At 41.7% G+C, this 111,380-nt stretch carries 100 protein-coding genes and 2 tRNA genes (1 of these 102 cut by a window edge); 74 read left to right on the top strand and 28 right to left on the bottom strand.

Annotated features, from left to right (window positions below; translation table 11 throughout):
- Positions 1-543: 543 nt before the first annotated feature.
- The 11 genes from H5114_RS02445 (at position 544) to H5114_RS02395 (ending at position 11,504) form a co-directional block, all read left to right on the top strand.
- Positions 544-1,023, top strand: coding sequence for a hypothetical protein (locus H5114_RS02445; protein ID WP_182722085.1), 480 nt, complete (start codon positions 544-546; stop codon positions 1,021-1,023).
- A gap of 112 nt (positions 1,024-1,135) precedes the next feature.
- Positions 1,136-2,044, top strand: a complete 909-nt coding sequence (locus tag H5114_RS02440) for a hypothetical protein (protein WP_182722084.1) — start codon at positions 1,136-1,138, stop codon at positions 2,042-2,044.
- Between the two features lie 189 nt (positions 2,045-2,233).
- Positions 2,234-2,620, top strand: a complete 387-nt coding sequence (locus H5114_RS02435; protein WP_182722107.1) for a hypothetical protein — start codon at positions 2,234-2,236, stop codon at positions 2,618-2,620.
- 357 nt (positions 2,621-2,977) lie between these two features.
- Positions 2,978-4,237, top strand: coding sequence for an efflux RND transporter periplasmic adaptor subunit (locus H5114_RS02430; protein ID WP_124015628.1), 1,260 nt, complete (start codon positions 2,978-2,980; stop codon positions 4,235-4,237).
- 66 nt (positions 4,238-4,303) lie between these two features.
- A complete protein-coding gene (locus tag H5114_RS02425; RefSeq protein WP_182722083.1) occupies positions 4,304-4,525 on the top strand; it encodes a hypothetical protein in 222 nt (73 codons plus the stop codon).
- A gap of 190 nt (positions 4,526-4,715) precedes the next feature.
- Positions 4,716-5,414 carry an ABC transporter ATP-binding protein gene (locus H5114_RS02420; RefSeq protein ID WP_124015630.1) on the top strand — a complete coding sequence of 233 codons (699 nt, stop codon included), beginning with the start codon at positions 4,716-4,718 and terminating at the stop codon, positions 5,412-5,414.
- Positions 5,415-5,432: 18 nt separating this feature from the next.
- The gene (locus H5114_RS02415) at positions 5,433-6,746 is read left to right on the top strand and encodes an ABC transporter permease (protein WP_182722082.1); all 1,314 of its coding nucleotides are present in this window, start codon (positions 5,433-5,435) and stop codon (positions 6,744-6,746) included.
- A gap of 24 nt (positions 6,747-6,770) precedes the next feature.
- The gene (locus tag H5114_RS02410) at positions 6,771-7,979 is read left to right on the top strand and encodes an ABC transporter permease (RefSeq protein WP_124015632.1); all 1,209 of its coding nucleotides are present in this window, start codon (positions 6,771-6,773) and stop codon (positions 7,977-7,979) included.
- A gap of 116 nt (positions 7,980-8,095) precedes the next feature.
- Positions 8,096-9,535: a sigma-54 dependent transcriptional regulator gene (locus H5114_RS02405; RefSeq protein WP_182722081.1), complete on the top strand. Its 1,440-nt coding sequence runs from the start codon at positions 8,096-8,098 to the stop codon at positions 9,533-9,535.
- A complete protein-coding gene (locus H5114_RS02400) occupies positions 9,535-10,866 on the top strand; it encodes a PAS domain-containing sensor histidine kinase (RefSeq protein WP_182697928.1) in 1,332 nt (443 codons plus the stop codon). Before H5114_RS02405 ends, H5114_RS02400 begins: the two co-directional genes overlap by 1 nt.
- A 254-nt stretch (positions 10,867-11,120) precedes the next feature.
- Positions 11,121-11,504, top strand: a complete 384-nt coding sequence (locus H5114_RS02395; RefSeq protein WP_124015634.1) for an MAPEG family protein — start codon at positions 11,121-11,123, stop codon at positions 11,502-11,504.
- Positions 11,505-11,586: 82 nt separating this feature from the next.
- Here H5114_RS02395 and H5114_RS02390 read toward each other — a convergent pair whose 3' ends face one another.
- Positions 11,587-11,832, bottom strand: a complete 246-nt coding sequence (locus H5114_RS02390) for a hypothetical protein (protein WP_182697821.1) — start codon at positions 11,830-11,832, stop codon at positions 11,587-11,589.
- A 113-nt stretch (positions 11,833-11,945) separates the two neighbouring features.
- Here H5114_RS02390 and H5114_RS02385 point away from each other — a divergent pair, with 113 nt between their 5' ends.
- Complete coding sequence (locus H5114_RS02385; RefSeq protein ID WP_404948338.1) at positions 11,946-12,533, top strand: uracil-DNA glycosylase family protein; 588 nt, start codon at positions 11,946-11,948, stop codon at positions 12,531-12,533.
- A 35-nt stretch (positions 12,534-12,568) separates the two neighbouring features.
- Here the strand turns inward: H5114_RS02385 and H5114_RS02380 are convergent, their stop codons facing one another.
- Together H5114_RS02380 and glnD are read right to left on the bottom strand one after the other, a co-directional pair.
- Positions 12,569-13,069: a YcxB family protein gene (locus tag H5114_RS02380; protein WP_182722079.1), complete on the bottom strand. Its 501-nt coding sequence runs from the start codon at positions 13,067-13,069 to the stop codon at positions 12,569-12,571.
- A 170-nt stretch (positions 13,070-13,239) separates the two neighbouring features.
- A complete protein-coding gene (glnD, locus tag H5114_RS02375; protein ID WP_124015638.1) occupies positions 13,240-15,885 on the bottom strand; it encodes a [protein-PII] uridylyltransferase in 2,646 nt (881 codons plus the stop codon).
- Positions 15,886-15,966: 81 nt separating this feature from the next.
- Here glnD and H5114_RS02370 point away from each other — a divergent pair, with 81 nt between their 5' ends.
- The 3 genes from H5114_RS02370 (at position 15,967) to H5114_RS02360 (ending at position 20,430) form a co-directional block, all read left to right on the top strand.
- A complete protein-coding gene (locus H5114_RS02370) occupies positions 15,967-16,680 on the top strand; it encodes a 16S rRNA pseudouridine(516) synthase (protein ID WP_182697824.1) in 714 nt (237 codons plus the stop codon).
- Positions 16,681-16,744: 64 nt separating this feature from the next.
- Positions 16,745-17,701, top strand: coding sequence for a LysR family transcriptional regulator (locus H5114_RS02365; RefSeq protein WP_124015640.1), 957 nt, complete (start codon positions 16,745-16,747; stop codon positions 17,699-17,701).
- A 332-nt stretch (positions 17,702-18,033) separates the two neighbouring features.
- Positions 18,034-20,430, top strand: a complete 2,397-nt coding sequence (locus tag H5114_RS02360) for an OmcA/MtrC family decaheme c-type cytochrome (RefSeq protein WP_182722078.1) — start codon at positions 18,034-18,036, stop codon at positions 20,428-20,430.
- Between the two features lie 634 nt (positions 20,431-21,064).
- Here H5114_RS02360 and H5114_RS02355 read toward each other — a convergent pair.
- From H5114_RS02355 to punC, 8 genes are all read right to left on the bottom strand, one after another.
- A complete protein-coding gene (locus H5114_RS02355; protein ID WP_124015642.1) occupies positions 21,065-22,600 on the bottom strand; it encodes an MFS transporter in 1,536 nt (511 codons plus the stop codon).
- A gap of 230 nt (positions 22,601-22,830) precedes the next feature.
- On the bottom strand, positions 22,831-23,169 hold the full coding sequence (locus tag H5114_RS02350) for a PBPRA1643 family SWIM/SEC-C metal-binding motif protein (protein WP_124015643.1): 339 nt from the start codon (positions 23,167-23,169) through the stop codon (positions 22,831-22,833).
- A gap of 217 nt (positions 23,170-23,386) precedes the next feature.
- On the bottom strand, positions 23,387-26,293 hold the full coding sequence (locus H5114_RS02345; RefSeq protein ID WP_182722077.1) for a valine--tRNA ligase: 2,907 nt from the start codon (positions 26,291-26,293) through the stop codon (positions 23,387-23,389).
- 33 nt (positions 26,294-26,326) lie between these two features.
- Positions 26,327-26,776, bottom strand: a complete 450-nt coding sequence (locus H5114_RS02340) for a DNA polymerase III subunit chi (RefSeq protein ID WP_182722076.1) — start codon at positions 26,774-26,776, stop codon at positions 26,327-26,329.
- A gap of 466 nt (positions 26,777-27,242) precedes the next feature.
- Positions 27,243-27,935 carry a hypothetical protein gene (locus H5114_RS02335; RefSeq protein WP_182722075.1) on the bottom strand — a complete coding sequence of 231 codons (693 nt, stop codon included), beginning with the start codon at positions 27,933-27,935 and terminating at the stop codon, positions 27,243-27,245.
- A 527-nt stretch (positions 27,936-28,462) separates the two neighbouring features.
- Positions 28,463-28,636, bottom strand: coding sequence for a hypothetical protein (locus tag H5114_RS02330; protein WP_182722074.1), 174 nt, complete (start codon positions 28,634-28,636; stop codon positions 28,463-28,465).
- A gap of 112 nt (positions 28,637-28,748) precedes the next feature.
- Complete coding sequence (locus tag H5114_RS02325) at positions 28,749-28,970, bottom strand: hypothetical protein (protein ID WP_182722073.1); 222 nt, start codon at positions 28,968-28,970, stop codon at positions 28,749-28,751.
- Positions 28,971-29,103: 133 nt separating this feature from the next.
- Positions 29,104-30,378, bottom strand: coding sequence for a purine nucleoside transporter PunC (punC, locus tag H5114_RS02320; RefSeq protein ID WP_404948335.1), 1,275 nt, complete (start codon positions 30,376-30,378; stop codon positions 29,104-29,106).
- Positions 30,379-30,590: 212 nt separating this feature from the next.
- Here punC and punR point away from each other — a divergent pair, with 212 nt between their 5' ends.
- Positions 30,591-31,493: a DNA-binding transcriptional activator PunR gene (punR, locus tag H5114_RS02315; protein ID WP_182722071.1), complete on the top strand. Its 903-nt coding sequence runs from the start codon at positions 30,591-30,593 to the stop codon at positions 31,491-31,493.
- 114 nt (positions 31,494-31,607) lie between these two features.
- On the opposite strand, the gene pepA is transcribed toward punR, so the two are convergent.
- Entirely contained in the window at positions 31,608-33,116 is a 1,509-nt protein-coding gene (pepA, locus tag H5114_RS02310) for a leucyl aminopeptidase (protein WP_124015649.1), read from the bottom strand.
- Between the two features lie 273 nt (positions 33,117-33,389).
- Here pepA and lptF point away from each other — a divergent pair, with 273 nt between their 5' ends.
- Both lptF and lptG read left to right on the top strand, forming a co-directional pair.
- Entirely contained in the window at positions 33,390-34,502 is a 1,113-nt protein-coding gene (lptF, locus tag H5114_RS02305) for an LPS export ABC transporter permease LptF (protein ID WP_182722070.1), read from the top strand.
- The gene (gene lptG / locus H5114_RS02300) at positions 34,499-35,557 is read left to right on the top strand and encodes an LPS export ABC transporter permease LptG (protein WP_182697831.1); all 1,059 of its coding nucleotides are present in this window, start codon (positions 34,499-34,501) and stop codon (positions 35,555-35,557) included. Before lptF ends, lptG begins: the two co-directional genes overlap by 4 nt.
- Positions 35,558-35,659: 102 nt before the next feature.
- Here the strand turns inward: lptG and H5114_RS02295 are convergent, their stop codons facing one another.
- The 4 genes from H5114_RS02295 to H5114_RS02280 all read right to left on the bottom strand — a co-directional run bounded on the left by H5114_RS02295 (position 35,660) and on the right by H5114_RS02280 (position 37,575).
- Positions 35,660-36,169, bottom strand: coding sequence for an RDD family protein (locus H5114_RS02295; protein WP_124015652.1), 510 nt, complete (start codon positions 36,167-36,169; stop codon positions 35,660-35,662).
- Positions 36,170-36,196: 27 nt separating this feature from the next.
- Entirely contained in the window at positions 36,197-36,451 is a 255-nt protein-coding gene (locus tag H5114_RS02290) for a DUF2960 domain-containing protein (protein ID WP_124015653.1), read from the bottom strand.
- A 113-nt stretch (positions 36,452-36,564) separates the two neighbouring features.
- Positions 36,565-36,678 (bottom strand): DMT family protein, encoded by a 114-nt coding sequence (locus H5114_RS20700; protein ID WP_404948334.1) that lies wholly within the window; start codon positions 36,676-36,678, stop codon positions 36,565-36,567.
- A gap of 405 nt (positions 36,679-37,083) precedes the next feature.
- On the bottom strand, positions 37,084-37,575 hold the full coding sequence (locus tag H5114_RS02280; RefSeq protein ID WP_182722068.1) for a GNAT family N-acetyltransferase: 492 nt from the start codon (positions 37,573-37,575) through the stop codon (positions 37,084-37,086).
- A 114-nt stretch (positions 37,576-37,689) separates the two neighbouring features.
- Here H5114_RS02280 and H5114_RS02275 point away from each other — a divergent pair, with 114 nt between their 5' ends.
- Entirely contained in the window at positions 37,690-38,262 is a 573-nt protein-coding gene (locus H5114_RS02275; protein WP_182722067.1) for a DsrE family protein, read from the top strand.
- Between the two features lie 40 nt (positions 38,263-38,302).
- Here H5114_RS02275 and H5114_RS02270 read toward each other — a convergent pair whose 3' ends face one another.
- The 3 genes from H5114_RS02270 to H5114_RS02260 all read right to left on the bottom strand — a co-directional run bounded on the left by H5114_RS02270 (position 38,303) and on the right by H5114_RS02260 (position 40,441).
- A complete protein-coding gene (locus H5114_RS02270) occupies positions 38,303-39,046 on the bottom strand; it encodes an ABC transporter substrate-binding protein (RefSeq protein WP_182722066.1) in 744 nt (247 codons plus the stop codon).
- 51 nt (positions 39,047-39,097) lie between these two features.
- Positions 39,098-39,742 carry a DUF2913 family protein gene (locus H5114_RS02265; protein ID WP_124015657.1) on the bottom strand — a complete coding sequence of 215 codons (645 nt, stop codon included), beginning with the start codon at positions 39,740-39,742 and terminating at the stop codon, positions 39,098-39,100.
- Between the two features lie 117 nt (positions 39,743-39,859).
- Positions 39,860-40,441, bottom strand: a complete 582-nt coding sequence (locus tag H5114_RS02260) for a DUF4136 domain-containing protein (RefSeq protein WP_182722065.1) — start codon at positions 40,439-40,441, stop codon at positions 39,860-39,862.
- A gap of 175 nt (positions 40,442-40,616) precedes the next feature.
- Between H5114_RS02260 and H5114_RS02255 the strand changes: the two genes are divergently transcribed.
- On the top strand, positions 40,617-40,934 hold the full coding sequence (locus H5114_RS02255; protein ID WP_124015702.1) for a DUF1289 domain-containing protein: 318 nt from the start codon (positions 40,617-40,619) through the stop codon (positions 40,932-40,934).
- 16 nt (positions 40,935-40,950) lie between these two features.
- Here the strand turns inward: H5114_RS02255 and H5114_RS02250 are convergent, their stop codons facing one another.
- Both H5114_RS02250 and H5114_RS02245 read right to left on the bottom strand, forming a co-directional pair.
- A complete protein-coding gene (locus H5114_RS02250; protein WP_259395207.1) occupies positions 40,951-41,538 on the bottom strand; it encodes a TetR/AcrR family transcriptional regulator in 588 nt (195 codons plus the stop codon).
- 137 nt (positions 41,539-41,675) lie between these two features.
- Positions 41,676-43,097: a coniferyl aldehyde dehydrogenase gene (locus H5114_RS02245; RefSeq protein WP_182722064.1), complete on the bottom strand. Its 1,422-nt coding sequence runs from the start codon at positions 43,095-43,097 to the stop codon at positions 41,676-41,678.
- A 301-nt stretch (positions 43,098-43,398) separates the two neighbouring features.
- Here H5114_RS02245 and H5114_RS02240 point away from each other — a divergent pair, with 301 nt between their 5' ends.
- Positions 43,399-43,830 (top strand): universal stress protein, encoded by a 432-nt coding sequence (locus tag H5114_RS02240; RefSeq protein ID WP_124015659.1) that lies wholly within the window; start codon positions 43,399-43,401, stop codon positions 43,828-43,830.
- 52 nt (positions 43,831-43,882) lie between these two features.
- Here H5114_RS02240 and H5114_RS02235 read toward each other — a convergent pair whose 3' ends face one another.
- The 3 genes from H5114_RS02235 to H5114_RS20440 are packed head-to-tail and all read right to left on the bottom strand — an operon-like array spanning position 43,883 to position 46,824.
- Positions 43,883-44,440 (bottom strand): DUF924 family protein, encoded by a 558-nt coding sequence (locus H5114_RS02235; RefSeq protein WP_182722063.1) that lies wholly within the window; start codon positions 44,438-44,440, stop codon positions 43,883-43,885.
- A gap of 4 nt (positions 44,441-44,444) precedes the next feature.
- On the bottom strand, positions 44,445-46,088 hold the full coding sequence (locus tag H5114_RS02230; protein WP_182722062.1) for a PH domain-containing protein: 1,644 nt from the start codon (positions 46,086-46,088) through the stop codon (positions 44,445-44,447).
- Positions 46,081-46,824, bottom strand: a complete 744-nt coding sequence (locus tag H5114_RS20440; RefSeq protein ID WP_259395206.1) for a PH domain-containing protein — start codon at positions 46,822-46,824, stop codon at positions 46,081-46,083. Before H5114_RS20440 ends, H5114_RS02230 begins: the two co-directional genes overlap by 8 nt.
- A 228-nt stretch (positions 46,825-47,052) precedes the next feature.
- Here H5114_RS20440 and H5114_RS02220 point away from each other — a divergent pair, with 228 nt between their 5' ends.
- The 21 genes from H5114_RS02220 (at position 47,053) to dinB (ending at position 66,716) form a co-directional block, all read left to right on the top strand.
- Entirely contained in the window at positions 47,053-47,379 is a 327-nt protein-coding gene (locus tag H5114_RS02220; protein WP_182722061.1) for a winged helix-turn-helix domain-containing protein, read from the top strand.
- A 41-nt stretch (positions 47,380-47,420) separates the two neighbouring features.
- Positions 47,421-48,389 carry a magnesium transporter CorA family protein gene (locus H5114_RS02215; protein WP_182722060.1) on the top strand — a complete coding sequence of 323 codons (969 nt, stop codon included), beginning with the start codon at positions 47,421-47,423 and terminating at the stop codon, positions 48,387-48,389.
- A 119-nt stretch (positions 48,390-48,508) separates the two neighbouring features.
- Positions 48,509-49,078, top strand: coding sequence for an alpha-ketoglutarate-dependent dioxygenase AlkB (locus tag H5114_RS02210; RefSeq protein WP_310736380.1), 570 nt, complete (start codon positions 48,509-48,511; stop codon positions 49,076-49,078).
- A gap of 296 nt (positions 49,079-49,374) precedes the next feature.
- The gene (locus H5114_RS02205) at positions 49,375-50,796 is read left to right on the top strand and encodes a DASH family cryptochrome (RefSeq protein ID WP_182722058.1); all 1,422 of its coding nucleotides are present in this window, start codon (positions 49,375-49,377) and stop codon (positions 50,794-50,796) included.
- 119 nt (positions 50,797-50,915) lie between these two features.
- Positions 50,916-51,215, top strand: a complete 300-nt coding sequence (locus tag H5114_RS02200) for a BolA family transcriptional regulator (RefSeq protein ID WP_124015667.1) — start codon at positions 50,916-50,918, stop codon at positions 51,213-51,215.
- Positions 51,216-51,360: 145 nt separating this feature from the next.
- On the top strand, positions 51,361-52,485 hold the full coding sequence (locus H5114_RS02195; RefSeq protein ID WP_182722057.1) for a TRAP transporter substrate-binding protein: 1,125 nt from the start codon (positions 51,361-51,363) through the stop codon (positions 52,483-52,485).
- 89 nt (positions 52,486-52,574) lie between these two features.
- Entirely contained in the window at positions 52,575-53,084 is a 510-nt protein-coding gene (luxS, locus tag H5114_RS02190; RefSeq protein ID WP_124015669.1) for an S-ribosylhomocysteine lyase, read from the top strand.
- A 196-nt stretch (positions 53,085-53,280) separates the two neighbouring features.
- On the top strand, positions 53,281-55,356 hold the full coding sequence (locus H5114_RS02185; protein ID WP_182722056.1) for a TonB-dependent receptor: 2,076 nt from the start codon (positions 53,281-53,283) through the stop codon (positions 55,354-55,356).
- A 456-nt stretch (positions 55,357-55,812) separates the two neighbouring features.
- Positions 55,813-57,147: a Na(+)-translocating NADH-quinone reductase subunit A gene (locus tag H5114_RS02180; RefSeq protein WP_124015671.1), complete on the top strand. Its 1,335-nt coding sequence runs from the start codon at positions 55,813-55,815 to the stop codon at positions 57,145-57,147.
- Positions 57,147-58,346, top strand: a complete 1,200-nt coding sequence (locus H5114_RS02175) for an NADH:ubiquinone reductase (Na(+)-transporting) subunit B (RefSeq protein WP_124015672.1) — start codon at positions 57,147-57,149, stop codon at positions 58,344-58,346. Before H5114_RS02180 ends, H5114_RS02175 begins: the two co-directional genes overlap by 1 nt.
- Complete coding sequence (locus H5114_RS02170) at positions 58,339-59,124, top strand: Na(+)-translocating NADH-quinone reductase subunit C (RefSeq protein ID WP_124015673.1); 786 nt, start codon at positions 58,339-58,341, stop codon at positions 59,122-59,124. The genes H5114_RS02175 and H5114_RS02170 overlap by 8 nt, the downstream gene beginning before the upstream one ends.
- Positions 59,124-59,756: an NADH:ubiquinone reductase (Na(+)-transporting) subunit D gene (locus H5114_RS02165; RefSeq protein ID WP_011636426.1), complete on the top strand. Its 633-nt coding sequence runs from the start codon at positions 59,124-59,126 to the stop codon at positions 59,754-59,756. The genes H5114_RS02170 and H5114_RS02165 overlap by 1 nt, the downstream gene beginning before the upstream one ends.
- Positions 59,757-59,761: 5 nt before the next feature.
- Positions 59,762-60,370, top strand: coding sequence for an NADH:ubiquinone reductase (Na(+)-transporting) subunit E (nqrE, locus tag H5114_RS02160; RefSeq protein WP_101085796.1), 609 nt, complete (start codon positions 59,762-59,764; stop codon positions 60,368-60,370).
- A 46-nt stretch (positions 60,371-60,416) separates the two neighbouring features.
- A complete protein-coding gene (nqrF, locus tag H5114_RS02155) occupies positions 60,417-61,664 on the top strand; it encodes an NADH:ubiquinone reductase (Na(+)-transporting) subunit F (RefSeq protein WP_124015674.1) in 1,248 nt (415 codons plus the stop codon).
- Positions 61,665-61,786: 122 nt separating this feature from the next.
- Positions 61,787-62,800, top strand: coding sequence for an FAD:protein FMN transferase (locus H5114_RS02150; RefSeq protein ID WP_124015675.1), 1,014 nt, complete (start codon positions 61,787-61,789; stop codon positions 62,798-62,800).
- Positions 62,801-62,885: 85 nt separating this feature from the next.
- The gene (nqrM, locus tag H5114_RS02145) at positions 62,886-63,110 is read left to right on the top strand and encodes a (Na+)-NQR maturation NqrM (protein ID WP_124015676.1); all 225 of its coding nucleotides are present in this window, start codon (positions 62,886-62,888) and stop codon (positions 63,108-63,110) included.
- 232 nt (positions 63,111-63,342) lie between these two features.
- Positions 63,343-63,813, top strand: coding sequence for a bacterioferritin (gene bfr, locus H5114_RS02140; protein ID WP_182722055.1), 471 nt, complete (start codon positions 63,343-63,345; stop codon positions 63,811-63,813).
- Positions 63,814-63,825: 12 nt separating this feature from the next.
- Positions 63,826-64,293 (top strand): bacterioferritin, encoded by a 468-nt coding sequence (bfr, locus tag H5114_RS02135; RefSeq protein WP_124015678.1) that lies wholly within the window; start codon positions 63,826-63,828, stop codon positions 64,291-64,293.
- Between the two features lie 154 nt (positions 64,294-64,447).
- Positions 64,448-64,915: a hypothetical protein gene (locus H5114_RS02130; protein WP_165870064.1), complete on the top strand. Its 468-nt coding sequence runs from the start codon at positions 64,448-64,450 to the stop codon at positions 64,913-64,915.
- 1 nt (position 64,916) lies between these two features.
- Positions 64,917-65,441, top strand: a complete 525-nt coding sequence (locus H5114_RS02125; protein WP_124015680.1) for an ankyrin repeat domain-containing protein — start codon at positions 64,917-64,919, stop codon at positions 65,439-65,441.
- A gap of 195 nt (positions 65,442-65,636) precedes the next feature.
- Positions 65,637-66,716, top strand: coding sequence for a DNA polymerase IV (gene dinB, locus H5114_RS02120; RefSeq protein ID WP_182722054.1), 1,080 nt, complete (start codon positions 65,637-65,639; stop codon positions 66,714-66,716).
- Positions 66,717-66,809: 93 nt separating this feature from the next.
- Here dinB and H5114_RS02115 read toward each other — a convergent pair whose 3' ends face one another.
- A complete protein-coding gene (locus H5114_RS02115; protein ID WP_182722053.1) occupies positions 66,810-68,273 on the bottom strand; it encodes an aminoacyl-histidine dipeptidase in 1,464 nt (487 codons plus the stop codon).
- A 182-nt stretch (positions 68,274-68,455) separates the two neighbouring features.
- Here H5114_RS02115 and H5114_RS02110 point away from each other — a divergent pair, with 182 nt between their 5' ends.
- From H5114_RS02110 to H5114_RS02095, 4 genes are all read left to right on the top strand, one after another.
- Entirely contained in the window at positions 68,456-69,997 is a 1,542-nt protein-coding gene (locus tag H5114_RS02110) for a leucyl aminopeptidase family protein (protein WP_182722052.1), read from the top strand.
- Between the two features lie 846 nt (positions 69,998-70,843).
- The gene (locus tag H5114_RS02105) at positions 70,844-72,133 is read left to right on the top strand and encodes an NCS2 family permease (protein ID WP_124017660.1); all 1,290 of its coding nucleotides are present in this window, start codon (positions 70,844-70,846) and stop codon (positions 72,131-72,133) included.
- Between the two features lie 283 nt (positions 72,134-72,416).
- Positions 72,417-73,526 carry a glutamate 5-kinase gene (gene proB, locus H5114_RS02100; RefSeq protein WP_124017659.1) on the top strand — a complete coding sequence of 370 codons (1,110 nt, stop codon included), beginning with the start codon at positions 72,417-72,419 and terminating at the stop codon, positions 73,524-73,526.
- A gap of 10 nt (positions 73,527-73,536) precedes the next feature.
- The gene (locus tag H5114_RS02095; protein ID WP_124017658.1) at positions 73,537-74,811 is read left to right on the top strand and encodes a glutamate-5-semialdehyde dehydrogenase; all 1,275 of its coding nucleotides are present in this window, start codon (positions 73,537-73,539) and stop codon (positions 74,809-74,811) included.
- A 102-nt stretch (positions 74,812-74,913) separates the two neighbouring features.
- Here H5114_RS02095 and H5114_RS02090 read toward each other — a convergent pair whose 3' ends face one another.
- On the bottom strand, positions 74,914-75,249 hold the full coding sequence (locus tag H5114_RS02090) for a hypothetical protein (protein WP_124017657.1): 336 nt from the start codon (positions 75,247-75,249) through the stop codon (positions 74,914-74,916).
- 701 nt (positions 75,250-75,950) lie between these two features.
- Here H5114_RS02090 and dnaK point away from each other — a divergent pair.
- The 12 genes from dnaK to secF all read left to right on the top strand — a co-directional run bounded on the left by dnaK (position 75,951) and on the right by secF (position 92,251).
- Complete coding sequence (gene dnaK, locus H5114_RS02085; RefSeq protein ID WP_124017656.1) at positions 75,951-77,867, top strand: molecular chaperone DnaK; 1,917 nt, start codon at positions 75,951-75,953, stop codon at positions 77,865-77,867.
- A gap of 111 nt (positions 77,868-77,978) precedes the next feature.
- On the top strand, positions 77,979-79,106 hold the full coding sequence (dnaJ, locus tag H5114_RS02080; protein ID WP_124017655.1) for a molecular chaperone DnaJ: 1,128 nt from the start codon (positions 77,979-77,981) through the stop codon (positions 79,104-79,106).
- A 210-nt stretch (positions 79,107-79,316) separates the two neighbouring features.
- Positions 79,317-80,549 carry a DEAD/DEAH box helicase gene (locus H5114_RS02075; RefSeq protein ID WP_182722051.1) on the top strand — a complete coding sequence of 411 codons (1,233 nt, stop codon included), beginning with the start codon at positions 79,317-79,319 and terminating at the stop codon, positions 80,547-80,549.
- A 110-nt stretch (positions 80,550-80,659) separates the two neighbouring features.
- The gene (locus tag H5114_RS02070; RefSeq protein WP_124017653.1) at positions 80,660-81,466 is read left to right on the top strand and encodes a M48 family metallopeptidase; all 807 of its coding nucleotides are present in this window, start codon (positions 80,660-80,662) and stop codon (positions 81,464-81,466) included.
- A 79-nt stretch (positions 81,467-81,545) separates the two neighbouring features.
- The gene (locus tag H5114_RS02065; RefSeq protein ID WP_124017652.1) at positions 81,546-82,163 is read left to right on the top strand and encodes an FKBP-type peptidyl-prolyl cis-trans isomerase; all 618 of its coding nucleotides are present in this window, start codon (positions 81,546-81,548) and stop codon (positions 82,161-82,163) included.
- An 83-nt stretch (positions 82,164-82,246) separates the two neighbouring features.
- Positions 82,247-83,059: a 4-hydroxy-tetrahydrodipicolinate reductase gene (gene dapB, locus H5114_RS02060; protein ID WP_124017651.1), complete on the top strand. Its 813-nt coding sequence runs from the start codon at positions 82,247-82,249 to the stop codon at positions 83,057-83,059.
- A gap of 175 nt (positions 83,060-83,234) precedes the next feature.
- Complete coding sequence (gene carA, locus H5114_RS02055) at positions 83,235-84,392, top strand: glutamine-hydrolyzing carbamoyl-phosphate synthase small subunit (protein WP_124017650.1); 1,158 nt, start codon at positions 83,235-83,237, stop codon at positions 84,390-84,392.
- A 23-nt stretch (positions 84,393-84,415) separates the two neighbouring features.
- Positions 84,416-87,637: a carbamoyl-phosphate synthase large subunit gene (carB, locus tag H5114_RS02050; protein WP_124017649.1), complete on the top strand. Its 3,222-nt coding sequence runs from the start codon at positions 84,416-84,418 to the stop codon at positions 87,635-87,637.
- A gap of 230 nt (positions 87,638-87,867) precedes the next feature.
- A complete protein-coding gene (gene greA, locus H5114_RS02045; protein WP_124017648.1) occupies positions 87,868-88,344 on the top strand; it encodes a transcription elongation factor GreA in 477 nt (158 codons plus the stop codon).
- Positions 88,345-88,755: 411 nt separating this feature from the next.
- Entirely contained in the window at positions 88,756-89,367 is a 612-nt protein-coding gene (locus H5114_RS02040) for a hypothetical protein (protein ID WP_182722050.1), read from the top strand.
- 144 nt (positions 89,368-89,511) lie between these two features.
- Positions 89,512-91,317: a protein translocase subunit SecD gene (gene secD / locus H5114_RS02035; RefSeq protein WP_182722049.1), complete on the top strand. Its 1,806-nt coding sequence runs from the start codon at positions 89,512-89,514 to the stop codon at positions 91,315-91,317.
- Positions 91,318-91,321: 4 nt separating this feature from the next.
- On the top strand, positions 91,322-92,251 hold the full coding sequence (secF, locus tag H5114_RS02030; RefSeq protein ID WP_182722048.1) for a protein translocase subunit SecF: 930 nt from the start codon (positions 91,322-91,324) through the stop codon (positions 92,249-92,251).
- 67 nt (positions 92,252-92,318) lie between these two features.
- On the opposite strand, the gene yhbY is transcribed toward secF, so the two are convergent.
- Positions 92,319-92,618, bottom strand: coding sequence for a ribosome assembly RNA-binding protein YhbY (gene yhbY, locus H5114_RS02025; protein WP_182697858.1), 300 nt, complete (start codon positions 92,616-92,618; stop codon positions 92,319-92,321).
- 90 nt (positions 92,619-92,708) lie between these two features.
- Here yhbY and rlmE point away from each other — a divergent pair, with 90 nt between their 5' ends.
- From rlmE to rpsO, 14 genes are all read left to right on the top strand, one after another.
- Positions 92,709-93,338: a 23S rRNA (uridine(2552)-2'-O)-methyltransferase RlmE gene (gene rlmE, locus H5114_RS02020; protein ID WP_182722047.1), complete on the top strand. Its 630-nt coding sequence runs from the start codon at positions 92,709-92,711 to the stop codon at positions 93,336-93,338.
- A 45-nt stretch (positions 93,339-93,383) separates the two neighbouring features.
- The gene (gene ftsH / locus H5114_RS02015) at positions 93,384-95,357 is read left to right on the top strand and encodes an ATP-dependent zinc metalloprotease FtsH (RefSeq protein ID WP_182722046.1); all 1,974 of its coding nucleotides are present in this window, start codon (positions 93,384-93,386) and stop codon (positions 95,355-95,357) included.
- Between the two features lie 123 nt (positions 95,358-95,480).
- Positions 95,481-96,260, top strand: a complete 780-nt coding sequence (gene folP / locus H5114_RS02010) for a dihydropteroate synthase (protein WP_220492420.1) — start codon at positions 95,481-95,483, stop codon at positions 96,258-96,260.
- A gap of 53 nt (positions 96,261-96,313) precedes the next feature.
- Positions 96,314-97,651: a phosphoglucosamine mutase gene (gene glmM, locus H5114_RS02005; protein WP_182697862.1), complete on the top strand. Its 1,338-nt coding sequence runs from the start codon at positions 96,314-96,316 to the stop codon at positions 97,649-97,651.
- A gap of 139 nt (positions 97,652-97,790) precedes the next feature.
- Positions 97,791-98,573, top strand: coding sequence for a triose-phosphate isomerase (gene tpiA, locus H5114_RS02000; RefSeq protein ID WP_124017639.1), 783 nt, complete (start codon positions 97,791-97,793; stop codon positions 98,571-98,573).
- A gap of 4 nt (positions 98,574-98,577) precedes the next feature.
- Positions 98,578-98,913 carry a preprotein translocase subunit SecG gene (gene secG / locus H5114_RS01995; RefSeq protein WP_124017638.1) on the top strand — a complete coding sequence of 112 codons (336 nt, stop codon included), beginning with the start codon at positions 98,578-98,580 and terminating at the stop codon, positions 98,911-98,913.
- Between the two features lie 13 nt (positions 98,914-98,926).
- Positions 98,927-99,013, top strand: a tRNA-Leu gene (locus H5114_RS01990).
- Between the two features lie 81 nt (positions 99,014-99,094).
- Positions 99,095-99,170: transfer RNA gene (locus tag H5114_RS01985), tRNA-Met, on the top strand.
- Positions 99,171-99,339: 169 nt separating this feature from the next.
- On the top strand, positions 99,340-99,795 hold the full coding sequence (rimP, locus tag H5114_RS01980) for a ribosome maturation factor RimP (protein WP_124017637.1): 456 nt from the start codon (positions 99,340-99,342) through the stop codon (positions 99,793-99,795).
- Between the two features lie 31 nt (positions 99,796-99,826).
- Positions 99,827-101,326 carry a transcription termination factor NusA gene (nusA, locus tag H5114_RS01975; protein WP_124017636.1) on the top strand — a complete coding sequence of 500 codons (1,500 nt, stop codon included), beginning with the start codon at positions 99,827-99,829 and terminating at the stop codon, positions 101,324-101,326.
- A 25-nt stretch (positions 101,327-101,351) separates the two neighbouring features.
- A complete protein-coding gene (gene infB / locus H5114_RS01970) occupies positions 101,352-103,997 on the top strand; it encodes a translation initiation factor IF-2 (protein WP_124017635.1) in 2,646 nt (881 codons plus the stop codon).
- 66 nt (positions 103,998-104,063) lie between these two features.
- Positions 104,064-104,495 carry a 30S ribosome-binding factor RbfA gene (gene rbfA / locus H5114_RS01965; RefSeq protein WP_124017634.1) on the top strand — a complete coding sequence of 144 codons (432 nt, stop codon included), beginning with the start codon at positions 104,064-104,066 and terminating at the stop codon, positions 104,493-104,495.
- Positions 104,495-105,448: a tRNA pseudouridine(55) synthase TruB gene (gene truB / locus H5114_RS01960; RefSeq protein WP_124017633.1), complete on the top strand. Its 954-nt coding sequence runs from the start codon at positions 104,495-104,497 to the stop codon at positions 105,446-105,448. The genes rbfA and truB overlap by 1 nt, the downstream gene beginning before the upstream one ends.
- Positions 105,449-105,590: 142 nt before the next feature.
- Entirely contained in the window at positions 105,591-105,860 is a 270-nt protein-coding gene (gene rpsO, locus H5114_RS01955) for a 30S ribosomal protein S15 (RefSeq protein WP_124017632.1), read from the top strand.
- Positions 105,861-106,418: 558 nt separating this feature from the next.
- On the opposite strand, the gene H5114_RS01950 is transcribed toward rpsO, so the two are convergent.
- Positions 106,419-108,455 (bottom strand): bifunctional diguanylate cyclase/phosphodiesterase, encoded by a 2,037-nt coding sequence (locus H5114_RS01950; RefSeq protein WP_124017631.1) that lies wholly within the window; start codon positions 108,453-108,455, stop codon positions 106,419-106,421.
- A 397-nt stretch (positions 108,456-108,852) separates the two neighbouring features.
- Here H5114_RS01950 and pnp point away from each other — a divergent pair, with 397 nt between their 5' ends.
- Both pnp and nlpI read left to right on the top strand, forming a co-directional pair.
- The gene (gene pnp / locus H5114_RS01945; RefSeq protein ID WP_124017630.1) at positions 108,853-110,949 is read left to right on the top strand and encodes a polyribonucleotide nucleotidyltransferase; all 2,097 of its coding nucleotides are present in this window, start codon (positions 108,853-108,855) and stop codon (positions 110,947-110,949) included.
- A gap of 143 nt (positions 110,950-111,092) precedes the next feature.
- Positions 111,093-111,380, top strand: the 5' end (the start) of a protein-coding gene (gene nlpI, locus H5114_RS01940) for a lipoprotein NlpI (RefSeq protein ID WP_182697864.1). The gene runs 624 nt beyond the window's last position; the window shows 288 of its 912 coding nt (coding positions 1-288); its start codon is at positions 111,093-111,095; its stop codon lies off the right edge, out of view.

Below are 111,380 nucleotides of genomic sequence, written 5' to 3'. Positions count from 1 at the left end.
AACTTCATTTGTAACCGTCTTCGGACTTATTCGAAAATGCTAACGCTTCCGATAGGCCATCCCTGGCCAACGAAAGCTAGCCTGACGTCCTGTCAGGCTCACGCTATTTTCTTCAACGTCCTCAATGTATTGAATACTCGAAGTTTTAGAGTAAATCCCGGATGATATTAATCAACAACTCAAACTGTTGGCTTTTTCGGTCGAGCTGTTGAATGTAACAGTTACGCGAAGCCAAATGAGGCTTCAATTGGGGGGGAGGATAATCCTCATTGAAACAGTTAGGCTTAAAGATGTAAGATAGAAAAATACGATGAAAAGGAATTTCAATGAAAAACTTACCTGCTATTCGATATCAATTGACTCAAAACTGCTCTGTATCCCAGAACCAGCATGAAATATTTTTGTAGTATGAAGCATGCCAATTAACTTTGACTGGGCATCGGCCAAGTCCAAAAAGCGATTTATGCCTTGCAAACCGCAAAACGTATAAATACTAAAACGTTAGCTTTACATTATATTTCACATTTGCTTTAAGCTTTTTACATGGACGAAAATTGTATCGTGATAAAAATATTAGAATCAATAGCCCCCATCGTTTCTTCAATAGCTGCGATTGCTTCATTTTTTGCTGTATTAAAAGCAAATGAAATAGCTAAAACCGTCAAATACTTCCAAAGGAATACTCTACTAAACCAAAGAGAAATCGAATTAATTGGTAAGGCGTTAGAAAAGCTAAATATTTATAATGTTTGGTGTAAAGAAGATAGTGCTGGCATTGATGTTAATTATCATGACAGCAATGAAACTGAATACAATAGTCGTGATGATGCGTGCTTACAAATACCAATAGACGTTAAATTTATTTTAATTCAATTAACTTCCCATAGTGAAAAGTTAGAATTTCTATTACTAAAATGGGAAGAGGGCTTTATTCTTAAATCTGGCAAAACTTACCATTTTAATGAGAGTTTGGTTTCAGAAAAAATTCAATCTCTAAGAGCTATACGTTCTGGTGGACTGTAAAGCCAATAAGGCACTTAAACGGAACTAAAAAGTTGGTTAGGTTTCGTTATTCAACATTGCAACCAACGATTTCAGTCCGCTTAGTGCGGCGTTATATTTTTCAAGGATTAAAATGGAACTCGTTAACAACCAGTCAATAAAGATACATTATGACGGTTCAGGTAAGAGAATTCGTTCTCATCAAATGAAAGCATCTTATGTTTCTGCGAGTATTGAAGGATTAGATACGATTTATCGTGAAGCTCATAAAGAAGCGAACAGAATATATAGATCAAAGATTGAAACCGAAATTTTGTTAGAAGGTGGCTTCCAAGATGGTTCGCTTTGGTGGTTGTTAAAACTATTTACGTCTGAATCTGAGTCGCAACAGTCTCTCGAAAAGAGGTCTGTTAGCCACTCTGTACTTAACTCGATTCAGTACGCTATAAACCTGTTGCGTCAAATGGATTTAAGTACTACAGAAATTGTAATCAAAGAGACAACTGAAGGTTTTGAAATAGATATCGATGGGGATAGGGTCGTTCTAGATGAGCTACAGTGCGCAATTCTAACTAATCCTAAAATTCGTTTAGCTATTAGTGATATTGCTATGCCTTTAACTGAAGATGGTATCGATACCTTAATTATTGATCATGGTATATCGTCTTGTCCTAAAATTAAGATTACTAAAGAGGACAGGAACAATCTTGTGCTGAGGAGAAGTCACAAACATATAGTTGAGGAAGGTGAAATTTTTGGTTTCTACTATGTAGAAACTCTGAGCTATAATCCAAGATCTAAGTGGAAGTTAATTTCTAAAGATAACCCTTCAAATAGCGTTACCGCGTACATTACAGATCCAAAATTTTTGAAACGAGTATCTGATAATCAAGAAAAATTTTCTAAAGATGATTTACTGGAAGTTGAAGGGCTTTGGTACAAAGAAAAAACTAAACTAACAGGTAAAGCGACTGTAAATTACACTATCACAAAGGTTAAAGATCATATACCAGCCGAGGATAAACAGTGGAAACTTCTATAGTTATATCACTACTAATAATTGTGGCAGTTGTCCTATATTACCTTATGCCATTGTTAGTTCATCGATTAAAAACAAGAAAAGTACGAATCGTCGTTGTAGACAGTTATGGCTCTAAAAAAACTAATATTCTATATCTTTACCCTGATGATCCTCTTTGGGAGGTAGTAAAAAACCACACCGGTGGTAAACATGTCTAGTGATAAAGAGCCTCAACAATCAAAAGGTATCAAGAAATCTGACGTATTAAGTGGCGCCGCTATAACTGGCGTTATAACTTTTATTCTCCTCACATGGTCCCAAACTCTTCCTTCTGATTCAGTCTTCACCCTTTATGTTACGGAGCAAACCATTTCTTTTACAGCTGGCTTAACGTCTTATTTGATAACTCTAGCTCTTGCATTTTTCCGATATGAAATTAGCCTCATTCTTCATGAACGTGACTACACTAAAAAAATTAAATATTTACAACAAATCATGACGTTAACAACATGTCCTGAGGCAAAAAAGTCTCTCGAAGAACAGAGAAATAACCTGTTAAAAGAAGCTGCTAAGGCTATCGTTGAAGAAAAAATATAACAAGTGACTATGGTTGAAATCATAATTTCTACGAGAAACGACTGAAGTTCTAGCTCATTTTTTGTTTAAAAATGATTTAAAAACTATTAAACATATTACCTATAGATATCAATCGTTCTGTTCGTGAACTAGATAATCCCCCGCTATACATGAAACAAAAAGTGTCCGCTCGGACACTTTCTCAATGACCGGACAGTATTTACATCTGTCCGCGGACACTTTTGTGGTGTTCGGTTATCTTTTTGAATCCTTATCATCATGAAAAATAACAATAAATAACTATTGGCATGGCTTGTGCTTTATCTTGGTATAAATGTGAAGTTGTGGGTGCGGTTTGTGCGTACCTAAGGACCTGAGATGATTAAAGACACAAGTAGCCAAGATACTGTTATTGCGCCTAAGTTAGGTCGTAAGTTGCGCTTACCCTTAATTATAGGTGGCGGTGCAATATTGATGAGTGCATTGGTGTGGGCGAGTTTGGGCCATGACAGTTCGGTGCGTTCAGTTGATGGCGCTGAATTACGCTTAGCAACGATCACTCGTGGAACCTTAGTTCGTGATATAGCCACTACCGGTAAAATAGTGGCTGCTAATGCGCCGATTTTATATAGCACTGAAGAAGGTGTGGTGACTTTACTGAGCCAACCTGGTGATGAAGTTGAGCAAGGACAGGTAGTCGCTAAAATTGAGAGCCCACGTTTGCAAAGTGAATTGCAACAGCAGCAGTCGATGCTTGAAGGGATGCAGGGCAGTTTAGAGCGTGCCAAGTTAGACGCCCGCCGCGAGCAACTTCGTGTCAGTCAGATTTTAGACATGGCGACAGTGGATTTAGAAGCTGCGGATCGTGAAAGTCGTCGTGGCGATCAATTGATTGAGTCGAGTTTGATCAGCAAAATCGATTTTGAAAAAAGCAAAGATGATTTACACAAAGCTAAATTACTGCATAAGCATGCCCAGCAAGAAGTTGAGTTAATGCGCGATACCCTGAGTTTTGAAATTAAAAACCGTACTCTTGAAGTGCAACGTCAAGATTTAGTGGTGAGAGAGTTAACTCGTCAAGCCAATGCTCTGAATATTATCGCTCCGGTTAGCGGCATCATTGGTAACTGGTTAGTGGAGCAAAAAGCCCGTATCGGTCCGAGTCAGCCAATGCTAACAGTGGTCGACTTAACCGCCTTTGAAGCAGAACTCGCGGTGCCAGAATCTTATGCCGATGAGTTGGGCTTAGGAATGGATGTTGAGTTGAGTTTTGGTAGCGTTAATGTGGTTGGCCAATTGTCGTCAATTTCACCTGAGGTGCGTAACCGCGAAGTGACTGCCCGAGTGCGTTTTGCAGACAGCAACACCTTATCATTACGTCAAAATCAGCGTTTATCTGCCCGAGTATTACTGGAAAACAGACCCAATGTGTTGATAGTAAAACGCGGTGATTTTCTCAATCTTGGCGGTGAAGTGGCCTATCAAGTGAATGATGCGGTTGCTCATAAGAAAACCGTCAAACTGGGTGCACGCAGTATGAGCCAAGTTGAAGTGATTGAAGGCGGTGACGAAGGGGATGTTTGGGTGATATCAGGTACCGAAAGCTTTAAAAATGAACCTAATATTCAGATCCGCTAAGCAAGTCTGCAACTAAGTTAATGACTTAAGCAAATAACGAAACACTCAACTGAGTAAGGATATTCAATGACTTTTATTCAACGTAGACAGCTTATCGCACTCGCTGCTTTATTTGTTCTCGCAATAGCCGTGAGTTATCGCATTGATAATCATACCGATTGGTTATCGGTGAGTTTGCAGTTAATTGACATGAGCAGCCAGGTTTCAACTCGGCTAACGGGGATCAATCCGGCCGTTCGCTTGCATATTGATATTAGCGACATGGTCAACATTAAGCTGCTGTTTTAGCCACGGCTAGCGGGTACTGTCGCTGACAGCACTAATCAAATCAGCGACCACGACATATCACCTAAACCGATAATAACAACACTCATAGCATTAAAAAAAGCATTAAAACAACAGTATTCAGATTAGTAAGATTCACATTATCAGCCATAAGCGCTGGGATGCGACAACCGAATTAACCAAGGAAGCCATTATGTTATCCATGAAAAACATCAGTAAAGTATTCAAAACCGATTTAGTTGAAACCCATGCGCTACGTGACTTTAATCTGGAAGTGAATGAAGGCGAGTTTGTGGCAGTGACGGGCCCATCGGGCTCAGGTAAAACCACTTTTTTGAATATTGCCGGTTTACTTGAAGGGTTTTCATCTGGGCAATACAGTCTTGATGGCGTCAATGTATCGAATTTAAGCGATAACAAAAGTGCCAAAGTGCGCAATGAAAAAATTGGCTTTATATTTCAGGGGTTTAATTTAATTCCTGATCTCAATTTAGCCGAAAACGTCGAAGTACCATTACGCTATCGCGGTATGAATGCCAGTGAGCGTAAGCGTCGAGTCGAGTCAGCATTAGAGCAAGTGGGTTTAGGTGCGCGAATGAAGCACTTACCGACACAATTATCGGGTGGACAACAGCAACGCGTAGCGATTGCGCGAGCATTAGCGGGCGAACCTCGATTTTTATTAGCCGATGAACCTACCGGTAATTTAGACAGCTTAATGGCGCGTCAGGTGATGGAGCTGCTTGAGAATATTAATCAACAAGGCACCACCATTATTATGGTGACTCACGACTCCGAACTTGCACGTCGCGCGCAGCGCAATATTCAAATTGTCGATGGCCAAGTATGTGACTTTTCCATGTATCAACAAGCTGCTACAGGCACGCGATAATCGCATAAGGGGAATATTATGTTTTTTTACTATTGCGATTTAGCATGGCGAAGCATACGTAAAACGCCGATGTTATCGATGTTAATGGTGTTAGCCATCTCGATTGGGATTGGTATTACCATTACCACGTTAAATGTCTATAAAACCATGTCTTATAATCCGGCAGGTGATCGCAGTGAAGTGATTAACTCGGTACAGTTGTGGAGCCAAGGATTGGATACGTGGGATGAGTTTATTGCCAATATTACTTATATCGATGCGATGAATTTGCGTAATAACGATGAGTTAAGCCTTAAAGCTGCCAGTTATCGTACTGGGTTAGCTTTGCAGTCTGATAATCCAAAGATTGAACCAGTATTGCAAAGTGTGCGAGTTACCGACAGAGACTTTTTTAGGATTTTCTCGGTACCATTTTTATATGGCAGTTACTGGGATGCCAGCGTTGATTTACGCCCGGCTTACCAAGTTGTCATTAGCCAAAAGTTAAATTTACGCTTTTTTGAAGGCAAAAATAGTGTGGGTAAAACGGTGTTTTTAGATCGTAAGCCTTATCAGATTGTGGGGGTGATTGAAGATTGGAATCCACAGCCTAAATATTACGATCCAACTAATGGCGCATTTAATGATGCTGAAGAAATATTTATTCCTTTTTCGTTAACCGAACAAGAAGAGTTTGATGTGTGGGGCAACACCAGTGGTTGGAGATTTGAACCCATGCTCACTTACAAGGATCGATTAACGTCAGAAAAAGTGTGGATTCAATTTTGGACCGAACTCAAAACTGATGAGCAAAAACAAAGTTATTTAGCGTGGTTAATCCGTTATGTCGAACAACAAAGAGCCATTGGCCGCTTTACTGATACGGCTAAAACCGCTGGCGAATCAGTGCAAATTAGCGATATCAGCAAATGGCTAGAAGATAATGAAGTGGTGCCCAAAGATAACAAAATATTAGTCGGTTTAAGCTTACTGTTTTTAAGCGTTTGCTTAGTCAATATTCTCGGTTTATTGCTGACTAAATTTTTAAAGCGTGCGCCTGAGGTGGGGGTCCGTCGTGCGATTGGCGCTAGCCGTGGACAGATTTTTAGCCAGTACATGGTCGAAGTGGGCATGATTGGCTTTATTGGTGGGGTAGTCGGGTTGTTATGGGCATGGGGTTCGTTAACGGCGCTAAACAGCTATTTTTCAGTGGACCAAAGTGTCACAGGGCTTGATCTCAGTATGTGGTTTATCACCCCAATTATCGCTATTTCAACGGCGATATTGGCAGGGGTTTATCCTGCATGGGTAGTGTGTCGCACTAAACCCAGCGTGTATTTAAAAGCCCAATAACGGATTATAAACAAGGACATCACCATGCTACATATCAAACCGATTTTATCCAGTTTACTGCGCAGTAAAAGCGCGCCGGTTTTATTGCTATTACAGATTATTTTGTCTGTTGCGATTGTCGCCAATGCTAGCTTTATTATTAACGAGCGTTTGTCGTTAATGCAGCGTGAGTCGGGCTATGCAGAAGATCAAATACTCACATTCAGTGTTTATAACTTCGACCCAGCCGTTGATAATCTTAAGCAAAATGAGGTAGATCAACAGATTTTACGTTCACTTCCTAATGTTATCGATGCCAGTTCTAGCAATATGTTGCCCTTAAGTGACAGTGGTTGGATGGATCGCTATGTTGACAGCCCAAATGAAGATACGGCCAAAAGTACTCCAGGTTTTGCATTTTACTTGGGTAACGAGCATTTGCTCAATGTGATGGGCGCTAAGTTAATTGCCGGACGCAACTTTACGGCAGATGAAATTAATACCAGTTTGAGTGATAGCGGCATGCTGGCGCTAGTGTCGCAACCCTTAGCTAAAGCCTTTTGGGGGGATGAATCGCCGCTGGGTAAAACCATGTATCAAGGAGAGCAAAGTGTTACCATTATTGGCGTGGTTGATAAACTGCAAGGGGCTTGGGTTGATAACAAGAACTTTGAATACAGCGTGATCCAAAATATCGATTTTGGCGGCAACAGCAGTAATAAATCTTATATGGTACGGGCATTACCTGAACACATCCCCGCGTTAGAAAACGCTATCCGAAAAGCCCTCCATGCTGAAAATCCCAATCGGGTTTTTGATAACTTTCAAACTCTGAGTGAAATCAGAAACCTGACTTACAGTAACCACCGTTTAATGGCGACCGTATTAAGTATTATGGTGGTGTTATTGCTACTCATTACTGCGCTAGGATTAACGGGTATGGTGATGTTTAATATTCAACGTCGCACCAAACAAATCGGCACTCGCCGTGCATTGGGAGCTCGTAAGCGTGACATCATTGAATATTTTATGGTTGAAAACTATCTGATTTGTATTGTCGGTGGTGTTATTGGCGGCATGTTATCACTTGTATTGGGACAGCAATTAATGAAACTGTATAGCTTACCAATGGTGCCGGTAGTTTATCCGATAGCATCTGTGGTTGGCTTACTGATAGTTACCACGCTAGCGGTTATTATTCCCGCGGCTAAAGCGGCCAATATTTCACCTGCGATGGCGACGCGCAGCGTCTAGAGTTATGCTGATTTTATTCGCAATCTAGTTAGCTTTGCGCTAGCGTGCTAGGCTAGCAAAGGTGCTCAATCAACATCGCGTTTTGGAGTTTAACCAATGAGAATTACATCAAAGTAATGGATAATATTTTAATTGTTGACGACAACCATGCCATTTGCCAAGCCCTTGCGCTGATGATTGAACTGCATGGCTATCAGGCTATTTTTTGTCACACGCCAGAAGCTGCAGTTGAGATTGTCACTCATAAAGAGATCTGCTTGGTGATCCAAGACATGAACTTTAGCCGTGATACCACTTCGGGTGAAGAGGGCAAACAGTTGTTTTATGGTTTACGTAAATTACAGCCTAATTTACCGATTATTTTAATGACCGCTTGGACTCAACTTGAAACTGCTGTTGAACTGGTTAAAGCGGGCGCGGCTGATTACATGGGCAAACCCTGGGATGACGCCAAGCTGCTCAATAGCATTAGCAACTTATTATCTATTTATCGATTATCACAACAAAATAGCCAATTAAGTCGCATACACAGTGAGCGGATGTCGGCCATTAATGGTGCTGATTTATGTGGGCTAGTATTTGGTAGTGGCGCGATGCAGCGCTGTGTTGATTTGGCGTTACAAGTGGCTCGTTCTGATGTGTCGGTAATGATCACTGGCCCAAATGGCGCGGGTAAAGATAAAATCGCCGATATTTTACAGGCTAATTCGCCACTAAAAGATAAACCTTTTATTAAGGTCAACATTGGCGCTTTGCCGCTAGATTTATTAGAGGCTGAGCTATTTGGCGCAGAAGCTGGCGCCTTTACGGGGGCCAATAAAACTCGTATGGGCCGTTTTGAAGCGGCTGATGGCGGCACGTTATTTTTAGATGAAATAGGCAATTTGCCTTTGTCTGGTCAAGTGAAGTTATTGCGAGTGCTGCAAACAGGCGAGTTTGAACGTTTAGGCAGCCATCAAACTCGTAAAGTCAATGTACGGGTAATTAGTGCAACTAATGCCGATTTAGCCGATGACATTCTCAATGGGCGATTTCGTGAAGATTTGTTTTACCGTTTAAATGTGATTGAACTGAGCGTGCCACCATTACATCAACGCCAAGATGATATTTTACCCTTAGTGAAACATTTTATTGGCACTAACTTTAGTCTTGATAAAACGACCCAGCAGGCGTTACTTAACCATTGTTGGTCAGGCAATGTACGCGAATTAGAAAACGCCTGTAAACGAGCGGTATTACTGGCAAAATCTGCCCAGCTTACTCTGCACGACTTTGGCTTGAACCCGAACACGGCTAATCAAGTGGCTGCGGTTTCAAGACTGCATCATTCAAGTGAAGCTGTTAAAAATCAATATTTTGTTAATGATGCTCTTGAGCAGAATGAGTCAGATGATGCCAGTGCGGGTCTTATTTTTGAGCCTGATAAACAACAGATAGAAGCTGCATTAACCCAATATAATGGTGTTATTGCCAGAGTGGCTAAATCGTTTGGCTTAAGCAGGCAAGCCCTGTATCGGCGGATGGAAAAATACGCGATTAGAGTCACTAAGCCATGATGTTATCGTTACGCACTAAAGTCGTTTTAAGCAACATGTTAAGCTGCCTTTTGGCCGCAATGGCAGGGGCTTTAGTGTGGCTGACATTAGGTGATAACTCGCTATGGTTGGCTGTGCTACTAATGTTGGCTGTGTGCTACTTTTGCAGTATGTGGCTTACCAAGCGCTTAAGTGACAGCCTGCAAGCGTTGGAAATCGGCTTATTAAACTTTAAAGACAACGACTTTAGTGTGTCGCTGCATCCTTATGGTGAGCCGCAACTTGATGCTTTGGTGAGTTTATACAATCAAGCATCGGCAAAACTGCGCAGCGAACGACAATTTATTTATCAGCGCGAGTTAATGCTCGATAAAGTGATTCAAAACTCGCCAAATGTGATGTTATTAATTGATGACTCACAGCGAGTTATTTATGCCAATGGCGCGGCAAGACATTTGTTTAATCATGGCGTTAAAGTTGAAGGTATGTTGTTACCTGAACTGATTGCGATATTGCCAGAAGCGCTTAAAACGGCATTAAATAGTGAGCAAGAAGGGCTGTTTTCGATGGGCAGCAGCTCAGGCGATAGTATCGATGAGAATGATGTTGAAACCTGGCATATTTCCCGCGGTCGCTTTACCCAAAATAATCAGCAACATCATTTAATTTTACTTAAACAACTCACTAAAGAGCTTAATCGCCAAGAAGTCGCCGTGTGGAAAAAGGTGATCCGCATTATCAGCCATGAGCTCAATAATTCAGTGGCTCCTATCGCTTCTATGGTTAACTCAGGTAGGTTTTTAACTCAACATTTAGACAACACTAAGCTGCAACTGATTTTTGATACTATTGAAAATCGCACCAGTCATTTAAGTCAGTTTATTTCTCATTACGCCCAGTTTGCTAAGTTACCTTTACCACAAAAACAGCTAATTGATTGGTCTAAGATGACCCAACAGCTGGCGCAGCAATATCCGTTTCAGGTGTTATCGCCTCTGCCGCAAATGCCGATTAAGCTTGATGCGGTTCAACTTGAACAAGTACTGATTAACTTACTTAAAAATGCCCATGAATCAGGTGCGGATGCCGATAGTGTCGCGCTGATTTTTGAAGATATTACCCATCCAGTTGCTGGTTTATTGATAAAAGTGAATGATCAAGGTTCGGGGATGTCTAGCGAAGTATTGTCGCAGGCACTGTTGCCCTTTTATTCTACCAAGCAGTCTGGTACTGGCATTGGTTTACCCTTATGCCGGGAAATCATTGAAGCTCACGGTGGCCGAATTAGCCTGCAAAGTCGCCCGGAAGGGGGCTTAAGTGTCAAAGTCTGGTTACCTGCTCAACAGAGTTAATAGGCGTTAGCGACTTACTGTTCAGATGGATGTTTATGTCATCACGCTAATGACTCAGCCGTTGATTCATTAAGCTTAACGTTTGCCCCTAACAATCGATCTCAGTGGAAAACAGTTTCAGGTAACCGTCAAGACAAGTGACTGAAATCTTGTGGATGTGTTAACTTACGATGGCGTAATAAGACGAGGTAAGTTGACTATTTTATCGATAGCATTGACTTGATAATACTAATAACTAATAAAAAGGACAGATTATGCAGACGATACTGATATGTTTATTGATTGCGATGTTATTGCCTTATGTGGCAAAAGTACCGTTAGCAATGGCAATGGCTAAATTGGGCAAATATGACAATAACCACCCGCGGTCGCAGCAAGCTCAGTTAACCGGATATGGTGCACGAGCGGCTGCTGGGCATCAAAATGCGTTTGAGTCGTTAATCATTTTTGGTATTGCTGTGTTAACGGCGTTAATCACCAATAATGTGACTGATATGGTTGCGTTATTAGCGATTGTGCATGTGGTCGCGCGGTTGGTTTACCATGTGATGTATTTATTGAATTATGGCACCATGCGATCATTGACTTGGTTTGTTGGGATTGGCGCATCGATTGGCATATTTTGCCAAGCATTTTAAGTTTGAATCACCGATAAAAAAACGCCATAAAGGCGTTTTTTTATCGCGTTAGTTGATACTTTCACGATAGCGATAATATTGTTTAATCTAGGCTAGTAACCCGTTCATAGCCCATTTCAGTTAACTGGTCGTTCACACAGTCTAATAAAAACGATCCAACCTCAGATTCAGGTAGTTGATCTTCAACTGCAATTTGCTTACAAGCATCTTTTAAAGACACCACATCTTTTATTGGTGCTTGAGGAAGGGCTGCTGCACTAAAACTGATTGCTATGCTGCTGATGAATATTGCAGCTAATGTGGTTAGGGTAATACGGGATGCTTGCATGGGTGTTCCTTCTTGGGAGAACTTTATTATTTCGACAAATACTACTGTAGCTTAGTTCCCTTGGATAGGGTTATTTAAGGGCTTTTTATGATTTTATATGCAAAATGTATGGGATTGATATGACAGGGTTACTGACTGAAATCAAAAATTGTCAGCTTTGTGCTTCTAGCTTAGTTAATGGTGTGCGTCCTGTGGTGCAAATCGATCCCCAAGCGAGAATTTTGATCATTGGTCAAGCCCCTGGTCGCAAGGTACATCAGTCGGGGATCCCATTTGACGATGCCAGTGGCGACAGATTACGCCAATGGTTAGGCATCACCCGAGAGGTGTTTTACGATGCGAAGCAAATCGCTATCATGCCGATGGGCTTTTGCTTTCCTGGGAGCTATAGCGGTAAGGGCCAGTCTGGCGATTTACCGCCAAGACCTGAGTGCGCGCCTAAATGGCACAGTCTGTTGTTAGCGCAACTCGTAAATGTAAAGTTGATTTTGCTGGTGGGCCAATATGCACAGCAGTACTACTTAAGCGATAAACCGAAAACCTTAACCGAAACCGTACTGCAATGGCGCACCTTTGGGCCATGTTACATTCCACTTCCACATCCTAGCCCGCGTAATAATATTTGGCTGAGCCGTAATCCATGGTTTGAGGCTGAGTTACTGAGTGATATTCGTCAACGAGTGGCGATTGCGCTAGCGTAATCGCCAAGTTATTCATTGCTGGAATAATGCCTAAGTTATTGTTTCTCTATGATAAAATCAATGGCGCTTTTATCTAAACAACGCTTAGATAAATACGTAGTGGTTTTTTCGAGCTTTATTAATAAACCGCTATCCGTTTCAGTAATCCGATAAATATCAGTCCATAAAATCTGTTGATTTACATGCAGCGACTGACTGTTGATGCCTTTATCATCGATGGTAAGATTGACATGTTCACCTGCCGCTTTACTCATCATTTGACGCCATAACCACCAGGTTTTATTAAAGCGAATACTTAAAAACTCAACAACCGCTAAACCAATGAAAAAGTAGCCTAAATAGTAGGTTTCTTTGGTGCTCATGGCCGCAGAACTGATAGCGTCGAGCATTAAAATAGCCAAACCAATCAATGCAAACACAGCGGTTTTAATAAAACGTTTTGGTGACGGATTGGGATTAACTGATTGCTGATAGCATTCTTCAAAGTACGACTTATCGAGTACATATTCAGCAGTATAACCAAAGGCTTGTGACATGATGACCTAATGAACGGCAGTTGATGGGCATGATTATCGCATAGTCATCTGTTTGCTCAAAGTATGCTTAAGGGTGAAATAGACGGGCCATGGCGGTTAAGCCGCTCATGACCCAGTAAATCAACATTATTGAATCATATTCTTATACACTTACTGGTTTATAAGCCTTGCTATTGTTTGGCGGTAATCGCTTGCATTAATGTTGCCGACAATTGCTGCTGTTGTTCTGGGGTTAATTGTTGATCGTCTTTATTGGATAATAAAAACACATTGTCTGCACGTTCGCCGACCGTACTGATGGTGGCCGAATGAATATTTAAATCCAATTCCCTGAACGCACTGGCAATTTGTTCCATAAATTCACTGGTGTCTAGTGCGGATACATTAACTAAACTACGAGTCGATTTGCGTGAATGCAAAAATTCGATGTTAGGTTGATTATCAAAACTTTGATGCCGTCTGGACTGACGCTTTTTCGATAAAGTAATGCCCTGATCAAGTACTTGATGTAACTTATCAATAACTTGTTTGCGGCGTTGCTCGCTAGTGATGGGTTTTTCATCGAAGTCGAGTACCTTAAATGACTCGACCACATAGCCATCTTTAGTGCGGGCAATTTGTGCTTGTTTAACCGAAATGCGTAATGTTGCTAAGGTATTGAATAATTTTACAAATAAGCCGTGGCGGTCTTTGGTGTAAACAAACACATCACTGCAGCCTTTTACCACCACATCGTCGAGTAAAATAAGGGTGTTGTATTGATTATCTGTCGCTGGCGCAAGATCGTGATTAATCATTGCTTGGGTATAGCGGGCGATATCATCAGCTTCGGCATTACTGAAAAAGGCGATAGGCAATCGACGCCATAATTTTTTAATCTCTTCGCTGTTGTTTTCATCAACCAATAAATTGAGCGCTTCTTGTTTGTGCTCTCGCACTAAGGTTCGCAGTTGCAGAATATTTTCAAAACCACTTCGAAGTGCTTTGCGGGTGACAAAATATAAGTCTTTTAGCAGTGATGCTTTCCAGTCATTCCACAGATCATCATTGGTTGCCTGAATATCTGCAATGGTAAGGCAATATAGAGCATCTAAACGGGCTAATGTGCCGACTTTTTTGGCAAAAGCATTGACCACTTCAGGATCGTAGATGTCCATGCGTTGTGAGGTAATAGACATTAATAAATGATGTTCTACTAACCAGCAAATGAGTCTTTCTTGTGAGGCTTTTAAACCATGGAACTTGGCGAATAAACTGGCATCGACAGCGCCTAATTCACTATGATCTCCGCCGCGTCCTTTGGCTAAATCATGGAATAATGCGGCAAACAAGAGTGTCGATTTATTGGACATTTTTTGATAAATATCAGCTGCTAATGTGAGATCCTTATCTAAGGTTTTGATGTCGTGGCCGTAAGTGTAAATATTTTTAAGCACTTTGTGGGTGTGTTCATCAACAGTATAGGCATGGAATAAATCAAACTGCATCTGGCCAACGACTTCACGCCATTGCGGCAAATAAGACGCTAAAATACCGTGCTGATGCATTAAGGTAATCGCCAGTCCCATGCCTTGAGGGTGAACAAATATCGCTTTAAATTGTTCACGACACAGCTGAAAGTCTTGTAAGTCGCCCATTAAGCGGCGTCTCACTTGGCGCAGTGAACGTAGCGTTTCTGCGGTAATACCGATAATTTTGTCGTGATGAATCGCGATAAATTCAAATAACGCCATAATCTGGGTGCGATCGATAAACACGGTTTCATCTCGAACATGAATGTATTTATCGACAATTTCAAAATTCTCGTTAATCACAATAATGTGTGGATTGAGCTCTGGAATAATTTCTCGCTGGAAATAGGCCATTAAAATTTTGTTTAATTCGCCGATGCGCTTCATGGCGCGAAACAGCTGGCGCATCATTTTTTCGATAGCAATATTGCCGCTTTCGCCGATGGGCATACCATCACCAAAACCCATTAATTTTGCCACTTCAGCTTGGTATTGCAGCAACAAACGATTTTCACCACGCTGGGCTGATTGATGCAAGGCAAAGCGCACCCTAAATAAAAAGTGTTGGCATTCCATTAATTCAGCATATTCATCATTGGTTAAAAAACCAAAGCGTCGAAGTGATTGCATGCTGGATACGCCGAAATGCTTGCGAGCAACCCAGGTAAGGGTTTGAATATCGCGCATTCCCCCAGGGCTGGTTTTAAGGTTGGGCTCAATGCTGTATGAGGTACCTTGTGCTTTGGCATGACGCTCTTGCTGTTCACTGAGTTTGGCATTGAAAAACGTTTGGCTTTGCCATAACTCTTGGCCGTAAAGGGCATTGAGAACTTGTTGCTGATGGTGATGGTTACCGGATAAATGGCGGATTTCCAGTAAACTGGTTGCAATGGTTACGTCGTCTTTACAGGCTTGATATGTGTCGTCTAAGCTGCGAACTGCGTGACCTAAATCAAGGTTTACATCCCATAGTTGGGTAAGGAATTGGCTGATAGCGGCCGCTTCGTTAGGTGTTAATTGGCCATCATGGATAACACAGATATCGATATCGGAGAAAGGGTGTAAGGTTTGGCGGCCATAACCACCAACAGCATTAAGCGATATACGCGCAGGGTCTAATTCGAAGGGGTGCCAGAGTTGGCATAATAGTGCATCGAAAAACTGCGATCGCTTATTCAAGGTGTCGTTAATGGCACTCTGAAAAATGTTATCTTGTAAATGTTGATCCAGTGACTTAATCGCCTGTTTTAATTCGGCGCTAGTCATATCTGAGCGCAAAACTGTACTAGCAGGTTGCGAAAGCATGTTACTCCTTAATGTTTTTGCCTTTTAACAGAATAAGGTATTCTTAAACAAATTGGTATCATTCTATATTGGTGAAGTTTTATGGTGTCTAAACGAGGTCGACTCGATCAATTTATTGCTGGCACGTTACAGATCCCTAAAAAAGCCGTGCGCGAACTATTAATCAACAATAAAGTGCGTGTTGATGGTCAATTTGCTAAGTCACTAGATTTACAAATTGATGAGTTTACTCATATTGAGTGTAATGGTGTGGTGCTACGTCATTATCAAAAACGCTACTATATGCTTAATAAGCCTGACGGAGTGGTCAGTGCCACTATTGACGATAAGCATCCGACGGCATTGGGGCTAATGACGGGCATTAATACTGAGATGCTGCATATAGCTGGGCGATTAGATTTACATTCTACTGGGTTATTATTGCTCACCAATGACGCTAAATGGTCGGAGGCCTTGATGGCTCCAGATCATAAAGTCGACAAAAAGTACTTAGTCACCTTAGCCAATCCGCTGGATCAAGCATATGTTGAGGCCTTTGCGAATGGGATGTATTTTGAGTATGAAAATATCACTACGTTACCGGCACAATTGATGCTTTTATCTAGTCATCAAGCTCGGGTAGTGTTGCGTGAAGGTAAGTACCATCAAATTAAACGTATGTTTGGTCGTTTTCGTAATCCGGTAGTTGCGCTACATCGCGAATCTGTTGGCGATATTGTGCTGGATCACACTTTGTTAGCTGGCGAGTTTCGTGCATTAACAAAAGCTGAAGTTGATAGCGTTTTTCAGCACTAGATCAATTTTTATTATTTGAATACATGTTAATTTAATCGCCTCATTACAGCAGATTAGGTGATATGTGGATATTCAAGCATTAAAAAAAGTCAGCGAATTAGACGTATTTAGTTTGTTGGTGTTTAAGCTTATTTACGAGACTGGCTTTGCTAACTTTGCCGCCAAAGAGCTTGCGGTATCTGCACCTAAAATTAGTCGATGTTTAACATCGTTAAGAGTGATTTTTAATGATGAGTTGTTTTTTCGTCGCCAACAGGGATTAAAACCAACTCCATTAGCTGAGCGCTTGTATCAGCCAGTATGTCAATTGTGTGACATGGTAAGTAAAATTGAGCGTGTGGCAGACGAAAGCCAAAATCACCATCAAATGCCCATTCTACATATCGCTGTCTCGCCCAGTATTATTACCAGCGTCGCCATTGCACTCAGTAAATTACCTCGTAATGTTATCGGTAAGGTGAGCCTTCATAGCTGGCAAGTTGACACCGAAGAGTTGATTTATAATGGTGAGCTCGATTTTGGCATTGGCTTTGATACTCAGAATGCTCATGGCCTAGAGGCTTCCCCAATTGCCAATGTGAAGTCTTTTTGTGTAGTGGGTAATGTTAACCATGAATTTTGGACTAGTGTTGACGAGATTAAATTAGAAAATATCATTCAACATTCAATTGTGTATTTAAGTTGCAAAGGTTTTAACTGCCGTATTGATCCTTTAGAGCTTTATTGTCAAACCAACGGGTTGTTCATCGAAGATATAGAGTGCGTTGCTAAGCTTGAGGATTGGTATTGGCACATGCTCACCATGGACAGTTTGGCGATAACGATTTGCAATGAAGGTTCGTTTGCACAGCAAATTCCACAACTGCGAGTAGAGAAACTACCCGACAGTGAATTTAATAAGCTTAACAGCGTTATGGCGATGCCAAGTTATTGTTTAATTGAGCGTGCAGAGCATTATCGTCGTTACTCGTTAGAGACCAAGCAAATGATAATTGATATCACTAAGTCATTGTTGATATAAGTATTTATCATTTTATGAAATAAGATCCAGCATGATTAACGTGTGATCTGGATCTTTTTTTATATATTAACGCTTAAATTCAATGTGTTACGGTTTTTTATTTATCCTCTTATTTTCATTTGTATTTTACTCACCCTCAACTACCTCTTTATGGTTACATAATCTGTAATTGGCAGTTTCGTTTTTATGGATACTCAAAACTAAAATTATCGATTCCTGTTAACGAATTTGCAACCAAGCTTCACAGGTTTGTTACAGCGCGCGGGTGTTTTGTCCTATTTCCCTATACTTTATAAGTGTAAAACCTACAAATTTAAATCGGGGGATTTAAAATGAAAAAATATAATAGAACCTTACTTGCTGCAGCGTTTATTGCTGCATTAGGTGTGACAGGTTGTGGATCTGATGGCAGTGATGGTGCCCAAGGTGAAGCAGGTACTCCTGGTGCACCGGGTGCTGATGGAACTCCAGGTACACCAGCTGGTTCAGTCGTTACAACAGTTGAAAATGCCTATGACTTTACCTTAACACTGGCTCCTACAGATATTGTAGTAGTAGGTGCAGATCCTTTTAGCCTCAAATTTACTGCAACAGGTAAAGGAAGTGGCGGAGCGGACGTTCCATATTCAGGACTCGAGAGAGTAGCGTTATATGTGACCAGTCAATCAGCGAATACTACTGACACTGGTGCGCCAATGTTATGGACAAACCATGCACTTGCTAATGATTTTGGTAGCAGCATGTATTGTAATTTAGAGGGTAGTACGACAGCACGTGATGGGTCTGTCGTTGATGCATGTACATTAGTTGAAGATCCTGCTAACCCAGGTACTTATACTGGTTCTTGGGCACATGATGGTAATGCGCCTGTGGTACTAGCAAGTGGTGATGCAAACGATTTAGTGCGGGTGATGATCCGTGTTTATGACGTTACTATGGCTGATGGTACAGCAGTAAGTGATAAGATTTTATCAACTCCGGTTGATTTTATTCCTGCTACTGGCGAACTTGCTATTTCTGCAAAAGACTCAGTGTCTAATGCTGCATGTATTAAATGTCATAGCCCAATGGAAGGTTACGCTGATACTGATATGCGCATTAGCAACATTGGTGCTCATCATAATTACCAAAAAGTTGAAAATTGTGTAGCTTGTCATAATCCTGCTTATGCTGGTGGACAAGACGACCCTGCAGTTGGTTTTAACGTCAACTTCAATGCCATGATCCATACCATTCATGCGGGTCATCATATTGCTGACTCTCTAACTGGTGAAGCCAAAGATATGTTTGGTGGAATCGGATTTCCTGCTGAGTTAAACGAATGTACTGTTTGTCATGATAATGGCACCCAGTGGAACGACAATATCTATGCAGAAGCCTGTTTGTCATGTCACGTCAATGTGAACTTAAAGACTGGTGAAAATCACAGAGGTATTGTGCCAGCAAGTGACGCGAATTGTTCAGGTTGTCATGGCGCTGGTAGTTTAAGCCCAATGCAAGCTCACAGCGTTGACCGCCGTGCAGCCTTTGAAAATGGTTTGGTACTAGAAGTCGCTTCAGCTGAAGTCGCATCAGACGTATTAACTGTCATCATTGATGTTAAATTAAATGGTGCGGTTGCGGCTGATGGTACTGATTTAACCCAGTACTTAAACAAAGCTAAAGCAGGCGATGATATTTTAATCGGTACACTTGATAGCAATGGCGATTATGTGCGTGGCTTAAGTATCAATACTGCTTCTAATCCTGAAATGTTCGTGGTTCAAAGTGGCAAGTTAACCTTAACTAAAGCACTTAACCCTAACCAGTTAGACGGCAAAATACTTTCAGTTTCTTCTGAAATGAACATGTGTGGCAATACAACGACCGATATGGTTGTTGTTAATACCAAACTAGCTGAAGGTGCAGGTACCGATACTGGTGCTTGTGATGTACCTGTTCCAGCAAACATAGTGACTAAGTTCTTTATGTTTGATGCAGTTGCGGCTAAAGGCGTATTAACTGAGGACAATCTACGTTTCGTTAGTCCTGAGTTGACAGCTTATACCTCACCTACACAGGCTGGTAACGACCGTACAACGGCTGATGAAGCTAAATGTAATGCTTGTCATGGCAACTTGTCTCACATTAAATCACCTAACCATGGTGTGACTAACTTTACACAATGTGCTGATTGTCATAACAACAACTATGCAGGTTCATATCATGCTGATGTTTACAAGCAAGCTGGTGTAGATGCTGATGGCGAACCTACGTTTGAAGTGGTTGAAGGATTAACTTATACCAATCGTGACTTAGTTACTGTTGCTCACCGTTTCCACAGTGGTTTGTTTGCAGGTAGCACTGGTGCTGGCATTTACTTAGGTACAGATGGTGAAACTTGGGTTAACTATCCTGCAACTAAAACAAATTGCCAAGCTTGTCATAAAGATGCCAATGCTGCGGGAGATGCTATGCCATTCTTCTCTGGTACTGGTACGTTAACATCTGGTAGAACTGCAATTGCAATCAGTGGTGGCGAATTTATTTCTCCTGTCGCTGAAGCATGTCGTAGTTGTCACGCTCACTCTGGTCCTGCTGCTCTAGCTCACTTCAAGAGTAATGGTGCGACAGTTACTGGTGATAACGTAATGTCTGCTGCCGGTGTACCAATTGAGTCTTGTGCGACTTGTCATGCTGAAGGTAAAACTTATGGTCTTGATAAAGTTCACTCAGGTGCAGCGCACTAGTTATAAAATAACTTCTTAATCATCACTTAAGAAAGTAAGTAAGAAGGAGGCAGCAATGCCTCCTTTTTTTATTCATTTTATCTATCAGGGTATAAGCACTTAATGCTCATCCGTTATCAGTATTACTACTCGAAAAAATAGCTATCCAAGCTGATTAGATTTAATCCAGCCCAGTTCAATTCGACTCAATCCAATTCAATCTAACCAACTCAATCTAATCAACTCAATCAATTCTGAAAGCTAGCAGCTTGAGTTATCGCTATTTAATTGGCCACTGAATTAAGGTTAATGCCGTATTGACCTTAATTGCATCATGAAGCGTGGCGGTGTTTACCTACAACAGACTATGGCTTCATTAACCGGATACATAAACCTGTAAGTTGTTGAGGTTACAGGCTCTCGTCTGTTATTTTTCGGATGCCATTTGAGGTACAGTAGCGACAAATAGGCAATAAACAGAGTCGCTAATGAGAACAGGGTTAATAAGATTGACGTTAACTACAGGGCCGTTTTCTTAGGTGTTGATTAAAAACGACCAATGTATTTAGGACAAGAAAGCAAAAGGGAAGCATTGCTGCTTCCCTTTTTATTCATCAACATAAACCTACTGGTAAGTGTTATGCCATCTGTTTAATTACGCTGCTTGTTGGCGTTGCATGGTCAATAACCATTTTCCATAGATAAAAATACCCACCGCAGAAATAATCCCAATCGCACCGATAATATACCAAGCCATGCCGATATTATTGGCTTCATAAAGCATATGAGTTAGGGGTTGTGCTTCAATGCCAGTAAAGTCGACTAAGCGCATAAAGGCTTCACCTTGCGGAATGCTATCAACATCTACTTGGCTCATGCCACGGCTAACCAGTTCATTTCGAGAGATGATCTCTTTAGAGGCGTAAATTTGGTAAAGCTTAGGGGCAAAGTAGCCTTCTAATGTCCAACCAATCCCTTGCGGCAACATGACAAAGCCTAAGTACATGGCTTTTTTGCCTTCAGGGGCAATATTACCCATAAACTCGTTTTTCTTTGGGCTAATCATCATTTCACCGAAAGAAAACATCACAATTGCCAGCACAATCATCCATGCCGCATTAAATACGCCCACTAACATAATCGCGGCAATACTTAAGATGCAGCCAAATAGCATAGTGGTGGTGATCCGGTATTTTGCGGTAAACGCGGCCACTAAAAAACAGGTGGTCATGATCATACCGGCGTTCAGGTTTAGCATGCCTTCTGGCATAACCTTAGTTCCGTCATTATTTAATCCCAACCAGAACTGTAATATGCCGTTACTGGTGCCTTCAGGGCCAAATAGCGAGGTGACAATAACGCTAGTATCAACCCACTCGGCAATGTGGATCGGTAATACGTCAAACAGTGAATTATATAAAAACCAAAAACCAGCAAACACCAGCATGTAGTAAATTACTATCGGTTTTTTAAGTTCTCTTAAGGCATCTTTCCACAGGGCTTCTTGTTGCCGTTCTCCTGACTTTACTTGGCGTGCACGCTCTATGCGATCAGCTTTACCCGGTTCTTTATAAGCCAGTAAAAATAAGAAGTTAAATGAGATTATCGCGGCGCAAGCATAAAAGACGTTGTCCCAAGATAGCTGACGCATGTGCACCGCCACCAATGGGCCGAGAAAGCCACCAATGTTAACGACCTGGTAGAAAATCCCCCAAGCCATAGAGGTGTTCTCGCGTTTTGTCGACAGCACTAAAGTGCCTTGTATACCGGGTTTAAAGACCCCTGTACCTGCAGCGAGTAACATCGCACCAATAAGGAAACCCCAAAAATTGGGCAGTAAAGCCATGGTGAGATAACCCGAAATTTTTATAATCGTGGACACAAAGATAGTCTCTTTATATCCGACACGATCAGAAATTCCGCCAGTGATAACAGGAATAAAGGTTTGTAGCATTGCCCAAACAGCAAGAATAATACCGTAGTCGTGCAAGTCGATGCCTAAACCGCCTTGTGACACCGGAGATTTAGCGTATAAGCCTGCACTGGCCTTGACGCCATAATAGGCGATACGTTCAACCAGCTCCATGCCGCCAACGAGCCAAAATATATAGCCAAGACTGGTGATAGAGGCCCACATTCCCAATTGTTTTACTTCACTCAGATCGTTGCCTGAATGTGAATTAGTGCTCATAAGTCACCCTTTTATTTTATGTTCTATATCATTTTTATAACAAAGGCTGACACTTTACCTAAGTTCTGCAGAAATATCCAAAACCAATAAAAAAGCGGATCAAATGATCCGCTTTTTTATTTAATCATTGGCTCGTAACAGCTTAAAAGTCTATAACTGCTTAACGGCCATTCTCATTTGGATGTTGAGATAGAAATGCAAATACTCAGGGCTAAGCTTGTTGTTATGGTTTAGGCACCACAACACTTTTTGTACTTTTTACCACTGCCACAAGGACAAGCATCATTGCGATTAGGCTTAGCTTCAGACTTTACCGTTTTAGGTTTATTCAATAAACCACTTAATTCGATAATGTTTTCAGGCTTGTCAGCATCAATAGTGATATTGGCAAAGAGTTGTTTTTCAGCAACCATTGCGGCAACTTCCGTTTTACGCGCCTCGGTTTGCACAGACAACTTAAGCGGTAATGCTTCTGTACCAGGTTTAGCTGTGCGCTTGGTGTTATAACCACTTTCGCCATAAGCTGGCTTAGGGGTTTGACGACCTTTAAAAAAGAATTTATCAGACATGGTTTTAGCCCATAAAATAGAATGATGATATTGGCCGAAGCTTATACACCAAAAATGTAAAGTGAGATATCAAAGTTTCAATTTTGAACAAAATAAAGCGTTAATTATTGCCATGAGTCACATCAACAAAGATAAAAAACCAGCGAATTACTCGCTGGTTTTTTATAGAACGTTTTGTGTAAACTGAGTAAACCTCAAGGTAAATAGAGGCTTTCAGTTAAATCTTAGCTAATTCGACTTTTTGTTCGTTTAATTTTTCAATGTCACGAGTTAAATCTGCCATCTTAGCGCGTTCTTTATCTATAACTGCCGCAGGGGCTTTAGCCACAAAACCTTGATTAGATAATTTACCTTCAATACGGGCAATTTCTTGAGCAAGCTTTTCTAGTTGTTTATCGATACGGGCCATTTCGGCGCCAACATCGATCAAACCTGCCATTGGGATTAATAGCTCCATATTGCCGACTAACTGAGTACTCGACATTGGCGCCGTTTCACCTTCCGCTAAAATAGTCATCGTCTCAAGTTTAGCCAAACTAGCAAAGAATGTTTGGTTTGCTTCAAGACGTATACGATCTTCGTAGCTGACACCACGCAGTAACGCATTAAGCGGCTTTGATGGGGCTATATTAAGCTCTGCACGAATATTACGTACCGCTACAATCACTTGCTTAACCCATTCAAGATCGGCCATCGCGGTCGCATCAACTTGATCTGCTTGATAAGTTGGGAACGATGCTAGCATGATGGTGTCACCAGTGACGCCAGCTAACGGTTTAACGCGTTGCCAAATCGTTTCGGTAATGTACGGCATAAATGGATGCATTAAACGCTGCATTTTTTCAAGCACATTGACCAAAGTGTGGCGAGTGCCGCGCATTTGCGCTTCAGTGCCATTTTGCATAACTGGCTTGGTTAATTCTAAATACCAGTCACAGAATTGATTCCAAGTGAACTCGTATAAGGTGTTAGCGGCTAAGTCGAAACGGTAAGCTGCCATATGGTCTTCAACGGTTTTCACGGTTTGGTTAAATAAACCAATGATCCAACGATCGGCTAGCGACAATTCCATCGCACCTGGTTTGCCATCAACTAATAGTTGACCGCAATCTAAAGGCTCGCCAGCTTCATCGCTATCTGGATCGGTCTGCACTTCAGTGTTCATTAACACGTAACGTGACGCATTCCATAACTTGTTACAGAAACTGCGGTAACCATCAAGACGTTTCATGTCCCAGTTGATGTCGCGGCCGGTTGAAGCCATTGCAGCTAAGGTAAAGCGCAGTGCATCGGTACCATGAGCTTCGATGCCGTCGGCAAACTCTTTACGGGTACTTTTTTCAATTTTTGCCGCCAGTTGCGGCTGCATCATGTTGCCAGTACGCTTTTCAACTAAGGTTTCAAGCTCGATACCGTCAATCATGTCTAATGGATCAAGGACGTTACCTTTAGACTTTGACATTTTATTGCCGACTTCGTCACGGATAAGACCGGTAACGTAAACGGTTTTAAATGGTACTTGTGGCTTGCCATCTTCATCTTTAATGAAGTGCATGGTCATCATGATCATCCGCGCAACCCAGAAGAAGATGATGTCAAAACCTGTGACCAACACGTCGGTTGGGTGGAAGGTTTTTAAGTCTTCTAAGTTGTCAGGCCAACCTAAGGTTGAGAAAGTCCATAATGCCGAGCTAAACCAAGTGTCTAACACGTCATCGTCTTGACGTAATACTACTGAGTCGGCAAATTTGTGTTTAGCGCGGACTTCAGCTTCGTTACGGCCAACGTAGACTTTACCGTTTTCATCGTACCAAGCTGGAATTCGGTGTCCCCACCAAAGTTGGCGTGAAATACACCAGTCTTTAATATCGCGCATCCACGAGAAGTACATATTTTCGTATTGTTGCGGTACAAATTTGATGTCGCCATTTTCAACCGCTTCAATCGCCGTTTTGGCCATTGACTGCACGGCCACGTACCACTGGTCGGTTAATAATGGTTCAATTACCACACCTGAGCGATCGCCATAAGGCACTTTTAAGCCGTGCGGAGCAACTTTCTCAAGTAGACCTAAGCTGTCAAATTCAGCCACGATAGCATCACGGGCTTTAAAACGATCCAGGCCAGCATAACGCTCTGGTAAGGCCATTTCGATGTCTTTGTTTGGGGTGCCATCAGTGTTAATCACTTCAACAAAACTACGTACTGCGGCATCTAAGGTGAAGATGTTGTACATAGGCAGTTGATGACGTTTACCAACTTCATAGTCGTTAAAGTCATGGGCTGGAGTGATTTTCACACAACCAGTACCAAATTCCATGTCGACATAATCGTCGGCAACAATCGGTACTAAACGGTTTACGACAGGCAATAGAATGAATTTACCAATTAATGACTGATAACGTTCATCATCTGGATGCACGGCTACTGCGCTGTCACCTAGCATGGTTTCTGGGCGAGTCGTGGCGACTTCTAGGTAATCTTTACCATCGCTAGTTAATGCGCCTTGGGCCAAAGGATAGCGAAAATGCCACATGTGGCCTTGCTTCTCTTTGTTTTCAACTTCCAGATCTGAAATGGCGGTGTGTAGCTTTGGATCCCAGTTAACTAGGCGCTTACCACGATAAATCAATTCATCATCGTACAGGCGAACAAACACTTCTTGAACCGCTTTTGATAAGCCTTCATCCATAGTGAAACGTTCGCGATCCCAGTCAACTGATGCGCCCATGCGGCGAAGCTGTTTGGTAATCGTGCCACCAGACTGTTCTTTCCAGTCCCACACTTTATCAATAAAAGCGTCACGGCCTAAATCATGACGAGTTTTACCTTCTTCGGCTTCAAGCTTACGCTCAACTAACATTTGCGTCGCGATACCTGCGTGGTCGGTGCCGACTTGCCACAAGGTATTTTTACCTTTCATGCGCTCAAAGCGGGTAAGGGTATCCATGATGGTATCTTGGAAGGCATGACCCATGTGCAAGCTACCGGTTACATTCGGTGGCGGGATCATGATGCAGTAATTGCCTTTTGATTCATCACCATGCGGCTTGAAGTAACCTTGCTCTTCCCAGTTTTGGTAAAGGGCTTGTTCGATAGACTTTGGGTTGTATGTTTTTTCCATAGGAGCGTTATGTTCTCTATCTAAATTAAGTGTTTATTCAGCTAATGTTTGAGTGCTGGGCGTAATGCCTACATTCTGATATTGACGGTAGCGATTGCGAGCAATGCGCTTGAGTTCGTCATCATTAGCGACAAAATCGATAATATGGGGCAAGTTTACCGCAAAACTGGGCATTTGGTCTGCAAGATTAATCAGAACTTGGCGACTTTTATTTGGCCCTAAGGTATCAAAACCAATTTCCACAGGTGCACCCGTTATCGGGCCTTCACCTTTTAAGTTGTGTGGTACAAAAGCGTTGGGCTCAAATTGCCACAGTAATTCGTCAATTGCATACGCTTGCTGTTTGTCTTTGCAGTGAATGTAGACGGTTTTTTGTTGGCGATATTGTTGTTCAGCTAACCTGCACGCAGCTAAATACAGCGCATCTAATGCACTCATTTGATTATGATTATCAGGCATAAGGTAAAACAAGGCTTGAGTCATGTAGTGATGCTTTTAACAGGTTAAAAAGATGAGCTCGAGTTTACACTAAAATAGGCCGTGGGTTAATGGTTGTGAGGTGCGATATTTATATGAGGTTAGAATAGCTCAATATCACCAACGTGAGTTTAATCGCGCTTATTAATCCGGCATAGATCGCTATCACAATGGATTTTCTTCGCCGTTGCGGTAATAGCTCTGAGATGGATGGACGTTGAGGAGATGGTTGAGCTGGCGTTAAGCTTGAACGCCACAGTACAAACCACCTAATGGTTAAATTGTAGGGGATGTTATTAATTATTATGTGCTGTTTGCGCCATGGGCTTAACAGCAGTAGCCGACTATAAACTTGTTGCTGATTGACTGATAAGCTAAAACGAGTGCAGAAGCGGTCGTAACAGACATCGATTTTTTAATTATCAATTCAATGTACTTTGTGTAGCCGACGGTCAAATCGCATTCGGTCTCCTTAGCGGATTAACTCACACTTTACATGAGTAGGACTAGTCCCTTTGGTGCACTCTTTTAAAGCTCTGCGTTGTGCTTTTAACATTGAGTCATAACCAAAACCGTATCCATATCTAACATTACCCATATCGTTAACCGATACAGCTAGTGCTTTATGGTTTTTAAAGCCTTCATACTTGATTAACACATCAATAAGTTTCTGATCATTTGTCACAAACTGACACGCTTTAGGTTGCGGCGTTTGTTCACAGGCTAATGGGTAATGGTCAAATACAGGGTAGGAAATATCGATACTGTCAAACCAAGAGGACCAAGTAGTTTCTTGAGTCTCAATTGCGATATCAGCTGGAATATGAATTTGCAGTTGTTGACCTTGTGAATCATGTTGAGCCAGCCATACTAATTTGAGTTTATTGTTGTTAGGATGGCCATTGGCAACGAGCACGTCGCCAGCGCAATTGTCACACAGTTGCTCGTCAGCTTTTATGATTGATACTTGGGTTGAATGGCCAGAAGTGCCGCCGCAACTTCTTTCAAAGATAACAGCCTTGTACATTTTATCTAATGAAAGTGATTCGGTGTAAACGTTATTACCGCACATGGAACTGAGTAGCCAGCCCAATAAAATAGCCATTAACCCAAAAAGCGCCAACGCGCTGACTATTGAAATGAGTATGACTTTCATCGCCTTCATCTGAACATTCCTTTCAGTGAGTTTTATTTCATTAAATTATACATTTAAGCTATTTTGGGTTTTATATTAAATTTGTTACTTAGATGTAACAAGTTAATCATTGTTTATTCTTAGTCAGTTTGGTTTAGAGAGGATCTTTTGGGGAGATTGCATTAAGCATATTTAGCGGGTAACGAAAATTCAATAGTAAAAACTATCTATTGCAGTTGTTATGTATTGGAAATTAATGATCCGTTATCGTTTAGCAAAATCGGTATCAGTTGGAAAATAATCTTGCTAAATGGTTTGGTACATCCCAGATGATGTTAACTCATCAAATACTTACTGCCATAGTGCAATAACCTCATCAGAAGTGTCGTTTGAAAATGCGATATATAAGATAGAGTCGTACAACTTAATAGGAGTACGCTCTATTGAGTTGATATCGATATCGGCTGCTTTTGCCAAAAGGCATCACTAGCTCGCTCATAGGTGTAACATCAACTCTGCCGTAACTGCGCATTTTGAGCGATTGCAATTGGGATTTGTCAGTACTTAGGTTGGTGAAGCCTTGGGAGTCTAAGTAGGTGATCAGCATTACCAAGCACTGCGCCAACATTTCGGACTCGTTTTAAGTCTTCTAAATCTGCTAATGATAATCCGTAATTACGCTTTTGGTAAAAATACACTTCGCTACTAATAATGGGGCCTACCCATTTCATGTTTACTTCTCTTTCCGGCCTTTTAGCAATGACAAACAACGCCGTGTTTGGTTGCGACTTTCAATAACTGAAAAGCTCGATTAAAGGGGGAGGATATTTCAATGTTGGCTGTTTACTGGGTATATTCCATCATCGCTTGAATAATATCGATTGAAAAACCGTTTAAACGGCCATCGTCTAGGTAACTAAATGGGGTAAAGGATGGGTGATGAAATGAACTTGCTGATGGTCTTTTGCAAAGAGCTCGTTGGTTGGCGTAAGTGCAAAGCAACCGCTTCTTTATTTGTATGCCACTGCTAATGACATTATCAAGCGGTTGTGTTGTGTCATTCAATCACTTCCTTGTGATTGTTAATTTGACTATGAGCGTTAGCGTTAAATTGTTCGATAAACAACCTAAAATATGATGAAGTTATAGGCAAATTATAACTCCATCATATGATGATTATTTTATCGTCACATCACAGTTATTGATCATGTTTGGTGAAAGCTTGAGATAGTCTTGCCGGGTCGGGAAAGGTAAAATTCTCGCGAATGCTCGCCCAAGAATCATGACTTTTAATACAGTGGCCTACCACAACCAGAATGGAGCAGGCTAGGATTCCCCAACCAATGGCATTATCGCCAGCACTCGCCCACACGGCAACCAAGCTTGATGCCCCAAAAGCGATGGTGATTTGAAGAAAGTTTTGTAATCCAGCAGCTTTGGATGCGTTATTGCTGAATTGTTGCAGGGCATTATTAACCACAATCGGGTAAATACCGCCATTGCTTCCTGCGAGTAATGAAAATGCAACTAGCAGTGGTAAGATCGTTTCAGTATCGAGGATCACGCTGGATACAAAAATGGCTGTAACACAACAACCAAAGAAAATAAGTAAACAGTTCAAGCTGACTTGAGTTCCCCACTTTTTAATCAGCAACTTACTCGAGTAGCCACCGACAATAAACATAATGGTCTGAGGTATAAAACTTAAGCCAATTTCAGTCGCAGCATAACCATACTGTTCCATCACCGCAGGCCAAAGTGTTAGGTAAGCAAAGAAAGCACCAGAACAGGCGCCAAAAATGATCACATTACCTAAGTATCGTGTATTAGCCAGTAATTGTTGATAGCCAATATTAGGCTTACTTTTATGCAGGCTCACAGTTTCTTTGGGGACAAAAATAGAGGTCATGGCAATCAACAGTACAGCTATAATACACAAACTAATAAACACCGCGCGCCAGCCAAAACTATTCAGTATCATTGCGCCAGCAATGGGCGCCAATGCCGGAGATAATGCCACTAAAGGCATAATATTAGAGAAAATATTTTGAGCTTTATCGGCTGGGTATTGTTCTATCACAATCGCTTGCCAAATGACTGCGGCACTGCAAGCACCAATCGCTTGGAAGAATCGGGCAATATTCATCGCCATCATACTGTCACTGAGTGCAATCAGTGCACTTGCCAACATAAATACGCTTAAGCCAATAAACAGTGAATTACGTTTACCTATTTTATGGACTAATGGTCCATATAATAACTGTCCAATTGCAAGTCCTGCCAAAAAGCTGGTTAACGATATGGCCACTTCAGAAGTGCTGGCATTAAAAGTCCCTTCAATAGATTTGAATGATGGCAGGTACATGTCGGTAGCAATGAAACCTAACATACTCATTAAGGCTAAATAAAACAGGAAGAGGTAAAATGTAATGTTAGTGTTTTTTTTGTTAATTATTAGGTCGTTGTTACTCATTTTAAACATGTCTTTTTCGTTGCTTCAATAAAGCCTGTTAGCTTAATGGTTTACTTAATTAGCTTAAAACGTTTATTTTTGAATTCTGTCATCAAAAAATTTGATTGGATGCTTATTGTAAAGCATAATTGAATCCGATTATGCCCTTAGCACATGATTCATTTTGTCCTGTTATATCCCATGAATACCGCCATTAAATGAGTTAAATAGATATGCTTTCACAACAAATATTTGAGCTAATTGATGTTGTTGCTCAAACTGGCAGTTTTACTGCTGCAGCAAAAAAACTGCATAAAGTACCGTCTGCTATAAGCTATTCAGTTAAGCAAATTGAAACAGAACTCGGGGTTGAACTATTTATTCGCCACCATAGAAGCGTTAGCCTAACCCCTGCGGGAAAACATTTTGCAGCCAAAGCTCGTCAGTTTCTTAGCGAGATGGAATTGATGAAACGAGATACCCTTAGAGTCGCTAATGGGTGGAAACCTATGTTATCTATTGCGCTAGATAATATTGCCAGAACTGACAGCATGCATGCATTAATCGCAGATTTTTACAGACAGTTTCATGATGTTGAACTGATTATTCGTATCGAAGTTTTTAACGGTGTTTGGGAAGCGCTTGCTAAAGGCTTAAGTGACATCGCCATTGGTGCGACAACTGCAAATCCCGTTGGCGGGACATTCAAATACACTAACATGGGTAATATTGATTGGCTGTTTGTGGTGAGTGCAGGGCATCCATTAGCCAAGATAATGCGTCCACTAAGTGATGATGAGTTACGAGGTTTTCCATCTATTTGTCTTGAAGATACTTCCCGTGAGATCCCCAAGCGGATCACTTGGTTGTTAACGAATCAGCGACGGTTAGTGGTGCCTGACTGGCACAGCGCAATTAACTGTTTTGTTGAAGGACTGGGGATTGGTTACATGCCTGAACATTTGGCTGCACCTTTGATTAAATCTGGTCAATTAGTGTGTAAAAAACTGCATAAAGTAAAACAGCCTAGTGCTTGTTGTTTAGCTTGGAATGACGATCAAATGTCACCTGCATTGGCTTGGGTATTAGATTACCTAGGTGATAGTGAGCAATTACATCGTCAATGGTTAGCCTAATCGATGACATCAATCATGTGGGTGAGCTTGTATTCTAATTTACCTGATTGATAACAAAAAAGGGTAAAGCACTAGGCTTTACCCTTTCAATATGTACTTAAATAAACCAAACGATTACTCGTTGATTTCAACTCCAGCACGATTAATTAAGAATTGGCTTAAAATCGGTACCGGACGACCAGTAGAGCCTTTATTCGCGCCGCTGTTCCAAGCTGTACCTGCGACATCTAAATGCGCCCAGTTGTACTTTTTGGTGAAGCGAGACAAGAAACACGCCGCAGTAATCGACCCAGCTGGGCGACCACCTAAGTTTGTCATGTCAGCAAATGGGCTGTCTAGCATGTCCTGATATTCATCCCATAACGGCATGCGCCACGCGCGGTCACCGCTTTGCTCACCAGCATTTAATAGCTCATGGGCTAATGGGTTGTGTGAACTGAATAAGCCAGACGCATGTTTACCGAGTGCAATAACACAGGCACCGGTTAAGGTCGCTGTATCAATCACTAATTCAGGATCATAGCGTTCAACGTAAGTTAATACATCACACAATACTAAGCGGCCTTCAGCATCGGTATTAAGCACTTCAACTGTTTGACCTGACATAGTCGTTAAAATATCACCAGGACGGTAAGCATTACCCGCAGGCATGTTTTCACAACCGGCTAAAATACCAATGACGTTGATAGGCAACTTCATTTCGCATAGTGCTTTCATGGTGCCAATCACACCAGCAGCGCCGCCCATGTCGTATTTCATTTCATCCATGGCTTCGCCAGGTTTTAATGAAATTCCGCCAGAATCGAAGGTTAATCCTTTACCGACAAGCACAATAGGTTTTTCGGTGCTATCAACCGCGCCCTGATATTCCATCACGGTCATGATTGATTCGTTACTGCTTGCACGGCCTACGGCTAAATAAGAGTTCATGCCTAACTTGGCCATTTGCTCTTCACCTATGGTGGTCACTTTCAAGCTTTCGTAAACTTCAGACATTTGGCGGGCTTGTGAAGCCAAGTAAGCTGGATTGCAAATATTCGGTGGCATGTTTGCGACATCACGACACAAATGCATACCTGCAGATACTGCGGTGCCGTGTTCAATGGCACGCTCACCAATAGTTAATTCACGACGTGTTGGCACGTTAAATACCATTTTACGTAATGGACGACGAGTTTCGCCTTTACGGGTTTTTAATGCATCAAATGAATATAAGCTATTTTGTGTGCTTTCAATGGCTTGACGAACTTTCCAGTAGGTGTCGCGGCCTTTGACATGCAGTTCAGTTAAGAAGCAAACAGCTTCCATTGAACCGGTTTCATTTAGGGTACTGATGGTTTTTGTGATAATTTGTTTGTATTGGCGCTCGTCTAGCTCACGCTCTTTGCCACAACCAACCAGTAAAACACGTTCACTCAATACGTTTGGTACATGATGCAATAGCAACATTTGTCCTGGTTTACCTTCAAGGTCACCACGACGAAGGAGGTTACTAATGTAACCTTCACTGATTTTATCCAATTGCTCTGCGATACCAGACAGACGGCGAGGTTCGTAAACGCCAACAACGATACAGGCAGAACGTTGCTTTTCGGGGCTACCGCTCTTTACGCTAAACTCCATGAGCACTCCTAGATTCTTAAAGACAAATTTTTATATTTATTAGATAATGTTTGCATTAGGCCATCTGGCATATAATCAACGAAAAGGTGATAACTGTTTGGGATTATTAACGAAAAAGAGGCGCAAATTGGCAGCCCAAATAGATGTTAACCTTGACCCCAAAGCACCTTCCGCGCTGGTCAGAAAACTAGCAAAACTGCTGAAAGTAGTCAGTTTACATGAAAGTTGCTCTGATACCAGTAAAAAGATAAGTTTAGCCACCGGATCATACTTGTGATTGTATTTAGATATCTTATTAGTGAAGTTTTAAAAGCGCAATTTGCGGTACTTTTGGTACTGCTAACTATTTTTATTAGCCAACAGTTTGTGCGCGTGTTGGCAGATGCCTCAGATGGTGAATTTCCGGCTTCTTTAGTGATGACATTATTGGGCTTAAACTTGCCTCAATTAACCGTATTGGTGTTACCGCTGAGTTTCTTTTTAGGGATATTGTTGGCTCACGGGCGCATGTATTCTGAAAATGAAATGGTCGTTTTGCATGGTGTTGGTGTCAGTGAGTGGTATGTCACTCGAGTAACGTTATTAGTCGCATTTGCTAATTTATTGTTCACGGCCTATTTGTCTGTTTACGTCGGACCTTGGGCAGAAGAACGCCAAAATCAAGTGCTAGAAAAGGCTCAGTCTGAAGCTGGTCTTGCAGCACTAACTCAAGGCCGTTTTCAAGCAAGCCCAAATGGCCGCGCGGTATTGTTTGTTGAAAAAATAAATAAAGACAATACGTTAGATAAAGTTTTTGTCGCGCAGTTGCCAGACCCAGAAGATGAGAATGGTTTAACTAATATTGTTGTGGCCAAAAAAGGTCGGGTGGTTGAAGATAATATAGGCAGTCAACAATTACAACTCGACAATGGTTTTCGTTATCAAGGCAGCCCTAAATCACTCGAACTACAAGTGATTGAGTTTGGCGGCTATAAAATGGAAATCAAAGAACAAGAAGTCGATGAGCGCCGACGTAAACTTTCTGCACTGCCAGTCAATGAACTATTGGATACCCCAGGGTCGGAAGCGGCGGCTGAATTTCAATGGCGTCTGGCGATCCCTATCTCAATTCCATTGTTGACCTTAATTGCCGTGCCATTAGCGCGAGTGAATGTTCGCCAAGGGAAGTTTGCCAAAATGTTCCCCGCTATTTTACTGTATTTAGGTTATTTCGGATTAATGATTGCAGGGCGAAAAGCACTGCAAGATGAGGTGGTGCCGCAGTTCTTAGGCATGTGGTGGATCCATGCATTAGCACTCATGTTAGGATTATTGTTATTAATTAAAGAGCGACCAACAGGGATGAAGTTCTTGGGCTTATTTAAACGTAAGCAGGTGGCGCTATGAAAATATTAGACCTGTATATTGCGCGGATGATCGTTAGTACATCTGGCTTATGTTTACTTATTTTGACCGGTTTATCTGGCATCATTAAGTGGGTTGATCAATTACGTTTGGTTGGGCGGGGTGCTTATACCATGCTCGATGCTGCTATCTATGTATTGTTTTTGATCCCTCGAGATATTGAAATGTTTTTCCCAATGGCAGTGCTGCTTGGTGCGCTAATTGGTATGGGCATGCTGGCATCTAACTCTGAATTAGTGGTGATGCAAGTTTCAGGTATGTCGCGCTTACAAATCACCCAGTCGGCGATGAAAACAGCAATTCCATTGATGATTCTGGTTATGGCTCTGGGGGAGTGGGGTGCACCTATTGCTGAGAAAAGTGCTAAAGAGCTTCAAGCGACTAAAATATCTGGCGGGAGTTTAATCAAATCTCATCGAGGTATTTGGGCGAAAGATGGTGATTTATTCGTCAATATCGGTGAGGTTCAAGACATTAATACTCTGAATAATATTAGTTTATATGAGTTTAATGACCAACAAGAATTAACCAGAGTGACACATGCTAAAAGCGCTCAATTTAGGGATGATGCTTGGCAATTATCTGTGGTTGAGAACACCACTGTTGTCGATGATAGAGTGGTGCGAGATTTTCTTGATTCCGATGTGTGGCAATCTACATTAACCCCAGATAAGTTGAGTGTTGTGTCGATTAAGCCTGAAGCATTATCCATAAGTGGCTTAATTGATTATTTAGATTATTTAAAAGTTAACCAACAAGATCCGAGTCGTTATGAGCTGGCATTATGGCGCAAGATTATGCAACCCGTCACCGTCGCTGTAATGATGTTAGTCGCGTTATCGTTTGTGTTTGGACCATTACGTACCGTAACCATGGGGGCTCGCGTGTTGTTGGGTGTGGTCGCTGGGTTTAGTTTTTATATTAGCAATGAGATATTTGGGCCTATGAGCATAGTGTACGAATTGCCCGCTGTAGTCGGTGCAATTGCTCCTAGCATGCTATTTACCGGATTAGCTTTGTATTATATTCGCAAGTAATACTGAACATTTAATCTGTAAAAAAATGGCAACCTTCTGGTTGCCATTTTTTTGCTTTAACATTACCCATTACCCATTACCCATTAGCCGTGGGTGAATGTGCTATGCGCCGCGCCAATTTCGCATTTGATTGGCCTCTACAGACAGCACTACCACTTCTGAACGAGTCATCTTGTCTTGTAATGCTAATTTGTCATCATTGATGATAATCCATAGATTACCAATACCCAGTAAAGACCACACGATTCGAGCACATGCGGTAATAAAACTCAGGTTTTGACCGTTAGGATGTTGCACTTTGAGTCGCCAAGCGCGCATACCTAAGGTTTGCCCGCCTTTACTCCAAAATATGGCATAAAATCCGCCAACACAAAGCGCTATCCAGAGTTGGTAAAAGCCGTGATAAATGGGGGTGTTATTAAGTAGATCTGACACGTGTTCATGACCATTCATCGCGATAAGGCCACTGCTTTGTAAAGCAAAGAACACCCCAAAGCCCAAGGCACCAGCACACATATAAACGGCTACTGCGAGCATTGAGTCGTACGCCATAGCACCTAAACGTCGAATAAAACTCGCACGAGGGAAATTAGCATGATCTGAATTCAACATAGACAGTCCTTATTGATATCAAAATGATTAAATATCATCATCTTCACGAACAAATTTAATGCTACTAAAACCAAAACGTGCAAACTCGGTCTTGCGAAATTCTTTTTCTGCTTTAGCGCCTTTTTTTGACGTTAAGGCAACTTGTTGTTCCATGGCCAAAAATTTCTTTAAGTCAATCCCTTCAGCTTCAGCGGCTGCTTCATAAAGATCGCGATGTATGTCGTAGCTAAAAGCGATGGTTTTGGTTTGACCTTTAAAGGTGTAAATCACTTGGCGCGCCATGTAAACTCCTGAAATTAATGTAATTCACTGTAAAAAATAAACAATATGGTACCTAAAAATGCAGATTCTGCCTGCAAGTCGTTAAGCTATTCGTGGGGCTTTGAGATACCAAACTACAAAAGGGCAAATACAGTAAAGTTAGCGGCCTCTTGCATAGCGGTTAATTGTCCCACGTTCATCTCGTTATAACCAAGCCGATTTGCTGTAACTGACAATAAATTTTCCACCACTAGAAACAATTGAACTTTGTTGGTTGAATTTTGTTCAATGTAAACGTGTATTAATCGAGGCGAGTGGATAGCCGCCTAGCAATTTAAGCAAGATTCGCTCAACAAACAGCAACACGATTTTAGCTGGACCTTCGGGCAGTGTTTACTGGCCATCGCTCCTGCGTTATCGGCTTTTATGCTGCATAACTTCATTCCTAAGCCCTAGTCTTATTGGCTACTGTTGTCGTTATGGACCAAACATTCACTGCAAAATAACCTTGAAACATCAACACACCCTAGGTTATCTCAATCGGCGAGATCCCTAATAAAGCCGCAACGTTACTGCTTAAGTTGATTAGTAATGTCATAGAGTGTTAAACGCACAGTGGTTATAAACTGATAGCAACATGGCGCGAGCTTTTATCATAAGGGTAAATATAAATAACATGCCCCAGTAGGATAGCTTTCTAATGATTGTGCTAGCTTTGCTGAGGTGGGCTCAGGTTTAAACCCTTGCTGTTGCCAATATGTTTGTGCGCCTTGCACTGCAACTAATCCAATACCATTGACCATTAATGTTTTAGCCTGATTAATTAGGTAGGTAAATAGCTGCTTACCAACACCCATACCTTGTGCATTGGGTGAGATAGCCATGTCATGTAAATACCAGCTGTTGCTCTCAATAGGCCCTTTTAATTCACGGTTCAGTGACGGGGCATCGCCTCTTTGCCACGGGTGAACAAGAGCATAAGCTAGCACATTACCTTGTTGTTCAAATACCACACAGCTAGCAGGCGAGAGTTGCCATTTACTTTGCATAACCTCAAGCGATTCTGGTGTTAGTTCAACATAACATTGCGCTTGGATCGCCATAATAGCGGGCCAATCATTAGCGGTAATTGGACGAATTGACATATCATTCTTTCGTGGTAGTTTTGAGGGCGTAATTATACTCAGAAATGGCATGAATCATAAGTATAAATCAGTGCTAGAGTAACCATAATAATAGCTATAAGGAATATCAATATAATGACAGTCAGTTTACATTCAGCCCGTAAATGTGTTTTGGCAGCGGCGATATTTACCTTAATGACCTCTTTATCATTTACCGCTTCAGCTGGGACTGAGGCATTTAAATCAGGGCCGATAATTAAGGATTATGGCAAAATAGCTGAAGTAAATAGTAGCTTAGTGATACCTGCTGGAATGAAGTTCAAAGTCGCTTTTGATTTAAGTAGTGCAGCAAAACCTGCAGAATTAAATCGTAGTATTGATACCTTAGCGCGTTTTATCAACATGCATGTGGCAGCCGGGGTTAAGCTTGAAGATATTTCTGTTGCTATGGTGGTGCATGGTAAAGCTGCGAATGATATGACCAAGGATAGTGTTTACCAGCAGCTCAATGCGGGACAAAAAAATGTCAATAAAGACTTAATTGCTCAGCTAGTTAAGCATGGCGCAAAGTTCTATGTATGTGGTCAAACCGCGGCATATTATGGCATTACCCCTGACGATTTATTGCCAGGCGTTGAGATGGCATTATCGGCGTTAACTGCCCATGCCGTGTTGGCTCATGAAGGCTACAGTGTAAATCCGTTTTAATTTGCCTGTAGTATATTGGCAGTGGTAGTAGGCAACCGCATTATCGATTAAATACATCTTGCTTGGTGTATTTATCGATAATACTTTGAGTTGTACCATTTTGATTAAATTCTGCAATAGCGGCGTTGATTTGTGGTAACAAGGCTAGGTGCTCTTTACGAAGACGCATCACTAACTCGCCTTGTGTATGAATTGCCGCAAGGCTGATAGGACTGTTAAGTTTTTTAGCCCAATATAAAGCGGGTAAATCGCCGCAGATAGCCGCATCAATTCTTTCTTTATACAGGGCCTTGATGAGATCGCGTTCTGAAACAAAATCGACCCGAGTATATTGCGCATCATCATGGTACAAATAACCACGTACCGTGCCTATTTCTTTGCCTTTAATATTATTGATATTTTGCCAGTTTTTAGCATTTTCCTCCAAAGTAATAATATTTTCTTGGATAGCTATTATGGGATCAGATTGTACAAAAAGCGTGCCTAAATCCTTATTAGGAAACCAATCGGGGCTAACAAAGTCGAAATCTAATAAGCCGTTATCGAGGGCATAATTGGTTCTTTTTGGCGGGAAGTTATGTTTTTCAATGTCAATATTGGCTTTTGCCAGCAGTAAAGGTACCAGCTCTCCTAGTATTCCAGGCTCTTCTGCTGAGTCAGCAATATAATAAGGTACCCAACTGCTTGAGGCGTTGACGTTGTACTTAAGAACTGTAGCGGCTTGAGCTGTCGAACCACAAAAAAACATCACAAAGCAAGACAGTGCTATAAAACGTTTTTTCATGGTGATTCCTTATTTTTATTTTTGTATCAAGACTATATCAACTATTGATAGTTAATAAAGGTCAAGACACAGCAAACATAAACTTGGATGTAAATTACTTGGCATTAGCATGTAAGTTTTATGGTGTTTGATCAGAGAAGTCTTTTTATTGGCTTGACTGAGTAATAAACCTTGTTCTAGTGCTAAGCGAGCGACCAGTTTTTCGTCGCCGCGAATGTACATTGAGATGGGTTTAACAATTTTATCGTCAACAATATGCTGATTAAATTGTTTTGCTGAGATGACTATACTGGATTGACCATCGCTGCCGAGTTTTAATTTTACATCTATATCGGTATCGGTGATCACCACCCACTTTTGTTCTGTCAAGGCGGCTAAAAGGCCTTTAAGTCCTGCACCGGTCGCAATAGTACTGTTGTTAGCTTGTTGATATTGATCTGCAATACAGGTTAACAAACGTTTCAGTTGAGCTCCTGCACCTTGACTTCTTGCTTGACTGATCCAAGTTGTTAAGTCGTCTGCCATGAGCTTTGAAAAGCGTTTTGTTTTTAACGACTCAACCATCCAGTTACATAAAAAATGGCTTTCTTGTGCTGGTGTTCTGACGGATTTGTGTTTTGATGCCGAAGTATTTATGGCTTCTATTCCAGCTAGCGCAAGTGTTAATAAAGCTTGGTTGTATGTTTCTGTCGTCATTTCAACTGGGTCAATAAAGTAATGTGGCGCTTAGTTTACCGTGAAGTGACTCATTGCTAAATAGATATTTGATCAGCCACTGTGCATCGATTATTACCGAGAGTAAAATTAAGGCTATTATTTTTTTTTGGGTGGAAATTGCCCCAAAATAGCGATGATAGTTTGCTGGATACTTTTCACTTTATATTCGCCACCTTGATCATAGCGATACTGACTAGTGCCACGCCAAATTAAGCGTTTACTGGCAGGGTCGATAATATCAATTTGAATCGTTTGAATTTTAGCCGTGTCACTGCCTAGAGGGATCCCCATACTTGTTCCAACGATTAACCCACCATTAGCGCCCCACGTTCCAGAGCCTAAACCAAAAGATAACCCAGAATCTTGCTCTTCGTCTTCAGTGAAAAATGCGTAACTCACTAAAAAGTCAGCATTGTCTTTAGTAAAGACATAACCTTGATTAAGTAAGGTTTGTTTAATTTCGGCATTAATACGATCAGCGGTTAACGGATCATCGGTTTGTTTTACGGTGAGCTGACTGAATGTTTTGAGTACAGAAAAATCGTAATTAACATCATAATCTTGCTTGGGTTTTACCGTGCAAGAGGTCAGTAATAGCAGGCTACAGATTAGGGTAATGAATTGATAATGCGCTATTTTTTGAGTAAAAAACTTACCTGAACGCTGTGGTGTTGTCATAAGACTTCCTTTAACGTGCAATAATGTACAAAATTAACTCAATTAGTATAACCTTAATATCAAGGTGTTCGATAACGACGTTAGTCGGTTCTGAGCCGTTATCAAAGCAAACTATTAATGACTATATCGTATATTTGGCATTTAACAATATTCGCTGAGGTTAAGCATTCTAATGATGGAACAGTTAAGTTTTTTTGCGGTGCCAAGCCCTTGTATCGGCGTTTGTCAGTCAGACAGTCGCGGCTACTGTATGGGCTGCCATCGTAGTCGTGATGAACGTTTTAACTGGATGACGTTTAGCGAGTTACAAAAACAAGATGTGATCCGTTTGTGTTTACAGCGTAAACGACGTCGCCAGTATGCCATTCATAAAGCGAAACAGCTTGAGCTTCAAACCCTGCAAACCGCGCATACACCTCAATTAGATTTTGATACCCAGATAACAGCAGACAATGAAGAAATTGATTTAAGCGGTTTTAGTGTAGATGAATAATACAGTGTTCAGTACGCTACGCTTTCATTGCTTGCCAAAATAATCTAAAACTAGCGTTCCTGTGCGCATCATCGTCACCTAAATTGGGGTTATCGGTAAAGAATCGAATCGCCGCTAAGTACTGCCCATGGCAGTTTTCGAGTAATAAGGCATTGGGAAAGTCTGCAATAATCTGCTGTTGTTTACCTTGCTCAATCAGCTCGACCACAAATCCTAAAATGCTATTCATCGCTTGCTTTCTGACGTCAGCATCAATGTCTGCTGACATCGAATATTGCAAAAAAAATAGTTGCTTTAACGGTTGTGCAATCGCCCAATCGATGGCTTTTTGCCATAGAGTATTAGCATCTTGTTCAATATCCCCAATAAAATCAGTATTGCTGATCATATTGGTCGCAAATTCTTGTTTAATGGATAAGAACAGCTGGCTCATGATGTCTTTCTTGGTTGGAAAATGATGAAACAAGGTGCCCGTTGCCACGCCAGCCGCTTTGGCTATTGAGGCGGTCGATGTAGCATTAAAGCCTTTCTTTACAAACAGCTGTAAAGCTGAATCTAAAATGGCTTGTTTCTTATCTGTGGTCATCACTGCTTTACGGCTCATCGAATCAAGATACCTGTTGATCTAAAGTCTGTTTATAAGGAGAGAGTTGATGATTATCTGTTAAATCAGTTTGACTCTTCATTACGCAGAGCAATTATTGCTTGTCACACAATAATTGCAGTGGCGATAAACCGGTGTTAACGCAAGAAAAACTTCATTAATAACCGTTGGATAATACCGCCATAAGGCGGGTGAACCAAGATACCACTATTTATTTTACCGCTGTGTAGAATGGTTTTAGCGTGGCTAAAGGTTAAAAAACCTTCTTTGCCGTGGTAGTGCCCCATACCTGATGGGCCAATGCCACCAAAGGGCGCATCATCGGCGGCAACATGAAATACCGTATCATTAATGCATACACCACCAGAATGAGTATGAGCTAATATTTTTTGTTGAGTTTGTGGCTCAAAACTCATCACATATAAGGCTAATGGACGATCGTTTTTATTGATGTAAGCCATCGCTTCATCAATCGACTGGTAGCTAATAATCGGTAATAAAGGTCCAAAGATCTCGTCTTGCATTATCAGCATATCATCAGTGGTATTAGTCACTAGTTGAGTGGCTATTTTCCGCTGTGTTGTTGATATTGGGCCTGTAATAGCGGAAGTGATGCTTGCACCTTTGGCTTTTGCATCGTCTAACACTTTGATTAGGCGATGGTACTGACGATCATTAATGATATTGCCGTAGTCTGGGTTGGTGTCGAAGTTAGGGTACATTTTATTAAATCGACGTTGGTAAGCGGCAATAAATGCCTCAACTTTTTCTGCTGGGCATAAGACATAGTCAGGGGCGACACATATTTGCCCCGCATTTAAGCACTTACCAAAAATAAGTCGCTCTACTGCTGTGTCTATTGGCATATCTGGAGCAATGATCGCTGGCGATTTGCCCCCTAGCTCTAAGGTGACTGGGGTTAAGTTATTCGCTGCGGCGCGCATAACATGGCGGCCAACAACGCTAGAACCGGTAAACAGAATATGGTCAAACGGTAATCCTGAAAACACCGCGGCCACATCTGCTTCACCTTCAACGACTGCAACTTCTGTAGGGTCAAATATTGTTGCCAACATCTGACTTAATACCGCATTCGTTGCCGGAGTGAACTCAGACATTTTGAGCATTGCGCCATTACCGGCGGCAATGGCGGTGATTAGCGGACCCATTGATAACATGACTGGGAAGTTCCACGGCACTATGATGCCTATCACGCCTAATGGCTGATATTGCACCGAAACTTTAGACGGCGACAGTAATAAACCGGCATGACGTCGACTGGGTTTCATCCATGATTTAAGCTGTTTGATGGTGTAATTGATGTTATTTACACAAGGCATAATATCGGAAATGATAGTGTCATTTGGCGATCTATGACCGTAATCATTGATTAAGGCATCGATAATAGCTTGCTGGTTATCGAGTAATGCTTGTTTTAGACGAGTTAATTTATCGACTCGTGATTGATAATCAGGTGCTGGATTAGACAGGAAACGCGCGCGTTGATCGGCTAGTGATTGTCGTAGTTGTGTTTCAATATTATCAACGGCCATATTCATATTTTGTCTCCAACAAAAATAACGATGTTGGTTTATTGAGTGTCATGTTGAACAACTCAATAAACCGACTGATTAGTCGGTCTAATGTTAGGTTGTTTTTTGATCTAAAGCAAGTTTTCGGTTTTGATTTGACTTTGATCACTAAGTGACTCTTTAATATTGACTATACTTAATTTCAATGCTGAACATATCTTTAAACGTGGGGTGTTATTCAGCGTTGATGAAACTTATATTGGTGAAACGAAACAGAGTGTGTTTATCTGGTATGTAATGTTTAGCAAATGATATGGAGGAAGATAATATGCGTACTCGTAATATTTTATGGCCTACCGATTTTTCTGATACGGCGTCACATGCATTACGTTATGCCATTGAAATGGCAAATTTATACCAAGTTGGGATTCGTATTGTGCACGTAGTTGATCAGCCTTTTGGTGATGAAAATTATATGGTACTTGCGATTACTCCCGAAGAGTTAGCTAAAAGTATGGAAGAAGCGGCTGCGAGTCGAATGCATGAACTGCTTGGGCAGCTAAATACTAATTTAAAAATTGAAACGGTTATCCGCCGTGGCGATGCGATTACCGAAATTTTAGCCGAAGCCAATAAAGGTGATATTGGTATGGTAGTAATTGCCAGTCATGGCAGAAGCGGGTTGGCTCATTTTTTACATGATAATGTAGCCGAAGCCATTGCCAATAAAGCTGATTGCCCGGTATTAGTGGTTAAATAGCATGGCTTGTTGAAGCTGGCTAGGGTATTACCAAACGATGCTTTTAATCTGCTTAAAAGCTAGAGCCGGGTTGAGTTAAAAATTCGATTTCGGCAGTTGTAGAGTCGCGCCCTAATATTTTATTTCGATGTGGATAACGATTAAATTGCGCGATAATAGCTTGATGTTGCTGTTGGCTGGGCAGATTCTTGGGCGCAAATTGCTCAAATAATGGCAAGCCTTGTTGGTGGATTATCATTGATTCACTATGCATGTAGGGCATGATTAAAAAGCCCGCCTGTTGTGTTGGTAACTGAGCTAAACAACCTAATGTTACAGCTTCTTGTGCAAGTACTAACGCGATATTGTCAGCGGCAAATGCCGCTGGGGTATCGCGATGAATATTTCGTGAAAATTGGTCTAGTACGATAATTTCAGCTAATCGGCCTTGAGCATTAGTACGCCAATGTTGTAATTCACCTTTTATGGCTGCATCTAGCGTGGTGCTAAAAGCTTGTGTTATCTGCAAATCAAGCGCTAAATCCTTTATCCACCATTGCTTAGAGGATAGTTGCACAAACCAAAAATCAATTACATGGTCTGGGGTAACACTTGTTATTATTTGATTCATTTTGCTAAATCCAATTGCGGTTATCGTGACTCGTTGCATTAAGTGATCGTGTAATAATCAGTTCGGCCACTTGTATGGGTATATATGGGAATACCACACTGCCACTGGCTAATCCAACTTCAACATATGCTAGTTTAGCCTGTTTTTGGCTTTGAGTTTGAGTAATCGAAACGTGTTGAACTTTTTCAAATGTGACTCGCTTCCATTGTTGACCTAAAAAGCCACTGTGTTGCCAAATCACCTGATCTGCTACGACATAACCCCACTGTTTATAGCGGATAAACAGTGCGACTATTACCATGGTGGCAGCAAACCAAATCACTTCAAAAAAACCAAGGCTTTGATGGCCATAATACCCCATGATACTGATTACACTGGCTAGGATCAGTGGCAGCGCGATTCTTCTGGTTAGCCAATTAACATGAATAGGCGAGTAACTGTTGGGCAGTGCGCTTGCTCCACCGCTGAGGTGAGGTATTTTTGCCAAAAGAGATTCTATTTCAGCTGACTTAACGCTTGGAACTAACATGTGTTGCTTGGTCTTATGTTCAACCTCATGGCCTTTGACTTGTTTGAAGTATAAGGTCCAGCGGTTAAATAAACGTGCAATGATAGGTTGTTGAACATGCACTAATTGAATACGCCTTATAGCCAAGGCATCTTGTTGATGTGAAATCACACCGCCACTGCGCTGCAAAGTATCATCATGTTTGTCGAGCTGATATGGATGATATTTTAAGATTGCCGCGATAATTGAAATTAACGAAAACAAGCTGTAAACCCCAAACAACACCACTATGACCATGATGGTTTGTAGGCCAATATTTTGATGGGTTTGTTGTTGGGCCCATAGCCAAAATTGCTGCGCCACTGGTGAGTCGAATATGTTATCCCAATTGACTTGGCCTGCTATGGGGCCGGCAATGACTGCAAACCAAATGAAGTTGTTTTGATAAAAGCCAAATAACACTAAATCCCATAAACTTTTACGCACTACAGTCTGGGAGGTATCTGCGCTATCTTGTTCGTTAACCTGTGAATGTTCACTTGTTGATAGTGTTTTTGCGTGGGGTAAATTTAGCAGCAAACGTTTTAGGGTTTGCGCTTGTTGGGTATCTAAAGCAGCTAAGTGAGCCTCATCATTCTTAGATCCTGCAGTTTCAATCACTAAGGTTCCAAGTGACAGTGGCTTAAAATAAAAGGGTTGTTCATAACGAATATTTTGAATACGGCTAAGGGGTATTTCATCTTTTTTAGTAAACAATAAGCCGCGTTTTACTTCAAGTTGATGGTTATTAAGACGAAAGCGAAATTTACGCCATTCTATTATCGCCAATAATGTCACCAGCAATAATAGTATGCCAGACGCCAATATGCCCCATTGCATGTCAAAACCTTGTTTCCATCCAGTGTAAACAATGGGCACAATAGCAAAGCCATTGCTAAGGATGCTTTTTAAGGTACTGAAAATATTACTGACGATAGACCACGCTGACAGTGCTTGCCATTGCTGTAAATCACTTGCGATATTGATGTTATAGGTTAGCGTATGATTAATATCGCTGCTGGCTGCATCAACTGGTTGAACAGTGACAACGGCTTCCGTTCCATGCGGCTGATGGTTATCTGCTGTTGATGGCTTATCCATTATGGTTATCCTGTTGCGCAGGATAAATGGATAAAGTATCAGTTTCTTGGTTAGGAGCCCTTGTTTCAACCATATCATCTTCGGCGATGCCTGACGGGTGACTCGCTGCCGCTTGGCTTAATAAGTGTTGGCGTAAATGTTCAGCTAAATCAGCATTGAGGCCTGGTAAATCTATTTCAGCTAATCCACTGCCAGCACTAAAGCATTTTAAGGTGACCAAGTTGTATTTTCGCTCAAGAGGTCCTTGAGACAAATTAACATGTTGCAGCCGAGTATAGGGCAGCGCTGTTGTCGATATCCAAAATAATCCTTCACGCAGCACCATTTCATGTTTAAACAATCCATAAGCAATTTTGCTGGCTTTGAGGTGGATAAGTTTAATCACTATAGCGGCCAACAAGGCTACTGAAACTAGCCCTACTAGGGCTATCATTAATGGCAGTGGTTGAGCGATTAATTGAAATACACTTAATAGCGATAAGGCAACCACTGCTATAAGCGTACTAATGATGAGCAATAACTTAGGATAGTTAGCATCAATATTGCTCAGTGGTAAGTCAGCCAGTTGAATGTAATCGGCTTGAGATAAACGTCGGCCATGATCATAAATATTTGTTGATGATTCTTTTTCTGCTGACAATTTTTCTGCGGACAATATAGCGGTATCGCTTATTATTGCAGGATCATTGATTGGTGGTTGCTCGAATGGGCTCTTCACGTGCGGCGGAGTATCCATGTTTGTTCGCTATCCATGTCTGCTATTTCTATTATTAAAAACTATAACTAGATTGTCGTAACTTAGGTAGTGTTAATCATCTTAGGTATCGATAAATCAATGCCGTGGCTTAACAATCAGTAATTAATTATGCAGTAATAAAGCCACTCCAGTAATAGTGCTTGCGTGACTGGCTATTGATACAGTAATTTCAACTGAGTGATATAGAGACAATAGGGCGTGTAAAAGATGTTTTCAAATAATTACGTGATCAATAAATCGCAAAAAGCATTTTTACGGAAATTATATTTAGCGCATTTGCTTGATGAAGAACAGCACAACTTATTAAGTCTGCAAAAACTGACTCTGATGCCCAGAAGAACATTGCAAGATGCAATAGCGGCATTTGTCGATATTGGGATTGAAGTGGACTTTGTGCAACAAGGCCAACGTCATAATGATGGTTATTATCGCATATCAACCTGGGGACCAATTAGCAGTGCTTGGGTTAATAGTCATTTTGAGCAGATTAAACAACATATTGAGACGATTGCTGAGTTTGAAAGGGTAAGCTAGGCTATTTTTACTGCAATAATGAGTTGTTAAAAGGGCTATTCATGGCAATAAAGATAATGTTATTCAATGCACAAGGTCTATTATTATCTCAAGGAGATGAGGCCCTTATGGCTGAATATGACCCACAACAGCACTTAATATGGGTCGATATTACCAGTCAACATAGCCAAGCATTTTTTAAGCAATATCCTTACTTTGGTATCGATCATCTCGATTTTGAAGACGCACAACGTGAACGTCATCCTCCACAGTTTGAAGAATATGAGACACATTCATATTTGCTCACCCATGAGCTTATGGACCGAGAGGAGTATCTTCTGCTTGAACGTAGCCAGTTACTACTGCATGTAAATGATCACTTTTTAGTGACCCAACATATTAAACCGTCAGTCAGTGTCAGTAAGGTTACCCAACGGATCTGTGAGCATGGTCAGCTTGATAATGCTGATATGAGTCAAGTGTGTTTTGATCTCATGCGCCAAATTGTGGTTGATTATTTAGCTGTGATGTTAGCGTTAGAAGAGCGTTTAAGTGACATAGAAGATGAGATTTTTGAGGTGTCATCTGATGATTTACTGGCAGAGTTAATCGGTTATAGCAGTAAATTACAAAAAGCAAAACGTTCATTCAGTTATCTCGAAGAGATATTGCAACAATTGCTTCGCGATGACAGCCATCAACATATTAAGATGGATTATCAACAGCTAAGCTATTTATATAATCAGTTTGAGCGATTATCCAGTCGTGCCAGTCTTTATCAAGGCTTAGTGGATAGCCTCATTAATGGCTTTATTTCGGTGAGTGCTCATAAAACCAATCGGGTCATGATGACATTAACCCTAGTTACCGCCGTTTTTTTACCGTTAACCTTAGTGGCGGGTATTTACGGAATGAATTTTGATAATATGCCTGAATTAAAATGGCGCTTTGGCTATTTTGCAGTATTGATCCTAATGGCTGTGATTGCGGTATCAGGTTTATGGATCGCCAAGATTAAGCGTTGGTATTAACTAGGCTGAGTGATAAGAGGGTAATTGAGGTGGCAGGATTTCAACATGGGTTATATTTCGGTGGGCCCCAAGACGGCTTAACCCAAGATTATGTTGTCGAGCCATCGGCTAAAAATCCAATTAGCCCCCCAGTTACTTGGATTAAAGGTTTTCTATCGCCCAAGCAACAGCAGTTATTGCTCAATGAAGTGAATCAATATCCATTAGAGCGGGTTTCAATTGAGGTATACGGTAAACAGCATCTGACTCCTCGAACCCAAGTGTGGTTTGGTGATCCTGGATGCGATTATCATTATTCTAAATTACACATTACCGCATTACCTTGGCCCAGAGTCCTGAGCCGATTACGTGCCAAATTACTTAATGATCATCAAATAGACACTAATTCAGTATTGGTTAATCGTTATGCTGATGGCCATGATTGTATGGGCTGGCACAGTGATGATGAACCTGAGATTGTCAGCGGTTCTGCTATCGCCTCTGTTACTTTAGGCGCCTGTAGAGACTTTGTTGTGCGTCACAAAAACACTAAAATAAAAGTGAATTTTGCACTTGGATCTGGTGATTTACTCATTATGCATCCCAGTATGCAGCAAGACTGGCAACATGCTTTACCTAAACGCCTTAAGGTGGTTGAACCGCGTATTAATTTTACTTTTCGACAAATTATCCCTAATTACTATGGTTAACAGATATCGTTAATGGCCATAGCTAAAAGCGAAAGGCCAAGAGGCTAGGACGCTGCGCCGCTAGATGCTATAGAATCTCAGCAGCTAAGCAGTCTCTATCCCAGAGATGACAAGCGATATCGAGTAAAATTGAAGTGCTGTATCCGCGGAGCGAACTAGCAGCGAAGCGACTCTAGAACCTCGGAGACCGAAGGTCGAGCTAGTTTGAGAATATCGCTAAAATGGATCATTATTGAACCGTTAACCGCTATGTATACGTACTCATTAGCATTGGTACAAACTGTGGTAATGAATAGATGAATAATGCTGGTGGGCAAACTTTCGAAGGCTCGAACCTACAATCGACGTCACAATCTACTGTCAATGCACTTTATTGGTTAGGTGATGATCTGCGGGTAGCAGATAATGCCATTTTTGCAGATATCGCCCAGCATGCACAACAGTTGATGGTGGTGTACTGCATCGACCCTAGCTGGTTTCGCCAAGCTCAATATCAGGCTGATTATGTTGGTAAGTACCGACTGCGGTTTTTACTGGAGTCATTACGGGCTTTAGACGAAACGTTGAATCAATATGGTCAACAGGTGCATATTGTTTATGCCTCAGCGCAAAAATCGTTACCCTATATAATTCAAACTCATAATATTTCAAGGGTATACCGTAGTAACCATAGTGGTGCCGATGAGCAAACGGCTTGGCAAGTGATTCAGCAGCAATGCCCCAATGTTGAATATTCGACTATTACTACGCAAACGCTGTTTGAGCTGCAGCAACTGCCTTTTGAATTAGCCGATCTGGCTGCGACATTCAGCCAGTTTCGTAAAAAGGTCGACAACGTTAATATCAGCCCAGCCACTGATGCAGTATCTTGGCTCCCGCCTATGGTTGCACTTAAGCAACAAGACAAACAACTTCAGTCTTGGCTGGCTTATCCTAGTTGGTTGCCACAAACTCACACGATGAACAATGTCTTTTGCGGTGGTGAAGCACAAGGGAAATTGCAATTAGACAGTTACTTTTCGTCAAATTTAGCCCATAACTATAAAGCGGTACGCAACGAACTTGATGGCTGGGAATGCTCAACAAAGTTTTCGCCTTGGTTAGCCAATGGTTGCTTATCGGCAAGACAAGTTGTGGTAGCATTAAAGCAATTTGAGTTGCAACAAGGCGCTAACGAATCGACCGAGTGTATTTTGTATGAGCTGCTTTGGCGTGAGTATTTCCATTTTTACGCGCATAAATTCAATACGCTGGTGTTTAGATTTTCAGGCATTAATGGGCGTAAACCATTAACCAGTTTTTACGCCCAACGCATTCAAGCTTGGAAAACCGCCACTACACCTTATCCGTTTGTGAATGCATTGATGAAGCAGTTAAATGACACTGGCTATATGTCAAACCGCGGCAGGCAAATTGTAGCAAGTTGCTTGGTCAATGAACTGCAATGTGATTGGCGTTATGGGGCGGCGTATTTTCAACAGCAATTAATTGATTATGATCCAGCAGTGAATTGGGGCAATTGGCAGTATCTAGCCGGTGTTGGCGCCGACCCACGCGGTTCGAGACGTTTTAATCTGCAAAAACAGCAGCAGACATACGATCCACAAGGATTATTTATTAATGCATGGTTGGGACGTGAGGCATTACAGCAACATGATGAGAGCCATGCGTTATATTGTATCGATAGTGTCGATATAACCGATTGGCCAAGGAGTTAATGTCAGTTCGACTTGAGAAAGCTGTGCTCAAACGTTAACTTTTACCCTGCTTGTTTGACCTTTATTCGGCAAACCAGTACCCTGCGATTTCATCGATATGGATTAATAAGAGTATCACTATGTCTGTCGAACAAATCATTACCGATAAATTGAATCACGCTTTTGCGCCATTGCATCTAGAGGTGATTAATGAAAGTAACCGTCATCATGTGCCGCCTAATTCAGAAACCCATTTTAAAGTGGTTGTAGTTAGCGATCAATTTAGCGAACAGCGTTTACTTGCTCGTCACCGTTTGGTTAACCAAGCACTTGCAGACGAATTAGCCAACGGTGTACATGCCTTATCTATCAATGCTTACAGCCAGCCAGAATGGCAAGCTTTAGATGAAGTACCTAAAACGCCTAACTGTAAAGGCTAATGTTTTTCACTTTGTCTAGTGTATAAAAAACCTCACCGATGACGTGAGGTTTTTTGTTTTTGTCGTAAATCAGTTGTATTTGTCACTCGTTATGAATATGTTACAGTCATGGAGTAGAAGAGCCTGATTGATAAAGGATATAGACATGGGCAAGGTGGTACCAATCTGCTGGTTAATGGTTCTTATATTACTATTTGGCTGTCAACAAGAGGCGCCTGCAAAGGTAAACTCTGTTTCTCAAACTGATTTACTCCCTCATCAAGTTATTAAATGGCGTTTGGCAACCTCATGGCCGAAAAACTTGCCCGGTTTAGGCATGGCCCCAGAACGATTTGCGCAGTTAGTCAAACAAATGTCAAACGGACGTTTAGTGATTACGGTTTATGGCGCCGGGGAGTTGATGCCTGCTTTATCGGTTTTTGATGGTGTAAGTAACGGCACCATTGAAATGGCGCATAGCGCTTCATATTATTGGAAAGGCAAAGCACCCGCTGCGCAGTTTTTTTCATCAATTCCTTTTGGTTTAACCGCACAACAGATGAATGCATGGCTTCATTATGGTGGTGGAATGGCATTGTGGGAGGAAGTTTATCAGCCTTTTGGCGTGTTACCGTTGGCAGGAGGAAATACTGGCATGCAAATGGGCGGCTGGTTTAATAAAGTCATTGCAACACCTGAAGATTTTAAAGGCCTTAAAATGCGCCTACCTGGCATTGGGGGCGAGGTGCTTAAGAAACTGGGTGGTGTTCCTGTTGATGCGCTTGCTGGCAGGGAATTATATAGCGCGCTCCAAACCGGGGCTATTGATGCTGCTGAGTGGGTCGGCCCTTATAATGATTTACCGCTAGGTTTGTATCAGGTGGCTAAGTACTACTATTATCCAGGCTGGCACGAGCCTGGATCGACTATGGAATTTCTCATTAACAAGCAGGCTTTCTCTGCCTTACCTGAAGATTTACAAATGATGGTTAAAGTTGCGGCAAGTGCCATTAACCAAGATATGTTAGATGATTATACTCAAGGCCATATTGCTGCCATGGACGTATTGCTTAACGAACACAATGTCCAAGTGAAAGCTTTTCCCTATAGTGTTATGCGAGCATTAAAAAATGCCCGAGATGATGTCCTTAATCATGAAGCGGCTAAAGATCCGCTATTTAATAAAGTATTAGAGTCATATATCGCTAATGAGAAGTCTGTGAAACGTTATTTTAGTTATACCGAAGATGCGTTAAGTCAGTTTGAAATAGATGAACAACATGCGCAGTAAACTCTGACTGTGACAATGCTGGAATAGTGATAGTATCTGGTTATTAGGCTTTATATTGTAAGATTTTTAAATTTATTTTGGAGAAAGCAATGCCTTTATTAGACAGTTTTACCGTAGACCATACACGTATGAATGCGCCAGCGGTTCGTGTTGCTAAGCATATGAGCACGCCAAGTGGCGATGCTATTACTGTATTCGATTTGCGTTTTTGTGCACCCAATAAAGATATCCTCAGCGAGCGTGGTATTCATACGCTTGAGCATTTATTTGCTGGCTTTATGCGTGATCATTTGAATGGTGATGGTATTGAGATTATTGACATTTCACCTATGGGATGTCGCACAGGTTTTTACATGAGCTTAATTGGTCAACCGACAGAAAGTAACGTTGCCGATGCTTGGTTAGCAGCCATGATTGACGTCACAAATGTGATTGATCAAAAAGATATCCCTGAATTAAATGAGTATCAATGTGGCACATACGAGATGCACTCATTAGAACAAGCTCAAGATATTGCGCGGATGATTATTGCTGCTGGCGTAAGCGTTAACCAAAATGATGATCTCAAACTGAGTGATGAAATTTTAGGTAAGTTATAATTCAATTGATTAACTCGGTAATCATAAAGCGGCTTTAGCCGCTTTTTTTGAAAATAGCACATCTCAATGTCGAGTAAACGTTAAAAGTACGCTATTTTTATGTGAAAAAAACCGTTATTGTGATGCCTATGTTTTAGTTAGTAACTTGTCAAATTAAGCGATTTTTGCGTGAACAGACACATATACGGAGATTAATATGTCTAACCACCCATTTAGCCTGTCAGTGATAGCCACCGCAGTGCTTTATGTTTGCTATTCAACCAATGCTGTTGCCGAAATGGTAACAGAGTCTATTGATAAGATTAATAATCAACTTGAGTTGCAGCAGTCATCAATAAGCCAATATCATTATCGTCAGAGTGATATTGTGCTCGGTTTGGCGGGCGCAACAGTATTACCTGCTACACCACATCAAAATGTGATGTTCACCCATGCGGGGGCCACAGACGGTGTTGCTATTTTACAAGATGGAATCTTCTTTTCTCCGGCGCCGTATTCAGGACAACATCTAGTATTGCAACCTAATTTGTTGCATCAACAACAAGTATCCTTTACGGGGATGACCAGTGTCACCGAAAGCTCTGAAGCCGCTTTTGGTAAATTGGATTATCAGTCTGTACAAATTAGCCCTAAAAAAGCTGCAACTGATGTTAACCTTGAAGGCAGTGATAATAGCGCCATCAATGGTGGTGTCATAGTGAGTGGCACTTCAAAAGAATCTGGTATGTTACTGGCGGTTGATTATCAATCAGCGTCAGACGATGTCGGTTATCGTATTTCGCAAGAGGCCGATACCACCCAAAAAGATATTTTATTTAAAATAGCAGCCAAAAGTTTACCTGGTGCGCGCAACCAACAGACTACCGAATTCAGTTACCAGTATTCATCGCAAGACAGTGATCGTGGAAACTTAGGGCTAACCTCTGCAGATTTCGGCTTAAACCCGACTGCCTTATATTCTGCATCCAGCACAGATAACACTGATGGTGAACGTCAACGTTATGTACTCGCTCATAAGGTGATATTGTCAGCGACGTCAACCATGGATACTGATTTTTACTATCAAACCTATTCGCAACAAACTCAAGAAATGCGTTTTGTTGATGGTGTGCAGATTGATAATGACTCACTAACTGACATTGCGACGTTTGAAACATCACCCACTGTCGATGGCATGAACTTAGGCGCGTTAACGCAAAACAACGACTTTGCTGGCTTTGGTGTGCAAACCAAAGGTGTCACTATGTATGGTCAACATCAAGTGACTTATAGCGCACGTTATCACACCGATAAAGCTGAAATGCGTTTAGGTCAACGAGATTGGTTATGGGGCAATGATTTAGTACTTTTACCCACCACAGATAATGAATATGCTCTGACTTATACTGACGATGCTTCAGCTTTTTCATCTGCGGTAGATACCAAATTAAATTATGGTCAGTGGTCTGTTAACCTTGGTTTAGGTTATGAGCATGTCAGTGTTTCGCGCGAGCTTGGTGATGTAAATACGAGTCTTAATGCTGCTGATTTTTCTGATGATGGCTGGTTGCCATCTATTGAAGTGGCTTATCAGAGTGGGCCGTGGTTAGCCGCGTTACAAGCCAAACAAGCTTGGACCGCCGCATCTGCTGGCAATATTGAGCAAACGGCGCAAGAAGCACTGCAATATCAATTAGCGTTAAGCTATCAACAAGATGCTTTATCGATTGCCATGACGGCTTATATACATGATTACGATAGCCAGCATGTGAGCTGTTTGCCGGGCATGATATGTGATTATGAGCAAATATCATTACAAGAGAATATTAAAGACGTCTCAGTTGTCGGCGCAGACTTGAGCATAGCCTATGGCGTTAGTTTTGATAGTTTTTCAATTCCTCTTAAAGCCAAATATCAATATACCCAAGCTGAAACAGATAATGCTAATTGCAATGAGTTGATGGGATGTTTTGCTGCTAATAGTCAATTACCTTGGGTGCCTGAACAACAACTGACCTTAAGCTCAGGTGTTGTTTATGGCGACTTTTCTATTATGGCTCAAGCCTTGTATCAATCTGAATTAGGTTATCAAGGTGGCTTCACAAATGAGCGTGCTATCGATAGTCAATGGAAAGTTGATATCGCCGCAACTTACCGTTTGACTGAGCAGCACGAGCTGTATGTTCGTGTAGAGAATTTGTTAGATGAAGAGTTAGTGGCAAATCGCACTGTAATGGGATCCCAAGGACAGTCTGAAATGACGACTTACTTTGGTTATCAAGGCCATTTTTAGAGAATCGTTTATAGGCTAAGTTAAGCTGTAGACATAGTCGATCACAATTGATGTGACTTTGATGTCAAAATACCAATACTCCTCAAGTGATGACTCATTTGGGGAGTATTATTTATGTCACAATTGTTCTCGTGGTTGAACAGCTGAAATTTATTTCTTTAAAATTAATGCGATAGTTTTTTTATCAGATTTTAGTATACGGCATAACCTTGCAGGTTCTTATTCGTTCAGTCTGATCTAAAAATCATTTAGCAAAGTAATGTATTGGTATGAAAACACCTATAATTTTCGTGGCGATAGTCTCATATTTGCGGTAAAATGCGCGCGACCAGCGTGATTACGATCGCATTTTCGAGTTAAATCTGCGCTAGCTCAAACGTGAGGCATTTGTTAATGCTTTGTTTTTGCAGCGGAACGTGGCGCATTGTCTTTCCTTCAAACGTAGTGCTTGTGGATATGATTACAATTAAGAAAGGATTGGAACTGCCTATAGCAGGCGGACCAGAGCAAGTTATCCATAATGGCCCAGCCATTAGACACGTAGCGACTTTGGGTGAAGAGTATATTGGCTTACGTCCAACGATGAAAATCAAAGTGGGCGATAAAGTACAAAAAGGCCAAGTTCTTTTTGAAGATAAAAAGAACTTAGGCGTTAAATATACGGCTTTAGCCAGTGGTACTATTTTAGAAATCAACCGAGGTGCAAGACGTGTACTTCAGTCAGTTGTTATTGCTGTGGAAGGTGACGATAGCGTTACTTTTGCTCAATACGATGCTGATAAGTTAGACACGTTAGACGTACAAGTTGTTCGTGATAATCTGATTGACTCAGGTTTGTGGACTGCTTTACGTACACGCCCTTTCAGTAAAGTGCCGGCTGTAGATGCTACTGCTGCAGGTATTTTTGTTACTGCAATTGATACCCAACCTCTTGCTGCCGATCCTGTGGTAGTCATAGCTCAACATAAAGAAGATTTTGCTAACGGCCTTAAGGTTCTAGCACGATTGACTGAAGGTAAAGTTTACCTATGTAAAGCACAAGGTGCCGATATCCCAGCAGCCAATGCGCAAGTCCAAGAGTTTGCGGGTAAACATCCAGCAGGCCTTGTGGGTACGCATATTCACAACGTTCTTCCAGCTTCTGCAACACGTACTGTGTGGCATATTGGCTATCAGGATGTGATTGCTTTTGGTCAACTGTTCACCAAAGGTGTATTAAACACTGAACGTGTGGTTGCGATTGGTGGTCCTAAAGCGAAAAAACCTCGTCTAGTTCGTACCGTTTTGGGTGCTAGCATGACTGAACTGACTGCTGATGAAACAGTTGGTGATGGTGTTCGTGTGATTTCGGGCTCAGTGTTAAGCGGTCGCACAGCGGTTGGACCTCAAGCTTATCTGGGGCGTTATCATCAGCAGGTGAGCGTACTGGAAGAAGGGACAGAAAAAGAATTGTTCGGTTGGGCTATGCCTGGCGCAGATAAATTCTCTATCACTCGTGCATTCTTAGGCCACTTAAGCCCATCGCGTCTATTTAATATGACCACTAGCACCTGCGGTTCAGACCGTGCAATGGTACCTATTGGTAACTATGAACGCGTGATGCCTCTAGACATTCTACCTACTATGCTACTTCGTGATTTACTCTCTGGCGATTTTGACGGCGCAGCCCGTTTAGGCGCATTAGAGTTAGATGAAGAAGATTTGGCATTGTGTACGTTCGTATGTCCAGGTAAGTATGACTACGGTTCATATTTGCGTGATTGTTTAGATACGATCGAGAGGGAAGGCTAATGAGTTTGAAAGATTTTATCGAACGTATTGAGCCGCAATTTGAAAAAGGCGGCAAGTACGAAAAGTGGTATGCCCTTTATGAAGCGGCTGCCACAGTATTTTATACTCCGGGTAAAGTGAACAAAGGGGCAACCCACGTTCGCGATAATGTTGACCTAAAACGTATCATGATTACGGTTTGGGCATGTACATTCCCAGCAATGTTTTTTGGTATGTATAACGTAGGCTTACAAGCTCAAGTCGCGATGGCAGCAGGTTTCGGCACGCCAGATGTTTGGCAAGTTGGCTTATTTGAATTATTTGGCGCTCAACTTACTGCAGACTCTGGCATTACGTCCTTGATGTTCTACGGTGCGTGCTTCTTCCTACCTATCTACGCCGTGACTTTCATCGTCGGTGGTTTTTGGGAAGTGCTATTTGCATCAGTGCGTGGTCATGAAGTTAACGAAGGTTTCTTTGTTACCTCGGTACTATTTGCTCTGACTTTACCGGCTACTATTCCATTGTGGATGGTTGCACTAGGTATTACCTTCGGTGTGGTTGTAGCGAAAGAAATCTTTGGCGGTACAGGGCGTAACTTCTTAAACCCTGCATTGGCTGGTCGAGCTTTCTTGTACTTTGCCTACCCATTAAGCATGTCTGGTGATACTACTTGGGTTGTTGCTGATGGTTATTCAGGTGCAACAGCATTAAGCCAAGCAGCACAAGGTACGTTTGACTATGCCTCAACGGCTAACTGGATTGACTCTTTCATGGGCTTCATTCCTGGTTCAGTCGGTGAAGTCTCTACCTTTGCTATTTTGCTCGGTGGTCTAGTTATCATTTATGCCCGCATTGCCTCTTGGCGAATTGTCAGTGGTGTTTTCTTAGGTATGGTTGCTATTGCGACTTTACTTAACATGATTGGCAGTGACACCAACCCAATGTTTGCAATGCCTTGGTATTGGCACTTAGTGTTAGGTGGATTTGCATTTGGTATGATGTTTATGGCGACAGACCCTGTTTCTGCGTCGTTTACTAATACCGCTAAGTGGGCATACGGTTTCCTTATTGGTGCAATGGTAGTGTTTATCCGTGTGGTTAACCCTGCATTCCCTGAAGGTATTATGTTAGCTATTTTGTTTGCTAACCTATTTGCTCCTTTATTTGACCACTTTGTCGTACAGTCAAATATCAAGCGGAGGATTGCTCGTGGCTAGTAATAAAGATTCGTTCGGAAGAACGCTATTTGTTGTTGTCGGCTTATGTCTTATCTGTTCAGTACTGGTTTCGACCGCTGCCGTGGTGTTAAAGCCTATTCAGCAAGAAAATAAGTTACTCGATAAGCAAAAGTATATTCTTGAAGCGGCGAGCCTGATAAATACCAAAGAAGGTAAAGTCACCAAGAAAGAAATCCTAAGCAAGTACGAACAATATGTTGAAGCTCGCTTAGTTGATCTTAAAACCGGTGAGTTTGTTGAAGGTAATGCTAACCTTTACGATCAACGTAAAGCGTCTCGTGATACTGACACTTCGTCTGTGCCAGAAAACGATATTGCCTCGATCAAACGTGTTGCAGATACCGCAGTTGTTTACCTTGTTCATAATGATGAAGGTAAACTGACTAGCGTCATTCTTCCTATTCACGGTTATGGTTTGTGGTCAACCATGTATGCACTTTTGGCACTTGAAGCTGACTTAAATACAGTTCAAGGACTTGTTTACTATGACCAAGGCGAAACGCCTGGTTTAGGTGGCGAAGTTGAAAATCCAAAATGGAAAGCATTGTGGAAAGGTAAGCAGTTATTTGATGCGCAAGGCAATCTGGCGATTAGTGTAACTAAAAACCCTGTAGTGGCGAGTTCTGTTCATGGTGTTGATGCACTTTCCGGTGCAACACTTACCAGTAACGGTGTACAACACTCATTGCAGTTTTGGTTAGGTAAAGAAGGTTTTGCAAACTTTATCGCTAAAGCACACAACGGAGGGTTAAGCTAATGGCTGACGCTAAAGAACTTAAACAGGTTCTAACCGGACCTATTATCAATAACAACCCAATTGCATTGCAAATTCTGGGTGTGTGTAGCGCACTTGCTGTGACCAGTAAGTTAGAAACAGCATTGGTAATGACGATTGCATTAACTGCGGTAACAGCGTTTTCTAACCTGTTTATCTCTCTTATCCGTAATCATATTCCAAGCAGTGTGCGTATTATTGTACAGATGACCATTATTGCTTCGTTAGTGATTGTGGTTGACCAAGTATTACAAGCTTATGCCTACGCTATTTCTAAGCAGTTATCGGTGTTCGTTGGCTTAATTATTACTAACTGTATCGTAATGGGTCGTGCTGAAGCTTACGCAATGAAAACCCCGCCTATGATGAGCTTTATGGATGGTATCGGTAACGGTTTAGGTTACGGTGCAATTCTATTGTCTGTCGGCGTTGTGCGTGAACTATTTGGTAATGGTTCATTATTCGGCGTAGAAATCCTCAGTAAAATCTCTGACGGTGGTTGGTATCAACCTAACGGTTTATTACTGCTACCACCGAGTGCATTCTTCTTGATCGGTGGTCTGATCTGGTTGATCCGTACGTATAAGCCAGAGCAAGTTGAAGCAAAAGGGTAAACGCAATGGAACATTATATTAGTTTATTAATTCGCTCCGTTTTCATTGAAAACATGGCGCTAGCGTTCTTCTTAGGTATGTGTACTTTCTTAGCGGTATCAAAGAAAATCACTACTGCGATGGGCCTAGGTGTTGCAGTTATCGTGGTACTGGCTATTTCGGTTCCTGCTAACCAAATTATTTATCAAGGTCTGTTAGCTCCAGGTGCTCTAGCTTGGGCTGGTTTCCCTGATGCTGATTTGAGCTTCTTGAAGTTCATCACCTTTATCGGTGTGATTGCAGCACTTGTGCAAATTTTGGAAATGGCTTTAGACAAGTATTTTCCACCTTTGTACAACGCGTTGGGTATTTTCTTACCTTTGATTACCGTGAACTGTGCAATTTTCGGTGCAGTATCTTTCATGGTAGAGCGTGATTACAACCTTGGCGAGAGCGTAGTATTTGGTATTGGCTCTGGTATTGGTTGGGCGTTAGCAATCGTATTGCTAGCCGGTATCCGTGAAAAGATGAAATATTCTGACGTGCCAAATGGCTTACGAGGCTTAGGGATTACCTTCGTTTCTGCAGGTCTTATGGCTCTAGGTTTCATGTCATTCTCAGGTGTTTCTCTGTAAGAGTCACTGAGACGACGCATTAATTTGAACCTTTAAGGATAAGTGAATGGGTATTCTTGAATCTACTCCACTAGAAGTCTATCTAGGTGTGAGTATGTTTACTGTGATTGTCTTGGTTTTGGTGTTAGTGATTTTATTCGCTAAATCAAAACTAGTGGCAAGCGGTGATATCATTATTGGTATTAACGGCGACGCAGATAAAGCAATTAAAACAGGTGCTGGCGGCAAGTTACTTGGCGTTTTAGCAGACAACGGCATCTTCGTATCAAGTGCTTGTGGTGGCGGTGGCTCATGTGGTCAGTGTCGTGTGAATATTAAGTCTGGTGGTGGTGATATTCTGCCAACCGAACTTGATCACATTAGCAAGGGCGAAGCTCGTCAAGGTTGTCGTTTATCTTGTCAGGTAAACGTTAAATCTGATATGGAAATTGAACTTGATGAAGAAATCTTCGGCATCAAGAAATGGGAATGTGCTGTTATCTCTAACGATAACAAAGCGACGTTCATTAAAGAACTTAAGCTGCAAATTCCTGATGGCGAGTCTGTGCCTTTCCGCGCCGGTGGTTACATTCAGATTGAAGCGCCTGCTCATCATATTAAGTATGCTGAGTTTGAAGTGCCTGATAAGTATCGTGGTGACTGGGAACACTTTGGTTTCTTCAAGTTAGAGTCTAAAGTAGACGAAGAAACCATTCGTGCTTACTCTATGGCTAACTATCCAGAAGAGTTTGGGATTATTATGTTGAACGTGCGTATTGCTACGCCACCGCCACGTAATTTAACCTTGCCTTGCGGTAAAATGTCTTCATATATTTGGAGCTTAAAAGCCGGTGATAAAGTGACTATTTCTGGTCCATTTGGTGAGTTCTTCGCAAAAGATACCGATGCAGAAATGGTATTTATTGGTGGCGGTGCTGGTATGGCCCCGATGCGCTCACATATTTTTGACCAATTAAAGCGTCTTAAATCTAAGCGTAAGATTAGTTTCTGGTACGGTGCGCGTTCTCAACGTGAAATGTTCTATGTAGAAGACTTTGATGGCTTAGCGGCTGAAAATGAGAACTTCAAATGGCATGTCGCGTTATCAGATCCGCAAGCAGAAGATAACTGGACTGGTTATACTGGATTTATCCATAACGTATTGTATGAAAACTATTTACGTGACCATGATGCGCCAGAAGATTGTGAGTTCTACATGTGTGGACCTCCAATGATGAACGCAGCTGTTATTGGTATGCTAAAAGATTTAGGTGTCGAAGACGAAAATATCTTATTAGATGATTTCGGTGGTTAATGAGTTAACCCATAACATCGACATGTAAGTCATGAGATTGCAGCAGTGCAGACAGGGTGGTTAAACACAGGTCTCGCATGCTGCAATTTTTTTTGTTCATTTAATACAAGTGTAAATTTGAGATGACTGTAAATTCAATCAAGTTACTGCTATTGCCAGCGGTTTTATTATTTGTGAGTGCATGTAGCTCTCCAGAGCCTATTATTTCATTATCTGGCAGTACAATGGGTACCACTTATCATATTAAAGTGGTCAGTAATAAAAGCTTACCCGAACCACAACTACTGCAAGCTGAAATTGACATGGCATTGGAGGTGGTTAACGATCAAATGTCGACTTACCGTCCTGACTCAGAACTGTCTAAGTTTAATCAATTGCAGGTGCAGCAGAGCGTTAGCGTCTCGGCCGATACAATTAAGGTGATTAAAGAGGGCATGCGTCTTTATAATGAGACTGATGGTGCATTAGATATCACTTTAGGCCCAGTGGTTAATTTATGGGGATTTGGTCCCGATAAGCGCCCTATATCAGAACCTACTCAAGCTCAAATTGATGCAGCAAAAGCTAAAATGGGCATACATGAGCTGTCTGTAAACGGTTTGACATTAACCAAGCATAATGCAGATTTGTATGTCGATTTATCTTCAATTGCCAAAGGTTTTGGCGTCGACAAGGTTGCCGCTTTATTAGATAAATATCATGTATCTGGTTATTTAGTTGAAATTGGTGGCGAACTGAATGTCAAAGGAACTAAGAGTGATAATACCCCTTGGCGAGTAGCTGTAGAGCAACCAACCAGCGAAGGTCAAGCGGTTCAGCAAATCATTGAACCTGGCACTATGTCATTGGCAACTTCGGGTGATTATCGTAACTTTTATCAAGAAAATGGTGAGCGCTTCTCACATTTAATTGATCCTCGTACCGGCTATCCAATAAAGCATCAATTAGCTTCAGCAACCGTGTTACACTCTAGTTGTATGACCGCAGATGGATATGCAACGGCCATGATGGTGTTAGGTACAGAGGCTTCATTGGCGTTAGCTAAAAAGAACAATTTAGCGGTAATGTTGATAGAGAAGCAAGAGCAGGGATATCAGGTCTATTACAGTGATGCATTTAAATCGTATCTTAAGTAGCTTGCTTATTTTTAAACTGGTTGATTGAGCTACTAATTTATTGAACCAGTTTACCCTAATCTGAATGAGTCAATAGGAGTTTGTGATGAGTACATTTATTGCAGCGTTTGTGGTTTTATTATTATTTTTTTTGCTAATGTCCATTGGCTATATCGTAAAGAAAAAAGCGGTAGAAGGCAGTTGCGGTGGTTTAGGTGTTTTAGGTATAGAGAAAGCCTGTGACTGTGATGATCCATGTGATAAACGCAAACGCCGTATGGAAAAAGAGCAAGCTCGAAATAAGTTGCTTAACCAAAATCGTATTATTTAACCTCGTTAATTATTTTAAGCTTAGGTTGTTTCACTAATGCTTTGTAAAGAGCCTTCATTTTGAAGGCTTTTTTTATGCTTGAGTATTGCTGGCCAGTTACAAAGCTTAGTTATAATGATAATAGTTATCAATTGTAAGTGTGTGAAAATAAAGGATAATTTGCATTTTACCCTATAGTGTTTTATTCTGTTTGTAATTGATCAAGATCACATTACTTCTCGAGGACACTACTATGAAAGGTCATCCTAAAGTCATCAGCCAACTCAATCGTGTACTTACTTGTGAGCTGACCGCTATTAACCAATACTTTTTACATGCTCGTATGTTTAAGCATTGGGGATTGGAAAAGCTTAATGAGAAAGAATATAAAAAATCGATTGAAGACATGAAGCATGCTGACAAGCTGATTGAACGTGTATTGTTTCTTGAAGGTTTACCTAACCTACAACAGTTAGATAAATTGCGTATTGGTGAACATGCTGAAGAAATGCTTAGCTGCGATCTCACTGCGATAACGGAACAAATTGCCATTTTGCGTGAAGCCATTAAGGTATGCGAAATTCAGCAAGATTATGTTAGTCGCGATTTAATGGAAGATTTACTCGAAGATGAAGAAGAGCATTTAGATTGGATTGAATCACAACAAGAGCTCATCACTCAAACGGGTATTCAAAATTACCTTCAATCACAAATTAACGATTAATAGGACATTATTATGAAAGGTCATCCAGAAGTCATCGATGCGCTCAATAGTTTATTAACCGGCGAATTATCTGCTATGGATCAATATTTTGTCCATGCTCACATGTATGAGGATTGGGGATTTAACGAACTTTATACCCGTATTCTACATGAATCAGACGATGAAAAATTACATGCAGCTAAGTTGATCCAACGTATTTTATTTTTAGAAGGCACTCCAGATGTTGCCAGTCGTGAAGCGCTCAACATAGGTAAAGATGTGCAACAAATGCTACAAAATGATCTTGCATATGAATATCATGTGGCTGATCATTTACGTAAGGTTATCGGCTTATGTGAGCAAAAGGCTGATTACCAAACCCGTGAAATTTTAGAGGTGTTATTAGATGACACTGAATCTGATCATATGTATTGGTTAGAAAAGCAATTAGGTCTTATTGAACGTATTGGTTTACAGAACTATTTACAGACTAAAATGTAACGACTTAGTCGACACTTTACATGTTAATAAAGCCCAACTCAGTTTGGGCTTTTTTGTGTTCGTTGGTGGGAGATACATTAAAAGTGATAATGGTTTGTTTCTAACTAAATTGATATATTTTATAGAACATTTGATAAACTACATGGAAGTTGAAATGAATAGAAATGTACACCTTAAGAGTTTCAAGAGTAGTGAACTTATATTTGATAATGATGAAACTATAATTATTCTCAAATTTATATTTTCGAGTCAACATTCGATTATTGATGAGTTAGATATTACTGATGAAGTACGTGAGTTTGCTCAAGGTTTGTTAGTTGAGGCTGTAGACGCCTCTTATGCGATGGGGTTTATTGACTCTTTATTTCGAGCAACAATGAACCCTCAAGATGGTGCTAAAAAAGTTATAACAAAATTTGGGCGAAGTGCTGCAAAGCATTGGTTTAGTCATGCAACAGCTAAAGATTTAATGCAAATAAAAATATATGACAGAGTGAGAGAGCAACTATCATACAGTTTTGGTCGTGTTTTACTCATGTATTTAAATGGAATAGCAAAAACAAAAGGTCCACATTTTGGTGTTTTAGCTTTTAACTTAAACAACAAAGTTATATGGAGTTAAAATGAGATTTAAGGTATTACTTGGATGTGTTTTCATTACTATTATTCTGTATTCATTAGGTGCCATTTATTCGCTTGAAAATAGCCGTGTTGAAGATGTTGTATTATGTAGTGTAGAAGATAATACACATTACATACCAAATTCATTCTGTGAATTTTATTTGTTTAATTTTAGATTAACTAAACAAGACTTAGATGAGCTTCAGTCTGCTAGCGGTATAGCATTTTTATTTAGCATTTCTAATCAGAAAAAAAAATATGTTTACTTAGATAAATTTATCGAAAATGGTGCCTCTGTTAATAGCAAAAGCGAGATTGATGGATTACCACCTCTTCATGCTGCAATCTTACTTAATGATAAAAAATTAGTCGAATACTTACTTAGCAAAGGTAGTGACCCTGAACTGCTAGATAGTCAAAATAAGTTAAATGCTTATGATTTTGTAATGCTTTTGAAAAGAAATAATGACTCAATAAACAGAAATGAAGTAATAAGAACATTGTCTACAATCGATTTAGCCAATTGATTAACTTCGTAGATGATCTAGGTTTTTCTTCAATAATATTTTATCGAGTTTTAGAATGACTTGAAGCTAGGTTTTGACTTTTAAAAAGTATGTTGAGTTGTACTTATTCATTATATTAACAATACACAATGATTGAATACTGTTTTTATATACAGTATCATTGTTTTTAATTGAGTAAATGATGATGGTTATAGAATGCGTAAAATCATTCACATCGATATGGATTGTTATTTTGCTGCGGTAGAAATGCGCGATTTTCCTGAATTACGAGGAAAGCCCATTGCTGTTGGCGGCAGAAGTGATCGTCGCGGTGTGATAAGTACCTGCAGTTATGAGGCCCGCAAATTTGGCGTGCGAAGTGCTATGTCCAGTTATCATGCACTGCAGCTGTGTCCGCAGTTAATTTTAGTGCCAGGGCGCATGGATGTATATAAATCGGTGTCTGTGCAAATACGTGAGATCTTTCATCGATACACAGATCTTGTCGAACCCTTGTCTCTAGACGAAGCTTATCTTGATGTGACTGATTGCGATGCTCACCAAGGCAGTGCCACGTTAATTGCCAAGGCTATTCGAAATGATATATTTGAGACCACAGGTTTAACCGCCTCAGCGGGTATTGCACCGATTAAGTTTTTAGCTAAAATCGCTTCCGATTTAAATAAACCTAATGGCCAATATGTCATCACTCCTAATCAAATTAGTGATTTTGTAAAAGATCTTCCTCTGAGTAAAATTCCTGGCGTCGGTAAAGTCACTTCAAAAAAGTTAGCTGATATTGGCTTAACCACCTGCTATGACGTGCAACAGTATCCAAAAGCGCAATTAATTGAGGTATTTGGCAAATTTGGTCATGTATTAGCTGAGCGATCACAAGGGATAGATCCAAGACAAATTAGTCCGCATCGGGTGCGAAAGTCAGTTGGGGTTGAAACTACGTTAGCCAAAGACATTTTTACCTTAGAGCAATGCCGTCAAGTATTACCACAGCTTATCCAAGAATTGAGTGCTCGGGTTCATCGCAGTGCTAAAGATAGACAGATCCACAAGCAAGTTGTGAAGCTGAAATTTAATGATTTTAAACAGACCACCATCGAACATCGCAGTGATGAAATGTCGATTAATTTGTTTCATGATTTACTGCAACAGGCTTTGCTGCGCAGCCAAGGGCGAGGTATTCGCTTATTGGGGGTTAGTGTTGGTTTAGCTGATACAACACTGGCTGTTACAGATAATCCAGTGGCACATATTACTCAGCTTGATTTGCAGTTTTAAATGTTAGAATTGCAATGAAAAACGCTCAAGTCTAAAACTAAAAAACGACATTTCTGTCGTTTTTTAGTTTTACGCATAAATCATCGCTATTGATTACGCTTCTTTAGCTGGAATACGTTCTAATACGGCAAGTAGCAATTCCCAGTACTGACCAACAGTGGTGATGTTGACCATTTCATCAGGGCTATGTGGATAACGAATAGTCGGCCCAATAGAGACCATGTCCATTAGTGGATAAGGCTCTTTAAATAAACCACATTCTAGACCTGCATGGATAACCATCACGGTAGGATCTTTTTTATAAATATCGTTATAGGTGTCTCGCACAATTGCCATTACAGGTGAGCTAGTATCTGGTTTCCACCCCGGGTAAGCACCGCTTAAATCTATGCTAGCACCCGATAGGTTTGATAGTGCGGTTAGCATACCGGTGACTTCTTCACGACCTGAATCAATTAATGAACGAATAAGGCATAATATTTCTACACTTTCATCTTCAGTGCTGATCACGCCTATATTTAGTGATGTTTCAGTGACGCCTTCAACTTCATCACTCATGCGCATTACGCCGTTAGGGCAAGCATGTAATAAGTCGATTAAGGTATTTTGCGCCTCTTCGCCCATGACTTTGGTGGGTGCATCAATTGCTGCTAAGCTCAGTAGCATGCCTGGGTCTGCAACGGCTAATTCTTCACGAACTAGGGCTTGGAACGATTCAATGGCTTGCTTTAGTGCGTCAATATTTTCTGCTGGTAGCATAAATTGCACGTTAGCTTCACGCGGAATGGCATTACGCAGCGAGCCACCACTAAAGCTAACTAGCTCTAGGGCTAATTCGTCACTGTATTTAAACAAAAAGCGCGCTAATAACTTATTGGCATTACCACGTCCAAGGTGAATATTAACCCCAGAGTGACCGCCTTTTAATCCTGACATGGTCAGTGAAAAGCTGGCGTTGCTTTGTTCTGGTGCTTGCCAAGACATTGGTACACTTATCTGTGCATCAACACCGCCAGCACAACCCATGTAGATTTCACCTTCTTGCTCAGAGTCTGTATTGATTAAGATTTCTGCATCAAGGTAACCGGCTTCTAAACCAAAAGCGCCCGTCATGCCAGCTTCTTCATCAATGGTGAGCAGTACTTCGAGTGGCCCGTGCTTAATGTCTTTACTGCCTAAAACAGCCAGCGCCGAAGACATACCAATACCGTTATCAGAACCTAAGGTTGTTCCTCTAGCTTTAACCCAATCACCGTCTACATAAGCTTCAATCGGATCGGTTTCAAAGTTATGTACTTTGTCGGCATTTTTTTGCGGCACCATATCAATGTGCGCTTGTAACACCACTATTTTACAGTTTTCCATTCCTGCTGTGGCAGGCTTACGGATGATCAAGTTACCGACTTTGTCTTCAACAACCGCAAGGCCTTGAGCTTTTGCCCATTGCTGAATATGTTGTGATAACGCATGTTCATGCTTTGATGGATGTGGAATAGCGCAAATTTGTTCAAACCATTGCCATAGAGGCTGAGGATATAATTGAGTTAATGCAGTCACGAAACGCCCTCTAAGATGAAATCAAGTCGATATACGACACAAAATATAACTGCAATTATTTTAACATATTCTGCGCAGTTACTTGATATTGCGATACCGATTTGCCAAGGTTTAGTCCACAAATCTGTAAATAATTATGAACCCACTAATTTATCTGTATTCCTAAAGAGTAAGGATCTTGTATGACCCAAGTGAATAAAGCGGTTACCGCCTTCCAAGTGCCAATTATTGATGTCATAAGTGATGGGGCTATTTTTGAAGGCGAAGGTTGGGACGCTGTTGTCGTGATAGCGACGAGTTTAGCTGAGATTAAACAAGATGAAGTGAGTTTGCTTGCTGCACACGCTCGCCAAATTGATATGCGTGTCGGTAAAAGTGCCACGCTCCTTTTTGCACCGGGGTTGGCCGGTGGTCGATTGATCATCTCTCCAGTGGCTGATAGCGGCAATGAGTATAGCGATGTGAGGATTTTTGCCAAAGCTGCTCGAGAAGGGATTGCCATTGCTAAAGCCGCAGGTGCCACTAAACCTTTATTAGTTGTACCAAGTGTAACTGACAAGCGTTTTGCTAATGCTGAACAAGTTGCCGCACTAGCTTGTGGACAAGAGCTTTGGCAACCGTTAGAAGCACGAGAAGCAAAGTCTTTGCCACCGAGTTTAACCGCGATTGGATTATTGAATACCGCCACCCATAGTTTATTACTTAATGCGGCAGAGTCTGGACGAGTATTGGCGCGCGATCTTTGTGGTACAGAACCTGAGCGTATGTCGGCTATTGGGTTTGCACAATATTGTGTTGATGCTTTTGCTGATAGCGGTTTGGCTGTATCTGTGATTGATCAAGCCGAGCAGTTAAAAGCGCAATATCCATTATTAAGCGCTGTTGGCAGAAGCTCTTTTGATGTGGCTCGTCATCATCCACGAGTGGTAAAGCTTGAATATATTGGTGAAGGCACTATTACCAAAACCTTATTCTTTGCGGGTAAAGGCGTGGTTTACGACACTGGTGGCGCTGATATTAAAGTTGCCGGGTCAATGGCTGGCATGAGCCGTGATAAAGGTGGCGCAGCTGCGGTTGCCGGTTTAATGAAGGCGCTATCGATACTTAAACCTAAAGGGATCAAAGTGGTCGCCGAGCTTGGGTTAGTGAGAAACAGTATTGGCAGTGATGCATTTGTTACCGATGAAATTATTGCCAGTCACGCAGGTGTACGAGTCCGTATAGGTAATACCGATGCTGAAGGGCGTTTAGTGCTAGCCGATTTGTTATCCCATTTACGTTTACAGGCTCAAACTGCGGTGAATCCACAATTGTTTTCGGTGGCGACGTTAACCGGTCATGTTGTACGAGCCTACGGTGGTTACCCTGCATTAGTTGAAAATAGCGTGGCTAAAAAGCAAGGTGTTGCAGCAACATTAGCTGAAGTGGGGCAATTATGGGGGGAACCATTTGAGGTTTCACAATTACGTCCAGAAGACTTTGATAAAGTTGCCGATAAAAATGGCGCTGCAGATGTGGTGTCATCGAATAATGGTCCGTCTTCAATTACGGCTCGTGGGCATCAATATCCTGCCGCTTTCTTGATAAAAGCGTCTGGATTAGCCGAAACAGAACTGGCATTTACCCATATCGATATTGCAGGCAGTGCTGTTGATGGCGATCCTCTCTACGGAAAGCCAACTGCAAGCCCTTTGGTTGCTTTATTACAGTTTTCTTTTTTGTAGGCCACGCTTGGTTAAGTTGTTGTGATAATAGATATTATTCCAACTGTCACATGTTGGCAACAATGGGTTAACATGGTTTCAATCAGAAATTATTGTAATTAAATCACTTTTAATGAAGTTTTTGTGAATTAAAGCAAATAATACTTGTAATTAAATTACAGTTTTGTATAATTCATTTCGTCGGCAAGGATTATCATTGCCGGCTCTAGTTAATCCAGGATGGATATAGCCTCCAAGGATCTGAGTGACAAGTTGTCTCAATGGATTTGAGAAATGTACGTTCCAGGGAACCGAGCCAAGCTTTACTAGGTTTATGCAACTTAACTTTATTCAGGAGAAGACCATGTCTTATACAGGTAGCAGCAAATTTTATTGGCAAAACACTTGGTTTGCTGATGTGACAGTTTTACGTGGCGGTATATTCGCCATGAAACGTTAAGAATTGACCCTCTTTACGTCGTTTTAATATCCATCAACCTTTTGTTCGTCTCGTTTGACGGTTTAGACAAGGTGATAAACTAATAGATTTATTACCACATCACATTCAGTGGTGCTAGCTTTCCTTTCCCCATACGGAATGCTTGTAACATGTCTGCCTACTCTTTTGAGTAGGCTTTTTTTTACCTGAAATTTAGCCAATTGGTTAGTGCGTTATATAAAAAACTGAAATCTTTCAATAAAAAGGCAATTGATAGCTATCAAGGTCGTAAGTACTTATAATTTCCCGCTGATTCACACCTATCCTGCGTAAAGATGTCGGCTTAGCATGTAAGCATGCCTTATCCTCATCTGTAACGATTAAAACGATAAACTCAACGTTAACCTTTGCCCAAGGACCTTCGCTCCATGTTAGAAAAATTATTTAAACTTAAACAACACAACACGAGTCTTAAACAAGAAGCGATAGCCGGTCTTACTACTTTCTTAACCATGGCCTACATTATTTTCGTCAACCCTATGATGCTTGCTGATGCAGGAATGGATCATGGTGCGGTATTTGTTGCCACATGTTTAGCCGCTGCCATAGGGTGCTTAGTTATGGGCTTATTGGCTAATTACCCTATCGCATTAGCGCCTGGTATGGGGCTTAATGCTTTTTTCACTTACACTGTAGTTGGTGAAATGGGTTATAGCTGGGAAACGGCCCTTGGTGCGGTGTTCATGTCTGGGGTGTGCTTCTTAATTCTATCTCTAGTTAGGATCCGCGAGTGGATTGTTAACTGTATTCCTATGTCATTGCGATTTGGTATCGCGGCAGGTATTGGTTTATTTTTAGCATTAATTGGCTTGAAAAATGCCGGCATTGTTGTGGCAAGTCCTGCAACATTAGTGACTATGGGTGACATTACCTCATTTCCAGCCTTGATGGCGGCGTTAGGTTTCTTCTTAATTATTGCTATGGTGCATCGTGGCCTGAAAGCGGCAGTTATTTTTAGTATTTTGATCGTGACGGCTCTCGGCATGATTTTTGGTGACGTACAGTATCAAGGCTTAGTTGCTATGCCACCGTCTATTGCACCGACATTCATGAAAATGGACTTGTCTAGTGTATTAGAAATTAGCATGTTATCTGTAGTCTTTGCTTTTTTGTTTGTTGATTTATTCGATACATCCGGCACCTTAGTTGCTGTTGCACAACGTGGTGGATTACTGGATGAAAAAGGCCGCTTGCCGCGAGTTAAACGTGCATTAACAGCAGACAGTGTTGCCACCATTACCGGTGCGGCATTGGGTACATCAACGACGACTAGCTATATTGAAAGTATTGCAGGGGTAAGTGCTGGCGGCCGCACAGGTTTAACCGCTGTGGTGGTTGGATTGTTGTTTGTTGCGGCGTTATTTTTATCGCCGTTAGCTGCTATGGTGCCAGCTTATGCAACAACTGGTACCTTGTTTTATGTGGCTATTTTAATGATGTCGGGTCTGGTGAATGTTGATTGGGAAGATATAACGGAAGCCGCTCCAGTGGTGGTGACATGTTTATTAATGCCGTTAACTTTCTCTATTGCCAATGCTATTGGCCTTGGGTTTATTTCTTACGCTGCAATCAAATTGATGACAGGACGTTTTAAAGATTTAAATTCAGGTATTTTAGTTGTAGCAGCATTGTTTGTGGCGAAATTTATTTATAGTTAATCCGTTGCTCATCAATAGGGTAAATGGTTATAAATTGGCTAAGGCCAAAACAAAAAAGGGCTATTAGCCCTTTTTTTGTTTTTCTAATAAGGCGCCAATAGCCAAGCTATTTAAGCTTAATGAAACTGAGTTAGCAGGATTAGAGACTGTTTGATAACCATTTATTAACCTGAAAATAGTTAATCTCGATAAATATTCCACTATTAGCGGCTTTCACTATGAATTATCGAGTGAATTGGGTATAAAAATGAACTGAATATTTTTTGCAAGCTGAGTGAGATAAATGGGTTATCGCCGCGTAGTAGTTAAGTTAGGCACCAGCGTGCTGACATCTGGCAGTAAAAAGCTCGATAAAGCACATATGGTTGAGTTGGCCAGGCAAATGGCCTCGCTTATGCGTTCAGGCGTTGAAGTTGTATTGTGTACATCGGGCGCAATAGCTGCTGGGCGAGAGCATTTACATTATCCGGTGTTGCCCGACACTATGGCGAATAAACAGTTACTTGCAGCTGTAGGTCAAAGTCAGTTAATTTTGGCGTGGTCACAATTGTTTAGTATTTACGGCTTACATGTTGGCCAGTTATTGTTAACTCGTGCTGATTTGCAAGATCGCGAACGTTATTTAAATGCCCGTGACACTTTAAATGCATTATTAGCTCATAATATTATCCCGATCATTAATGAAAATGATGCCGTTGCCACCAATGAAATTAAGGTGGGTGATAATGATAATTTGTCCGCCCGTGCAGCCTTGCTTTGCGATGCTGATTTACTGATCTTACTGACTGACCAAAAAGGCTTATTTGATGCCGATCCGCGCACGCATCCAGAAGCACAGTTGATTAAACAAGTTGTTAATATCGACGACAGTTTGCGTTTGTTAGCTGGCGGTTCTGTGTCTGGACTTGGAACGGGTGGTATGGCAACCAAACTAGAAGCTGCCGATGTGGCTCGCCGTGCGGGGATTGAAGTGGTCATCGCTTCCGGTCATCATCCTGATGTTATCGCCAGAGTAGCGGCTAGAGAGTCTGTTGGTACTCATTTTAGTGCCATAGAAAATCCATTAGAAAGTCGCAAGCAATGGATCCTTGCCGGCCCAGCTTCGCAAGGTAAATTAGTCATTGATGCTGGAGCATCGGTTGCCGTCGTTGCTAATGGTCGTAGCTTATTGTCTAAAGGTATTATTGATGTAGAAGGTCATTTTGAGCGCGGTGCGACTTTACTGATCGTGAATCAAATCGGTAAGATTTTGGCTAAAGGCATTAGCCGTTATTGTGCCAATGATTTAATTAAAATTAGCGGTAAACACTCTGATGACATAGAAAGTTTACTCGGCTATAACTACGGGGATGCCGTGGTTCATCGCAATGATATGGTCGTACTCGATAATTAAGGATAAGCAGATGTCAGCCACAGAAACAGAATATTTAACCCTACTCGGTCAACGCGCTAAAGCTGCCAGTTTTATCTTAGCGAGTTTAACGGCAAAACAGAAAAACCTGTTGTTAGCAACTATTGCCGATCACTTAGCTCAGCGAAAAGATGATATTTTACAAGCCAATGCACAAGATATCATTGCTGCGAAGCAAAGTGGTTTAACCGAAGCCATGATCGATAGGTTGATGCTGGACGAAGGACGGCTTGGCGGGATTATCGCTGACATTGATAATGTCATCGCCCTAGCTGACCCTGTCGGTAAAGAAGCTGAAAGTCGAGTATTAGATAACGGCTTACGCTTAACACGTCGCAGTGTCCCATTAGGGGTAGTGGGAGTGATTTATGAGGCTCGGCCGAATGTCACCGTTGATATTGCTGTGTTAGCGTTAAAGACTGGCAATGCTGTGATTTTGCGCGGCGGTAAAGAAACCCTGACCTCCAATAAAGTGCTAAGTGAAGTCATTCGAGATGCACTCGTGAGCCTAGATTTACCTAAAGATGCCGTGCAGCTTATTGATTCACCTGAGCGTAGTCTTGTTAGTGGTTTGCTCCGGCTCGACAAATATGTCGATATGATTATCCCCCGTGGTGGACAAAATCTGCAGCGGTTGTGTGCTGAACAATCGAGTATTCCAGTGATTCTTGGTGGGATTGGCATCTGTCATTTATTGGTTGATAAACAGGCCGATTTAGTCCGTGCAATAGATGTGATTGCTAACGCTAAAGTGCAACGCCCAACAGTGTGTAATGCCTTAGATACATTGCTAATACATCAACAGATAGCCGCTGAATTTATTCCAAATATTGCCTCACATTTACATTCGCTTGGGGTACGTTTCCATGCTTGTGCCATTGCCTTACCTTATCTTGACGGTCTAGGTTTTGATGTTACTCCAGCGCATGATGAGTCGTTCTCAACCGAGTGGTTATCACTTACGTTAGGGATCAAAGTGGTCAATGATATTGACGAAGCGGTGGAGCATATTCGTCAATATTCGACAGGACACTCTGAGGCTATTTTAACGGATAACATTCACACAGCGAGCGACTTTATGAATCAAGTTGATTCCGCTGCAGTGTATGTGAATGCCAGTACTCGTTTTACAGATGGTTCACAGTTTGGTCTTGGCGCAGAAGTTGCCGTGAGTACCCAAAAATTGCATGCTCGTGGTCCCATGGCGTTAGATGCTTTGACGACGTATAAGTGGCTCGCCTGGGGCGATTATACTTGTAGACAATAACTGATTGGGTGATGGTCTTCATGATAATAAGGGCGCTGTTAAGCGTCCTTATTATTGATAATTTGTGAATGTAGAGCTGGTTTTTGACAATCAAATAGCGCATTACATATTATAAATAAGATGGCTTGGCATTGCGGATTCATTCAAGCGTTCATAGGTGGTTAACAACCAAATCACAAAAAAAGCGCCGGTCATTAATATGGCTACAATTCTAAATGCTTGAGCGTATTCCATTACATAGGTGAAATAGCGACGCTGTACCGCATTGGTCATAAACGTGGCTATCAGTGAAAACACGCTTAAATACATCGCTGGATATTGAGTGGAGCTCATGCCACAAAACTTTTCATAGATAAGGATTAATGCCACAACGATTAAAATAATAATGCGTATTTTACGTTCCGTGTTATCACTTAAATTCCATCTTGGCAGTCCCATTGCCTACTACCTCTTCAATTAATTGAATTTTGATTATTTTCTAAGCATCCTTGATACTTTTATAACTTTAGTTGTGTTTTTATCAAATGAATAGCGTTATTTAATGCTTGTCTGACGCTGTTTAATATCCTGACAATAAGTTCTGCTGATATGGTTAGCTAATATGGGGAGGATTAAAATATACCCGAGTGCCTATTCTCTCTGAGCTAGCTGATGTTAGCCATCGGTAAACTCGGCTGCAAAGGTCAGTCATCACTGCCTAAGTAACGTTGGATTATTTGAGACTAATATTCGATCAGTTCATGCTGTTATAAGACGTAAAAGGCTTAAGGGGTAATAGTAAAAGACATGGCAAAGCTTGCGCCTTGTTACAGCTAACCAAAATAAAATAAACAGGCGGTTTAGCCTCACGTTGCAGTGGTAAGCTCAACAATACAATTATTTAAGCTGTTGTTGTTAGTTGAAGAGAAAACCCCTTCGCATCATTGATGCTGCGTCAATAATATCAGTAAAACACGATAAATTTTTAGCATTCCCCTTGTAATTCACTTTGCTGTCCCAATATAGGTATCAAGGCTGATATGAGTGGTTAATATGAATCTCAAGTTAAGCAATAAAATGCTTGAAATACTGGTTGTTCATCCCCATATCAACATCAAATAACATATTTGCGACGAATAACGTCAATTTCGGAGGACCCCATGGGCAAAATTATTGGTATCGATTTAGGCACAACAAACTCGTGTGTAGCAGTCCTTGATGGCGGCAAAGCACGCGTAATTGAAAACGCAGAGGGTGATCGCACAACCCCTTCAATCATCGCGTACACCGATGATGAAATTATTGTTGGCCAACCTGCTAAGCGTCAAGCTGTTACTAACCCTGCAAACACATTTTTTGCGATTAAGCGTTTAATCGGCCGTCGTTTTAAAGACGATGAAGTGCAACGTGATGTAAACATCATGCCATTCAAAATTATTGGCGCTGATAACGGTGATGCATGGGTTGAGTCTCGTGGTAATAAAATGGCACCACCACAAGTGTCGGCTGAAATCTTGAAAAAGATGAAAAAGACAGCTGAAGACTTTTTAGGTGAAGAAGTGACTGAAGCGGTTATTACTGTTCCTGCTTACTTTAACGATTCACAACGTCAAGCAACTAAAGATGCTGGCCGTATCGCAGGTCTTGATGTTAAGCGTATCATCAACGAACCAACGGCTGCTGCACTTGCCTATGGTATCGATAAGAAGCAAGGCGACAACGTCGTTGCCGTTTACGATTTAGGTGGTGGTACATTTGATATCTCTATCATCGAAATCGACAGTAATGATGGTGACCAAACATTTGAAGTGTTAGCAACCAATGGTGACACTCATTTAGGTGGTGAAGATTTCGATAACCGCTTAATCAACTATTTAGCTGACGAATTTAAGAAAGACCAAGGCTTAGATCTTCGTAGAGATCCTCTAGCGATGCAACGTTTGAAAGAAGCTGCTGAAAAAGCAAAAATCGAGCTTTCAAGCACTAACCACACTGAAGTTAACTTGCCTTACATTACTGCAGATGCATCAGGCCCTAAACATTTAGTGGTTAAAATTACTCGCTCTAAATTAGAGTCATTAGTTGAAGACTTAATTCAACGTACTTTAGAGCCGTTAAAAGTTGCCCTAGCTGATGCTGATTTAAAAGTATCAGACATCAATGAAGTGATTCTTGTTGGTGGTCAAACTCGTATGCCTAAAGTACAAGAAGCGGTAACTAACTTCTTCGGCAAAGAGCCACGTAAAGACGTCAACCCTGATGAAGCGGTTGCAGTTGGCGCGGCGATTCAAGCTGGCGTACTTTCAGGTGAAGTGAAAGACGTATTGCTACTTGACGTTACACCATTGTCTCTTGGTATTGAAACCATGGGCAGTGTGATGACTAAGCTTATCGATAAAAACACCACTATCCCGACTAAAGCTCAGCAAGTATTCTCAACCGCTGACGACAACCAAAGTGCCGTGACAATTCACGTACTTCAAGGTGAGCGTAAGCAAGCGAGTGCAAACAAGTCTTTAGGTCAATTTAACCTTGAAGGTATTGAGCCTGCACCACGTGGCCAGCCACAAGTTGAAGTGATGTTCGACATCGATGCTGATGGTATCTTACATGTGTCTGCAACAGACAAGAAAACAGGTAAGAAACAAAACATTACCATTAAAGCCTCTTCTGGTTTGTCTGATGAAGAAGTAGAGCAAATGGTACGTGATGCCGAAGCTCATGCTGACGAAGATGCGAAATTTGAAGAGTTAGTTAAAGCGCGTAATCAAGCCGATGGTTTAGCTCATTCAACTAGAAAACAAGTTGAAGAAGCTGGTGATGCTTTAGCAAGCGATGAAAAAGAAAAGATTGAAGCGGCAATTGCAACTTTAGAAACGGCTATTAAAGGCAAAGATAAAGAAGCAATGGACACTGCAACTCAAGCTCTTATCGAAGCGTCTGCTAAGTTAATGGAAATTGCTCAAGCTAAAGCGCAAGGCGAAGCTGAAGGCCAAGCGCAAGATGCTGGCCAATCTAAGCCTGCTGATGATGTTGTTGATGCTGAGTTCGAAGAAGTTAAAGACGACAAAAAGTAATTAACCATTTCAGTTAGTTACTTTAAAAGCGGGCGTTGAGGCTATCCTCACACGCCCGTTTGTATAAATTAAGTTTAACAACTTACTCACACCTTCGAGAAACAGAACACTATGTCAAAGCGTGATTATTACGAAGTTCTCGGTGTTGGACGTGACACCAGTGAACGCGAAATTAAAAAAGCGTACAAACGCTTAGCGATGAAATTTCACCCAGATCGTAATCCGGGTGATAAAGCCGCAGAAGCCAGCTTTAAAGAAATTAAAGAAGCGTACGAAATTTTAACCGACAGCGACAAGAAAGCTGCATATGATCAATTTGGTCATGCTGGCGTCGATCCTAATCGTGGTGGACACGGCGGTGGCCAAGGTGATTTTGGCGATATCTTTGGTGATGTTTTTGGTGATATTTTTGGTGGCGGTCGTCGCGGTGGTCAACGTCAGGCTGCACGTGGTAGTGACTTACGCTACAACCTTGAATTATCTTTAGAAGAAGCTGTCCGTGGTTTAACCAAAGAATTACGCATTCCGACACTCGCTGCATGTGATTTGTGTGATGGTAGTGGCGCTAAAAAAGGCACCTCTGCAACCACATGTGGCACTTGTCATGGTCAAGGCCAAGTGCAAATGCGCCAAGGTTTCTTTGCTGTTCAGCAAGCGTGTCCTACTTGTCATGGTCGCGGTAAAATTATTAAAGATCCTTGTGGCAAATGTCATGGCGAAGGCCGAGTCGAGAAAAGCAAAACTCTGTCAGTTAAAATTCCAGCCGGTGTTGATACAGGCGATCGTATTCGTTTAACCGGTGAAGGTGAAGCGGGCGAGTTTGGTGCACCTCCTGGCGATTTATATGTGCAGGTTAGTGTACGTGAACATGCCATCTTTACTCGTGATGCCAATAACTTATACTGTGAAGTGCCTATTTCATTTAGTAAAGCGGCATTAGGCGGCGAGATTGAAGTACCGACATTAGACGGTAAAGTTAGCCTTAAAATCCCAACAGAAACCCAAACTGGGCGTATGTTCCGCTTGCGTGGTAAAGGGGTTAAGTCGGTTCGTAGCCATGCCGTTGGTGACTTGTTGTGTAAAGTGGTCATGGAAACACCGGTTAACTTGAATGACAAACAAAAAGAGTTATTGCGTGAGTTTGAAGCGACCTTAACTGGCGAGTCAAAAAAGCACAGCCCTAAAGCGGAAGGTTTTTTTGATGGCGTAAAAAAGTTTTTTCAAGACTTAAACAGTTAGTATCGTTCCATTAAACGTGACTATCATGAAAGGCTGTTTACTTTAGGTAAACAGCCTTTTTTATTGACTGGTATAATCAGGTACTAAAAGGTGACATGTTATAGCTCTGCAGATGACGTCAATGTCTGTCTAGTTCATGGCGAACACATTTTTAGCGATACAATTTTTTAGCAACTTATTTAGCTGTTTTTTTACCATTAGGCGTTATGTATGTCATTTTCTGTATTCCAGCTCAATCCAACATTATTAACCGCATTACCGCCAGCAGTGACTGAGCCTAGTCGCGTTCAGCAATTAGCGATCCCTGCAATATTGACTGGGCAAGATGTCTTGGCATTGGCGCAAACCGGTAGCGGTAAAACCTATGCTTATGGTTTACCACTTTTACAGCGCTTGAGTCTGTCTCCAGAGGTTGGTCTTTCTGCGGTGGTCATAGTGCCAACTCGAGAATTAGCTTCACAAGTGATGCAAGATTTAGCCCCGTTAGCGCAAGCATTAAATTTACGCGTTGATATGCTATGCGGCGGGCAAGCAATTGAATTGCAGGTAGAGCGATTGACACAACCTGCTAACCTTATTGTTGCGACCCCAGGGCGCTTATTAGCGTTAGCGCAGCAAGGTGTTATTCAGTTTGAACATCTGCAAAGCTTAGTACTTGATGAAGCAGATAGATTATTGGACATGGGTTTTATTGGCGACATTAATGCGCTAATCGCAATGATGCCAACTGGACAGCGTTTATTGTTTTCGGCCACATTGCCTGAGCCATTAACCACATTAGCCGAGCAAGTTTTGACGACAGCACATGTGCGTATTCAGGCGCATGTGATCAATAGTGCTGTGGCTGATATCGCTCAAACCTTATATCATGTAAATAAAGGCAGTAAAGCAAAAGCACTGATCCACTTAATTACTTTGCACCAATGGTCACAGGTGTTGGTATTTGTTAATGCTAAAGATGATGTCGATTCATTATGTAAAAAATTAGTCAAAGCGGGTATTAATGCCGCGGCACTTCATGGTGATAAAGAACAAGCTGTACGAAGCCATACTTTGGAGCAGTTTAAAAATCAACAGTTAACAGTACTAGTGGCTACCGATGTATTATCTCGTGGTATCCATATTGACGCTCTACCTGTGGTCATAAATGTTGATTTACCTAGCCAGGCCGCTGTATATGTACATCGTATAGGACGAACTGCTCGGGCAGGATTAAGTGGTGTTGCCTTGTCATTAGTGAGTCATGCTGAGTTATTAAGCTTGGATGCTATTAGGCTGTTAACAAGGCAAGCGTTACCGTTAACTGAACTCGCTGGTTTTGCCGTAACAGATAAGCCAACTAGCGAAGCCAGTAAGCGAGCGCCTCGCGATAAACAAGCTAATCGTCGTACAGCTAACAAACGCAGTATTAGTGATTTTACCAAACGCAAACCGACCCGTTAATGCGAGCTGATGTTTGATATTGTAAGTGATGTATTCGCGCTAAAGACTGGTATAAAATAAGCTAATACTGGATTAGCTTTTTGATTCAATAATGTTTAAGGGATGACAACATGAAACCTCTCGCACTAACCCTATTTGTTGCTGCTTTATTAGTGGGCTGTGTCAATAGTCAATCGCCCACGGGGCGAGGGCAGACCTTATTGTTTTCTGATACACAGATGCAGCAAATGGGTGGTCAGTCGTTTGAGGCAATGAAACAAAGTGAAAAAATAAGTCAAAATAAAGCCCAAACTGACTATGTCAATTGTATTGCTAAGCGTATCACAGCAGTATTACCTGATCAGTCTCAACAATGGGACGTAGTGGTATTTGATTCAGACCAGGTTAATGCTTTTGCATTACCGGGCGGTCATATTGGTGTCTATACCGGTTTATTGAAGGTCGCCGTTAATCAAGATCAACTTGCTACTGTGATGGGGCATGAAGTGGCACATGTGTTAGCGCAACATGGAAATGAGCAAGTATCTCGCGCCCAGCTTACTGGTTTGGGTATGCAAGCCGCCGATGCAGCGATAGGCGCATCTGGAATTGCTAATAAAGATCTGTACATGGCCGGACTTGGCTTAGGGGCAAAAGTCGGCATTATTTTACCCTTTGGCCGCAGTCAAGAGTCTGAAGCTGATATTGTAGGTTTAGAGCTAATGGCTAAAGCGGGATTTAATCCGGCGCAAAGCATTGCTTTGTGGCAAAATATGGCCAAGGCTGGAGGTGCACAAGGGCCTGAGCTGTTGTCGACTCATCCGTCACACAGTCATCGAATTGAAGACTTACAAGCGGCGCAAAATCAAGTGATGCCGCTTTATACACAGGCAAGAAAACAGTCTTTGACTGAGTGTAAAATTGCTCAAGTTAAATAGCGTTTTTTGCCAACATTGACGGAGTTTATTGTGATAAACTCTGGTGCGAATTTTTTATGTTTATTGAGAGAAAATTATTATGTCAGATTTGTTCAGCACTATGGAACAGCATGCTAGCTACGGTGTAGGTCGTCAAATGGGCGAGCAGCTAGCGGCAAACTCTTTTGAAGGTATTGATATCCCGGCTGTTCAAGCTGGTCTTGCTGATGCATTTGCCGGTAAAGAAAGCGCAGTATCAATGGAAGAGCTTCAAGTTGCATTTACTGAAATTAGTCGTCGTTTACAAGAAGCTCAAGAAGCTGCTGCTGAAGCCGCTGCTGCTGAAGGCGAAACATTCTTAGCTGAAAACGCTAAGCGTGACGGTATTACGATTACTGAGTCTGGTCTTCAATACGAAGTACTTGTTCAAGGTGACGGCGAAAAGCCTACCTATGATTCAACTGTACGTACTCACTACCATGGTACATTTATCAGTGGTGATGTTTTCGACAGCTCTGTTGCTCGTGGCCAGCCTGCTGAGTTCCCGGTATCAGGTGTGATAGCTGGTTGGACTGAGGCATTACAGTTAATGCCTGTTGGCACTAAGCTTAAATTATATGTCCCGCATCACTTGGCTTATGGTGAGCGTGGCGCGGGTGCTTCAATCCCGCCTTATTCAGCTTTGGTCTTCGAAGTTGAATTGTTAGAAATTATCTAGTTATTAAAAACGCCTAAGTCAACTTAGGCGTTTTTGTATATGCTGTTTTTAGGTTTATCTTTAGTTAACACTGGGAGAAATAAATGACTGCAAAAGTGAGAATTGCTGTAGTTGGTGCCAGTGGCCGTATGGGCCGTACACTGATTGAATCTGCTAGACAGCAACAAGTCATCGTACTTGGCGCAGCGATAGATCGTACAGGCTCTAGTTTAGTCGGTATTGATGCCGGTGTGCTTGCTGGTGTTGGTGCAATGGACGTTGTTATTACCGATTCACTAGATAACGTAGTGAACGATTTTGACGTTCTGATTGATTTTACCTCACCAGAGTCTTCAATCATTCATCTTGATTGGTGTGCTAAAAATCACAAAGCCATTGTCATCGGTACAACTGGGTTCAATCATGCTCAAAAAGAGCTCATTGGTGCCTATTCAGAACAAGTACCTGTGGTATTAGCACCTAATATGTCTGTTGGTGTCAATGTGATGTGGAAGTTACTTGCACTTGCCACTGAAGTGATGGGTGATTATACCGATATCGAAATAATCGAAGCTCATCATCGTCATAAAAAAGATGCACCGTCAGGCACCGCGCTCAAAATGGGTGAGATTATTGCTCAAACATTAGGCCGTGATTTAGACCAATGTGCGGTATTTGGACGTGAAGGTATTACTGGTGAACGCGACCGTAATACCATAGGTTTTGCTACTGTTCGCGCTGGTGATATTGTTGGTGAACATACCGCTATGTTTGCTGACATAGGCGAGCGGTTAGAAATAACCCACAAAGCATCGAGCAGAATGACCTTTGCGAATGGGGCTATGAGAGCGGCTTTTTGGCTCTCAGATCAAAATGCTGGTCTATACGACATGCAGCAAGTACTAGGGTTGAATTAGCAACTAAAAACACCATTCGTTGGTGTTTTTTTTTGAAAACAATCCTGCAAAATATAGACGTAAAAACGAATTTCTTATACAATCGCTAGAATTTGCCAAAATTTCGTAATTTAACGGAAATTGGTATTTTTAGTGCAAAATAAAAAACACATAATTTAAGTGGCTTGGCTCTTTTCTGGAGGTCGCGTTGACACAGTCTGCCTTACTCGTACTCGAAGATGGAACCGTATTCTCTGGTACCGCAATTGGTGCTACCGGTATCTCTGTTGGTGAAGTGGTATTTAATACTTCAATGACAGGTTATCAAGAGATTCTTACGGATCCTTCATATTCACGCCAAATAGTAACATTAACCTATCCTCACATCGGTAACACAGGTACTAATGATGAAGACACTGAATCGGATTCGGTTCATGCATGTGGCTTAATCATTCGTGACTTACCGCTTATGGCGAGTAATTTTCGTAACCAACAATCATTAAGCGATTATTTAAAAGCAAATAATGTTGTTGGTATCGCTGATATTGATACTCGCAAACTAACTCGTATTTTGCGTGAAAAAGGCGCTCAAGCCGGTTGCATTATGGTCGGCAACCTAGATGAAGCGAAGGCACTTGCAGCTGCAAAAGCATTTCCAGGCTTAAAAGGTATGGATTTAGCTAAAGAAGTGACTACCGATAAAGCCTATACATGGCGCAATGGTAGCTGGAAATTAGTCGGTGGTTTACCGTCTGAAACACCAGAAGCTGAACTCAAATATAAAATTGTTGCCTACGATTACGGTGTAAAACGTAATATTTTACGTATGTTGGTTGACCGTGGTTGTGATGTCACCGTGGTACCTGCGCAAACTTCTGCTGCAGACGTACTTGCGATGAATCCTGATGGAGTATTTCTGTCAAATGGTCCTGGCGACCCTGAGCCATGTGATTACGCGATTACCGCCATCCAGCAAATTTTGAAAACAGAAATCCCTGTTTTTGGTATTTGTCTTGGCCATCAACTATTAGCATTAGCCTCAGGCGCAAAAACCTTAAAGATGAAATTTGGTCACCATGGTGCAAACCACCCAGTGAGCAATGTTGAAAAAGGCAACGTGATGATCACCAGTCAAAACCATGGTTTTGCTGCTGATGAAACCACGCTACCTGCTAATATCAAGGTGACGCATAAATCGTTATTTGATGGATCATTACAAGGTATTCATCTAACGGATAAACCCGCATTTAGCTTCCAGGGTCACCCTGAAGCGAGCCCTGGGCCAACCGATGCCGCGCCTCTGTTCGATCATTTCATCGAGCTTATAGAACAATACCGTCAGCACGCCAAGTAGTTATCTGGGAGAAGACAGAAGCAATGCCAAAACGTACAGATATAAAAAGTATTCTTATCCTAGGTGCCGGTCCAATTGTTATTGGTCAGGCGTGTGAGTTTGATTATTCAGGTGCGCAAGCTTGTAAAGCACTTCGTGAAGAAGGCTATCGCGTTATTCTGGTCAACTCTAATCCAGCAACGATTATGACCGACCCAGAAATGGCCGATGCAACCTATGTCGAGCCAATTCATTGGGAAGTCGTACGCAACATTATTGCCAAAGAGCGTCCAGATGCCATTCTCCCGACTATGGGTGGACAAACCGCACTGAACTGCGCACTTCAGCTTGAAGCAAAAGGCGTACTAAAAGAGTTTAATGTTGAAATGATTGGTGCGACAGCAGATGCGATTGATAAAGCTGAAGACCGTAGTCGTTTCGACAAAGCGATGAAATCCATTGGTTTAGACTGCCCGCGTGCGGGTATTGCTCATAACATGGATGAAGCTTATGGCGTATTAGATATGGTGGGCTTCCCCTGTATTATTCGTCCGTCTTTCACCATGGGTGGCAGCGGCGGTGGTATTGCCTACAACAAAGAAGAGTTTGAAGAGATTTGTTCTCAAGGCTTAGATTTGTCGCCAACTAACGAATTATTGATCGATGAATCATTAATTGGTTGGAAAGAATATGAAATGGAAGTGGTTCGTGACCGCAACGATAACTGTATTATCGTCTGTACTATCGAAAACTTCGATGCGATGGGGGTTCACACCGGTGATTCAATCACTGTCGCTCCAGCACAAACGCTAACCGACAAAGAATATCAATTAATGCGTAACGCTTCGATAGCGGTACTGCGTGAAATTGGTGTTGAAACCGGTGGCTCAAACGTACAATTTGGTATTTGTCCTAATACTGGCCGCATGGTCATTATTGAGATGAATCCACGGGTATCTCGCTCATCAGCATTGGCCTCTAAAGCAACCGGTTTCCCGATTGCTAAAATAGCGGCTAAATTAGCTGTGGGTTACACTTTAGACGAGCTAAGCAACGACATTACTGGCGGTAAAACACCAGCATCGTTTGAACCTGCTATCGACTATGTAGTGACTAAAATACCGCGCTTTAACTTTGAAAAGTTTGCCGGTGCAAACGACCGTTTAACCACTCAAATGAAGTCTGTTGGTGAAGTCATGGCAATCGGCCGAACTTTCCAAGAGTCATTGCAAAAAGCGTTACGCGGACTTGAAGTGGGTCGTAACGGTTTTGATTCTGTGGTGGATTTACAATCACCAGAAGCCATGCAACGTATTCGTCATGAACTTAAAGAGCCAGGTTGTGACCGCATTTGGTACATAGCTGATGCATTTCGTGCCGGTTTAAGCCGTGACGAAATCTTCACATTGACGAATGTCGACCACTGGTTCTTGATTCAAATTGAAGATTTGATTACCCATGAAGCCAAAGTGGCTGAGCTTGGTATGTCAGGCTTAGAGCAGAACTATTTACGTCAATTAAAGCGTAAAGGGTTCTCAGATGCGCGTTTAGCTGCTGTGTTAGGTGTCAATGAAAACGAGATTCGTAAACTACGTTATCGACATGAGATTTACCCAGTTTATAAGCGAGTCGATACTTGTGCTGCTGAATTCTCAACCGATACCGCGTACATGTACTCAACGTACGAAGAAGAATGTGAAGCTAACCCATCGAACCGTGAAAAGATCATGATTCTGGGCGGCGGTCCAAACCGTATTGGTCAAGGTATTGAGTTTGATTACTGTTGTGTGCATGCTGCATTAGCCTTACGTGAAGACGGTTATGAAACCATCATGGTTAACTGTAACCCTGAAACCGTATCAACCGACTACGATACATCTGATCGCCTATACTTTGAACCTGTCACCTTGGAAGACGTGCTCGAAATCGTGCGTATCGAAAAGCCAAAAGGCGTTATTGTTCAATACGGTGGTCAAACTCCGCTTAAACTCGCGCGTGAGTTAGAAGCCGCAGGTGTGCCAATTATTGGTACTAGCCCTGATGCGATTGACCGTGCAGAAGACCGTGAACGTTTCCAACAAGCAATTCAACGTTTAAACATGAAGCAGCCAGAAAATGCCACTGTAACGACTGTTGAAAGTGCGGTGATTGAAGCTGAAAAAATTGGTTATCCGTTAGTGGTGCGTCCATCTTATGTATTGGGCGGTCGTGCGATGGAAATCGTCTACGACAAGCAAGATTTACTGCGTTACTTCAATGAAGCCGTTAAAGTGTCTAATGCATCGCCTGTATTACTCGATCACTTCTTAGATGATGCGATTGAAGTCGATATTGATGCAGTATGTGACGGCGAAACCGTGGTTGTTGGCGCTATTATGGAGCATATTGAACAAGCAGGTGTTCACTCTGGTGACTCAGGTTGTTCATTACCGCCTTACACCTTAAGTGCTGATGTTCAGGCGAGAATGCGCGAGCAAGTGTCAAAACTGGCTTTTGAGTTAGGCGTAATCGGCTTAATGAACGTGCAATTTGCGGTAAAAGATAACGAAATCTACATGATTGAAGTTAACCCGCGCGCTGCTCGTACCGTGCCATTTGTATCTAAAGCAACAGGCGTTCCTTTAGCTAAAATTGCTGCACGTGTGATGGCTGGTCAAAGCTTAATTTCACAAAACTTTACTAAAGAAGTGATCCCACCTTATTTCTCGGTAAAAGAAGTTGTATTGCCGTTTAATAAATTCCCAGGCGTTGATCCACTCTTAGGCCCAGAAATGCGCTCAACGGGTGAAGTGATGGGCGTGGGTGATACATTTGCTGAAGCCTATGCTAAAGCACAGCTTGGTGCCACATCTGAAGTGCCTAAGTCGGGGCGTGCGTTACTCTCTGTTCGTAACAGTGATAAAAAACGTGTAGCCGACTTAGCCTCTAAGCTGATTGAGTTAGGCTATGAAATTGATGCCACTCACGGCACTGCGATTATTTTAGGTGAAGCAGGGATTAATCCTCGCTTAGTTAACAAAGTACATGAAGGTCGTCCACACATTCTTGATCGTATTAAAAATGGTGAATATACCTACATTGTTAACACTACTGAAGGTCGTCAAGCAATTGAAGATTCTCGCCAGATCCGTCGTGGAGCATTGCGCTACAAAGTGAATTACACGACGACATTAAATGCTGCCTTTGCGACCTGTTTGGCGCATTCAGCAGATGATCGTATCAAGGTGACATCTTTGCAAGAACTGCACAAACGCATAAAAAGTTAGTTTTTATTGCGAAGGAATGACTAAGGTCGCCTTTTGGCGACCTTTTTTATGACATTTTGATGATGGATGACTAGCAAGTCTGTAAAAGCTTAGGTAAGCTGTCAGACATCATCGAAAAGATGCATCCTAGATACGTACGCTAAGTCGATTGCGTACTTCCAACTGAATTTTTACTGTGTTGACTTTCGTCAGCACGGGATGCTTTTGTTTTTAAAGGAGACAAAGACATTATGAGTAAGGTCCCAATGACGGTAGTTGGCGCAGATCAATTACGTAAAGAAGTTGAATTTTTAAAGTTCGATCGCCGCCCAAAAATTACCGAAGCAATTGCTTCTGCTCGTGAATTAGGTGATTTAAAAGAAAATGCTGAATATCACGCTGCCCGTGAAGATCAGGGTATTTGTGAAGCGCGTATTCGTGACATTGAAGGTAAGTTGTCTAACGCTCAAATCATTGATGTTACCAAATTAGAAAATACTGGCCGAGTGATTTTTGGTACGACAGTGACTATTTTAAATATCGATACTGATGCTGAAGTGACTTATCGCATTGTTGGTGATGATGAAGCTGATATTAAGCAAAATTTAATTTCTGTTAATTCACCGATTGCACGTGGGTTAATTGGCAAAAGTGAAGGCGATGAAGTCTCGATTACCACTCCAGGTGGTTTGACTGACTATGAAGTCATTGCAGTTAAATATCTTTAAGTGTGGATTGTTATTGAGCATAGCTAATATTTAACAGTATGTTTTATCTATTATATTAAAGCTGATGACCAAATATTAAGCATTAAATTTTTTGCACAACTCAATACCGACATCAATAACACATCACTTTAGCGAGCACTAAATAGCATCCTGTTTAGTGCTTTTTTATTGTCATGAAATACAGTACCTATGTGCTGATGACGATAAAACATGTAAAAAAATTCATTTGCACATTAAAGGTGCAATGGATATCATCCATTTAGTTTACAATGCTGTTACATTTTACCGTATGAAGCCTAATATGCTTTGCAATATTACGTTTAAAATATAGGTTTAAAAATCATCTTGTGATGATGTAAAAATAGAATATGCAGATTATGTATCTGAATTGCTTGATTAAATAAGGTCATTATGACGTTTCCGTGGGCTCGTATACTACTAATGCTGGTAATTGTGGGGTTGTGTTCAATCTTCCTCATCAATAGCCGTGTGTTGGTTTTAGCATCGTTGCCATTTACCACGACTACGGCACATTCTTGTTCTTATAATATCGACATACACTCAGACGATCGTATCTGTGATCAACCAATGAGTTCAGCTAACGTTGATATTATTCTGTCGTCAGTCAAAGGCATTGATCGCTCAATTGACCGTCATGATGCAAATAGTATTACCGCGTTAAATCACACCCTCATCGATGGTAATAGTTCACTGCTGGGCTATGTTGGTAATATCTCTTCAACCAACTCTATCTCTGCAGAATCTAATTCTAAAGACATTCATTATGTGCCCACTTATTCGTCGCGATATATCAGTATTGTTCAACACGAGTCTGATGAGTTAAAGCCCAATTATTTATTGGCTTACGAATTTATCTCTCCACCTGTTCCAAGTTTAACCATAGGGTATCAAATTAACTTTAGTCCGCAATTGGACTGGGTTTTATCCACAGCTTCAGCTCCTTCAAGACTGTCCGCCTGGAAAGAGTCTAATTTACTTTTCGTCCATTCCCATACCTGTTAGTCATATTCTGCCTTGATGATAAACGCCATTAGCTTTGCTAATGAGTTTTACTGTGGGTCGATGGGTTAGGTCAATTGCGCCTCATCACTCGCTATGCATTTTTATCGTGGCTTAAATAGCCTCGATCTAGTGAGATCAAGAGTTATGAAATCAAAAACGAAACAGCTAAATCATTATTCTCAATGGAAATACTGGTTATTAATTACCACATTAATCATCTTATTTATGAGCGCATTACCATCTTGGTATGGCGAAGATCCTGCTGTACAACTTGGTGTAAAGCCAAGCAAATCTATAACAGCAGAACAAGTAGATTATGCGCTACACCAGGTAGGCATAAAGAGTAAACGTATTGAGCAACAACAAGATAGTTTACTGGTGGTGCTAGATAACCCTGATATGCAGGCCAAAGCTAAAAAGGCTTTAGCTGAGCAGTTTGATAATCAAGCTCAAGTGACATTAGCCTTAGCGCCTGCTGCACCTCACTGGCTATTAAACCTAGGTGTTAAACCGATAAAGCTGGGTTTAGATTTACGCGGTGGAGTACAATTTTTATTGGATGTAGATCTTGATTTAGTGTTTCAAAACCAGGCGATTATGCTTGGTGATGCCGTGAAGCAATTTGCTGCTGATCAGCATATCAGTAACGTTAAGGTTCGTTCCGGTGATGGCGCTACATTGAGTGTTGAGATTGCTGATGAACCGTCTCGAGCCCAGCTAAGACAATTTATTGCACAGCAGTATCCATTATGGCAAGTAAGTGGTCACCAACAAATACTCACTGTTAGTTTGTCTCAACATGAACAACTTAAATTGACCAATGTGACTGTGCAGCAAAACTTGCAAATTATGCGTAGCCGGATAGAGGAACTGGGGATAACCGAAGCGCTCGTTCAACGCCAAGGTGATCATCGGATCCGTATTGAGTTACCTGGAGTACAAGATCCTGCCACCGCTAAAAACGTTATTGGTGCAACGGCCAGTTTAGCATTTTATCCTGTACTGCCAACGGGTTCTGTAAACGCTGTGGTCATTAATGACCAACATGATAAACCCGTGTACGTATCAAGAAAGCCAGTACTGGGAGGCGATCATATTATTGATGCTAGAGCGACTACTGGTGATTTTGGCATGGCGAAAGTCAACATTAGTCTCGACGCTGCAGGCGGTAAGTTAATGTCTGATTTCTCGCGCGACAACATAGGTAAACCTATGGCGACCGCATACAGTGAATATAGCCGAGATGAAGCGGGTAAAGCTCGACAAACAACGCAAATCATTAGTGTTGCCACCATACAAAGTCAACTGGGTAATCGGTTTGAAATTACTGGTTCAGGGAGCCATCAAGAGGCACAGCAGCTTGCGTTATTGCTAAGAGCAGGTTCCATGACAGCACCGGTGACGATTGTAGAAGAACGCACAATAGGACCAAGCTTAGGTGCTGAAAACATTGTCAACGGATTTGCAGCGTTAGCATTAGGTATGTCAGTAACATTATTGTTTATGGCCTGTTGGTATCGCCGTTTAGGCTGGATTGCTAATGTGGCGTTAATCGCCAACATGACGATGTTATTTGGCTTATTAGCCCTCATTCCAGGGGCTGTATTAACCTTACCAGGTATTGCGGGGTTAGTGCTTACTGTTGGTATGGCGGTTGATACTAATGTGCTTATCTTTGAGCGAATAAAAGAAAAGCTAGCTGAAGGTCGCAGCTTTGCCAGCGCTATAGATGTGGGATTTGATAGTGCATTCTCAACCATATTTGATGCTAATTTTACTACTATGATCACCGCCGTTGTGCTGTTCTCTATTGGTAATGGCCCTATTCAAGGCTTTGCATTGACCTTAGGCTTAGGGTTATTAACCAGCATGTTTACCGGCATTTTTGCCTCGAGAGCATTAATCAATTTAGTTTATGGCCGCGACACTCGCCGCGCAATTAAGGTGTAATACTATGAACTCAACAAGTATAAATAACTCACTAGAAACAGGTAAACTAGAATACCTCACCAAATGGCGCTATATTTCAAGCATACTTTCTATTGTGTTGATGCTGGTGTCACTAAGCGTAATTGGTGTAAAGGGGTTTAATTGGGGCTTAGATTTTACTGGCGGAGTGGTCACTGAAATTCAACTTGACCATCGTATTACGGCCAGTGAAATACAGCCACTAATGACCGCCGCCTACCAACAAGATGTGAGTGTTATTTCCGCCAGTGAACCGGGACGGTGGGTATTACGTTATGCCAACATACCCGACGAGCAGCTTCGTCCAGATCTCCGACAAGTCTTAGCGCCATTAAATACCGATATTACTGTGCTAAACAGCAGTATTGTTGGGCCTCAAGTAGGCCAAGAGTTAGTTGAGCAAGGCAGCATAGCTCTGCTAATCGCTATGCTATGTATTATGGGGTATTTAAGTTTTCGTTTTGAATGGCGCTTAGCTTCAGGTGCGTTATTGGCTTTAGTACATGATGTGGTGTTTGTGCTGGCTTTTTTTGCGTTAAGCCAAATGGAATTTAATTTAACTATCCTGGCAGCAATTTTAGCTATTTTGGGGTATTCACTCAATGACTCGATTATTATTGCTGATAGGATCCGCGAACAGTTAGTGGCTAAGTTACAATGGAAAACGGCGGATATTAATAATTTAGCGGTTAAAACAACTTTCTCTAGAACTATGATTACATCGGGGACCACCTTATTAACCGTGGTAGCATTGTGGATTATGGGAGGGGAGCCATTGGAAGGTTTTTCTATCGCGATGTTTATTGGTATTTTAACCGGCACTTGGTCATCAATTTCAATTGGCGCTACTTTACCTGAGTTTTTAGGCTTAAAGGCGCAGCATTATCAAGAGGTTCCATTACCTGATCACCCCTGATTAACGATAATTCATCTCCCATAAAAAAGCCGCTGAATTCAGCGGCTTTTAATAAAAGAATGTGAAACTATTTGGCTTTAGGCAAAGCAATCTTCATTTCGACCGAATGACGGAAAATGACTAAAACATGACCGATTAGTTGCACTTTCGCAGACTGGGTTTCACGTATAATGGCGTCAACGATGGCATTTTTGAGCTCTCTGTCAGCAGAGGCTACTTTTACTTTAATCAATTCATGATGTGTAAGAGCGCTATCAATTTCAGCCAGAACACCTTCAGTTAGGCCATTGCCACCAAGCAGCACCACTGGTTTTAGACTGTGAGCCAGACCTTTTAAATGCTGTTTTTGTTTGGTTGTTAAGTTCATTTGTGCCAACTTTTGCTGAGTTACTGTTGAAAAACGGGTATTCTACCCTTATATAGAGCTTATGTAACTCTGAATCGTTGCGGAATTTAAATGACAACAAAAAAACGTACGGCGAGCTCAACTCGCTGGATGCAAGAACACTTTGATGATCACTATGTGAAACTGGCCCAAAAACGTGGCTTACGTTCACGAGCAGCATTCAAGTTAGAGGAGATACAACAAAAAGATAACTTGATAAAACAAGGTATGACAGTTGTTGATTTAGGTGCAGCACCAGGTGGTTGGTCGCAAGTTGCGGTTAAACTTGTTGGTGACAGAGGTAAAGTCATTGCTTGTGATATTTTACCTATGGACCCAATTGTTGGTGTTGATTTCCTTCAAGGTGATTTTAGAGAAAACAAAGTACTCGAAGCATTGCTTGAGCGTGTAGGTCAAGATAAAGTGGATGTGGTACTATCAGATATGGCTCCGAACATGAGTGGTTCGGGTGCTGTTGATCAACCAAGAGCTATGTATTTAGTTGAATTAGCGCTAGATATGTGTCATCAAGTGTTGACGCCTAACGGCTGTTTTGCTGTTAAAGTCTTTCAGGGGGAGGGTTTTGACGATTATATTAAAACGGTCAAGCAGGCATTCAAAGTAGTAAAAACCCGAAAACCAGACTCCTCTAGAGCGCGCTCTCGGGAAGTCTATCTAGTGGCGACTGGTTACAAGTTGTAGTAGTCTAACGTTAATAATCGCAGGACTGTTAAGAGGTCTAGTAATTTGAGTGACATGGCAAAAAATTTAATACTCTGGGTTGTCATCGCTGTTGTACTGATGTCAGTGTTTCAGGGTTATTCCCCCTCTTCTTCGAATTCGCAGAAGATGGATTATTCCGCCTTTTTGGACAATGTTCGAAATGGTCAAATTAACACGGTTGAAATAAAAAGCGACCAACGGACGATTGAAGGAACTAAACGTACCGGCGAGAAGTTCACCACAATCATGCCTATATATGACCAAGATTTAATTAATGATCTTGATCGTAAAGGCATCACCATGAAAGGCCAAGAAGCTGAAGAGTCAGGTTTCCTAACCCAAATCTTTATTTCATGGTTCCCAATGTTACTGCTAATTGGCGTATGGATATTTTTCATGCGACAAATGCAAGGCGGTGGCGGCAAGGGCGCAATGTCGTTTGGTAAAAGTAAAGCCAAACTGATGAGCGAAGACCAAATCAAAACCACTTTTGCTGACGTTGCAGGTTGTGATGAAGCAAAAGAAGAAGTCAAAGAACTTGTTGATTATTTACGAGACCCAACCAAGTTCCAAAAATTAGGCGGTCGTATTCCTACGGGCGTGCTGATGGTCGGACAACCTGGTACAGGTAAAACCTTATTAGCCAAGGCGATTGCCGGTGAATCTAAGGTGCCGTTCTTTACCATTTCGGGTTCTGACTTTGTGGAAATGTTTGTCGGTGTTGGTGCATCCCGTGTACGTGACATGTTCGAACAAGCTAAAAAATCTGCTCCTTGTATCATTTTTATTGATGAAATCGATGCCGTAGGCCGCCAACGTGGTGCCGGTGTAGGTGGTGGGCACGATGAGCGTGAGCAAACATTAAACCAGCTTTTGGTTGAAATGGACGGCTTTGAAGGTAATGAAGGCGTTATTGTTATTGCAGCAACTAACCGTCCAGACGTACTTGATTCAGCGTTATTGCGTCCAGGTCGATTTGACCGTCAAGTTGTCGTTGGCTTGCCTGATGTTCGTGGTCGTGAACAAATTCTTAAAGTACATATGCGTAAAGTACCTTTATCAGATGATGTTAAAGCCAGTGTCATTGCGCGTGGTACGCCAGGCTTCTCTGGTGCTGACTTAGCAAACCTTGTCAACGAAGCGGCGTTATTCGCTGCTCGCGGTAATCGTCGTGTTGTTGGTATGGAAGAGTTTGAGCGTGCTAAAGATAAAATCATGATGGGTGCAGAGCGCCGTTCTATGGTGATGTCTGAATCTGACAAAGAAATGACCGCTTATCATGAAGCTGGACATGCCATTATTGGTTGCTTGGTACCAGAACATGACCCAGTGCATAAAGTGACTATTATTCCGCGTGGCCGTGCATTAGGTGTGACCTTCTTTTTACCTGAAGCTGATGCCGTTAGCCAAAGCCGTCGTAAATTGGAATCACAAATTTCAGTTGCCTATGGTGGACGTTTAGCTGAAGAACTTATTTACGGAAGTGAAAAAGTGTCTACAGGGGCGTCGCAAGATATTAAGTACGCTACATCGATAGCTCGTAATATGGTTACGCAATGGGGGTTCTCTGACAAGCTAGGTCCGTTACTTTACGCAGAAGAAGAAAACGAAGTTTTCTTAGGTCGCAGTATGGGTAAAGCAAAGGCAATGTCAGGTGATACAGCAACATTGATTGACTCTGAAATTAAGATGTTTATCGATAAAAACTATCAACGTGCGCAAACGATGTTGACAGACAATATGGATATTTTACATGCGATGAAAGACGCATTGATGAAATATGAAACTATTGACTCGTTGCAAATCGATGATCTAATGAATCGCCGCGAAGTGCGCATGCCAGCTGAATGGCAAAAAGATGAATCATCAGACGACAAAGATAGTGGCAATAACACGCCTAAATCTGAAGCCGAAACGCCAGTGGATGAGGCTAAAACCGACGTTAAAGTCGATAATAAAGCCGATACCAATGACGCGGATGAATCACCCGCTAAATAAACAATTTAGCAAATAAAGAAAACCCCGAAAGGGGTTTTCTTGTTTTTAATCTTATCTAGGAAAATACCCGTGTTTCAATTAACTCATGCTAATAAAACTCTAGACTTATCAAGCCCTGTAGTGATGGGGATAGTGAATGTGACGCCTGATTCATTTTCCGATGGCGGTGAATATATTGGTTTTGAACAAGCCTGTCGTCATGTTGATAATATGGTAGAGCAAGGTGCATTAATTATTGATGTGGGTGGTGAGTCAACCCGACCTGGTGCTGCAGAAGTGACGATTGAGCAAGAACTTGCCCGAGTGATCCCTATCATCGAATACACAGCAAAAACACACAATGTATGGATTTCAATCGATACCAGCAAACCTGAAGTGATGGAACAAGCTGTTAATGCCGGAGCTAATTTAATCAACGATGTGCGCGCGTTACAAGTACCAGGTGCTTTAGCCATGGCTGCAACGCTAGATGTGCCAATTTGCTTAATGCACATGCAAGGTGAGCCGCAAACTATGCAAGATCAACCTGAGTATGAGGATGTGATTGATGAAGTAGCGGCTTTTTTTGAATTACGTATCGCTTACTGTGAAGCGGCTGGAATTGAGCGCGAGCGTTTAATTCTCGATCCAGGTTTTGGTTTTGGCAAAACTTTAGCGCATAATTACCGTCTATTAGCGGCATTACCAAAGTTACATGAATTTCATTTGCCTTTATTGATAGGTCTGTCGCGAAAAAGCATGATCGGCGACCTGTTAGCGCGTGATACAGACCAACGCCTTGCCGGAAGCCTTGCTGGTGCATTAATTGCAGCTCAGCAAGGTGCACAAATTATTCGAGTTCATGATGTACCAGAAACAGTCGATGTGCTTAAAGTGATGTCAGAAACCATGGCTAATCTATAGTTGCATCACATAATAATGTTATCAGTAAAGTGAAAACACTTAAGTAGGGATCTGTGAAGCAAAGAAAATTTTTTGGAACCGATGGTATTCGCGGCAAAGTAGGGGCGGGTAAAATGACTCCTGAATTGGCATTGAAGCTCGGTTGGGCGGCTGGACGAGTATTGTCTCGAAATGGCACCCAAAAAGTGATTATTGGTAAGGATACTCGTATTTCAGGTTACCTGTTTGAATCAGCTTTAGAGGCAGGCTTATCTGCCGCAGGACTTAACGTTTTGCTGCTAGGCCCTATGCCTACTCCTGCAGTGGCTTATTTAACTCGTACCTTTCGCGCCGAGGCGGGTGTCGTGATTAGTGCATCACACAATCCTTATTATGATAACGGTATCAAGTTTTTCTCTACCGATGGCAGTAAACTGGATGATGCCATCGAGCTAGAAATAGAAGCAGAACTTGAAAAACCGTTAGTCTGTGTGGAGTCGCATCTACTGGGCAAGGCTCGGCGTATTGATGATGCAGCAGGGCGCTATATCGAGTACTGCAAAGGTAATTTTCCGGCTGATCAAACACTTAAAGGATTAAAAATAGTCGTTGATTGTGCTCATGGCGCCACTTACCATATTGCTCCTAATGTTTTTCGTGAATTAGGTGCAGATGTTATTGCTATTGGAGATAAACCTGACGGTCTCAATATCAATGATAAAGTCGGCGCAACAGCAATGGCCAAAATCTGTGAAACCGTTTTAGTTGAAAAAGCTGATTTAGGTATTGCATTAGATGGTGATGGCGATCGCATTATGATGGTTAATCGTCATGGCGCAGTGGTTGATGGTGATCAGATTTTATATATTTTAGCGGTAGATGCCCAAAAACGTGGTATTTTAAACGGCGGAGTTGTTGGCACCGTAATGTCTAATTTAGGTTTGGACTTAGCGCTGCAAGCACTTGATATTCCTTTTGTTCGTTCTAAGGTCGGTGACCGCTATGTCATGGAGATGCTGAAGAAGAATAAGTGGCGAATAGGCGGTGAAAACTCTGGTCATATTCTTAATCTTGATCATGGTACTACTGGTGATGGTATCATTGCAGGCATTTTAGTCCTCGCGGCAATGCGACGTCAAAATGCTTCACTTGAACAATTAACTGAATCGATGAAGATGTTACCGCAAGTGTTAGTTAATGTGCGTTTTGAAGGCAGCTCTAATCCACTCGATAGCGAGGCGGTTAAGTTAGCTAAAGCGGATGTTGAACAACAATTGGGTGCTCGTGGACGTGTATTATTACGTAAGTCGGGTACTGAACCGTTAATTAGAGTTATGGTCGAGGGAGATGATCATCCCCAAGTGCTTGCGCATGCAAATCGTATTGCTGACGCGGTAAAGGCAGCATGTTAATTATTTGAATATTAAGATAAGCCGTTGCTCGCTCAAAAAGTAGACGCTTCGACAGTTTATATGAAATATTCCCCTTTTAGCTCTTGTAACTTGATAAGTGGTTCGCTATTATTCACGCCGCTTTCAGAGGAGACAGTGAATGGCACTCAGACGTCCTATGGTCGCTGGTAACTGGAAAATGAATGGTAATTCGGCATTAGCCCAAGAGCTTTTCAAGAAGTTTGCTACCAAGCTCCAAAATGATTCCGCTGAAGTGGTTTTATGCCCGCCTTCAATTTATCTTGAAAGTGTTCGGCAGCTGCTTGAAGCCAATAAGCAAACCTTAGATGGTGCGCTTGTTAGAATGGGTGCACAAAATCTGAGTCAACATGATTTTGGTGCATACACAGGCGAAATATCCGGGCAGATGCTAAAAGATTCTGGATGTCGGTATGTGATTATCGGCCATTCCGAACGTCGCCGTATGTACGGAGAGACGAGTAATATTGTGGCAGAGAAGTTTGCTGCTGCTCAGAAACATGGTCTGACACCGATTTTGTGTGTAGGTGAATCAGGACCAGCTCGTGAAGCAAGACGTACCTTTGAGGTGATTGCGGAAGAGCTTGATATAGTAATTGAAAAAAACGGTACCATGGCTTTTGATAACGCAATTATCGCTTACGAACCTTTATGGGCAGTAGGGACAGGTAAAAGTGCTACACCAGAGCAGGCACAAGAAGTACATGCGTTTATTCGCAGTCGCCTCTCGGAAGTTTCTCCCTTTATTGGTGAGAATATCAGAATTCTTTACGGTGGTAGCGTCACCCCAAGCAATGCGGCAGATATATTTGCCCAGCCTGATGTTGATGGTGGTCTGATTGGCGGTGCAAGTTTGAACTCAAGTGAGTTTTTAAGTTTATGTACCATAGCAATGAGCGCGTAATTATATGTACGAAGTTCTTATAGTTGTATACTTGGTGGTAGCGTTAGGTCTTATCGGCTTAATATTAATCCAACAAGGAAAGGGTGCCGACATGGGCGCATCTTTCGGAGCCGGTGCTTCAGGCACATTATTTGGCTCAAGTGGTTCAGGTAATTTCCTGACTCGCAGTACTGCAGTATTAGCCATTGGATTTTTTGCATTGAGTTTAGTGATTGGTAATTTAAGTGCTAATCACACAGAGCAAAATGATCAGTGGAAAGATTTAGGTCCAGCAGCAGAGCAAATCATTGATGAAGCTCCGGTGCAAACCGAAAAGTCAGAAACGAAAATTCCTGACTAGTAAACCAGGTAACGCCGAGGTGGTGGAATTGGTAGACGCGCAGCCTTGAGGTGGCTGTGTCTTAACGGACGTGCGGGTTCAAGTCCCGCTCTCGGCACCAAATTTAACTAACAAATGATAGATAGCGTTTGATTAGTTATTGCAAGATATAGCGTAAATCAATATACTTGCATACAGTTGACGCGGGGTGGAGCAGTTGGTAGCTCGTCGGGCTCATAACCCGAAGGTCGTCGGTTCAAGTCCGGCCCCCGCAACCAGCTCCTTGTAATTTAATTTCGTTAGAAAATAAATTACAATTTACAGGTTTTATAATAAAATAACCTCGTGATTACGGGGTTTTTTGTTATATGAACTTTTAAATATCCGTGTTTTATGCGGGTTGCAATGGGGCTATTAGCCCTTTTTTTGTTTTTTTGGGGGTCATTTTTGGCAACAATAGAATCCAAGCTTGTTGAAATGTTAACAGTACCTGTTGAAGCATTAGGCTTTAAACTATGGGGCATTGAATATATTCAAGCTGGTCGTCATTCAATTTTACGTGTTTTTATTGATCACGAGAATGGCATCAATATTGAAGATTGTGCAGCAGCCAGTCGTCAAGTTAGCGCAGTTATGGATGTTGAAGACCCTATTTCTACAGAATACACATTAGAAGTATCTTCACCTGGCGTAGATAGACCGTTATTTACCGCCGAGCAATATGCTGCCTATAAAGGTGAGGATGCAAAAATACAACTGACTATGCCTGTTGCGGGTAGTCGTAATTTAAAAGGCGTCATCAATAGTGTTGATGGGCAAATGCTCACCATAACCGTTGATGGTAAAGACTTGATTGTTGCTTTGGATAATATCCGTAAAGGCAGCATTATCGCTAAGTTTTGATAGTTTCAGGTGAAGGACGAGGCAAGACCAAATGAATAAAGAGATCCTGCTAGTCGCAGAAGCGGTTTCCAATGAGAAAGGCCTTCCGCGCGAGAAGATTTTCGAAGCGCTAGAAATTGCACTGGCTACCGCAACAAAGAAAAAATACGAAGGCGATATTGAAGTTCGCGTTGCGATTGATCGTAAAACCGGTCATTACGATACTTTCCGTCGTTGGATGGTTGTTGACGATCATGGCGAGGCTTTGGAAAACCCATATAGCGAAATTACCTTCGAAGCCGCTCGTTATGAAGAGCCAGAGATTCAAGTAGGTGAGTATATCGAAGATCAAATCGACTCTGTCGCGTTTGACCGTATTACTACACAAACTGCTAAACAAGTTATCGTGCAAAAAGTACGTGAAGCTGAACGTGCACAAATTGTTGAACAATTTATTGAACGTGAAGGTGAGATTGTTACTGGTGTTGTTAAGAAAAGCACCCGTGAAAGCGTGGTTGTTGATTTAGGTAATAATGCTGATGGCGTATTATTTAAAGAAGATTTAATCAGCCGTGAATCTTTCCGTCCTGGTGACCGTGTGCGTGCATTATTGTACTCAGTTCGTCCAGAAGCTCGCGGTGCGCAGTTATTTTTAACACGCAGCAAGCCAGAAATGCTGATTGAGCTATTTCGGGTTGAAGTGCCAGAAATTTACGACGAATTGATTGAAGTGATGGGTGCTGCTCGTGATCCAGGTGCTCGTGCTAAAATAGCCGTTAAATCAAATGACCGTCGTATCGATCCAATTGGTGCTTGTGTTGGTATGCGTGGTGCTCGAGTGCAAGCCGTATCAAACGAGTTAGGCGGCGAGCGTGTTGATATCGTGTTGTGGGATGATAATCCAGCGCAATATGTGATCAATGCCATGGCGCCAGCTGATGTTGCCTCTATCATTGTCGACGAAGACAATCATTCGATGGATATTGCTGTTGAGGCAGACAGTTTGGCACAAGCTATTGGTCGTAACGGCCAGAACGTACGTTTAGCGACTCAACTGACTGGTTGGGAACTGAACGTAATGACAGTTGAAGACATGAACAAAAAACACCAAGCCGAAAGCGCTAAGGTGATTGATTTGTTTGTGGCTTATCTAGATGTAGATCAAGATTTTGCAGCCGTATTGGCTGATGAGGGATTCACTTCGTTAGAAGAGATCGCTTATGTTCCAGAATCTGAGCTATTAGCAATAGAAGGTTTCGACGAAGGAATCGTTGAAGCATTACGTGAACGTGCAAAGGCCGCTATCTCTACAAGAGCATTAGCGTCTGAAGAAGCGTTAGATGGTGCAGAGCCAAGTGATGATTTATTAGCATTGGAAGGATTAGAAAGACATTTAGCTTATGTTCTAGCGAGCAAAGGCGTAGTGACTTTAGAAGACTTGGCCGAGCAAGGTATTGACGATTTAATTGATATTGAAGAATTAACAGAAGAAAAAGCAGGTGAGCTCATCATGGCTGCCCGCAATATCTGTTGGTTTGGCGAAGAAGCATAAGTCGATCAACAGGGGGATTTAATTGATGGCAGATACAAGTGTAGAAAAATTAGCAGCGGAAGTGGGAAAATCAGTTGATCGATTAATCGAACAATTCTCAGATGCTGGTATAAGCAAAAAACAACTCGATACTGTTTCAGAAAAAGAGAAGCAACAGCTTCTTGATTTTCTAAAAAAACAGCATGGTGCAGATTCAGTACCGACTAAAATGACATTGCAACGTAAAACCGTGTCTACGTTAAGTGTTGCAAGCACTGGCGGTCAGTCGAAAGACGTTAAAGTAGAAGTACGTAAGAAACGTACTTTTGTTAAGCGTGATGATGCAGAATTAGCCAAACAAGCTGAATTAGAAGCTCAAGCAAAAGCCAAAGCAGATGCTGAAGCTCAAGTAAGAGTGGAAGCTGAAGCAAAAGCAGCGGCAGAAGCGAAAGCTAATGCTGAAGCAAAGAAAAAAGCGGAAGCAGAAGCCAAATTGAAATCAGAAAAAGTAAAGTCTGAACCTAAAGTAACTAAAGTTGCTGACCCAGAAACTGCAGCAGCAAAAGCTGAAGCCGAGCGTTTAAAAGCGACTCAAGAAGCTGTGTTAACTCAGAAGCAAAAAGATGAAGCCGCCAAAGCAGCTGAAACAGCACGTCTACTTGCTGAAGTAAACTCAAAGCGTTGGGCTGAAGAAGAACGTCAACGTTTAGATGCAGAAAAGAACGGTGATCACCATATCACCACATCTAAAGTTGCTCGTGCAGCTGAAGACAGTTCTGATGCCGATGATGAAAAACGTGGTCGTCGTGCTCGCAACAAAAATGCCAACAAAAAACGTGGCGGAAAAGATGCGCGTGACGGTCGTGAAAAACACATGCGTAACCGCAGCACAGCACCAGAATCTATGGCGCACGGTTTTAATAAACCCGCTGCAGCAGTGAGTCGTGATGTACGCATCGGTGAAACCGTAACTGTATCTGAATTAGCGCATTTAATGGCAATCAAAGCCACTGTTATCATCAAGCAAATGATGAAAATGGGCTCTATGGTGACGATTAACCAAGTACTTGACCAAGAAACCGCTCAAATGGTTGCTGAAGAGTTAGGTCATAAGGTTGTGCTGATTCGTGAAAATGAGCTTGAGCATCAAGTACTAAAAGATCGCGATGACAACATCCAACTAGAGTCTCGTGCTCCTGTTGTGACTATCATGGGTCACGTTGACCATGGTAAGACGTCATTACTTGATTATATCCGTCGTGCGAAAGTTGCTGCTGGCGAAGCCGGTGGTATTACTCAGCATATTGGTGCATACCACGTTGAAACTGAAAACGGCATGATCACTTTCCTTGATACTCCTGGTCACGCGGCGTTTACGTCAATGCGTGCTCGTGGTGCTAAGGCGACTGATATTGTTATTTTGGTTGTTGCTGCCGATGATGGCGTAATGCCACAAACGATTGAAGCGATTCAACATGCTAAAGCGGGTAACGTACCGTTAATCGTAGCTGTTAACAAAATGGATAAGCCAGATGCTGATCCAGAGCGTGTTAAGAGTGAGCTGTCTCAACATGGCATCATGTCAGATGATTGGGGCGGAGATAACATGTTCGTTCACGTATCAGCCAAAACTGGTATGGGCGTTGACGAATTGTTAGAAGGTATCTTACTTCAATCTGAAGTATTAGAACTTAAAGCAGTACGTGATGGTATGGCTGCGGGTGTTGTTATTGAATCACAACTTGATAAAGGTCGTGGCCCTGTGGCAACTATCTTGGTTCAAGAAGGTACGTTACGCCAAGGTGATATCGTTTTATGTGGTTTAGAGTACGGTAAAATCCGTGCGATGAAAGACGAAAATGGTCATTCAATTACTGAAGCGGGTCCTTCTATTCCGGTTGAGATTTTAGGTCTCTCTGGTGTGCCTTCTGCGGGTGATGAAGCCACTGTTGTCCGTGATGAACGTAAAGCTCGTGAAGTCGCTTTATATCGTCAAGGTAAATTCCGTGATGTTAAGTTAGCGCGTCAGCAGAAGTCTAAACTAGAAAACATGTTTGCCAACATGGAAGAAGGCGAAGTACAAGAGCTTAACATCGTACTTAAAGCTGATGTTCAAGGTTCTCTTGAAGCGATTTGCGAATCTTTAGCTAAACTGTCAACAGCTGAAGTTAAAGTGAACATTATTGCTCGCGGTGTTGGTGCATTAACCGAAACCGACGCAACATTAGCCGCTGCTTCAAATGCGATCCTTGTTGGTTTCAACGTCCGTGCTGATGCTCAGGCTCGCAAAACCATAGATTCAGAAAGTGTCGATTTACGTTATTACAGCATCATCTACAACCTAATTGATGAAGTTCGTGCTGCAATGACAGGTATGTTAGCACCTGAGTTTAGACAAGAAATTATCGGCCTTGCAGAAGTTCGTGATGTATTTAAGTCTCCTAAAATCGGCGCTATTGCAGGTTGTATGGTTACCGAAGGTATCGTTAAACGTAGCGCACCAATTCGTGTATTACGTGACAACGTAGTTATCTTCGAAGGTGAACTTGAGTCTTTACGTCGCTTTAAAGATGATGCTCCTGAAGTGCGTAATGGCATGGAATGTGGTATCGGTGTTAAGAACTACAATGACGTCCGAGTGGGCGATCAAATTGAAGTGTTCGAAACAGTCGAAATTGCTCGCACCTTATAAGTACCAATGGAAGGGCGGCTTTAGCCGCCCTTTTTGATTGTAGACCTAACGATATGGCATATCATCATGGCAAAAGAATTTAGTCGTACACGTCGCATTGCGCAACAGCTCCAGCAAGAACTTGCTATGGTGCTGCAACGCGATATGAAAGATCCTCGCATTGGTTTCATTACCGTAAACGATGTCGACGTTTCACGTGATTTAAGTTATGCAAAAGTGTTTGTGACCTTCTTTGAAGAAGACACAGAACTTGTTCAACAAAAAATTGATGCACTCACTGTTGCTGCACCTTATGTTCGTACTTTGGTTGCTGGGCGTATGAAATTACGCGTCATGCCTGAATTACGCTTTATTTATGATAGCTCACTGGTAGAAGGCATGCGCATGTCTAACTTAGTAACCCAAGTCATTAATAAAGATAAAGCCAAGCAACAGCAATTTACTCCAGAAGTCTCTGATAACAGCGAGTCTGTTGACGGTGAAAAGGAGCAAGATTAATGGCTCGTCGCCCTAAAGGTCGCTTCATCGACGGAATAGTATTACTCGATAAAGATACTGGCATGAGCTCTAACTTTGCTCTGCAAAGAGTTAAGCGCTTTTTTAATGCCAATAAAGCGGGCCACACAGGAGCTTTGGATCCGCTAGCAACAGGAATGTTGCCTATTTGTCTTGGAGAAGCGACTAAGTTCTCTCAGCATTTATTAGACTCGGATAAACGTTATCTGGTGACGGCTAAATTGGGTGAGCGCACTGATACGAGTGATTCAGATGGCGAAGTCGTTCAGACGCGTCCTGTTAATTTTACTCAAGCACAACTCGATGAGAAACTGGCCTTTTTTCGTGGCACAACGCAACAAGTACCATCAATGTATTCGGCATTAAAATACCAAGGCCAGCCTTTGTATAAGTATGCACGTGAAGGCATTGAAGTACCTCGTGAGTCTCGACCAATCACTGTTTTTGAGCTTAATTTTATCAAGCTTGAAGGTGATGAGTTAACCCTAGATATTCATTGTTCTAAAGGGACTTACATACGGACCATTATTGATGATTTAGGTGAAATGTTGGGATGTGGTGCACATGTTATTATGCTGCGTCGTACTCAAGTTGCCGAATATCCGTATGAAAAAATGGTCACCTTAGCGCAATTAGAAGCGCTACTTGAGCAAGCTCATAGAGATGACGTTGCGCCTCAAACTCTGATGGACCCATTATTATTACCAATGGACACCGCGGTCGCTAATTTCCCTGAAATTAACTTGCCAGAGGCGATGCTATATTACGTCATGCAAGGCCAGGCTATTCAGGCTGCTGGACTTAAGCCTGATGAATTAGTGCGTATCACTATTGGTGATGAACGTCGGTTTGTTGGTATGGGCATCATGAATGATGATGGCTTATTAGCACCAAAGCGTTTGATTGTGATCCATGATAATGCTCCTGCAGAGTAATCAGTCGGAGTTGTTGTTTGCTTTTACTGATAAATAATCGAATTTATATTGCGGTTAACCATCAATCTGGTTAAAATGCTGCCCTCGCTCTGGCTGAGTTAGTGATCGGCTTGAGATACATTTACTTTTTTTGGAGATACACATGTCACTAAGTGCTGAAGCAAAAGCAAAAATTTTAGCTGATTTTGGTCGCGGCGAAAACGATACAGGTTCAACTGAAGTTCAAGTAGCTTTGTTAACTGCTCAAATTAACCACCTTCAAAGTCACTTTAAAGAGCACATCCATGATCACCACTCTCGTCGTGGTTTATTACGTATGGTTAGTGCACGCCGTAAGCTTTCTGCTTACTTAAAGCGTACTGACGTAGCACGTTACACTGCTATGATCCAGAAGTTAGGTTTACGTCGTTAATTCGACACTTGGCTTACTTTAGTAGGCTGATTAAACCATAAAAAAGGAGGCTAATCGCTTCCTTTTTTATTGCCTAAAAATGCTTGTTTTTAGCCCATCCTTTCACTGACCAGTTCTCATAATCATTTGTGGTTGTTTTTTAGTCATACTTTGATTGATCACATCTGTATCGATATTGTTATATCTACCGAAATAGCCTTTAAGGCTTGGATAAATAATGGCCGTTGATCATGACTACATTCAACAAGAGTTAATGGGCACTTAACCGCACTTTAATCACTCCAGAGCAACTTCATCTATGTTTGTCTTTAGGATATTTTGCTCAGCTTTAAGTCTTAAAATTATTAAGAACTGAAAGAAAAAAGAATTGTGGGTTGTAATCAGCCTAAGCTTGGGTAACAAATACCTCGCCAATAGCCCTTTGCCCTACTAACTTAGTTGATTGCACTTAATAAGGGAAAAGGGGCCTTTAACAGGATTATTAGCCGCTAAATGATACTTTGCCGCTTATGGGTAAACCGCTGACGAGATAGGTTTACTGTGGCTTATACAGAGTGTTTAAGCATGAATGACTTTAGCTGTATTACTGATAATATATTTCTCTTCAAACTCGGCTAACGGCAGTGGTTGGCTAAAGTAAAAGCCTTGACCAATCTCACATTGATTTTCTTTGAGCCATTCAAGTTGTTGAATATTTTCAATACCTTCAGCAACAATGGTCAAATCAAGTTGACGACCCAACATTAAAATAGTCGATGCGATTGCACTATCTTCAGGAAGATCACTTACAAAGGCACGATCAATCTTCATTGTTGTTATTGGCAAGTGACGTAGATAGGATAATGACGAGTATCCTGTGCCAAAGTCATCCACCGCAATACCAAAACCGGCAGATTTAAGCTGTTCTAATTTAGTCACTGCTTGTTCAACATCATTCATCAGCGATGTTTCGGTAATTTCAATTTCCAGTAATTCAGGACGTATCTGGTATCGAATTGCCAGTTGCTTGATGTCGGGTACTAAACTGGCATCAGCGAATTGCTGCGATGCCACGTTCACCGCAATAGGGATCTCATAATTGTATTTACGTTGCCATTCTCGGATCACTTTGCAGCTTTGCTCGATAACCCAACGGCCAATTGGGATAATAATTCCGGTTTCTTCGGCCACAGGGATAAAAGACATCGGACTTATCAATTGACCGTCTTTTTGCCAACGAATAAGGGCTTCACATCCGACGACTTTGTTGGTTTTTAAATCAAATTTAGGCTGAAAATATAATAAGAATTCGTTGTTTTTCAATGCGTCGTGTAATGAGGCTTCTGTGCGAAGTCTTATTGCCGCACGTTCAGTCATTTGTTGCTTGAAAAATGACCACTGATTAGAGCCAGCCGCTTTAGCGCTGTACATGGCGATATCGGCATGACGAATTAGGTCTTCCGCAGTGATACCGTCTTCGGGATATATAGAAATGCCTATCGATGCCGCGGGATGAATTGCGTGCTCATTAAGCTGGATTGGAGTATTTAATTGAGCGAGTAATTTATCAACAAAGTCTGCCGCTTGTGAAGGTGTTTGGATCTCATCGGCTAAGATAACAAATTCATCACCGCCAAGACGAGCCACGCTGCCTCTGTCACCCACCACTCGTTCTAATATACGCGCAATACGCGCCAGAAACTGATCACCTATGGCATGGCCTAAGGAGTCATTAATATTTTTAAAGCGATCCAAGTCAATGAAGAGTAGAGCAAAATTTCGTTTGTGGACTCGAGAGCGTTGAATGGTGACATTCAATGTCTCTAATAATAAGGTCCTGTTTGGTAAGCCCGTTAATGGATCTCGGGTTGCCATTTTGCGCAGCTTATTTTGAGTTTGACTGAACTGCAATAATATTTGATTAAACTTACTGGTCACCAGTCCTAACTCATCATCTTTATGAGCTTTTGACATAGGTAACAGGTTTTCGTCAGGATAATCAGGATCAATTTTGTCAATTGCTTCGCTAATCCGAGCAATCGGTTGAGTGAGAAAACGATGAAACACTACGGTCAATACTAATGTGAGTAATAATGCTCGAGCTAATGTTGCGATAAGTCCAAGTTGTAATTGATTAAACAGTTTCGTGGTCAGCTTTTGGGTATCGTAAAAAATCGTTAGGGTGCCAATAAGCTGTTGTTGTTTGTTTCCTTCAAAATAGAAAGGACGATACAGTGGACGGGCGATTTCTTTTAGATCCCCAAACAGACGATTACTTAAGGAAACATAAGCTTTTGAGGACTCTCCGGTTTCATTTACCTCAGACACAAACAATGAACCATCATCGAGTTCGATGACTGCAGAGCCAACATTATCGACTTTTATAATGCCTTCTAGGGTTTGACTGGCAAGTTTATCATCTAACGACCATACCGCGTTGGTAGTGGTTTGTTCGACGGAATTGAGCAGCTCTTGTTGTGCCGCGGTAAGCTGTTGTTTAGCGGTAACAACGACGAGTGCTATTTCGATGATAAAAATAGCAACAGCAAAAAACAAAGCAGTAAAAACTACTAAGTTAGTTTGTTTCCATGTGAGAGACTTAAAACGAGCCGTCATGTATTATTCCATGTCATCTAAGTGACTTTTCACGTTAAATTTGCAGTTTAACAGCCTAAAACTACAAGAATTTATACTCAATATAAATTAAATCGCCAATAGGGCGAATTAATTAGTTAACTTTCACAAAAAATAATAATACTTATTACTACGACTTTAGTTAAATTCATCTCTGTTGTCATTAATAATCAAGCCAAATAGTGAACCTCATGTCATTTAATCGGCGTAAACTCGCTCATCACTGTCAAAATCGTTTGTTAATGCTGTGATCTCATCTAGGAAAATGATTATTTAAAACATTTTCTCATTCTGTATCGCGCGTCTATTTAACTATTCGGTGTAATTGAAGTATACTTGTGCGCGTAATTAAAGGTCATTAAATTAAGGAATGGGTCACGTGAATCCAATTGTAAAGAGTTTTGAGTATGGTCAACATACAGTCACCTTAGAAACAGGTGTTATTGCACGTCAAGCAGATGCTGCAGTTTTAGCAAGCATGGGCGATACCACAGTATTAGTTACTGTAGTTGGTAAAAAAGTAGCGGATTTAAGCCGTGACTTCTTCCCGCTAACTGTTAACTATCAAGAAAAAACCTATGCTGCAGGTAAAATCCCTGGTGGTTTCTTCAAGCGTGAAGGTCGTCCTTCAGAAGATGAAACTCTGATTGCACGCCTTATTGACCGTCCTATTCGTCCTTTATTCCCTAACGGTTTTAAAAACGAAGTTCAAGTTATCATCACTGTGGTGTCTGTTGACCCACAAATTGAGCCAGACATTGTTTCAATGATCGGTACCTCTGCTGCATTAGCTATTTCTGGTATTCCTTTCAGCGGTCCACTAGGTGCGGCGCGTGTTGGTTATATCAACGATGAATATGTCCTTAACCCAACGGTTGATCAGCTTGCAACAAGCTCATTAAACTTAGTCGTTGCGGGTACTAAAGCTGCTGTATTGATGGTTGAATCTGAAGCGAAAGCGCTTGCAGAAGAGATTATGCTAGGTGCGGTGACTTATGGTCATGACCAACAACAAGTCGTTGTTGATGCTATTGCTGAGTTCAAAGCAGAAGCTGGCAAGCCAACATGGGATTGGACTGCACCAGTTCAAGATCAAGTGTTAGTTGCTAAAATCAAAGAGCTTGCAGAAGCTGGCATGACAGAAGCTTATCAAATTGAAGTTAAGCAAGATCGTTATGTACAAGTTGGCATCGTTAAAGCGGCTGCCAAAGCGGCATTAGTGGCTGAAAACCCAGATGTTGATACTCGCGAAGTAGACAATCTACTTGGCAGTCTAGAGAAAAATGTTGTTCGCGGACGTATTATCAGTGGCAAGCCACGTATCGATGGTCGTGAACCAGATATGATTCGCGCATTGAGTGTTTTAGCCGGTGTACTTCCACGTACTCACGGTAGTTCATTGTTTACTCGTGGTGAAACTCAAGCTTTAGTTACCTGTACTCTAGGTACTGAACGTGATGCACAAAAGATTGATAGCATCATGGGTGAGCGTACTAATCGCTTTATGCTTCATTATAACTTCCCTCCGTATTCTGTTGGTGAAACAGGTATGGTTGGCTCACCTAAGCGTCGCGAAATTGGCCATGGTAAGTTAGCATGGCGCGGTATGAATGCCGTTATGCCTTCTGCTGAAGAATTCCCATACAGCATTCGTGTTGTATCTGAAATTACTGAATCTAACGGTTCAAGCTCAATGGCTTCTGTATGTGGTACTTCATTAGCATTAATGGATGCCGGTGTACCGATTAAATCATCTGTTGCTGGTATTGCGATGGGTCTTGTTAAAGAAGGCGACGATTTTGTTGTACTTTCTGACATCTTAGGTGATGAAGATCACTTAGGTGATATGGACTTTAAAGTAGCCGGTACTCGTGATGGTATTACTGCATTGCAGATGGATATCAAAATCGAAGGTATCACTAAAGAGATCATGGATATTGCACTGCAACAAGCTTATGGCGCACGTGTTCATATTCTAAACGTAATGGATCAAGCTATTGGTTCACATCGTGACGATATTTCTGCTCACGCTCCACGTATTACCACAATCAAGATCAACCCAGAGAAGATCCGTGATGTGATTGGTAAAGGCGGCGCAGTAATTCGTGCTCTAACTGAAGAGACTGGCACAACTATTGAACTTGATGACAATGGTACTGTGAAAATTGCCTCTTCAAATGGCGAAGCTACCAAAGAAGCGATTCGTCGTATTGAAGAAATCACTGCCGAAGTTGAAGTGGGTCGTATCTATAACGGTAAAGTTATCCGTATCGTAGATTTCGGTGCATTTGTTAACATTCTACCTGGCAAAGATGGTTTAGTGCATATTTCACAAATCAGTGATGAGCGTGTTGCTAACGTATCTGATCACCTAGAGATGAACCAAGAAGTTGCTGTTAAGGTAATGGAAGTGGATCGTCAAGGTCGCGTAAGACTGTCAATTAAAGAAGCTCAAGCAAAAGAAACTGCTGAGTAATTTTTTAAAGTTTAACGACAAAAAAGGAGACCATTTGGTCTCCTTTTTTTATCTATCGAAAAATAATCGTTAATGCACATGGCTCTTAGATTGCCAGATTGCTATGATGTTGAATATTAATAGAACCTGATAAGGTAAAGCGGATGGAATGTAAGCTACGCACCACAATCGTTGCCGTTGTTGTTGGTGCAAGTATGATGTTGTCAGGTTGTGCTGCAACGTTAGGTTCAAATGATGATACTGCAGGGCAGATGATTGTTGCTCCTGTCATGCCAGACTATAAGTTAGAAGTGACGCTGGCAAAGCTAAATGAAATTTTGGCTACCATGGAATTAACTGACGAACAGCGTGCACGTTTTCATTATGATCGCGGCGTCATATATGACAGTGTAGGACTGCGTTTACTGGGTCGAATTGATTTCCATCAAGCA

This window comes from Shewanella sp. SR43-8 (assembly GCF_014163775.1).
Lineage (GTDB): Bacteria > Pseudomonadota > Gammaproteobacteria > Enterobacterales > Shewanellaceae > Shewanella > Shewanella vesiculosa.
This window is presented reverse-complemented; position numbering and strand designations above follow the sequence as displayed.

Excerpts from the sequence above, each read along its gene's own strand:
- H5114_RS02445 (WP_182722085.1), top strand. The coding sequence starts at position 544 with ATGGACGAAAATTGTATCGTGATAAAAATATTAGAATCAATAGCCCCC.
- H5114_RS02440 (WP_182722084.1), top strand. The coding sequence starts at position 1,136 with ATGGAACTCGTTAACAACCAGTCAATAAAGATACATTATGACGGTTCA.
- H5114_RS02435 (WP_182722107.1), top strand. The coding sequence starts at position 2,234 with ATGTCTAGTGATAAAGAGCCTCAACAATCAAAAGGTATCAAGAAATCT.
- H5114_RS02430 (WP_124015628.1), top strand. The coding sequence starts at position 2,978 with ATGATTAAAGACACAAGTAGCCAAGATACTGTTATTGCGCCTAAGTTA.
- H5114_RS02425 (WP_182722083.1), top strand. The coding sequence starts at position 4,304 with ATGACTTTTATTCAACGTAGACAGCTTATCGCACTCGCTGCTTTATTT.
- H5114_RS02420 (WP_124015630.1), top strand. The coding sequence starts at position 4,716 with ATGTTATCCATGAAAAACATCAGTAAAGTATTCAAAACCGATTTAGTT.
- H5114_RS02415 (WP_182722082.1), top strand. The coding sequence starts at position 5,433 with ATGTTTTTTTACTATTGCGATTTAGCATGGCGAAGCATACGTAAAACG.
- H5114_RS02410 (WP_124015632.1), top strand. The coding sequence starts at position 6,771 with ATGCTACATATCAAACCGATTTTATCCAGTTTACTGCGCAGTAAAAGC.
- H5114_RS02405 (WP_182722081.1), top strand. The coding sequence starts at position 8,096 with ATGGATAATATTTTAATTGTTGACGACAACCATGCCATTTGCCAAGCC.
- H5114_RS02400 (WP_182697928.1), top strand. The coding sequence starts at position 9,535 with ATGTTATCGTTACGCACTAAAGTCGTTTTAAGCAACATGTTAAGCTGC.
- H5114_RS02395 (WP_124015634.1), top strand. The coding sequence starts at position 11,121 with ATGCAGACGATACTGATATGTTTATTGATTGCGATGTTATTGCCTTAT.
- H5114_RS02390 (WP_182697821.1), bottom strand. The coding sequence starts at position 11,832 with ATGCAAGCATCCCGTATTACCCTAACCACATTAGCTGCAATATTCATC.
- H5114_RS02380 (WP_182722079.1), bottom strand. The coding sequence starts at position 13,069 with ATGTCACAAGCCTTTGGTTATACTGCTGAATATGTACTCGATAAGTCG.
- glnD (WP_124015638.1), bottom strand. The coding sequence starts at position 15,885 with ATGCTTTCGCAACCTGCTAGTACAGTTTTGCGCTCAGATATGACTAGC.
- H5114_RS02370 (WP_182697824.1), top strand. The coding sequence starts at position 15,967 with ATGGTGTCTAAACGAGGTCGACTCGATCAATTTATTGCTGGCACGTTA.
- H5114_RS02360 (WP_182722078.1), top strand. The coding sequence starts at position 18,034 with ATGAAAAAATATAATAGAACCTTACTTGCTGCAGCGTTTATTGCTGCA.
- H5114_RS02355 (WP_124015642.1), bottom strand. The coding sequence starts at position 22,600 with ATGAGCACTAATTCACATTCAGGCAACGATCTGAGTGAAGTAAAACAA.
- H5114_RS02350 (WP_124015643.1), bottom strand. The coding sequence starts at position 23,169 with ATGTCTGATAAATTCTTTTTTAAAGGTCGTCAAACCCCTAAGCCAGCT.
- H5114_RS02345 (WP_182722077.1), bottom strand. The coding sequence starts at position 26,293 with ATGGAAAAAACATACAACCCAAAGTCTATCGAACAAGCCCTTTACCAA.
- H5114_RS02340 (WP_182722076.1), bottom strand. The coding sequence starts at position 26,776 with ATGACTCAAGCCTTGTTTTACCTTATGCCTGATAATCATAATCAAATG.
- H5114_RS02335 (WP_182722075.1), bottom strand. The coding sequence starts at position 27,935 with ATGAAGGCGATGAAAGTCATACTCATTTCAATAGTCAGCGCGTTGGCG.
- H5114_RS02330 (WP_182722074.1), bottom strand. The coding sequence starts at position 28,636 with ATGAAATGGGTAGGCCCCATTATTAGTAGCGAAGTGTATTTTTACCAA.
- punC (WP_404948335.1), bottom strand. The coding sequence starts at position 30,378 with ATGAGTAACAACGACCTAATAATTAACAAAAAAAACACTAACATTACA.
- punR (WP_182722071.1), top strand. The coding sequence starts at position 30,591 with ATGCTTTCACAACAAATATTTGAGCTAATTGATGTTGTTGCTCAAACT.
- pepA (WP_124015649.1), bottom strand. The coding sequence starts at position 33,116 with ATGGAGTTTAGCGTAAAGAGCGGTAGCCCCGAAAAGCAACGTTCTGCC.
- lptG (WP_182697831.1), top strand. The coding sequence starts at position 34,499 with ATGAAAATATTAGACCTGTATATTGCGCGGATGATCGTTAGTACATCT.
- H5114_RS02295 (WP_124015652.1), bottom strand. The coding sequence starts at position 36,169 with ATGTTGAATTCAGATCATGCTAATTTCCCTCGTGCGAGTTTTATTCGA.
- H5114_RS02290 (WP_124015653.1), bottom strand. The coding sequence starts at position 36,451 with ATGGCGCGCCAAGTGATTTACACCTTTAAAGGTCAAACCAAAACCATC.
- H5114_RS02280 (WP_182722068.1), bottom strand. The coding sequence starts at position 37,575 with ATGTCAATTCGTCCAATTACCGCTAATGATTGGCCCGCTATTATGGCG.
- H5114_RS02275 (WP_182722067.1), top strand. The coding sequence starts at position 37,690 with ATGACAGTCAGTTTACATTCAGCCCGTAAATGTGTTTTGGCAGCGGCG.
- H5114_RS02270 (WP_182722066.1), bottom strand. The coding sequence starts at position 39,046 with ATGAAAAAACGTTTTATAGCACTGTCTTGCTTTGTGATGTTTTTTTGT.
- H5114_RS02265 (WP_124015657.1), bottom strand. The coding sequence starts at position 39,742 with ATGACGACAGAAACATACAACCAAGCTTTATTAACACTTGCGCTAGCT.
- H5114_RS02260 (WP_182722065.1), bottom strand. The coding sequence starts at position 40,441 with ATGACAACACCACAGCGTTCAGGTAAGTTTTTTACTCAAAAAATAGCG.
- H5114_RS02255 (WP_124015702.1), top strand. The coding sequence starts at position 40,617 with ATGGAACAGTTAAGTTTTTTTGCGGTGCCAAGCCCTTGTATCGGCGTT.
- H5114_RS02250 (WP_259395207.1), bottom strand. The coding sequence starts at position 41,538 with ATGAGCCGTAAAGCAGTGATGACCACAGATAAGAAACAAGCCATTTTA.
- H5114_RS02245 (WP_182722064.1), bottom strand. The coding sequence starts at position 43,097 with ATGAATATGGCCGTTGATAATATTGAAACACAACTACGACAATCACTA.
- H5114_RS02240 (WP_124015659.1), top strand. The coding sequence starts at position 43,399 with ATGCGTACTCGTAATATTTTATGGCCTACCGATTTTTCTGATACGGCG.
- H5114_RS02235 (WP_182722063.1), bottom strand. The coding sequence starts at position 44,440 with ATGAATCAAATAATAACAAGTGTTACCCCAGACCATGTAATTGATTTT.
- H5114_RS02230 (WP_182722062.1), bottom strand. The coding sequence starts at position 46,088 with ATGGATAAGCCATCAACAGCAGATAACCATCAGCCGCATGGAACGGAA.
- H5114_RS20440 (WP_259395206.1), bottom strand. The coding sequence starts at position 46,824 with ATGGATACTCCGCCGCACGTGAAGAGCCCATTCGAGCAACCACCAATC.
- H5114_RS02220 (WP_182722061.1), top strand. The coding sequence starts at position 47,053 with ATGTTTTCAAATAATTACGTGATCAATAAATCGCAAAAAGCATTTTTA.
- H5114_RS02215 (WP_182722060.1), top strand. The coding sequence starts at position 47,421 with ATGGCAATAAAGATAATGTTATTCAATGCACAAGGTCTATTATTATCT.
- H5114_RS02205 (WP_182722058.1), top strand. The coding sequence starts at position 49,375 with ATGAATAATGCTGGTGGGCAAACTTTCGAAGGCTCGAACCTACAATCG.
- H5114_RS02200 (WP_124015667.1), top strand. The coding sequence starts at position 50,916 with ATGTCTGTCGAACAAATCATTACCGATAAATTGAATCACGCTTTTGCG.
- H5114_RS02195 (WP_182722057.1), top strand. The coding sequence starts at position 51,361 with ATGGGCAAGGTGGTACCAATCTGCTGGTTAATGGTTCTTATATTACTA.
- luxS (WP_124015669.1), top strand. The coding sequence starts at position 52,575 with ATGCCTTTATTAGACAGTTTTACCGTAGACCATACACGTATGAATGCG.
- H5114_RS02185 (WP_182722056.1), top strand. The coding sequence starts at position 53,281 with ATGTCTAACCACCCATTTAGCCTGTCAGTGATAGCCACCGCAGTGCTT.
- H5114_RS02180 (WP_124015671.1), top strand. The coding sequence starts at position 55,813 with ATGATTACAATTAAGAAAGGATTGGAACTGCCTATAGCAGGCGGACCA.
- H5114_RS02175 (WP_124015672.1), top strand. The coding sequence starts at position 57,147 with ATGAGTTTGAAAGATTTTATCGAACGTATTGAGCCGCAATTTGAAAAA.
- H5114_RS02165 (WP_011636426.1), top strand. The coding sequence starts at position 59,124 with ATGGCTGACGCTAAAGAACTTAAACAGGTTCTAACCGGACCTATTATC.
- nqrE (WP_101085796.1), top strand. The coding sequence starts at position 59,762 with ATGGAACATTATATTAGTTTATTAATTCGCTCCGTTTTCATTGAAAAC.
- nqrF (WP_124015674.1), top strand. The coding sequence starts at position 60,417 with ATGGGTATTCTTGAATCTACTCCACTAGAAGTCTATCTAGGTGTGAGT.
- H5114_RS02150 (WP_124015675.1), top strand. The coding sequence starts at position 61,787 with ATGACTGTAAATTCAATCAAGTTACTGCTATTGCCAGCGGTTTTATTA.
- nqrM (WP_124015676.1), top strand. The coding sequence starts at position 62,886 with ATGAGTACATTTATTGCAGCGTTTGTGGTTTTATTATTATTTTTTTTG.
- bfr (WP_182722055.1), top strand. The coding sequence starts at position 63,343 with ATGAAAGGTCATCCTAAAGTCATCAGCCAACTCAATCGTGTACTTACT.
- bfr (WP_124015678.1), top strand. The coding sequence starts at position 63,826 with ATGAAAGGTCATCCAGAAGTCATCGATGCGCTCAATAGTTTATTAACC.
- H5114_RS02130 (WP_165870064.1), top strand. The coding sequence starts at position 64,448 with ATGAATAGAAATGTACACCTTAAGAGTTTCAAGAGTAGTGAACTTATA.
- H5114_RS02125 (WP_124015680.1), top strand. The coding sequence starts at position 64,917 with ATGAGATTTAAGGTATTACTTGGATGTGTTTTCATTACTATTATTCTG.
- dinB (WP_182722054.1), top strand. The coding sequence starts at position 65,637 with ATGCGTAAAATCATTCACATCGATATGGATTGTTATTTTGCTGCGGTA.
- H5114_RS02110 (WP_182722052.1), top strand. The coding sequence starts at position 68,456 with ATGACCCAAGTGAATAAAGCGGTTACCGCCTTCCAAGTGCCAATTATT.
- H5114_RS02105 (WP_124017660.1), top strand. The coding sequence starts at position 70,844 with ATGTTAGAAAAATTATTTAAACTTAAACAACACAACACGAGTCTTAAA.
- proB (WP_124017659.1), top strand. The coding sequence starts at position 72,417 with ATGGGTTATCGCCGCGTAGTAGTTAAGTTAGGCACCAGCGTGCTGACA.
- H5114_RS02095 (WP_124017658.1), top strand. The coding sequence starts at position 73,537 with ATGTCAGCCACAGAAACAGAATATTTAACCCTACTCGGTCAACGCGCT.
- H5114_RS02090 (WP_124017657.1), bottom strand. The coding sequence starts at position 75,249 with ATGGGACTGCCAAGATGGAATTTAAGTGATAACACGGAACGTAAAATA.
- dnaK (WP_124017656.1), top strand. The coding sequence starts at position 75,951 with ATGGGCAAAATTATTGGTATCGATTTAGGCACAACAAACTCGTGTGTA.
- dnaJ (WP_124017655.1), top strand. The coding sequence starts at position 77,979 with ATGTCAAAGCGTGATTATTACGAAGTTCTCGGTGTTGGACGTGACACC.
- H5114_RS02075 (WP_182722051.1), top strand. The coding sequence starts at position 79,317 with ATGTCATTTTCTGTATTCCAGCTCAATCCAACATTATTAACCGCATTA.
- H5114_RS02070 (WP_124017653.1), top strand. The coding sequence starts at position 80,660 with ATGAAACCTCTCGCACTAACCCTATTTGTTGCTGCTTTATTAGTGGGC.
- H5114_RS02065 (WP_124017652.1), top strand. The coding sequence starts at position 81,546 with ATGTCAGATTTGTTCAGCACTATGGAACAGCATGCTAGCTACGGTGTA.
- dapB (WP_124017651.1), top strand. The coding sequence starts at position 82,247 with ATGACTGCAAAAGTGAGAATTGCTGTAGTTGGTGCCAGTGGCCGTATG.
- carB (WP_124017649.1), top strand. The coding sequence starts at position 84,416 with ATGCCAAAACGTACAGATATAAAAAGTATTCTTATCCTAGGTGCCGGT.
- greA (WP_124017648.1), top strand. The coding sequence starts at position 87,868 with ATGAGTAAGGTCCCAATGACGGTAGTTGGCGCAGATCAATTACGTAAA.
- H5114_RS02040 (WP_182722050.1), top strand. The coding sequence starts at position 88,756 with ATGACGTTTCCGTGGGCTCGTATACTACTAATGCTGGTAATTGTGGGG.
- secD (WP_182722049.1), top strand. The coding sequence starts at position 89,512 with ATGAAATCAAAAACGAAACAGCTAAATCATTATTCTCAATGGAAATAC.
- secF (WP_182722048.1), top strand. The coding sequence starts at position 91,322 with ATGAACTCAACAAGTATAAATAACTCACTAGAAACAGGTAAACTAGAA.
- yhbY (WP_182697858.1), bottom strand. The coding sequence starts at position 92,618 with ATGAACTTAACAACCAAACAAAAACAGCATTTAAAAGGTCTGGCTCAC.
- rlmE (WP_182722047.1), top strand. The coding sequence starts at position 92,709 with ATGACAACAAAAAAACGTACGGCGAGCTCAACTCGCTGGATGCAAGAA.
- folP (WP_220492420.1), top strand. The coding sequence starts at position 95,481 with ATGGGGATAGTGAATGTGACGCCTGATTCATTTTCCGATGGCGGTGAA.
- tpiA (WP_124017639.1), top strand. The coding sequence starts at position 97,791 with ATGGCACTCAGACGTCCTATGGTCGCTGGTAACTGGAAAATGAATGGT.
- secG (WP_124017638.1), top strand. The coding sequence starts at position 98,578 with ATGTACGAAGTTCTTATAGTTGTATACTTGGTGGTAGCGTTAGGTCTT.
- nusA (WP_124017636.1), top strand. The coding sequence starts at position 99,827 with ATGAATAAAGAGATCCTGCTAGTCGCAGAAGCGGTTTCCAATGAGAAA.
- infB (WP_124017635.1), top strand. The coding sequence starts at position 101,352 with ATGGCAGATACAAGTGTAGAAAAATTAGCAGCGGAAGTGGGAAAATCA.
- rbfA (WP_124017634.1), top strand. The coding sequence starts at position 104,064 with ATGGCAAAAGAATTTAGTCGTACACGTCGCATTGCGCAACAGCTCCAG.
- truB (WP_124017633.1), top strand. The coding sequence starts at position 104,495 with ATGGCTCGTCGCCCTAAAGGTCGCTTCATCGACGGAATAGTATTACTC.
- rpsO (WP_124017632.1), top strand. The coding sequence starts at position 105,591 with ATGTCACTAAGTGCTGAAGCAAAAGCAAAAATTTTAGCTGATTTTGGT.
- H5114_RS01950 (WP_124017631.1), bottom strand. The coding sequence starts at position 108,455 with ATGACGGCTCGTTTTAAGTCTCTCACATGGAAACAAACTAACTTAGTA.